We start from the raw sequence: 114726 nt of genomic DNA, 5'->3' as shown, positions 1-114726 counted from the left end.
CGGGACGCTGCAGGTCTTCCGGCTGGCAGGCGATGCGCCGGACGAAGGCGCGGACCTTGCCGCCGTCACGCCGGAAAAGGTCGAGACCGTCGAAGTTGCACCTGCAAGCGAGGAAACGGATCTGACTGCTGCTGCGGCTGAGGCAACCGCACAGGAAAAGGCAGCCGAGATGGCGGCCGAGGCGGCCGCCGTAAAGGAAGCACCGGAACCAGCGCGCACCGTTGCTGCGAGTTCCGCCTCGTCAGCCACGCAGACTCCGAACCCGGAAGCCCCGGCGGAAACGTCGGCCGCCGGCTCCGCTCCCGCCATTTCCACTCCGGCTGCCTCCGCGCCGCGTTCGGCATCGGTTGCAGCCTCGGATAACGTCCAGGCCGCATCGGCAACCGGAACTCTGGCGCCTGAAACCGAACTGGCCTTCGCGCCGCCCGCTGGTGTTGCCAGCAGCTTCGGCGCGCACCAGGGCGAAAACCCGGCCGCCTTCACACCGGCCGACGATACTGCAGCCGGAACCGGTGAGGCCGCGTCCAACCTGATCGCCAACCTGCCGCCGGAAGGCGTCGGTCCGATGGCCCTGCGCAGCGCCGCGGCAAGCGGCAACCCGGCAGCGGAGTTTCTGGTCGGTGTCAAATACACGGAAGGCAATGGCGTGCCCGCCGATCTGGCCAGGGCCGCTGTCTGGTACCAGAAAGCGGCCCAAAAAGGCCTGCCGCCGGCGCAGTACCGCCTCGCCAGCCTTTACGAAAAAGGCCGCGGCGTGGAGAAGGACCTTGCCAAAGCCAGGGCCTGGTACACCAGCGCCGCTGAAGCCGGCAATGCCAAGGCAATGCACAACCTGGCCGTTCTTCATGCCGAGGGTGGCGGCGAGCAGCCGGATTATGCCGCTGCCGCCAAGTGGTTCGAAGCCGCCGCCAATTACGGCGTGAAGGACAGTCTGTTCAATCTGGGCATCCTTTATGCCGGCGGCATCGGCGTCGATAAGGATCTCGTCGCCAGCTACAAGTGGTTCGCGATAGCCGCTGACCAGGGCGATCCGGAGGCCGCCAAGCGCCGCGACGATGTGGCCAACATGATGGACCAGGAAACACTGGCCAACGCGCGGCTTGCGGTCGAGGCCTTCAAGCTGGTTACGCCGGAGCCGGCGGCGAACAAGGTCACCATGGAGCCGGACTGGGTGGACAGCGTCTCGCCGTCCGCTTCCCAGGCCTCCGTCCAGGCGGTCGACAATACCCCGATGATCCGCGCAGCGCAGGACAAGCTGAACTATCTCGGCTTCGACACGGGCACGCCGGACGGCCAGATGGGACCCCGCACGCGCAGCGCGATCCGGGCGTTCCAGCGCAGCCTGGGCCTGCCGGAAACCGGAGAAGTCGACAGCCGGCTGATGAAAGAATTGAACAGCCAGGCGATCTAGGGTACGGGGCCATACCCTGGGCTCAACGCCCCCGCAGGGCGCGATTTTGTCGAAATACGTCCTGCCGCGGCTTAAAAGCGCCGGAGCGAACCGTTATGGCGTGCCGGCTGGTTGACACACCGGCCGGCACGGGTTTTTAACCAATTTAACGTAGTCATTCCGAACTCTTATCTGCAGTTCTGTTCCGGCGTGTCCCTGTGCAATTATACCTGCCCATAGCCGAACTTCCGGTGAATATCTTCGTGATATTCTTGATGGGCGGGGCTGTGGGCTTTCTGTCGGGCCTGTTCGGCATCGGCGGCGGATTTCTTCTGACGCCCTTGCTGATCTTCTCGGGCATCCCGCCGGCCGTTTCCGTGGCCACTGTCACCACACAGGTCGTCGCCTCTTCCGCCTCTGCCGTTGTCAGCTACTGGCGCCGAAAGGCGATCGATCACAAACTGGCGGCCATTCTGCTCGTTGGCGGTGTTCTGGGGTCGTTTGTCGGCGTTGTCCTGTTCGACGTCCTGCAGACCCTCGGCCAGCTCGATCTCGTCATCTCGCTCTCCTATGTCACGTTCCTGGGAACGATCGGCGGGCTGATGCTGTTTGAATCGATCCGGGCCATCCGGCGCCGCCGCTCCGGTGTGGCTCCCAAGGCGCGCAAGCCCGGTCAGCACAACTGGATCCACGGCCTTCCGCTGAAGGTGCGGTTCCGCCGGTCGAAACTCTATGTCAGCGTGATCCCGGTGGTCGGTCTGGGTGCGATCATCGGGTTTCTGGGAACGGTGCTCGGCATCGGCGGCGGTTTCATGATGGTGCCCGCCCTGATCTATCTCCTGCGGGTTCCCACCAGCATCGTCATCGGCACGTCCCTGTTCCAGATCCTGTTCACCATGGCGGCGGCAACGGTGTTTCATTCCATGGGCACGAAAACGGTCGATATCGTTCTGGCGCTGACATTGATGATCGGCGGCGTCATCGGGGCACAGTTCGGGGCCCGCATGGGGCAGAACCTGCGCGGCGATCAGTTGCGGCTCCTCCTGGCCGTGCTGGTCCTGGGTGTCGGCCTGCGCTTTGCGGTCGATCTGCTGCTGGTGCCCGAGGACCTTTATTCCATCGCCGTCAGCAATCGGGTGGGCTCATGATACGCCGGGCCGCCCTTGTCTGCGCTCTCGTGTTGGCTGCCGGCGCCGGCGCACAGGACAAGCGGGACCTGGTGACCGCAATTTCCTCGGACGTGGTGTCGATCCAGTCCAATTTCACCGGCACGGAAATCGTGATCTTCGGCCAGGCGACCAATATCGATCCCCAGCCGGACGAGCCGAGCGGATATGATCTTGCAATCGTCGTCGAAGGCCCTCCTCAGGACGTTACAACCCGCCGCAAGGGGCGTTTCCTGGGCGTATGGGTCAACCGGGAGGGCGAGCGGTTCAAGAACGTGCCGTCCTTTTATGCCGTCGCCAGCACGATCAGCATCGGGGAAATGGCTGACCGCCGCGTTCTCGATGAACTCGGCATCGGTCTCAATCACCTCAACCTGCCGGTATCCGGGGCGTCGGATGTCGCGCTTGCCGACCGCGACGACTTCCGCCGCGCGTTCATCCGCCTCCGCCAGGAAGTGGGGCTTTATTCGGAACAGCAAACCTCGATCGAGTTTCTGACCGACACGATGTTCAGGACGAACATTCCCCTGCCGGCCAATATTCCGGTGGGCGAATACAAGGTGAAAAGCTTCCTGTTTCACAGGGGAAACGTGATTGCCCGGACCGAAGAGAGCCTGGCCGTCGCCAAGATCGGCTTTGAGCAGATCACCTTCGAGCTCGCCCAGAATTACCCGCTCATCTACGGCCTCCTCGCTGTCACGCTGGCCGTATTCACCGGCTGGCTGGCGAGCGTGATCTTCAGAAGGGACTAGGACCGCTTTCAACGCTAGTTAGTTAGTTGCCCGCCGCGTTCACCAGCCTTGCGTCATAGACTTCCCTGGCATCGAGCGGCACCAGCCGGCCGGCCATTTCCGCCTTCAACTCTTCGTGGCGGGCGGTCTCTTCGGGTGTCTTGTCCGGCTTTGCGCCCAGGCGCACGAACTCTGCGCGCACATGCCCCGGCCTGATCCGCGCCTCGACGGTCCGGCCCCGATAGGTGAACCGCCAGAAATAGGGGCCGGGATGGTCGTCGATGACGTTGCTGCCGCCAAGCGTACGGTCGACGGTCAGTCGGCCGTCGGTGGCGCAACGGGTAACCATCTCCATGCAGTCCCTGCCTCCAGGGCCGGAGAACGCGGTCTCGATCGCCACCTCCCGGCGCTCCAGGGGTTCCTCGCCGAGGAGCGGAAAGGCGGCCTGCATGGCCTTCAGCGCATGGGCAACGCCGCCCGGAAAGCCGGGGCCGTGGTATTTCAACAGTTCGGGAAAAGAGAACGTGATCGGATGGCCGTTTTCAAGAACGATGATCTTATCCATCGAGATAGGCTTTCAGGTTGGGCAGGAACCGGTCCAAGAACCTGGTGGATGCCGGCATGAAGTGGCTGCCGTGGTGGTACTGGGGATCCAGCGAGGTAATGATCATGCGGCCGGGTGTGGAGACGCGGTCCTCGTAGAAGATCGCCCGACCTTCCGCGTCCTCCGTCAGCACTGTCGCCCCGTCCGGCACGTCGAACCAGCCGTGCAGGTGCCAGGTGACATGGTCACTGGTCATTTCGTGAAGAAGCGGGTGATCAGGGCTGACGAGCCTGTTGCCGAGGTCGGCGCCGGGTTCCAGCCACCACCACCAGTTCGTCGGAACCGGGTGAAAGCGGATGGCGGGCAGCCACAGGTCCGAGTGGCTCTCACCCGTCGCCACCACGGTGCCGCCGGCGTCGAGATGGGCCGCCACGACCTCCTTCTGTGCGATCATGCGATGCGCCGGCGTGCGGCAGGGTACGAACAGGCAATCGCCTGGCGTCAGCACGCCGAAAAGCTCCTCGGGAGAGGTCACCATATCGAAGAATGCCGCATGGCGTGGGCCCTCCAGGGCCTCGATGTGGTAATAGGTGCCACTGGTCGGGGCAACGATCCTCACAGGCAGTCTCCTCCGCTTGCCCATTCGATGATCCGTCCGTGGAGGAGGGGCGGCAGGCCCTGGTCGATGCCGAACTGGCCGAGATCATTGCCCGCATGGGAGAAGACCCTGCCGCCTGCGGGGCGCGGCCAGATCCAGTCCACCGGCACCGTCCCCTGGCGCAGGCCCGTGACCGCAATCGCGCCTGCGGGCAGCGGGTTGGCGCCCCGGCCATAGAAGCCGCCGACCCCTTTGTTGGTTTCCAGATGGGAGATCTCGATGCCGTGGAAGATCGGATGCTCTGCAAGGCGCGTCTGCGCAAAGTCACGAAACGATGGCGCTTCCATCGGCTGGTAGGTCTTCAATCCGTCAAGCAGCGGCCGCACGATATGGCCGTTGAAGAACCAGCGTCCGCCGCGATCCAGAAAAGCCTCCAGCGCGTCCTTCAGTTTCATAAAGGCGTTCTGATCCAGCTGATTGTGCGTAATGATCCCGCGCGCGCGTTGAAAGTCCGAAGAGCTGAGATCTTCCTGCCGGATGACCGTCAGCCGCCCGTCTTTACCCGCCTGACAGACCGGCTCCGGCGGGTCCTCGAAGGTGGATTGGATGTAGAGCGTGGTCATGCGGCGTGACGCCCGCTGAAGGAGGGTAGGATCGCCCTGCGCTGCGCACCGTCCGGCCCGGTGAGGCTGCCCCAGGTCATGGCAACCCCGTAGAGACGGCTGAGCGGTTCGGACTGGATAAGCTCCTCCACCGGTCCGATCATCTCTTCGCCGTCAGGCATCATCAAAAGAACCCTGTCGGCGCAGGCCAGCGCGTGGTTGGGGTCGTGGGTGGTGAAGAGCACAGCATGCGCCCTGTCGGCTCTGAGGCTGTTGATCAGGTCCAGCGTGCGCGCCTGATTGCCCAGGTCCAGCGCCGAAGTGGGCTCGTCGAGGACGAGGGCCGGGGAGCCGGTGGCGATCGCCCGGGCGATCAGCACCATCTGCCGCTGGCCGCCGGACATCAGATCGTAGCGCCGCTCCGCGAGGGCTTCGGCACCGATACGCGCCAGCGCGTCGCGCGCAGCCTGCCGATCCGCCTCGCCGGGCTGGCCAAAGAGGCCGATCTGCCGGGCGCGGCCCATGGTGACGACTTCAAGGCCGGAGAGCCTGGCCTGGCTCGCGCCGTGTTGCGGCACGTAGCCGGCGATGTCCGGGGCAATGCGACGGCCGGAACTCAATGGCTGGAAGCCGAGCACCGAGCGCAGCATCGTGGTCTTGCCGCGCCCGTTCGGACCCAGAATGGCAAGGCTCTCGCCGATCCCGACCTGAAAGCTCGTGTCGGTGAAAATTGTGCGCGTGCCGAAGCGGACGCTTGCCTTGTGAAGACCAATCATGCGCGGTTCGCCTCCCGGAAATGGCGGCGCAGCAGCAGGCCGAACACCGGTGCGCCAATCAGGGCGGTCAGGACCCCCAAGGGGATCTCGGCGGACGTTGCCGTGCGGGCCAGGGTGTCGATGAAGACCAGATAGGCAGCGCCCACAAGGCCGGCGGCCGGGACCAGCGTGCGGTGATCCTCACCGACCAGAATGCGCGCCGCATGCGGGACCACGAGGCCGATCCAGCCCACGACGCCGGCAACGGCCACGGTGGTTCCGGTCATCAGGGCGATCGCTGCAAAGATGTACCAGCGCTCCCGTTCCGGATTGATGCCCATGCTCCTGGCCTCCATGTCGTCCAGAGCCAGGACATTGAGCCGGTAGCGCAGCAGCCAGACGAGTGTCAGGCCCAGTGCCAGGCCCGGTACCGCCATTCCCAGCCGCTCCCAGGTGGCGGTCGAAAAGGAACCCATCAGCCAGTAGACGATCGCGGGAAGGGACGAGTTGGGATCCGCGACGAATTGCAGGATTGAAACGAGAGCCGCGAAGAGGGCGCCGACGATCATGCCCGACAGGATGACCGAGAGGACCTCGGTGCGCCCGTCGATGCGGGCGATGAAGCCGACCAGGATCAGCGCCACGAGCCCCATAAGGAATGCCGCGCCGAGCAGCACGATGCCGCTGTAGCCGATCAGGATCATCAGGGCGCCGCCGAAGGCCGCTCCCTGGCTGATGCCGAGTACCTGCGGTGAAACGAGAGGATTGCGGAAGACGCCCTGAAGGGCCGTGCCGCCGATGGCGAGTGCACCACCGCACAGGGCGGCAAGCAGCAGCCGGGGGAGGCGCACCAGCAGCACGATACGCGCGTCGATCTCGTTCGCGACCACAAAGCCGTTGCTGACGCAGGCGTGGATGATTTCCAGCAGACGCAACGGGGAGATCTCGAAACGGCCGGCACTGAGCGCGAAAACCATGGAGACGACAAGGGCAACGGTCAGGCTGCCGAACATGCCGATCCGGCGGCCAATCCGGGCGAGAGACGGCCGGGGCATCTCACCGGCCGTTTCGGTCATGCTCATGGGCTATTCGGCCTTGAACTGGGCATAATCCGCGGCCTCGCCCTGCGTCTCGACGCGCAGGATCGTGTCGATCTGCTCGTCGTTCAGGTCATGGCCGTAGATGGTCTTGTAGGCCTTTTTCATCTCTTCCCGCAGATCGTACTGAAAGATCTCCGGATGCAGCAGTTTGGCAAGCCACATCCAGGTCAGCGGGCTCTCCTGGTTGGGCGGATCCCAGCGATAGCCGCCGAGCGGCATCTTGTAGATGCGTTTGCCTTGCGCAGCGTTGGTGAGGCCCAGGATCGGGTCATTGTAGATCCGGTCGGTCCTGAGCTCGTCCTCGAAGGAATTCAGCAGGATGACATCCGGGTTCCAGGCGGCAATCTGTTCCGCGTTCACGTCGGCCCAGCCCGCGGGCAGGGAGGCCGAGGCCACCTTGCCGCCGGCCAGCTTGATGTAAAAGGCGTTGTAGTTGCCTTCTTCACCGGAGGTGCGCAGCACTTCCTGGGCACGCAGCAGATAGAGCACGGAGGGCTTGTCCTCTTCCGGGATCTCCGCCGTTTTGGACTGGATCTCCTGCAACACCTGCTCGCGCCAGTCGATCAGCGCGGCGATGCGCTCCGGCTTGCCCATGGCTTCGGCGGCCCACGTCATGTATTCGCGGGTCTTGGCCTCCGTGCCGTAGGAGATCAGCATGGTGGTGAGACCGGCATTGAGGATCGGATCGACATAATCCGGTCCGCGTCCGGCCCACTGGATCACCAGATCCGGACGGGTGGCGGCCAGTTCTTCCACATTTGGAATGAAATTCGGTGCGGTGATATCGGAGGAAATGTCCTTCGCGGTGGGAAAGATCTCGCCCAGAATCCCTTCCAGGATTGCGCTTTTGGCCCGCGGGTTCATGCCGACGAGGCGTTCGGTGCCGCCGTCGATGGCGATCAGCGTGGACGCCATAGGGATGGGAATGGACGCGATGCGTTCCGCCGGTCTGGCAAGCGAAACCGTGCGGCCCTCGTGGTCGGTAAAGCTGATTTCATCGGCGCTCGCCGTCATGGACATCGCGGCCGCAAGCCCTGCGGCCGCAGTCATTCTCAGGTGGCGCAACATGGCCATCCCCCTTTGTGGAAACTCGTATTGCAAGGCAACGCTCTGCGCTGCCTCGGGGGATGGTCATATTTAACATGACTATTTCAGTCAAGTATTGCGGCGAAAAAATATGAGTTTTCGATTCACATTTTATAGGTTGTGACAGTACCCGCTCACCGGCTGCTCTGCGAGCAGTGCCACGATGGACGCCCATGTGCCGTCGGCGATCAGACCCTCTATATGCGCCTGATGGAGACCCTGGCTTTCCCATGTTTCGACCAGCGTATACCGGCAGGTATCGTCCACGTGCTGGAGGACATCGACGGCCTTGCAGCCATCGGCGCCGGGGAGGTCTCTTGAAACGGAGCACATGATCGCCTCAAACGCCTGCCGGTTTTCTTTCTTTGCCCGAAACTGAACAACGACTTTCACGGTCAAGAACTTTTCCTTTCACAATGGAGGTTTAACCGGTGTGAAGGAATAGGCATCGAAGCTGGACCGGGATAGATCCGATCCTGTCGAAGGTATGCCTGATCCTGCAGGAGCGGACCTCAGCTCCTGACCGTTCCCAGCTTCCTGACAGTCTCGGCATATCGCCGTGGCGGCAGACCGAATGCGGAATTGAAATCGCGATTGAAATGAGAGGTGCTGGCATAGCCGGCCGCTTCTGCCGCCAAGGCGACGCTGATCTGTGCGGAGAGCAGATATTGCCGAGCCTTCTCGAGGCGGATTTGCTTCCGGTACTGCATTGGGGACATGCCCAGCAAGGCACTAAATCTGTGCGCAAATCGCGATGGGCTCATGGCGATTTGCGAGGCAATCTGATCTATGCTGAGATCATTCCGATGAGCATGGGCCTCGATGAAGCGCATAGCTCTTACCAGCCTTGTATCCTCCTCGGCAATCGCCGATTTCAGGACGCTGAAAGCGTTCGAACGCAGGATCCGATAGCAGATTTCCTGAAGGCACAAGGGCGCCAGAACGTGGCAGTCGGCGGGATCGCCGAAGCTTTCGACAAGGCGCAGCAGCGGATCTGCAAGGGCCTCGCTCAGTGGCTCGCAGAAAAACGTTGCATCCGTTTCCGTCTTGCCTGCCTGTGTTCCCGTCTCCACAAATCGGATCAGGGTTTCAGCGAGCAGATCGGGAGGCAGTTGCAGTTTCAGGGCAATGTAAGGTTCGGACCTGCTCGCCTCTACGGTTGCATCATAGTCCGTGTCGCCATGCATGGTGATGATGTTGCCGCTGTCGTTCACGACGCGGTTTTTCCTGTAGGTCACGATCTTCCGCCCGGAAATTGCGACGGCAACGGACAGCCCGCGATTGCGTCCACGGTGATAGGGCACGCTTTCCCGCAGTTTCAGAAGCCAGGCATTTGCAAGCGGTGTCGGCGTAACACCTTCCGACTGGGCGAGACGGCTTACAGCGCGAGCCAAGGCGGCGCGAGACGACGTGTCGGCACTTGTACGGTCTGAAAGCGTTGGACGAATAACGGTGGGTTGCATGGCTCCGGCTTATCCAATCGGCCCGCAAGGCACAAGCACTTGCCGGAGACGGCATTCAATCGCCGACCAGCCGGCTCGCCGTGAACGGAAACAGCCGGTCGTTGCCGAGCAGGAAGACCGAGTACTGGCGGCGGCGGAAGATCATGCCGTAGGCCTGATCGGTCACATTCAGGCCGCCGGTCAGCGCGCCGAAGGCCGGCAGCACGAGGCGGGTGCCGTCGGTCACGAAGCAGGGGCGGCGGATGGAGCGGCCGAAGCGACGCACGCGGGCCGCCGGATGGAGATGGCCGCAGACTTCCCCTGCAGCCGCCGCGGTGCCGATTTTTTCAACCGGCTCGTGGCGGAAGGTGAGCGGGCCGATGGTGACTTTGTCGACGGTTTCGCCGCACAGGCGCACCGGTGCCACGGGATCGTGGTTTCCGGTCACCCAGATCCATTCCCGTCCAAGCTGCAGCGTGGTCAGCATGGCGCGATAGGGGACGGGCAGCCGGTCGGAGCCGTTGGCGTCGTGGAAACTGTCGCCAAGGCAGATGACCCGCGCCGGATCGAAGGCGTCCATCACCCCGGCAAGCTTTTCCAGCGTTGCGCCCGTATCGTAGGGAGGCAGAAACTGGCCGCGCCGGGCATAGCTGGAGGCTTTTTCGAGGTGAAGATCGGCGACAACCAGGGTTGCTTCATCGGGCCACCACAGCACGCCGCTGTCGTGAAGGCCGATCAACTGGCCATTGATCTGAATGTCATGACACACCGGCGCAGCCGTGTACTTGCGCAAATGTGACGTGAGAGCACTCATTATTCCATAGCCTCCAGGATCAACTCTTCTGCCGCCTCTTCCAGCAATATGTCCATGGCTTCCCCGTAGACCGGCTCCTTTCCGATTTCCAGGAGAACGGGCACGGCGAGGGGAGAGACGTGCGGGAGGCCAGTATGGGTGATTCGTCCACGGATTCGGGCAAGAAGTTCCCCTAAACGGAAGATATCCAGAAGTCCTTCGGCCGCATCGTTCCATGTGGCCTTGAGAAGGATGTGATCGGGTTCATGGGCGCGTAGCACGTCGTAGATCAGGTCGGTCGAAACGGTGATCTGCCGGCCCGACTTCTCCTTCCCCGGATGGCGGCGCTCTATCAGACCTGCAATCACCGCGCAATTGCGAAACGTGCGTTTCATCAGGCTGGATTCGGCGAGCCAGGCATCGAGGTCGTCGCCCAGGATGTCTTGTTCGAAAAGCGCATCGAGGTCGATGCGCCCGGATGAGAACAGCAGCGACAGGTCGCCGAGACCCCAGATGGCAAGGGCGTAGTCATTGGCGACGAAACCCATCGGCCGCGCCCCCATTCGTTCCAGCCGCCGCGTCAGCAGCATGCCGAGGGTCTGGTGCGCAAGCCGCCCCTCGAACGGATAGCAGACCATGTAATGCTTGTTGGCCCGCGGAAAGGTTTCCACCAGCAACCCGTCCCTGGCGGGCAGGACCGATTTGTCCCTCTGGATCTCCAGCCAGTCGCGGACCTGATCCGGCAGGTCCTTCCATGTCTCGGGCGTTGCCAGCATGGTGCGCACGCCCTCGGCGAGATAGGTGGAGAGCGGGAACTTGCCGCCCATATAGGCGGGGATCATCGGGTTGTCGGCCCTGGCCCGCGACACAAACGCCTCGTTTTCGCGGATCGCCTCGAAGCGCAGCACTTCGCCGCCGAACAGAAATGTGTCGCCGGGCGTCAGCTGCTCGATGAAATATTCCTCGATCTCCCCCAGCCGCCGCCCGCCGCGCCCCACCGGGGCACGCCGCCCGTCGGCTTTGGATTTCACCAGCCGCACCTTCAGCATGGGCGCCTCGACGATGGTGCCGACATTCAGCCGGTATTGCTGCGCGATCCTCGGGTGGGCGATGCGCCAGCGCCCCTCCTTGTCCTTGCGCAGCTTGGCATATTGCTCATAGCTCTTGAGCGCGTAGCCGCCCGTGGCAACGAAATCGAGAACCTTTTCGAAGGTCTCCCAATCCAGATGCCGGTAGGTCTCCGAGGAGCGGATCTCGTCGAAGGTCGCCACCGCATCCAGCGGATCGGCGCAGGCAAGGCCCAGGAGATGCTGGGCCAGCACATCCAGCGCCCCCTTGCGCAGCGGCGGCGTGTCCTGGTCGCCGCGCATGGAGGCTGCGAGCGCCGCCTGGCATTCCAGGACTTCGAACCGGTTGGCGGGGACGAGGACCGCCTTGGAGGGCTCGTCCATCCGGTGGTTCGCCCGGCCGATCCTCTGGGCGAGGCGGCTGGCCCCCTTGGGCGCGCCGATGTTGATGACCAGGTCGATGTCGCCCCAGTCGATGCCCATGTCGAGCGAGGAAGTCGCCACGACCGCCTGGAGCTTTCCACCCGCCATTGCCGCTTCCACCCTGCGCCGCTGGCCGACATCGAGAGAGCCGTGATGGAGCGCGATCGGCAGGGTATCGTCATTGATGCGCCAGAGCTCCTGGAACACCATCTCCGCCTGGCTGCGCGTGTTCACGAACAGCAGCGAGACATTGTGCGCCTTGATCAGGTTGTACATGTCCCGGATGGCGTAGCGGGAGGAATGGCCCGACCAGGGCAGGCGTTCCTCCGAATCGAGGATGGAAATGTCCGGTTGGGCGCCTCCCGTCACCTCGACCACATGCGCAAGCGCCCTTTTGTCAGTGTCCGGCTGACCCACGAGATAGGCCCGCAAATCGTCCGGCTCGGCGACGGTGGCCGAAAGGCCGATGGTTCTCAATCCGGGCGCAAGGCGCCGCAGCCGGGCAAGCCCGAGCGCCAGAAGGTCGCCGCGTTTGGAGGTCACCAGCGCGTGCAACTCATCGAGGATCACGGTCCTGAGCGAAGCGAACAGCCGTGACGAGGCCGGGTCGGACAGAAGCAGCGCGATCTGCTCCGGTGTCGTCAAGAGAATGTCCGGCGGATTGAGCTTCTGGCGCTGGCGCTTGTGGGAGGGCGTGTCGCCGGTTCTGGTTTCCAGCCGCACCGGCAGCCCCATTTCGACGACCGGCGCTTCCAGATTTCGCGCGATATCGACGGCAAGCGCCTTCAACGGCGAGATGTAGAGCGTGTGAATGCCGCCGCCCGCCTGACCCGGTCTGGGCTTGCTCCGTTCTTCCAGTTCCACCAGGCTCGGCAGAAAGCCGGCCAGCGTCTTGCCGGCCCCGGTCGGGGCGATCAAGAGGGTCGAATGGCCCTGCGCGAGATGATCGATCAACTGCAGCTGATGCGGTCTCGGAGCCCAGCCCCGGGAAGCAAACCAGCTCTGAAACCGATTGGGTAGAAGCGCAGCATCCATCGGGCTTTTTTAGGCCAAGAGCCCGCAAAAGGCGAGGGGAGACGGCAAAAATGTTCTGCTTGTGTTCCTGCGACCCTTCCTGTGTAATCCTGGACGCATTGCATCGGCCTCTTGAACGTCCTCGGATTGCGGAAGATCGATTGGCGGGCAGCGTGCAGTTCAGGGGCACGTCATGGCAATCTTTAGCAAAAGGGCTATCTAGCACCTGATGTCAGACCTTCTCACCGTCACGCCGGCCGGCCTCTTCTGCCCCGCTGCCGGGGCCTACATCGATCCGGTCCGGCCGGTCGAAAAGGCCATCATAACCCACGGTCACGCGGACCATGCCCGCGCCGGTCATGGCGCGGTGCTGGCGACGCGCCAGACGCTCGACATCATGGCAATCCGCAACGGCGCCGATTTCTGCGGGTCCGCCCAGGAAACCGGCTATGGCGAGGTTGTCCGATCCGGGGATGTGGAGGTTTCGCTCCATCCCGCCGGACACGTGCTGGGTTCGGCCCAGGTGCTGTTGAACCGCGCCGGACGGCGCACGGTCGTCTCCGGCGACTACAAGCGCCAGGCGGATCCGACCTGCACGCCGTTCGAGCTGGTGCCTTGCGAAACCTTCGTCACCGAAGCCACGTTCGGTCTTCCCGTCTTCCGGCATCCGCCGGCCCGCCAGGAAGTCGAAAAGCTGCTGTCGTCGCTCGACCTCTTCCCCGGCCAGACGCATCTGGTCGGAGCCTACGCCCTCGGCAAGGCTCAGCGGGTGATCGCGGAATTGCGCGCCGCCGGCTATCACAAGACGATCTACCTGCACGGCGCGCTGGAAAAGCTGACCGCCTATTATCAGGAGCAGGGAATTGCACTCGGGCCCATCGAACCGGTCGCAAAGCGCGGCAAGGAGCTCTCGGGCGAGATCGTCCTCTGCCCGCCGGGCCAGCTTAGCGACCGTTGGGCGAGACGCTTCGGCGATCCGGTCGCCGCCATGGCCTCCGGCTGGATGCGGGTCCGCGCCCGCGCGCGCCAGCGCGGCGCCGAACTCCCCCTGATCGTCTCAGATCATGCGGACTGGGACGATCTCTGCCGCACGATCCTTGAGACAGGCGCGCAAGAAATCTGGGTGACGCACGGAGCCGAAGAAGCTCTTGTGCATTGGTGTGAAATGAATGGACGAAACGCGCGTCCTCTCAATATGATCGGCTATGATGAAGACGAAGACACAGACAACACGCCGGCCGTGGAGATTTAGGCCGAACCGGACCGCTTCGGCCGTATGTGGTGCCGGCTTGTTCAGGCATTTGCGGGCTGGAACGGCAGCCGCGATCCTTGTGGGAGACAGTCATGGCGGATGACGGTGGATTTGCAGGTACCGGCAACGGACAGGCCAACGGGGCCGGCTCCGGCGGCAGCGGCGGGGCGGAAGAAGCAATTGCCGAGTTGTTCGACAACTACCAGGCCGGGTTCAACGATTATGATATCGACCGGATCTGCGATTGCTTCGCCTTGCCCACGATCATCTGGCAGCATGAGAAGGGCCATGTCTTCAACGATGAGGAAGAGCTGATCGAAAATATCGAGGCTCTGTTGAAGGCGCTTGAAAAGGAAGGGGTCACCCACTCCGATTTCCACGTGGCCTCAAGCCATGTCAGCGGGTCGGCCGCACTCGTGACCCTCGACTGGTCGCAGGAAACGGCCGATGGCGAGGCCGTCCTGGAATTCACCTGCCATTACCAGCTTATCCTGGACGACAGCGACTGGATGATCGCCTGCATAATCAACGACTGATCTGCGCGCGGCGATGAGATCGCGTGAAGGCCGGAAAGCAGCTTTCCGGCTGTCCTGGCAAAAGGACTGCATCCGGGCGTGTAGGCCCGGATGCAGACTGATTATTTCTTCGCCTTTTCCGCCTTGCGTTCGGCGCGTGACGGCTTGTTTTTCTTGATCGTCTTTTTCTTCGGCGGCCCGGATTTTACCGCATCGCGGGTTCTGGGTTTCCGGCGGCTGGTGTCCGGATCTCCAGCGCCGCGCGGTTTTCTCGGCGCTTTGTGCTCATCGCCGTCGAGGTCGCGGGCAAGGGCCTTCATGTCCAGCGGTTCATAGGCCGGATGATGCGGTACGGCCTCGTCATCGCCGGACCGGCGCCGTTTCTTGCCGTGGGGCCCATCACCATCCCGTTTGCCGGCGTGTTTCGGACGGCTGGATTTCAGGCGGTCTTCCGGGCCGAGGCTCTCGTAATCAGGGGCATCCGCCCTGGGGGCACGACGCTTGGGAGGGGCGCCGCGCGACGTGCGATCGTTGCCTTCCCGCGGCGGGCTCGGGATCTTGCCGCCCCGCGCGTCCAGCAGCGTGATGGTGACATTCTCCTCGCCGGTGCCTTCGCGCTTGACCACGTCGGCAAACCGCGCGGCATGGCTGCCGGCGATTTCGAAATAGAGCTGGTTCTGGAAGATCTTGATCGCCCCGACTTCCTTTTTGGTCACATGGCCGGCGCGGCAGATCAGCGGCAGGATCCAGCGCGGCTCGGCCCGCTGGCGATGTCCGAGAGACAGCGAGAACCAGACCCCGTCTTCGAACTTGCCGGTGATTTCCGCGCTGCGTCCGCCCACGGAACCGGAATCCCGGCCCTTGAGCGGCGCGTCGCCGAGCTCGGAAACCTCTTCGGGCGCCGGCAGACGGGACTGGCGCAGCTTGACGAAAGCGGCTGCGAGCCGTTCGGCGCTGTGAAGCGCAAGCAGCTCCATGGCCACTGCCCGTTCTTCTTCGTCCAGCTCCACCGACAGGGCGGGATCGGCGAGGAGGCGTTCCTTGTCCTTGGCACGGATGTCGTCGGCGGTCGGCGCGCCTTTCCAGGTGGCGGTGATCCCCGCGTACTGGAGAACGCGCTCCGCCTGGCGGCGGCGCGGGAACGGAACCATGAGCACGCAGGTGCCCTTGCGCCCGGCGCGGCCCGTGCGGCCGGAGCGGTGCAGCAGTGCCGACTTGCCGGTCGGCAGATCGGCATGGATAACCAGGTCCAGGTTGGGCAGGTCGATGCCGCGGGCCGCCACATCGGTCGCCACGCAAACCCGGGCTCGTCCGTCCTTGATGGCGGCCAGGGCGCTGGAGCGCTGTTCCTGGCTGAGCTCGCCGGACAGGGAGACGATGGAAAAGCCCCGGTTGGCCAGACGCGAGGTCAGGCGGCTGACGGCTTCCCGTGTGGAACAGAAGACGATCGACCGTTCGGCGTCATGCAGGCGCAGCACGTTGATGATCGCGTTTTCGCGCTCATTCGGTGCGACCGGATGCGCGACATACGCGATGTCGCCATGCTGTTCGCGGGCGTTGACGGTGGACACCCGGACGGCGTCCTTCTGGAACCGCTTGGCAAGTTCGGCAATCGACTTTGGAACCGTTGCGGAAAACATCAGTGTCCGCTTTTCCCGCGGCGCGGCATCCAGGATGAATTCCAGATCCTCGCGGAAGCCCATGTCGAGCATTTCGTCGGCTTCGTCGAGAACGACGGCGCGCAGCTCGGACAGATCCAGGGCGCCGCGTTCGATATGATCGCGCAGGCGGCCGGGCGTTCCGACCACGATATGGACGCCGCGCTCCAGCGTGCGCCGCTCGGTCCGCGGATCCATGCCGCCGACACAGGAGGCGGTCTGCGCGCCGGCTTCGTTGTAGAGCCAGGCGAGCTCTTCTTTCACCTGCAGCGCAAGCTCGCGGGTCGGGGCAATGGTAAGCGCCACGGGAGCGCCCGCTTTGCCCAGGTGGTTCTCACCGCGCAGAAGGGTCGGCGCGAGTGCCAGGCCGAAGGCGACGGTCTTGCCGGAGCCGGTCTGGGCGGAGACGAGCATGTCCGCCTCCGGAGGCGATACGTTCAGGACGCTTTCCTGTACGGGAGTGAGGCTTTCAAAGCCCCGTTTCGCCAGCGCGGCCGACAGGGCCGGGGCAAGAGACGTCAAATCAATCATAGGAATCTTTCAACTGCTCCGGATCATCTGCGTGCCAGTCAGCAGTCTACCGGATCGGGTGGCGTTTGCGTCAACCCGTGGATGGGCGCGCCTTATACAGAGAAAAACCCGCCGCGTCCATCCCGGATATGGGCAAGGCCTTGATAGCCGGCAATGTGCAGCCGGCACGGAAGGACTTGTGCTCAGGCGCCTTTCGCGGTTCTCCTGTCGGCATGCATGCGTTTTCCCAATTGCTGGACCGGCTTTCCCTCGAGCCGCGCCGGTTGGCCAAGGAGGCGTTGCTGGTGCGCTATTTTGGCGAGACCGGTGACCCCGACCGCGGCTATGCGTTGGCGGCCCTGACCGGCGATCTCACCTTCAAGCACGCCAAACCGGCCCTGCTGAGGGGATTGATCGGCGAACGCACGGACCCGCACCTGTTTGCCCTGTCCTATGACTTTGTCGGCGACCTGTCGGAGACGATCGCGCTGATGTGGCCGGGGGGCGCGGAGAGCGGAGAAGAGGCACGGGTGAAGGCGCCCGCTCTCTCCGAGGTGGTCAACCGGCTGGAGAGCGCCGGGAAAACCGATGTCCCGCGCCTGCTGACCGCCTGGCTGGACAGTCTGGACGAGGACGGCCGGTGGGCGTTGCTGAAGCTGGTGACGGGCGGACTTCGCGTCGGCGTCTCCGCGCGCCTGGCCAAGACCGCCGTCGCCCGGCTGGGCGACCTCGATGTCTCGGACGTGGAGGAGGTCTGGCACGGCCTTGAGCCGCCCTACGAGCCGCTGTTCGCCTGGGTCGAGGGACGCGCCGAACGTCCATCGAGCAAAGATCCCGCGCCGTTCCGCCCGGTGATGCTTGCCCATCCGCTGGATGAAAGCCGCGATCCCGACCTTCTCCCGGCCGGCGACTTCGCCGTCGAGTGGAAATGGGACGGCATCCGTATTCAGGCCTCGGCAGGGCATTCCGATCGGGGGGAACATGTCCGGCGCCTGTTCAGCCGGACCGGCGAGGATATCTCGAAGGCGTTTCCCGATCTTGTCGAAGCACTCGATTTCGATGCCTGTCTCGATGGCGAGCTCCTGGTGATGTCCGGCGGACTGGTCCGGCCATTCGCCGATTTACAGAAGCGCCTGAACCGCAAGACGGCCGGCCCGAAACTGCTCAAGGACTATCCGGCCGCGATCCGCGCCTATGATCTGCTGTTCCTGGAGGGGGAGGACCTGCGCCCGCTTCCCTTCAGGGAGCGCAGACGTCGGCTGGAGAGCTTTGTCGGCGGCCTTGCTCACCCGCGGATCGATCTCTCGCCCATGGTCGATGCCGATGACTGGGAGGCGATTGCCGCGGCGCGCGCACATCCGCACGAGCATCTGGACGAGGCCAGCGCCGAGGCCGTGGAGGGCGTGATGCTGAAACGCTGGGATGCCGGCTACGTGTCCGGCCGCCCGAAGGGGCTCTGGTACAAGTGGAAGCAGGAACCGCGCTTGATCGACGCGGTGCTGATGTATGCGCAGCGGGGCCATGGCAAGCGGTCTTCGTTTTACTCCGACTACACGTTCGGTGTGTGGAGACAGGGCGAGGCGGGGCTGGAACTCGTGCCGGTCGGCAAGGCCTATTTTGGCTTCACGGATGAGGAATTGCGGGAAATCGACCGGTTCGTGCGCAACAACACCGTCAATCGCTTCGGTCCCGTGCGGGAGGTGGCGCATGGCCCGGACAAGGGGCTGGTGCTCGAAGTGGCGTTCGAGGGGCTGAATCGCTCCACTCGCCACAAATCCGGCGTCGCCATGCGCTTTCCGCGGATTTCAAGGCTGAGGTGGGACAAGCCGCCTTCCGAGGCGGACAGCATCGTTTCTCTGGAAGCCCTGCTGCCGCCGATGGATGAATGACACACATTGGATTAATTTGGATTAGTATCGGAAGCTGAATCGGCGACCAGCCGTGGTTTGGCCACGTAAACGTGGCAAACATCATGGCGCGCGACAGCAACAACCGGAGAGGCTCCATGACGTTCCGCAACACTATGTCCGCATCCCTGCTTGGGGGCGTAGCGGCCGTGTTCATTTTCTCGGCAGCCGCCATTGCTCAGGACAAGGTCGACCCGGCGGATGCGCAAGACGTGACTGACGGCCGGGCCGACCGGTTTTCACTCGTGGCGATCGACGGCGACATCTTGAGAGTCGACCGGCAAAACGGCACGGTCTCGATCTGCGAAGAGCAGAACGACGCCTGGCGCTGCAATCCGGTTCCCCTCGCGGAAGAGGCCTATATTGCCGAAATCAACGAGCTTGCAGACGAAGTCGACCGGCTGACCGCCCGGCTGGAGGAGCTGGAAGATGACGGAGCGGGCAAACCGTTGCCGCCCGCCACGGTTCCGGGCCGGCCGCAAACCGGTGAAGGCGACAAACCCTCCAGGCTCGACAAGGAAGATGAAGAGGAGCTCGAGAAAGTCCTGACCTTTACCGAAAGTGCAATGCGGCGCTTTTTCGGAATGGTGCGGGAGCTTCAGAAAGAGTTCGAGGAAGAGGGTAGGTAGACGCCCCTTTCTTCCTCAGTCTATCAGCATCTTGTTGATGGACTGATGGGCCTCCTCGGGCATGCCGACGGCAACCCGTGTCTTCAGGTCCATGGTCAGCGCCACGACGTCCAGCGTGGCGACCAGCCGGCTCGTCCGGCTTTCGAACAAATGATGGCGCATCGAGAATGTCCTGGGGGTGACCGCGGTAAATCCGGTTGCAACCACCACCGCGTCGCCGGTCTTCAGCGGGGTAACCCAGGCCAGCTTCATCTCGACCGCGACGCGGCCGTAGCCGTTCTTGACCAGATAGGCGCGTGTCATGGGTGTCCGCTGCCAGACATGGGCAACCCCGTCCGTGCAGCAAGAGAGGGCATATTGATCATCCGCCTTGCCGTCGACGCCGATATCCCGAGGCAGAACCGTTCCGCGGTAACAGATCTTGGCACCCTTGTTCAAAAGGCCGGCAAGGGTGGAACGTGCACCGTTAGGGCTGGTCTGAATGCCTTTGGGGCTGGCCTCGGCAATCATGGCGCTCTGAAATTCCTTGAACCTCTGGCGCAGTGTCTTTGCCGAGTTGGCATTCGGCTCGTAGCCGTCAAGGGCGGTCGCCGCAAGATCCCCGCTACTCCCCTCGCGCATCTCGTGCACGACGGTCAGCATATGCGGGCCGTCGAAAGCGATCGAAGACTGAACGGTGATCAGGTCGCCGGTGCGCAATTCCTTGTGGAAGCGCACATGGCGCACACGGCGCGCGCCGACCAGCGTCTCGTTCAGGCCTGAAATCAATCTGAACTGGCGATCGGCTTCTTCGAACCGGCTAAAATAGAATTGGACGTTTAAATGATCGTTTTCGTCGCATTCCCAACGGTTCACGAATGAAAACAAGGTAGCCTGAATCGTCATGCTGAAATTTTCTTGTGCCTAGAGTTTTGGACTATATAAACGCTTTCGAATCTGTTTCCCTTGTTACTTCCTTTGTGTTGATTATCAACAAAAATGTAGATTGTGCAAAAAAAATAGTTGGGGTGCCGGTTTAGTAAAGGCGAAAGCATAGGTTCTCCTGCGGCAGTTTGAGATCGAACCACAGGTTGATGCTGTAATGAAATTCACGTGGCGGCCGTCAATACTTTGAATGCCGATTTCCAGGGGCGATCCTGCCGGCGCTGCGAAACCGGTTGCCTTGGTCAAAAGCATCGTTTGACTTGCACGCGTCAGCTGTTGCAAACATACTTCACAAAAGGCCGCAACAACGGGCTCCATGCCTGAATCCCATTTGGTCTTGTAGCGCGCGGGGAGGTTGGCGCGCTCGGCAATTAGGAGTTGTTATGCGGAAGCAAGACCGTTGAGGGAGGTGTAACAACGTGTCGACGACATCGTACCGTTTCATTATCGCGGATGACCATCCCTTGTTCCGCGGCGCCTTGCGTCAAACGCTCGAGACTCAATATCCCGATGCCTCGATCGAAGAGGCCGGCGCACTGGAGGACGTCACCGCGAGCCTGGAAAAGGATGGCGACGTCGACCTCATTCTGCTGGACCTGTCCATGCCCGGGATGCGCGGTTTCTCAGGGCTCATGTATCTGCGCGCGCAATATTCCGGCGTGCCCGTCGTCGTGGTCTCCGCGAATGAGGACCCGCAGGCCATTCGGCGCGCCATGGAATTCGGCGCCTCCGGCTTCATTCCGAAATCCCACGGCATCGAGGTGATCCGCGAGGCGATTTCCGCGGTCATGTCCGGCAACGTGTGGACACCGCCCGACGTCGATCTGACCGCCGATGACGGCAGCGGAGACCTGGTTCAGCGGCTTGCGACACTGACGCCGCAGCAGGTACGCGTTCTGATGATGCTCTCCGAAGGTCTGCTGAACAAGCAGATCGCCTATGAGTTGTCCGTGTCGGAAGCCACCGTGAAAGCGCATGTCTCGGCCATCCTGCAGAAACTCGGCGTTGAAAGCCGGACGCAGGCGGTGATTGCCGCTTCAAAGATCGAGGCCGGCCAGTGGCAGCTTGGCACGGACGAGCAGGCAGCTGTCGAAGCCCAATAGAGCCATACCCCAGTTGGCCTGCAGCGATCCCCGGTCTTCCGGTCAATCTCATAGGAAGTCTCTTCCTGGCCGTGACACATGTCGGCTCCGGACGCCGGCGCGAAACGCCGGAAACGGGCCAGGAAGGCGGTTACCCGCAGTCGATTTTCACCGCTGCAAAGCGTGAGCGAATCACGAATTAGGTGAGAATCCCGCCTATCGTTTTACCGGAATTTCAGGGAATACATGTAACGCTTGCCTCTCGCGGGTCCAATCCCCGCGCGAGTAGCGGGTACATGTTCGGACACAAAATGCGGCCTGGCGCCAACTGGAAGCTGATCTTCCAGACAATCTGCATGGCATTTCTGTCTCCCGGAGGCAGTGTCGGAAAGCATTCCGGGACCCCGCTTGCCTCGCAGACCGGCGAGGCCGGGGATGTCCCTTGCCGTGCGTTTCTGCTGGCCTTCGGTCATCAGGTTGTCGATGAAGCGCTGGCCCGCAGGGTCCGTGCCGCACAGATTGGCGCCATTGCTCGTCTCACGCCATTTTCCATTCTTGCGAACGTCGCCAGCGCAATCGCGGCAACGCCGGTTTTCCTTCAGTTCGTACCGACGTCCTACGTCGTCGCGTGGCTCATCGCCATTGGCGGTTTCCTCGCCTATACGACGCATCAATGGTTCGGCGCCACGCGCGCGCCGATTGAAACGGCTTCGCGCAGAAGCCTGTCGCGAGCGGTCCGGCACGCGACGATCCTCAGTGCTCTCTGGTCGCTGCTTCCGCTTGCCGCCTTTGCCCTCGGGGATTCCACGGGAATATGGATCGCCTCAGCGGTGACCACCGCGATGATCTGTGGCGGCGCCTTCACGCTGGCCACTGTTCCCCAGGCGGCGTTTCGCTGGGTTGCCATTCTCTATCTCTCCTCCCTCGTGGCGCTCACGCTTCATTCAAGCGCGTCCACGTGGCCGCTCTTTTTCCTCCTGACGAGCTACACCGTGGTCGTGATCGGCAGCGTGGCGTCGACAGGCTGGCTGTTTGCCTCGCACTTCGTGGCCGAAGCCGAACTGGACGAGCGCGGCGAACTGATCGCCCTTCTGATGAACGAGTTCGAGGAAAAGGACAGCGACTGGACCTGGGAAGCCGACAGCAAGGGCAACTTGCGAAACGTATCGGAGAGGTTTCTGCACGCGAGCGGCCGCACGCGCCTTGAGCTTCATGCAATGCGCATGATCGACCTGGCCTATTCGCTCGACGAAGCCGACGCGCGAACGGCCGTTGCCGAACTTGAGATGATGACCGGGCGTCAGGAAGCGTTCCGCGACATCGTCATCGGAGTGGATGTCAACGGTGAGGCGCGCTGGTGGTCGCTGGCAGCCCGCCCTGTCTTTGACGAGCAGGGAGCCTTCTCAGGCTATCGCGGCGTTGCCTCCGACATTACCGAATCCCGCAGGGCCAGCGCTCTCGTGACCCATCTTGCCGAACATGACTCCCTGACCGGCATCGGCAATCGAAGCTGGTTCCTGAGGCGGGCGGAAATGCTTCTGGAACGTCAGAAGCAGGCCGGCCGCTCCACGCTGACACTGTTTCTCATCGACCTGGATAACTTCAAGGTCGTCAACGATACGAGCGGCCACCCGGCGGGCGACGAACTGCTCAAACAGGTCGCAAGCAGATTTGCCGAGCTCGGCAAGGGCGGAACCGCGCTTGCCCGGTTCGGGGGCGATGAATTCGCCGTTCTCGGTCAATTCGTCAGCGAAGAGGCTGCCGGTGCCTTCGCGCAGGAACTCATCAGGGCGGCACGCAAGCCGTTCAGAATCGGTCTGCGCGACTTTGCCGTTGGCGCCACGATCGGATTTGCCCGCTTTCGGGACAAGCGGGATGCGATCGACGATCTGTTGCGCAAGGCCGACATTGCGCTCTACAAGGCCAAGGAAGGCGGCCGTGGCCGCGCTCTTGCCTTCGAATGCGAGATGGAGCGCGAAGTCCGCGAACGCCGCGAACTGGAGGCCGATCTGCGTGAGGCCTTCGAGGCCGGCGGACTGAATGTCGATTTTCAGCCGATCGTCGATGCCCGCTCCGGAAGGGTGATCTCGAGTGAAGTGCTCGTCCGCTGGCTCCACCCCACGCGCGGAGAAATCCCGCCCGCGACCTTTATTCCGATCGCCGAGCATGCCGGCCTGATCCAGCCGCTCGGAAGCTGGATCTTGAGGAAGGCCTGTGCGGCCGCCGCGCAATGTCCTGAGCTTGAAAGCGTCGCGGTCAATCTGTCCGCGGTCCAGTTCATGGATCCCAACCTGGTCGACCAGATCCTGTCGGTCCTGGCGGAAACGGGTTTCCCGCCGGAACGGCTGGTACTGGAAATCACCGAGGCCATATTCACACGCGACTTCCGCTCTGCAGCCGACAAGCTCGAAAAGCTGCGCGATCTCGGCATCCAGATAGCGCTGGACGACTTTGGCACGGGCTATTCGTCACTGTCCTATCTGCGCCAGTTCAAGTTCGACAAGATCAAGATCGACGAATCCTTCGTGGCCGAAATCGGCGAGCGCAGCGACAGCCTTGCCATCATCTCGGCGATCATCGCTCTTGCCCACAATCTCGGTCTTGAAGTGACCGCCGAAGGTGTCGAACGCCAGTTTCAGGTCGATGCTTTGCGCACGCTCGGCTGCGATACGATGCAGGGCTATTATTTTGGCAAACCCGACGCCAACCCCATGAAGATCGTCCGGATCAGAAAGGAAGACTGGGACGGCCGGGCGCCGAGCACGGCCCCCCGCAAGTCCGCCTCCTTGAAATCCGCGTCCTGAAGAGAAAAGGGCTCCGGGACTGTTCGGCGGTGGCGCTATTCCGCCGCTTGTCCTGCATGACACCGCGCCAGATGAGCGCGCAGGATGGCGGGTTTGATCGGCTTGTTGATGAAGGCGATGTCCTTGTTGCCGGCTTCCGTGCGCACGGTGCGGCTGCGGTCCGCCGTAATCAGAACCGCCGGAATGTGACTGCCGAATTTCCATCTGAGCTTCACGATCGCCTCGATCCCGGTGCCATGGTCCAGGTGGTAATCCGCCAGGATGATATCCGGCGTCAGTCCGGACTGGTTCAGCCGTTCGGCCGCTTCCGCGTCGTCCGCGGCGGTCACCACGTTGCAGTTCCAGCTCGACAGCAGGTGCTGCATGCCGCTCAGGATGTCGGGCTCATTGTCGATCGCGACGACCACCAGACCGTCCAGATGCCCTGGCGCGACCGCCGTAACCTGGACCGGAGCCAGGTCGGGAAGGTCGGCCGACCGGGGCAGTTCCACGGAAAAGCAGGAGCCCCGGTCGGCTTCCGAGCGAAGTTTGACGGGATGGTTCAGCACGTGGCTGATCCGCTCCACGATAGACAGGCCCAGTCCCAGCCCCTTTGCCATCCGCATGCCGTCATCGAGGCGGTGGAATTCCTGGAAGATCGCCTTCTGCTTGCTCTTGGGAATGCCCATCCCCGTGTCGTGCACCTCCACCAGCACCCGATTGCCGCGCCTGCGGCAGCCGACCAGAACCTTGCCGTCCTGCGTGTATTTGAGTGCATTGGAAACCAGGTTCTGAAGCAGCCGGCGCAGGAGACGCCGGTCCGTGCGCACCGATACGGACGTCGGCACGATGCGCAGCTCCAATCCCTTGTCCTCCGCGACCGGCTGGAAATCGAGCGCAAGGCCGCGCAACAGCTCGTCGAGGCGGAAGACGGTCGGCTCCGGTTTCAGGGCGCCGGTGTCCAGGCGCGAAATATCGAGAACGGCCCCCAGGATGTCCTCAACCGATTCCAGCGCCGACTCGACATTCTTGACGAGCGTTCCCTCGTTGCCGTCCTTGAGCTTGTCGACCAGAACGGAGGCGTAGAGGCGGGCGGCATTCAGCGGCTGCAGGATGTCGTGGCCGGCCGCGGCCAGGAAACGGGTCTTGCCGATATTGGCTTCCTCCGAGGCCCGGGTGGCCTCGACCAGTCGTTCGTTCACGTGGGTCAGTTCTTCGGTTCGCTCCCGGACACGGCGTTCAAGTGTCTCGTTCGCCCGGGCAAGCGCATCTTCGGCCATCACGCGTTCGGTAATATCGGTATAGGTCACCACGATGCCGCCGTCGGGCATGGGGCTGATGCGCACTTCCAGGACCGTGTCGCTCGTGGCCAGCCGCTCCTGAAAGGTTTCCTGGATCATGACGAGCTTCTCGATCCGGTCGTCGACGATCGCTTCCACCGGGCCCGGTCCGTGCTCGCCGCGCTCGGCGTTGTAACGCAGGATCGTGTCGAGCGTCGTCCCCACCTGGCCGAATTCCGCCGGCAGTCCCAGAAGGTCGCGGAACTGCCGGTTCCAGCAGATCAGCCGCAGGTCACGGTCAAACACCCCGAGCCCCTGCCGGACCTGATTGAGCGCGGTCTGCAGGAGGTCCCGGTTGTACTGGATGGCGATCGAGGCATCGTCCAGCAGTTTGACCGCGCCCTTGGTCGAGGGGTCGTACCGCTTGAGCATCAGCGTCAGGACGAGCCGGGAAGAGGCGGCGCCGATGGCGCTTGCCAGAAGCTGTTCGGAGAAGCGCAGCAGATTGGCGTCTGCCAGCATGTTTGGATCGAGCTGGATCCCCCGTTCGCTGGCAAATCGCTGGAAGGAGCGCTCGGTCCGTTCCTCCCCGAGGTAGCGGGCAACGGTCGCCTGCAGATCCCCCGCGGTGACCGACGTGCGCCAGTAGCGCAGATTGGGGGAGGGGGCGAGTTCGGCCGGCACGAAGACGTTTGCCTGCAGGGTTTCCGCCGGCAGCGGTTTTCTCAAGAAGGAGCAGCCGACGAAAAGGACGATGTTGATGGCCAGGCTCCAGAGCGTTCCATGAATAAATGGGTCGATCTGCAGGCCGAGAATCGATTGAGGCTTGAGGAACCAGATGCCGAACGGACCGGTCTCCAGAAATCCCGACGACATCAGGTTGGATTGCGCAAATGTCGGCAGCAGCAGCGTATAGGCCCAGATGAGGATGCCGCCGCTGAGGCCTGCAAGCGCCCCCACGGAGGTTGCCCTGCGCCAGAACAGGGCTCCGACGAAAGCGGGGGCGAACTGGGCAATCGCGGCGAAGGACAAAAGGCCGATCGAAACCAGCGCGGCGGTATCGCCCGCGGCCTTGTAATAGGCATAGGCAAGCAGCAGGATCGCGAAGATCGCAAGGCGCCGGATCGTCAGCAGCTGACTGCTCATGTCGCGGCCGCTGGCATTGATGATCTCGGCTTCGCCATGACGGCGCAGCAGCCACGGGACGACGATGTCGTTGGAGATCATGATTGCCAGGGCAACCGTTGCCACGATCACCATGGCCGTTGCGGCCGACAGTCCGCCGATGAACGCGAACAGGGCAAGCCAGTTCTGGCCGGCGTCTATCGGCAGCGCCAGAACGAATGTGTCCGGGTTGATGTCCTGGCCGAAGCGGAGCAGGCCGGCAGCCGCGATCGGGACGACGAAGAGGTTGATGAGCACCAGGTAGGCGGGAAACATCCACCTGGCCCGCCGCAGCTCGGCATCGGAATTGTTTTCCGTCACGGTAACGTGGAACTGTCGCGGAAGAAGCAGAACGGCAAAGGCGGACAAGACGGACATGACCACCCAGTTGTCGATATTGAACGGACCCTGGAAAACGGCCGCGACTTCCGGCGCTCCCGATATTGCCTTGAACAGGTCGACGGGACCTTCGTAAAGGAAATAGGTGACCCACACGCCAACGGCGAGAAAGGCGATGAGCTTGACGATCGCCTCGGCCGCGATCGCCAGCATCAGCCCTTCCTGATGCTCGGTCGCATCGATATGCCGCGTGCCGAAGGCCCAGCTGAAGATCGCCATGCCGAGAGCGATCAGCAACGTGATGTCGTCGAAAACGAGGTTGAAATTATCGCCGGGACCGATCAGCGGACCGATCATGGTCGTGATGGACAGCGACACGGCCTTGAGCTGCAGGGCGATATAGGGAACGACGCCGATTACCGCAATCAGGGTTGCGAGCGCCGCGACCGACTGGCTCTTGCCGTAACGCGCGCCGATGAAATCGGCGATCGAGGTTATGCTTTCGGTCTTGGAAATCCGGATGATCCGGCTGATCAGCGGATAACCGAGGGCGAAGACGAGAAAGGGGCCGATATAGATCGTCAGGAATTCCGCGCCGGTCCGGCTGGCATTGCCGACGGACCCGAAAAACGTCCAGGACGTGCAGTAGACCGAAAGCGACAGCGCATAGATGAAGGGCCGGCCGCCGGTTCTCGAAGAGTAGCGGCTCGGCACCCGGTCGCCATAGCTGGCGATCGCAAACAAAAGCAGGATATAGGCCGCTGCGGCCAGTATCACGATCCATCCGTGCATTCAGATCCGGCGTACCGTCCTCCCTGTGGCTGTTGTCACAAGCGTTCTGCGCGCTTGATTCCCGTGGCGGATTTTTCCGCTGCCGAAACAGATCGGATCACAGCTGATCCCGTCTGTCTATTCGTCTTGCGAACAAGGACGTATCGGCCCGCATTTCCCAGATCCTGCATCGTGCGGATTTCGTTTCGGGGCGGCGATGCGGGGTTAAAACCGACGCCTGGCTGCCTCGGATCGATCACTGTTCGTGAAGTCATCTTCACATCCTTTCATAAATCATGCGCGGGCAAACCGGCTATGTTGGCCGCAATCTGAAATCGAAGGGATCTCCCAATTGTCCAGCCTGATCCAAAGACTGAGTCCGGAATCGCGAAATGCGCCGGAAAGCGGAATTGTCGAAGTGTTCAACGCCGGCCGGGGGAAAGCCGATCTGATCCCGCTCTGGGCCGGCGAAGGCGATCTGGCAACGCCCGATTTCATCTGCGAAGCCGCAAAGGCATCCCTTGGCCGGGGCGAAACCTTCTACACCTATCAACGCGGCATTCCGCAGCTGCGCCAGGCGCTTGCCGACTATCACCTGGACCTCTACGGACGGGAGTTCTCGCCGGAACGGTTTTTCGTAACCGGCTCCGGCATGCAGTCCATCCAACTCGCTGTTCAGGCGGTCTGCAGCGCGGGCACGGAAGTGATCGTGCCGACACCCGCCTGGCCGAATATCAGTGCCGCCATCGGCATCCACGGTGCCCGTGCCGTCTCCGTTCCGCTGCGCGAGGAGGACGGCGGCTGGCGGCTGCATCTTGACGATATCGAGGCGGCGATCACACCGCGAACCACGGCGCTGTTTCTCAATTCGCCCTGCAATCCGACCGGCTGGGTGGCACATCAGGGGCTGCTGCGCGAGTTTCTGGACCTTGCCCGCAAGCATGGGCTCTGGATCATCGCCGACGAGATCTACGCGCTGTTCCATTACGGCGACGGGGCGCGGGCGCCGTCGTTTTACGATATCGCCGAGGAAGACGACCAGATTATCTTCGTCAATTCCATGTCGAAGAACTGGGCAATGACGGGCTGGCGCGTTGGCTGGATTTCCGCACCCGCGGTGCTGGGGCAGGTGTTCGAAAATCTCATCCAGTATTCCACATCCGGCGTTCCCTCCTTTTCCCAGTGGGGAGCCGTCGCGGCGCTGACCGAGGGCCGGGATTTCCTCCAGCAGCAGGTGGCACGGGCGCGTGAGGGCAGGGACTGCGTGTTGAGAGGGCTGCAAGGCCTCAACCGGGTGAAAGTGCTGCCGCCCGAAGGTGCATTTTATCTTTTCTTTTCAATCGATGGCGTCACCGATACACGCGGCTTCGCGCTTGATCTCGTGCGGCAGACCGGCGTCGGGCTGGCACCGGGAACCGCCTTCGGCCCCGGTGGCGAGCATTATCTGCGCCTTTGCTATGCCCGCCGGGCGGATCATCTCGAGGAAGCCGTGCGACGAATTAGCGTTTGGTTGACAGAGATTTAGATGAACTCACGGGTTGCTGGCATACGTGAAAGCCCTTAACCTTGGATGGATTGGATTTCCACAAGGGCACCGCGATGTCAGGCGACGAGGTCGTAGACCAGAACAGAGAAAATGCGGCGGAGTCGGAGGCGCGTCTGGCAAGCGTGTTCGACACGGCCGCAGACGGCATTGTCGTCATCAACGACCGGGGGCAGGTCCTGTCCTTCAACAAGGCCTGCGAGGACCTCTTCGGCTACGAAGCGGCGGATCTTCTGGGGCGAAACGTCAACCGGATCATGCCGGAAGACTATGCGCGGGCACATGACGCCTACCTGAACAATTACCTGGAAACAGGCGAAAGGAAGATCATCGGCATAGGCCGGGAAGTGCAGGGCCGGCACAAGGACGGAACGGTCTTCCCGATCGAACTCTCCGTCGGCGAGGCTTCCACGCCCGCCGGGCGGCAATTCATCGGCATCTTGCGTGACCTGCGGTCGCGCAAGCAGATGGAGGACAGGCTCGCCAAGGCCCAGGCGCAGCTCCTCCATATGACCCGGATCAGCGCCCTGGATGAAATGGGCGCGGCGATCGCCCACGAGCTCAACCAGCCCCTGACCGCCATATTGCTCTACCTGCAGTCGGTGTCGCGCAGGGCCAAGGCGGATGCCTCGCTTGATCCCTTGATTCTCGAAGTGATCGACAAGGCCGTCCGCGAGGCGGAAAGAGCGGGCGAAATCATCCAGCGCATGCGTCAGCTCGTTGAGAAGAAGGCGCCTGCGCGCGAGACCTTGGACGTTCAGGAGCTTGTGAGAAACTGCCTGGAAATGGCGGAGCTTGGAAGCGGTGAAGGTGCGGCCTATCTTCATGCCGAAGTGGAACCCGAACTCCCGCCACTCATGGCGGATCCGGTGCAGATCCGGCAGATCCTGATCAATCTCCTGCGCAATGCGCGCGAAGCGGTTTCGGACCTGGCGGACAAGAAGGTTACGTTGTCCGTCCACAGAAATGGGGACGCGCTGGAATTCCGCGTCAGGGACAACGGGCCGGGTGTCCCCAGGGAGCTTGTGGAAAGCCTGTTCCGGGCCTTTAGTGGCGTGAAGGAAAAGGGCGTCGGATTGGGATTGGCGATTTCCCGCTCCATTGCGCAAAATCACGGCGGCGATTTGAGGCTTGAGCCGCAGCCGGACGGCGGCGGGGCGTCGTTCCTGCTGACTTTGCCCGTGGATTTGCCGGATGACTCTGCGTCGCGGCACCTGAACTCTCTTATGAAGAATCAAATAGCTGAGGAATAGACGGATATGAGCGCTGACGCGGACGCCATTTATATCGTTGACGATGACCCAGCGGTGCGCGATGCCCTGTCGGTCCTGTTCAACATGGAAGGGTATGTGGTCGAGACCTTCTCGGACGGGGATACTTTCATCGATTCCGCGAGCAGGGCCGTTCCGGCCTGTGTCATGCTGGACGTGCACATGCCCGGCCGTTCGGGGATCGAAATCCTCAAGGCGCTGAATGCGGAGAACTATCCGGCGCCGATTTTCATCATTTCAGGGCAGGGCGATATCCCGATGGCCGTCGAGGCCATCCGGAACGGTGCCTTTGATTTCGTCGAAAAGCCGTTTAACGCCGAAACGGTGCTGGAGCGGGTGAAAGAAGGCATTGCCGCCATGAACGAGCGGCAGCCGATCGAGAAGAATGTCTCGTTCCCCGGTGCGGAACTACTCACCCGGCGTGAACTGGAGGTGGTGAAGGAAATCACGGAAGGCGCCTCCAACAAGGAAGCCGGCAGAACGCTTGGCATCAGCCCGAGAACGGTCGAAGTCCACCGCGCCCGGATCATGGAAAAACTGGGTGCGCGCAACGCAGCTGATCTTGTGCGCATCGTACTAGGCCATCCCACAGCAGGTTGACGATACGGAAACCTGCCGGTAGCCAGCGAAAAATCAGATAAGTAGTGCTGCGATACCGTATTTTTCCGTACATCGAAAGGTGAGATTCTGGCTTATTTATAGCCAGTGGCACGGCAATACCGCCGCGCCTTGAGGATGTGTTTTTTTTAGTGAACATTCATATCATCGAAGACGATGAGGCGGTTGCCGACGCGCTGGCTGTGGCGCTCGAAGGGCTCGAACATCGTCCAGTGACATATCCTGACGGCGAAACCTTCCTGGCCCGTGCAGAGCTGGCTTCGGAGGACTGGGTCATTATCGACCTCGGCCTGCCCGGCATAAGCGGCGTCGATGTCATTCGCAAAATAAGACACCTGCCCGATCCGCCAAGGATCCTTGCCATAACCGGCAAACCACAGGCGAGACTTCTGACGCACCTGAAGGCTCTGCCCGGGCTGAAAATATTGCGAAAGCCGCTGTCCATCGAAATGATCACGAAGGCGATGAACTGAAACGCTGCCACGTGATCCGCAGCGATGTGCCGGGTTTCGGACGTATGTCTTGATAGGTGAGCAATTTCGCTGATTACATGATCGGACAGAACAAAACGCAGCAATGATTGTCCCGGACTTCCCGGGCGACGGTCAAAAATCCCCGCAAGTTTAGAATTTATCTAATAAAACCGACGCTCAAGTCATCATCGATGACAGGTTATCTGCATCTGCGTCAATCGACCTCATATGTAGTTTCTCTTACGCATTGGACCGAATTTCACTAACGCATTTAGATGGTTAGTGTCGACTGGTGAGTTACAGGGCGTCGGACGGGGCGCCAGGTATCAGCGGTCAGGACTACTCAATCTCCTCCCAGGCGTTTAAGTACCTCCCCAAGCAAAAGCCGCTGATCTTGCAGTCATAGCCGTGCATGTCTGCACGAAGGAGGGTTTTATGGCATATTTCGATGTTGGCGCAGGTCAGATTTCCGGCGTGAGGCCAAGTGGCGCTCCCGTTTGCGCTCCCGGCAAGACGTCGTTTGCCGATTTTGGCGGCAAGGCCGCACGCTACGGCGCGCATGCCGTCGTCTATTACCAGGGCGATCCGGTCAAACGGCTCTATGAATTGGTCAAGGGGTCGGTGATGCTCTACAAGCTCCTGCCCGATGGCCGCCGCCAGGTTGTGGAGGTCTTGCGGCCGGGAGATGTTTTCGGGCTGGCAGGCAGCGACGAGTATGACTGCACCGCCGAAACGCTTACCGAGGCGGAAGTGCAGGAGATCGAACTGCGGCATGTCGAGCGCTCCGACGAATTGCAGCGCTCCCTGGCAAAATGCCTGACCAACCAGATGCGCGCCCTCCACGAGCACGCGGTCTTGCTCGGCCGCAAGTCGGCGGTCGAGCGCGTCGCGAGCTTCCTGATGTATCTGGTTCCGGATCGCGGTGGGGCCAGCTGTATCGGCCCCGTCGGAGACGCCGATGACGGCTTCGACCTGCACCTGCACATGACCCGTCAGGAAATTGCCGACTATCTCGGGCTGACTATCGAAACCGTCAGCCGGGTGGTGTCCGACCTGAAACGCCGCGGTGTGATCCGTGCCGACAAGGCCGACCGTATCCACCTCAACAGGGTGTGCGGACTGTGCCAGATGACCGGTATGCACTGATACCGGCCGCGGCTGAACGATCAGGCAACGACAGGGCCGCGAGAAATGCGCGGCCCTGTTTTTTTGGCGAGGCTCCGCCGCTCAGCCGGCGGCAAAGTTGCTGGAACTAAGAGCGCAGGCTTCCTCGCTCGTCCACAGCCCCGCCTGAATATCCTGGCGCCGGCCGCGGATGACGACCGTTTCCATCCGCGGCGGAACTGGTTTGCATGACCCTGCCGCAGACATGAGGGTTTGCGAAAGCGCAACGGATGTCTGGAAGCTCTTGCCCGCTTCCATAAGGCGGCTTGCAACATTGACGCAATCGCCTGTCGCGGCAATCTGCTGCTGGCTGTCGTGACCCAGGCGGGACAGAACGACCGGGCCGAAATGCCCGCCCACCCGCACATCGGTGATATCGAGGTTCAAACCGGAGGACGCGATCCAGCCCCGCACGGCGGCGACAAGGTCGAATGCGCACCTGACCGCATCATCGGCGTTCCCGGGACGGGCGCCTGTTATGCCGAAACAGATCATCGCGCCGTCTCCCATGAAATCCAAAACGACACCGTTGTTGCCGACCGTCTCATTCACCACGAGCGTATGAAACGTCTTGAGAATGTCGCGCGTTCGCACCGGCCCCATTCGTTCGCTGAGCCCGGTGAAACCGGCAAGATCGACAAAAAGGATCGCTGCGTCCTGTTCGACAGGTCTGAGCAGGAAATCAGGATCCTCGGCAATCCGGTTTGCAAGGTCCGGCGCGTGAAAGCGGCTGAGGGCATCGGTGGCGACTTCGAACCGCCGCGCCTGCCGCCGGTCATAGACCTGCTTCACGATCGCAAGCAGAACGACCGGTGGCAGACTTGCCGCGACCGGCAGGGCACCGCTCAGCCAGAACCCCTGCATGAAACCGGCTGTGATGGCCACCATCCACACTGCGAGCGACAGGAGGTAGAGAACGGTTGCGTGCGACAGCGGCAGAACGATCAGCGTCGCGAGCGCCCCGGCGGTCAGCAGCACGGCGGCAATCGCATCGATCCAGCGAACGGTGCCATTGCGGACAAGGGCGGATCCGTCGAGAAGATTCGCTATGCCCGTCGCCATCACTTCCACCCCCGGCATGATCTGGTCGAATGGTGTGCCGAACTTGTCGCCTACGCCGACTGCTGTCGTTCCGACCAGCACAAGCCGCCCGTCCAGCGGCTTGCCGGGTTCGCCTCCGTCAAGAACCGTCTGCGCGCTTATGGTTCGAACCGTTCCGCCGGGTCCATAATAGTTCAGTGGCATGTGCAAGGCAAAATCGAGCGGCTGCTGTCTGTCACCGATATTGAGGGCATTGTGCGCCAGGGAAGGCATTTCGCCGAGATGCGCCGCCACCGCCGCAAGAACGAAGGACGGCTCCGGGCCGGTCCCCGTTGTAAAGACAACCGGAACATGGCGCGGGGTCCCGCCCGCATCGGTCGCCAGATTGACGAGGCCCGTGCGTGCGACGCTCTTGAACACGTGCAGGGGGTAGAGGACCGTGTCGGGCGTAGGGAGAGTGGCACTGCCCGAGATCTTGCTTTCAAACTGTCCGGCCGCCGCGATCACCGCCGGAACCTTGCTGATTGCCTCCGCCAGGCGTTCGTCATCGGCGCGGGTGGTTTCTTCAATCAGCAGAATGTCGATGGCCAGCGACCGCGCACCGGCCAGTCTGATTTTCTCGACAAGGCCGGCGAGCTTGTCACGGCCGATCGGGTACCGCCCCGCTGCAGTCACGGTCCGGTCGTCAATCGCCACGATCACCACGTCATCAGGCGGCTTGCGCTGGCCAATCACGAGAATGCGCAGGTCCAGCAGAACCGTTTCCGCTCTGTCCAGCAGGCTGGCCCGTCCGGACAGGTGTGTTTGTACCAGCCACCCGACCCATAGACACGCGCCCAGCAACACGGGAAGCGCGAACAGGAGGGGAAGTCTGGATCTCATCGCGCAAAGCGGGCGAGCAGTCTGTCGACCTTTTCAGGCGGCCACTGCTTCACGGTCAAAGGCGTGGTGTCAGTGACCTCCACGCCGTCGCCGGCCGACAACAACACCTGGTCCGATCCGTCGAGCCGTGAGACCTCGACCTGGCCGCGCACGACAAAGACCGAGGTCATATCAGCCGTGACATCGACCACGTAGACCGTCCCGCGGACGGCGGCGATTGCATGAGGTGTCAGGATCTGAAAGGAGCCGCTGTCAGGTTCGACCTCGATCAGCACCGCATCGCCCTCGAGGCGGATCGCTTCGGGTCTGGGCTGACCGCCACTGCTTTGAATGTCGAATTGAGCCGCGGCCTCCGCTTCGAACACGAGACCGTTTGCGCACTCATAGATGATCCGGGGCGGATCGCGGCGCTCCGCGGTGTCGCAGCCGTCAACCTGCTGGGCGGAAGCCGGCGCGGAAGCTGCGAGCAACAGCCATGCGATCGCAAGGAGCCATTTGCATTGATATGTTGACATCGGTTTCTCAATTGGCTGTCGAATAGAGACTGGCTGTCCCCATATTGTGGAAAATGCTAATCCACATCTATCATAGTCGCCAGCGTTGGACTGGCCAAATGCATTTAACAAGGTTCACCACATGCCAGCTGTCGAAACCCTGAACAAGGAAGAATTGTTGGGCCGGAGCTTTATCTTCGAGGCCCTCGACGAACAAAGTCGGCGTGAACTGGCGGAATTCGCCCACGTGAAGCGGTATTCCTCGGGCGACGTCATCTTTGATGCGGGGACCCCCGGCCAGAGCATGATGGCCATTGCCGAAGGTTCGGTACGGGTCTCGGTGCTCACGCCAAGTGCTCGAGACGTCACGCTCACGGAGCTCCAGGCGGGCGACGTCTTTGGGGAGATCGCCCTTCTGGATGGCGGAGAACGGTCCGCGGGTGTGCACGCGCTCACCAATTGCACGCTGGTCGTGCTGGAAAGACGCTCCCTTCTGGACGTCCTCAACCGAAATCCCGCGCTTTCCATTCGTCTTATCGAACTGCTGTGCAAGCGCGTGAGACGGTCCGACGAACGGATGATGGAATTCGCCTTCATGAACCTGTCGTCGCGCCTTGCGCGGCTGCTGCTGCGCGTCACCGTTGCCGCGCCCGGCAGTGAAGAGAAGCCGTTGACCAAGCTCTCCTTGTCACAGTCGGAAATCGCAAGCATGACCGGGAATACGAGGGAAAACGTCAACCGTTGCCTGGGCAAGTGGCAAAAATCCGGCCTGGTTGAACTCAAGAGCGGATGGCTCATCATCCGTGACAGGGCCGGCCTGGAAGCCCTTGCGGAAGAGGAATGAAGCCGGTCCAGGTGATCGCGACCGCGGCCAATTTGTTGGTTCGCGGGTTTCAGACCGCGATTGAGTGCCTCGCCTTGCCCGATGCCAGGCTGTCGCCCAGATAGGCGTCGAAGGCGGCTGCGGCAAGCCGGACATAGGGGCGTCCGGATTCGGTGACGCGAACCTTCGCACTGTGGCCGGCGCTCAGGTCAAGCTCGACCAGTCCATCGGCAGCAAGGTCTTTCAATGCGGCGAATGAATCACTCAGGCTACGGAGGGACCGCCCGTAATGCCTGACGATCGGCGTCAGGTCGCAGGCGTAATTGGTCATCAGGTCTTCGATGATCCGGCCGCGCATGCGGTCGTCGGTCGAGAGCGCCAGTCCTTTCAAGACCGGCAGCTTTCCTTCTTCGATGCTGCGGCGCCAGTTGCCCACGTCCAGCATGTTCTGGATATATCCGGTCGACAGTTTGCCGATGGAGGACACGCCGAAGCCGATCAGCTGTTCGCCCTGGTCCGTCGTGTAGCCCTGAAAATTGCGTTTGAGCGAGCCGTCGGCCAATGCAATGGCCATGCTGTCGTCGGCGCGGGCAAAATGATCGAGGCCGATGGCCACATAGCCGGCTTTCAGGAGTTCGGAGCGGGCAAGGTCGGCCAGTTGCAGCCGTTCGGCCGCTGACGGCAGCGCGCTTTCATCGATCAGCCGCTGGTGCTTGCGCATCCACGGAACATGCGCGTAACCAAAAAGGGCAATCCGGCCCGGGGCGAGCGACAGTGTCTTGTCGACCGAATCCCGTATCGTTTCCGGCGTCTGGCCGGGAAGCCCGTACATCAGGTCAAAATTGAGCGCCGTCAGTCCGACGCGGCGCAAATGGGCAGTGGCTTTCGCAACGACCTCATACGGCTGAACGCGCCCGATGGCTTTCTGAACCTGGAGGTCGAAATCCTGCACGCCCAGGCTTGCCCGGTTGACACCGGCCAGGGCGAGGGTGTCGGCGAGTTCTGCCGTGACAAGCCTCGGGTCCAGTTCGATGGCGTGCTCCATGTCCGGCGCGAAATCGAACAGCATGCGCATCACGGCCATCAGCTCGACGAAGCCCTCGCGCGGCAGCAGGCTTGGTGTTCCGCCCCCCAGTGAATGTGCCGCACGGGCCCGGCCTGCTGCAGCAGCTTGCCCACGAGGCCGACTTCCTGGGCCAGTGTCGTTGCATAGGCTTTCAGCGGCGCTTCCTGACGCGTCGCCTTGGTGTGGCAACCGCAATAGTGGCAAAGTTCCCTGCAATAGGGCACATGCAGATAGAGCGACAGCGAGTCGGCCGGCGTCAGCCTTCTAAGCCAGTAGGCATAGGTGTCCGCCGTCACGCCTTCATGGAACTGCGGCGCGGTCGGATAGCTCGTGTAGCGCGGAACTGTGCGCAGGGCGTGGGAAAGCGGGTCTTTCATCATGGGCGCATCTTTCCGGCATCTCGCCGGATCGTGCCTTGATTTTCCTCAAGTCCGTTTGTCAGGATGTATTTGGGAGGTGCCGAGTGCGCGATTTATCCACCAGTTCCGCTTTTGCCGCCGGCGGCGGGCGCTCTCGGCGCTACCGTCTCCATGGCTCGCCGGACAGCGCCAATCTTGTCATCCGCATGGTGCTGGAGGAACTCGGCATTCCTTATGAGGATGTTCCGGTTGACAGGCTGGCTGCACAGCAGAAATCCGCGGCCTATCGGAGGCTCAACCCGCAGGGTCTCATCCCGGTGCTGGAAGTGCCTGGTCAGGATGCGCCCGTCTTCGAAACCGGCGCGATCCTGCTCTTCCTGGCGGACAGATATCAGGCGCTGGCGCCTGCGCGAAAGTCCCCCGCCTGGGGACGGTTTCTCAAATGGCTGTTTTTCATCTCCAACACGCTGCATTCGGATCTGCGGATTTCCTTCAGGCCGCAGCGGTATTTCCCGCAGGAGGACGGGCTTGAGCTGTTCTCGCAAACCCTGATCGGGAGGATCGCGGCAAGCTTCGGGCATCTGGAGCGGGAAATCGCGGAAACCGGCGGTCCGTTTCTCCTTGGCGACGAACCGACCTGCGCCGATTATTACCTGGCAGGTTGCGCGCGGTGGGCTCAGATCTATCGCAATCAGGACAGGTGGAACCTGGCGGATACGCCGAAGTTGCGGTTTTTGCTGGAACAATTGGAAGCGCGGCCGGCTGTGCGCAAGGCGTGCCGGATGGAGCTGATAGACGGCCTGCCGTTCACCGCTCCGGTACCCGTGCGTTCGCCGGGCGCTACAGCCTGATACTGCACAACTTGTTCATGTTGATCGATGCAATCAACCATGCAAAGGGCGATCAACACGATTATATGGCGCAGAGCCCCACGAACCCTGATGGAATGTGATGCCCTTTCCCCTGTTTGACACGGCCGCCGGACGCCTGTCCGTCACGCTCCTGATCGCCGCCCTGGGGGAGGGGCGTTTAGCCTGATGGACCTTCCCGCCGCCTGGCTCTCGGGCGCCATGGTGTTCGTCGCGGCCGCGACCCTGTCCGGCGTGCCCACGCTCATGCCGGTCCGGCTCCGGGATGCGCTGTTCGTCATGATCGGTATTTCCATGGGCGGCGGCGTCCGGCCGGATGTGGTCGAGCGGATCGGCGAATGGCCGGTTTCCATGGCCATGCTGGTGGCGGTGATGATCAGCGTGACACTCGCCGGCTACGTGGTTTTGCACTATGGCGCCAAGTGGTCGAAAGAGACGGCCTATTTCGGCGCCATACCGGGAGCGCTGTCCTATGTGATGGCGCTTGCCACCGAGCGGGGCGCCGATCTGCCACGCATCGCCTCCAGCCAGTCGCTGCGCCTGTTCGTGCTGGTGGCGATACTGCCTTTCGCGGTCGTCTCCTCAAGCGGCGGGGCGGACGGGAACGGCACTTCGGACCTGGTGGCAAGGCCGCTGGATTTCCTCATCGGATTGCCCCTCTGCCTGGCCGCCAGCTGGATCGCGGTCAAGACAAGGATCCCCGGCGGCTGGATGACCGGGGCCTTCTTCATGAGCGCCGGCCTGAACGCCACGGGCGCTCTGACACTGGTCCTGCCGGACGTCGTCGTGTTGTCCTGTTTCGTCATGATGGGGGCGCATATCGGCTGTCGTTTCGGTGCCATGACCGTGCGCCAGTTCATCGGCGTGCTTGGTGCCTCGCTTGGGGCTTTCTCGGCCGCCTTCCTGACCTCGATCCTCGGCGCCTGGATCGTGGCCCGGCTGGTGGGCATCCCCTTCGGCCAGGCCTTGCTCGCCTATGCGCCGGGCGGTCTGGAGGTCATGACGCTGCTTGCCTTCATGCTAGACCTCGACCCGGCTTTCGTCGCGGCCCATCAGATTGCACGGTTCACGGCAATGGTGCTGCTGCTGCCGTTCGTTACGGCGCTGGTTCTCGGCAGGAAGTGAACCAGGCCATGCCTGTTAAGAGCGGCCGGCTTGCAGCGCTCACGACCAGATATAGTGAAGCTTGTCGAAGCCGTGCCGCCAGGACGCGACCTGTTCGGCCATCGCCTCCGGGTCGTTCGAGCGCAAGGCTTTCGCGATCAGGCGGGCAAGCTCGGGCATATCCTCCTCTGTCATTCCCCACCGCACGATTTCCGGGGTCCCCAGCCTGAGGCCGTTCATGTCATCGGCCACGGGGGGATCGGCAGGCCGATCCCGCAGGCCAGAAACCCGGCCTGGCGGAGTTTTTTGGAAGCCGTCTGCCCGCCGCCGAAGGACGCGGCTTCAAGGGCGAACTGATGCGAAGCGGTGTAGCCGTTCACGGTGGAGAATACCGGCAGGCCTTCCTCTGCAAGTGCCCCGGCAAGTGCGCTGGCGGTCGTGGCCATTCTTCCGGCATAGGCAGGTCCGTAGTCCCGCCAGTCCAGAAGCGTGATGGCCAGTGCGGCCGATTTCGCCACGTCGAAATTTGCGGTCAGGCCCGGAAATGCGATTGCATCCAGCCGTTTGGAAAGCTCCTGCTCGTTGGTGACGATCAGTCCGCCGGCCGGGCCGCCGAGGCTCTTGTAGGTGCTCATCGTCATCAGGTGTGCACCTTCCGCCAGCGGATCTGAGAAGATGCCTCCCGCGATCATGCCGCACTGGTGCGCCGCGTCGAACAGCACCAGGGCCCCCACCTCGTCGGCGATGGTGCGAATTGCGGCAACCGGATGCGGGAAGAGATTGAGGCTCGTGCCGACGGTGATCAGCTTCGGGCGAACCTTCAGGGCAAGTTCACGCAGCCCGTCAAGGTCGATCGTGTATCGGCCCGGCTCGACCGGTGCTTCATGGATATCCAATCCGTAAAGCCCTGCGCAGCCGGGCGCATGGTGGGTCACATGTCCGCCGACCGAGGCAGGCGGGGCAATGATGGCGTCGCCCGGCTTCGTCGTTGCCATGAAGGCATAGAGATTGGCAAGGGCGCCCGAGGCGACCCGGATTTCAGCATAGGCGGCGTTGAAAATCTCCCGGGCGAGATTGGCGGCGATGACTTCGATCTCTTCGATGGCTTCAAGGCCCATTTCATACTTGTCGCCCGGATGGCCCAGGGAGGGACGGGAGCCCAGACCGCTGGCAAGGAGCGCTTCGGCCCGCGGGTTCATCACATTGGTCGCCGGATTGAGATTGAAGCAGTCGCGCTCGTGGATCTTCCGGTTCTCCCGCGCCAGTGCTTCGATCCGCTCCGCAATCTGCGCCGAGGTCAAGGGGGCAGTGAAACGGGTAATGTCGTCGATGCGGGCGGCGGCCGGTGCCGGCAGCCAGGGACGTAGCTCGCTTGCGCTCATCTCGTAACTCCAAATCAAAGGTCGCAAAGTGTGTTCATTTGCCTGCCTTGCCGCAAGTCGGTTTCTTGAAAACGCATAGACTGAAAAATCTGCCCCGATCCAGTGTGGTTGTTCTTGGCCTTTGATGAATTCAAAGGTTGTGGCAAAATGGCTATGCAGAATGTGTCACTTCCGGCAGAGAGTTGCGTCAAATGGCCAGCAAGACAGCCAAGACATCGGCCGACACCGCCCCGAAATCCGAGGGGCCGGTTCTACTCTCGGGCGGCAACCCGCAGATTCCAAAGGGCTACGGCGATGCGCCCGTGCAGGCCTATATCGAGGCGATGCCGGGCTGGAAGCACGATGTCGGCCGCCGGCTCGACACGCTCATCGACGAGACCGTTCCTGCTGTGAAGAAAGCGGTGAAATGGAACTCGCCCTTCTATGGCATCGACGACCAGGGATGGTTTCTCAGCTACCACTGCTTCACGAAATACGTGAAGGTGACGTTCTTCCGCGGGCGTTCGCTCCAACCCATGCCACTCGGCGAATCCAGGCACCAGGACGTACGCTATCTGGATATCCGCGAGGACGAGCCGTTCGATGAAGCCCAATTCGTCGACTGGGTAAAGCAGGCCAGCCGGTTGCCCGGCGAAAAACTGTGAACGGCAAAGCCGCGGATCGCGACCGGGCCTGCTCGCCGACCCAAGGCGGAAAACCATTCGTCAGGTTCCTGATCGAGCCGGCCTGATCGCGCGAACGCAGTTGCCGTACCGCTTCCCGGCGGGTTTCTCCAGCACAAGATGTAATCGGACATGAGGGGCCGTACCGGCGCTCAGGTTCCCGGTGCCCGAACCCGGATCCAATAGCCGGTGCCCGGGACCGATCCCGAACAGTTCCAGCCAGGGGCCAGCCGCCTCGGCGCCACCTGCCACCCTTGATATGGATCAACGCGCGCAGAGGGGACTCGTGCGCATGGTCGTCCCATCGTTGGCACGTTGTAACGATTATAGAAACTGGGGCGCATAAAATGGCACAAACCAAGGCCAAAATGGTCTCGCTCGAGGAAGGCGGATTCGCCATCTTCCTTGTGCTGCTTGCATTTGCCTGCATCATCGTGGCGGGCAAGACTTTCGATAACGTCATGGCATTTCATGCTGGGATCGGCGCACTGGTTGCCGCCGTCAGTGTGTTTTTCATATTCAAGAACTACTTCGATGACGGCGGGGAGCCGATCCCGGCCGAAATCGACGGTAAGCCGAACTACAATTTCGGACCGGTGAAGTTCGGGTCGGTCGCGGCAATGTTCTGGGGCATTGCCGGGTTCACGGTCGGCCTCATCATCGCGCTGCAGCTCGCCTGGCCGGCACTGAACTTCGATCTGCCCTGGACGAATTTCGGCCGCTTGCGGCCGTTGCACACATCCGCGGTGATCTTTGCGTTCGGCGGCAACGTGCTGCTGGCGTCTTCCATGTATGTGGTCCAGCGCACCTCGCGGGCGCGTATGCCGGGCAAGATCCTGCCGTGGTTCGTCATCATCGGCTACAACGTCTTCATCCTCATCGCGGGCACAGGCTATCTGCTCGGCGCGACGCAGAGCAAGGAATACGCTGAGCCGGAATGGTACGCCGACCTGTGGCTGACCATCGTCTGGGTCGCCTATCTGATGCTCTTCCTCGGCACGCTCTGGAGGCGCAAGGAACCGCATATCTACGTTGCCAACTGGTTCTACCTGGCCTTCATCGTCACGATCGCCATGCTGCACGTCGTCAACAACCTGACGATCCCGGTTTCGATCTACTCGACCAAGTCCTACATCGTCTGGTCGGGCGTCCAGGACGCAATGGTGCAGTGGTGGTACGGCCACAACGCGGTAGGCTTCTTCCTGACCGCCGGCTTCCTGGCCATCATGTATTACTTCATCCCCAAGCGCGCCGAGCGGCCGGTCTATTCCTACCGCCTGTCCATCGTGCACTTCTGGGCGCTGATCTTCATCTACATCTGGGCCGGCCCGCACCACCTGCACTACACGGCTCTGCCGCAATGGGCCTCGACGCTCGGTGCGACCTTCTCGATCATCCTGTGGATGCCCTCCTGGGGCGGCATGATCAACGGCCTGATGACGCTCTCCGGGGCCTGGGACAAGCTCAGAACCGATCCGGTCCTGCGCATGATGGTGGTCTCCGTCGCCTTCTACGGCATGTCGACCTTCGAAGGTCCGCTGATGTCGCTGCGGTCGGTCAACTCCCTGTCGCATTACACCGACTGGACCATCGGCCACGTGCATTCCGGTGCGCTCGGCTGGGTGGGCTACATCTCCTTCGGTGCGCTCTACTGCCTGATCCCCTGGCTGTGGAACAAGAAGAGCCTCTACTCGCTGAAACTGGTGAACTGGCACTTCTGGCTGTCGACGCTGGGCATCGTTCTCTACATCACCGCGATGTGGGTGTCCGGCATCATGCAGGGCCTGATGTGGCGCGCCTACGACAAGCTTGGTTTCCTGGAATACTCCTTCGTGGAAACCGTCGAGGCGATGCATCCCTTCTATATCATCCGTGCTCTCGGCGGTGCGCTCTTCGTGCTCGGCGCCCTGATCATGGCCTTCAATCTCTGGATGACCGTCCGTCACGGCGAAGCTGAAGAAGCAGAAACCGTACCGGCTGGCTCCCTGGCTCCGGCCGAATAAGGGGGATGAAATGTCAGTTTGGAAAAAACACGAAGTCTTTGAAAAGAACTCCTTTGTCCTCTTGATCGGCATTCTGGTCATGGTCGCCATCGGCGGCCTGGTCGAGATCGCACCGCTCTTCTACCTGAAGAGCACGATCGAGAAGACGGAAGGCATGCGGCCCTATACGCCGCTGGAGCTTGCCGGGCGCGACATCTACATCCGCGAGGGCTGCTACACCTGCCACTCGCAGATGGTCCGCCCGATGCGTGACGAACTGGAGCGCTACGGCCATTTCTCGCTGGCTGCGGAATCCATGTATGACCATCCGTTCCAGTGGGGTTCCAAACGCACAGGTCCCGACCTTGCGCGCGTCGGCGGAAAATATTCCGACGCCTGGCATGTCGAGCACCTGAGAGACCCGCGCTCGCTGGTTCCGGCGTCCATCATGCCCGGCTATCCGTTCCTGGCGGAAAACAAGCTGAACACACGGGATATCAAGGCACAGCTCTCCGTCAACACGGTCATTGGCGTGCCTTACAGCGAAGACCAGGTCGACAATGCGAAGTCGGACATTCTGGGTCAGGCATCTCCCGACACGGACGCGGCCTACGCCTTCGAGGAACGCTATCCGACTGCTCTCATCCGCGATTTCGACGGCAATCCCGCCGAAGTCACCGAGATGGATGCTCTGGTCGCCTATCTCCAGGTGCTGGGCACGATGGTCGACTTCTCAATCTACGACGACAAGGCGAACTCGAGGTAACGGCGATGAACGAAACGTATTCCGCTTTCGCAGGTTTCGCGCAGACCTGGGGCCTACTCTACTTCATGATCCTGTTTGGCATCGTTCTGGCCTACGCATTGTGGCCGAAGAACCGCGAAAAGTTCGACGAAGCCTCGCAAATCCCGCTCCGGGAGGACTGATCCATGGCAGACATACATAACAAGGAAATCGACCAGGTCTCCGGGGTCGAGACAACCGGCCACGAGTGGGACGGTCTGAAGGAGCTGAACAATCCCCTGCCGAAATGGTGGCTGTATCTGTTCTACGTCACCATCGTCTGGGCGGTGATCTACTGGGTGCTCTATCCCTCCTGGCCGCTGATCTCCAGCTATACGACCGGCATCCTGGGCGCCAACCAGCGCGCCGAGGCGATTGCCGCCTATGAGGAAGTCATCGCGGGCCGGTCCGAGTTTGCGGACAAGGTCGTGGCCACGCCCCTTGAGGACATCGGCAAGGATCAGCAATTGCTGCAATTCGCCCTGGCCAACGGACAGGCCGCATTCGGCGACAACTGCGCTCCGTGCCACGGCGGCGGCGGTGCGGGGTCCGAAGGCTACCCGAACCTGCAGGATGACACCTGGATCTGGGGTGGCACGCTGGAGGACATCCACACCTCGCTCCAATACGGCATCCGCTCGGACCATGACGAAGCCCGCTTCGGCGAAATGCCGGCTTTCGGACGGGACGAGCTGCTTACGGGCGAAGAGATCGACCAGGTTGCCAATTTCGTCGCCTCCCGCGTTGGACTGACCGCAGAAGAGGGTGTTGACCTGGCTGCCGGACAAACGCTTTATGCGGACAATTGCGCAGCCTGCCACGGCGAAAGCCTGGAGGGTATTCAGGAGGTCGGCGCGCCGAGCCTGATGTCGGCAAACTACCTCTATGGCAAGTCCCTGGCGGACATCAAGGCCCAGATCGACACCCCGCGCAACGGCGTCATGCCTGCATGGGCCGGCCGTCTGGACCCGGCGACAATCAAATCGCTGACGCTCTACGTCCATTCCTTCGGTGGCGGCATTTAAGCCGGATCGTTCCGGCAATGAGCGAGAATTGATCCGGCGCAAAGTCAGACCGCTTGCGCCGGATTAATATTTGAAAGGTGGCGGGAACCGCAAGGCCGTCACCCCAGGGAAGATCCCAGTGGGGCGGGGTCATTTCAATTTTGAAAAAAGGACGGACGGAATGTCTACGGACACCGAGACCCATCAGGCCGGGCAGGCCGGGCAGACGGAGACCTGGTTCGAGGCCGCGAAGAAGATCTATCCGATGGCCACGCACGGCAAGTTCCGCCGGATAAAGTGGGGTCTGCTTTTCCTTACGCTCGGCATCTACTATTTCCTGCCGTTCATCCGCTATGACCGCGGACCGGATGCCCCCAGCCAGGCCGTCCTGGTCGATATGGAGAACAGGCGCGCCTATTTCTTCTTCATCGAAATCTGGCCGCAGGAAGTCTATTACCTGACCGGGCTCCTGATCATTGCCGCGGTGGCGCTGTTCCTGATGAACGCCGTGGCGGGCCGGATCTGGTGCGGCTACCTGTGCCCCCAGACGGTCTGGACGGACCTGTTCTTGTGGGTCGAGCGCAAGGTTGAAGGGGACCGGCGCGAGCGTATGGCCCTGGACAAGGAGCCGCTGAGCTTCGGCAAGGTCCGCAAGCGGATCACCAAGCATTTTTTCTGGCTGATGATCGCCTGGTGGACCGGGGGTGCCTGGGTCCTCTATTTCAACGACGCGCCGACCCTGGTCTGGCAGTTGCTGACCTTCCAGGCGCCGATGGTGGCCTATGTCTGGATTGCGATCCTCACGTCGACGACCTATCTGCTCGCCGGCTTCATGCGCGAGCAGGTCTGCATCTACATGTGCCCGTGGCCGCGCATTCAGGCGGCACTGACGGACGAGAAGGCCCTTAACGTCACGTATCTGTGGGACCGCGGCGAACCGCGCGGATCGCTGAAGCAGAACAGGAAGCTTGCCGAACAGGGGATGCCTGCCGGCGACTGCATCGATTGCTATCAGTGCTTTCAGGTTTGTCCGACAGGGGTCGATATCCGCAAGGGCATGCAACTCGACTGCATCCAGTGCGGATTGTGCATCGACGCCTGCGACAACGTGATGACCAAGATCGGCAAGCCGACCGGACTGATCGGGTATGACACGGACGAGAACATTCAGCGCCGCATTGAGGGCAAGGAACCGGTCTACGAAATCGTCCGGCCGCGAACGATCATCTATGCGGCGGTCATTGTCCTGGTCGGCGCCATCATGCTGTTCACCCTGCTGAACCGGGATTTTGCCGACATCAGCGTGCTGCACGACCGGAACCCGGTTTTCGTGGAACTGTCTGACGGCTCGGTGCGCAACGGCTACACGGTGCGCCTTTCCAACAAGCGCCTCCATTCCCGCAGCTTCATGCTGCATGTGGAAGGCATGCCGCCGAACACATCGGTGGAGGCAATCGGCGTCGACACGAGCTTTGCCGGACGTCCGATCCTCGAAGTCGGTCCGGACACCACGCGGGAAGTCCGCGTTCTGGTGACCTCGCCCGGATGGGAAAAGCTGCCGCCCTCGACGCCGGTCACCTTCCGCATCACCGAAAGCGTGATGGGCGAAGTGGTGACGGCAAAAGACACGTTCAAAGCGCCGGACAGGCCTTGAGGAGAGTGACATGACGATGGTTCGGTCGAATATGAAAGAACCCGGGACGATCACCGGAAAGACGGTTCTCGCCTGGCTGCTCGGCTTCTTTGGCGTGGTGTTTGCGGCAAACGGTGTCTTCGTCTACCTGGCGGTCGGGTCGTTCCCTGGCGTGGTGGTGGACAGCTCCTATGAGGCCGGGCAGTCCTACAATCAGGAAATCGCCGCCGCAAAGGCGCAGGAGCAACTGCACTGGCAGGTGTCGAGCGAACTCGTCCGTGTTGGCCCGGACGGCGCCAGGCTCATGATAACCGCGGCGGATGCCGGCGGCGGCGCGCTCTATGGCCTGAGCGTCAATGCCCTTCTGCGCAACCCCGTGCAGGAAACGGCCGACGTGAAAGTCCGCCTCGCACCCGACGGCGGCGGACGCTATGTCGGGGAGGTGGACCATGTGCCGGCGGGCAACTGGATGCTCATTCTCGAAATCGAACAGGACGGTCAGCGGAAATTCAGGTCCGAGAACCGGATCTTCGTGAAAGAGTGAGGCGATCGCCATGACGGTTCATCAGCGTGACTGGCAGGCATTCGTGACGCCCGGCAAGGATGGCGCGGTTCATATGGACCTTGCCGTCGACGGCATCACCTGCGCGGCCTGCATGGGCGACATCGAACGCGGACTGAAGCGCCTGCCCGGTATCCGCACGGCTCGTGTCAACCTGACCAGTCAGCGCCTTGGCGTCGACTGGGTGGAAGACGAGACCGGCGCCGACGAGATCGTCGCCGAACTGGCACGGCTGGGCTATACGGCCCATCCCTTCGACCCGGCGAGCCACAGGGAACGCCAGGACAAGACGGGCAAGGAGCTTCTGCGCTGTCTCGCGGTTGCGGGTTTTGCCGGCATGAACATCATGCTGCTGTCCGTCTCCGTCTGGTCCGGCAATGCGACCGACATCACCCCGGAAACCCGCGACTTCTTCCACTGGCTGTCGGCCCTGATTGCCTTGCCGACGGTGGCCTATAGCGGGCGCCCGTTTCTGAAAAGCGCGCTGAACGCCCTGTCGAGCGGCCGCCTGAACATGGACGTGCCGATCACGATCGGTGTCAGTCTCGCAATGGCGCTATCGCTCGTGCAGACCGCGCAGCACCAGCACCACGCCTATTTCGAATCGGCCGTGATGCTGCTGTTCTTCCTTCTGGTCGGCAGGTATCTCGACCACAACATGCGGGGCCGAACCCGGTCCTTCGCCGAAAACATCGCCGCACTCAAGGCGGAAGTTGCTGCCCGGATCAATGCCGACGGCAGTGTGCGTGAAGTGCCGCTTTCCAAGATTACCGCAGGCGATCTCGTGCTGGTTTCCGGTGGAGAGCGCGTTCCTGTCGACGGCGCGGTGGAAACAGGCGCGTCGGAAATCGACCAGAGTCTCGTCACCGGTGAGAGTCTGCTCGTCCCCGTGAAGCCCGGCCAGCGTGTCTATGCGGGCACGCTGAACGGTTCGGGCGCGCTCCAGGTACGAGTGGAGGCGGCTTCCGGCGCAACCCTGCTCGATGAGGTGAACCGGCTCCTGGAAACGGCCTCACAGGCAAAGTCGAAATATGTCCGTATTGCCGATCGAGCCGCCCGTCTTTATGCGCCGCTGGTTCACAGCGCCGCGGCACTGACTTTTTTCGGCTGGCTTCTGGCGGGGCTGGAGTGGCAACCGGCGCTGGTGATCTCCATCTCGGTGCTGATCATCACCTGTCCCTGCGCGCTTGGACTTGCTGTGCCCGCCGTCCAGGTCGTCGCCGCCGGCCAGTTGTTCCGCCACGGTGTGCTGCTCAACTCCGGCAATGCGATCGAGTGCCTGTCCGACGTCGACACGATCCTGTTCGACAAGACCGGGACGCTGACCCTGGCAGAGCCGGAACTGTGCGCGGCAATCGACCCGCAGGACAGCGTGACCGCTCTGGGCGGACGCCTTGCCCTTGCCAGCCGGCATCCGCTCTCCACGGCTCTTGTAAGGGCGACAGGCGCAATCATGCCGCTGCCCGAAGTGAAGGAAGTCTCGGGCGCCGGGTTGGAAACCCGGGTCGGCGACGAGACATTGCGCCTCGGCAGTCCTGAATTCTGCGGCGCGAGCGCAGCTGAGGTTCACGCGGTCCTGCAAGGCGCGCCGGGTGCGTCCCTGCTGGCGATCCGGTTCGGGAACCGGCCTGTGAAATTGCTCGCCTTCCGCCAGAAACTGCGGTCCGACGCCCGCACCGTCATCGATCATCTCAAGGCGCAGGGCTACGCGCTGGAAATCCTCTCCGGGGACACGCAGCCCGCGGTCGAAAGCTGCGCGCAGGCACTCGGCATCACGGTGTGGCAGGCCGGCATCAAGCCGGCGCAGAAGATTGCCCGTCTCGAAGAATTGCAGCGCCAGGGTCGAAAGGTGCTGATGGTGGGCGACGGTCTCAACGATGCCCCGGCCCTTGCGGGCGCCCATGTTTCCCTGTCGCCGGTCTCCGCCGTTCATCTCAGCCAGGCGGCCGCGGATGCGGTTTTCCTGGGCGACAAGCTGCAGCCCGTGGCCGATGCCCTGCGATTGGCGAAAAGAGCCCGCGCGGCAATCGAGCAGAACCTTTGGATTTCCGCCCTATATAACGTCATTGCCGTTCCGATTGCCGTGGCAGGCTTCGTCACGCCGCTTGTCGCGGCCGTGGCCATGTCCGCCTCGTCTCTGGCCGTCACCGCCAATGCCCTCAAGCTCCGCTGGGGCGAGGGGCTGGCTGAGCCCGGGCCCGTGCGCGAACGGCTGGTGAACCGCGAGAGGCAAGGATAATTCGTTCATGGACGTGCTGATCTACCTTATCCCGATCGCGCTCTTCCTGGGGGGCCTTGGGCTCGTCGCTTTCCTCTGGTCGCTCAAGAGCGGCCAGTATGACGACCTGGAAGGCGCCAAGTGGCGCATCCTGGAGGATGACGACCTTCCGGAGAAATGAAACGGAAAACCTGACGGCCTAGCTGTCGCGCCGCGTTGAAGATGTCGATCTGGTGGGTTGTGTGGCGCTGTTCGCCGCAAATGGGCCAAAGGCCGGCTGATCCTCCTTTGACCGTGAAGCTTTCCCGGTGGCTCCGGGCGCTCCCGAGGAGGAGGGGAGGAAATCAGGACAGGAAATTTGTGAGGGCCATGCCCGTCGCCAGAAGCACAAGGCCGATGCCCGCGAACAGCAGCAGATTTTCCCCAACCTGCCGCCGGGGACCGGCTCAGACGCATCGTGCTCGAATTTGAGCTGATCGTCCTGCTCGAATGGATCTGGGTCACGGGACATGATCTGTACAATCGTTGTCAAAGCTGACTCGCTTTACTGCGCTGCGATGGCAACAACATGTTCCTGCAGGGTTGAAAGCCCCGTTAACATTGCTCCTCGGGAGGAATTAATTCTCCGCAATATTACCAAGCTGTGAAGATAGCTTTGCTATTTCGATGCTAAATATAACGCCGCGGAAATAGTTACCCTCTGCTTGCCGCCCGCGGTTTCGGACTGGGGGCAAGGGTCCCTTCTGCCGTCACCGAAGACACCCAGTACGTGTACGGACTATGGCGTGCTGTGCGACGCGCCTCGCCGGCAAACCGATATGGTCCATCAGATGAGTCATGATCAGTGACGGCTGGTATAACTCATTATTCAGACTTTCATGCCAACACTTGGGCGCAAACAAGGAGGAATTGGTGAGCCTGGATCTTGCCTCACTGACATTCTTGCTGGTCGAGGACAGCGCCTACATGCGAACGATCCTGCGCACGATGCTGCAGGGTTTTGGCGCGCGCCGCATTGTCGAAGCCGAAGACGGGGCCTCGGGCCTTGAGGCGATGGACCGTGCAAATCCGGACATCCTCATTCTGGATTGGGTCATGCCCATTCTGGACGGGGCCGACATGGTGCGCATGATCCGCAGCCCGAACAATCCGTTCGCCTATATTCCGATCATCATGGTCACGGCCCATACGGAGCGCAGCCGGATCGTGGAAGCACGCAGACTGGGCGTTCACGAGCTTCTGTCCAAACCGATCTCGGCCAAATCGCTCTATCAGCGTGTATCAAGCGTGATCCTGCATCCCCGCGACTTCATCAAGACCGCGACCTATTTCGGTCCGGCACCGCGGGAAATCCGCAACCGCCAGAAGATCTGGCAGGGTGGCCCCGGTCAGGCACCGGGACAGGAGCCGCGGGAAGGCGAAAGCGGCAACGTTACCGCGATCGGCTAGGCACATCAGGCATGCTCACCTGAACGCTGGTTTATCTGGAAGTCTGGATTTCGGGGCGTGGCAACTGCCAGGAAGCGTGTCAGGCCGCGGATTGAGCTACAGTGCGCGTTGATGCTGCCTGGCGACCATCCAGGGTCTCGGCAAGTTCCGCAAGCACATCGAGATCGACGGTATAATGATCCAGCAGGAATTGCGAAAGAACATCGATCGGAAGATGTTGATAGCCTTCAATCGCAGCCATCAAAGCCTCAGGTGTGTCCAGCCGTTCGCGCAGCATGATCAAGGGATCCCGGTCGAGTCGATTGTCTTCAAACTGGATTTTCATGGTTAATAATACGTAAACTTGATCTGCGCAACACGAAGTAAAGGCTCTGGCGTTGCATTTGAATGTCGTCCACAATCTTCTGCTCTAAGCTGGCGGTTTTGTTGGCAAAAATCGTTGTATTGCGACATTGTGGCAGCACAGTTTTGGAGAGCATCACCCATGTCACAGGCCATTTACGTTCTGAACGGACCGAATCTCAATCTTCTCGGGAAGCGGGAACCGGGGATCTACGGGAAGCAGACGCTGGACGATGTGCGGCAACTGTGCGAGTCCGTCGCGGACCAGTCCGGGCTCAAAGTGGTGTTCCGCCAGAGCAATGCGGAGCACGAACTGATCGACTGGATCCACGAGGCCCGGGAGTCCGCGCAGGGGATCATCATCAATCCGGCGGCCTATACCCACACGTCGATCGCGATCCTGGACGCGTTGAGTGCCTGCAGCTTTCCGGTCATCGAGGTACATATCTCCAATATCCACAAGCGCGAAAGCTTCCGGCATCATTCCTATGTCTCCGCAAGGGCCGACGCGGTCATTGCCGGCTGCGGCGTGCACGGCTATCAGCTCGCCATGCAGCACATGGCGACGCTGGTCGGGGGCGGTTGAAATCGGTGACCGCCGCGTTTACCGGCGATGTGCCGCAAGCCTGGACGCATCGCCCGGAGTTCCGAGACGGTGAACGGCAGGTCCCGTCAGGCGGTCAGTAGGTGCGCCCGACGCTGGTATAGTCGAAACCGCGGTCCTTCATGTAGTCCGGCTTGTAGATGTTCCGCAGGTCGACCACCTTCGGAGTCTTGAGCAGGGACTTGACCCGGTCCAGATCCAGCGCCCGGAACTGGTCCCATTCCGTCACGATCACGACCACATCCGCATTCTCGATGGCATGATACGGACCGTCGCAGAACAGGACGTCCTTCATGTATTTGCCGGCTTCTTCCATGCTCGCCGGATCGTAGGCACGGATCCTGGCGCCTGCCGCCTGCAGCTTTTCGACGATGTCGATGCTGGGGGCCTCGCGCATGTCGTCGGTGTTCGGCTTGAACGCAAGACCCAGCAGGGCCACGGTCTTGCCGCTGACATCGCCGCCCATGAAATCGATGACCTTGTCCGCCATCTTCTTCTTGCGGGCTGCATTCACCTCGATCACGGAATCCACGATCTTCAGATTGGAGCCGGCCTCGGCGGCAATCCGGGATAGCGCGAGCGTATCCTTTGGAAAACACGAGCCGCCGTAACCGGGGCCCGCATGCAGGAATTTCGAGCCGATGCGGTTGTCGAGGCCGATGCCTCTGGAGACTTCCTGCACGTTCGCGCCGACCTTTTCACAAAGATCCGCGATTTCGTTGATGAAGGTGATCTTGACCGCCAGGAATGCGTTGGCGGCATATTTGGTGAGCTCGGAGGTCCGCCGCCGGGTGACGATGATCGGCGTTTCGTTGAGGAACAGCGGCCGGTAGAGCTCCTGCATCACGCCGACGGCCCGCTGGCTTTCGGTGCCGACGATGACCCGGTCCGGACGCTTGAAATCGCTGATCGCGGCGCCCTCGCGCAGGAATTCCGGATTTGAGACGACGGCGAAATCGGCGTCCGGATTGGTTCTGCGGACGATGGCCTCCACTTCGTCGCCCGTTCCCACCGGAACGGTCGACTTGGTGACGATCACGGTGAAGCCGTCGATGAGGCCGGCGATTTCCTCGGCCGCGGCATAGACATAGGAAAGGTCGGCGTGCCCGTCGCCGCGGCGGGTCGGCGTGCCCACGGCGATGAAGACCGCATCCGCCTCCCTGATCGCGTCCTTGGGGTCGGTCCTGAAGAAGAGCCGCTCTTCGGCAACGTTCTTTGCAACGAGATCCTGAAGGCCCGGCTCGTAGATTGGAATCCGGCCGTTGTTCAGGGCATCGATTTTCGATGCGTCCTTGTCGATGCAAGTGACGACATGACCGAAATCGGCAAAACATGTTCCGGAAACCAGACCGACGTAACCGGTCCCAATCATGGCAACGCGCATGGCAAGTCCTAAGGTTCTCTAGGTTCTCGTAATCACTCGCGAAGCCCCGGTGGTCGTGTGCCGATCCGCCAGGGCAGGACAAGGGAAAGTGAGCGCGTTGGTATCGGCTTTCGCCGCCGCAATCAATCCGCTTGAAACCAATTCAGTGGCACCGCATTCATTTTGGTGAAATGCCGCACCATTCTGCCGCAAAAAGCGCGATCGTTTGCGTCACCCTCTTGAGCGAGGGAAGGTTCACGCATTCGTCGATGCCGTGGATGTTCTTCGTCAAAGGACCATAGGTAAGCGAGGGAATTTCGCAATGGTTCATGTAAAGCGCGGCATCCAGATAGCAGGCCATGATGGACCGGTTCAGCGACCGGCCGGTCACCGAGCGGTGAGCCGATGCCAAGGCCGTTTCGGCATCCGTTCCCGGCTCGAGGCGGTAACCGGCCTGGCATGTTCCGATCCACTGTAGGCGCGGGTTGGCCTTTGAAAGACGCGGATCCAACGAGCCGAGTTCCTGAAGCGTCTTTTCGAAGCTTGCCATTCTCTCGGCCGGTTCGTCGCCCGGATAGAAGCCGATGCGGCCTTCGAAGGTGCATTCGAACGGTATCGAGGCCGGCCACTCGCCACCCTGGATCGTGCCGATATTGAGGCTTGCCGGGTTGGCGAGCCGGTCGAAACCGGCGTGCTCGATTTTTTCCGCGTTCCAGCGCGCCTCCAGGACTTTCAACTCGTTGATGACAAGAAAGGCCGCCTCGATGGCGCTGAGACCGGAATCCGGTTCACGGGGATGCGCCGACACGCCCTGCACGGTGATCCGGAACTTGATCACGCCGGAATTGGCGCAGACGACATCCTCGTCGGTCGGCTCGGGAATGAGCACCGCGTCGGCCGTGGCCCCGCGCAGGATGGCCGCCGCCGTGCCGTTGCCGGTGACCTCCTCGTCGATGACCGACTGAAATTCCAACGGGCCCTGAAGCTCGAACCCCGCCGCCTCGATCGCATCGACGGCAAACAGGTTGGCGGCAAGTCCGGCCTTCATGTCGCCCGCGCCCCGGCCGAAGAGCCAGTCGCCCTCCCGGACGGCGGCAAAGGGGGCATGGGTCCAGTAGGCCGGATCGGCGGTCGGGACGACATCCACATGGGCATTGAGGATGAGCGAGCGGCCGCTGGCGGCCTGCGGCCGTTTCCTGCCGCTGACGTTGAACGTGTCCGCATAGTCGATCGTTGCGGGGGAATAGGCCAGATGGTTCTTCAGCGCGTCGACGTCGAGAGGGTACGTCTCAACCTCGTAACCACGCTTGCCCAACGCCTCGGCGACAGCCCTCTGCACGCCTGCTTCCTCACTGCGCAGGGAAGGCGCGCGCACGATCTCCTGAAGAAAGGCGATCTGTTTTTCGAAATTTGCATCGACAGCTAACTTGATCGCCTCGATGGCGTCATTGGAAAGGGACGAGGGCATGGCGGTCCGTGGCAACGGGGAAGGGCAGGGTGATTGAGCTACCCTACCCATCGCGCTGCGTTCGTCAATTGCACTGCTGCATCTCCGGTCGAAGCCGTAGCCTCCGGCGCCCTCGATATGGCAAGTTGCGACGGCTATCTCGGACGCCGAGGATCCGAAAGAGCGTGGTGCGGTTCGCGGGCCGCACCTGACCTTTCCAACGGCTGATCGGCTGAATTCGGAACAGGATGAAAGGACTTCGACATGAAAGTACCGATCGCGGCAGGAGCAACTGCCCTGATCCTGTCTGTCATTTGGCTTTCAGAAGTCGCAGCACAGGAAACGGGAACGGTGCGAGGCGCGGCGTCCCACAACACCGCCATCTGGCTGGACACTGCGCTGCACTGGACGGTTCGCGGTATCGAGATGGTCGGAATCGCCGCGGTCGTGATAGGCGCGATAGCAGCAAGCACGGTGTTCCTGTTCCGGGCCGCACGAGAGGGACCTTCGAAGGGAATATACCAGCAGCTCCGGGCCAGCCTTGGGCGGTCGATCCTGCTCGGGCTCGAGTTTCTCGTCGCCGCGGACATCATCAACACCGTCGCGATCGACCCGACGCTGGAAAGCGTCGCGGTTCTGGCCGCCGTTGTTGCGGTTCGTACCTTTTTGAGCATCGCGTTGGAGGTAGAGATCGAGGGCAAGTGGCCCTGGAGAAAAAACGGCGAATAAGCCCGTAAGACGCCCGGCTCCGCTCTTTCCCGGCAGGACCGTATTGTTCAGCGAGGCTTATGCCTCCGGGTCAATGGCGTCACTTCGATGGCAGGGAGGGCAGATTGCGCCCGCACACTACCAATCGGACCGCTTTCGTCAATGCGGGCCAGTGCCGCGGACGATTGCCCGGCGTTTCGCGCCGTGCCCCGGCTGCCTACACCGTCAGATACCGTCGGACCTCCGCTTCTGAGAGGTCCGCGCCCCGGCCCGACAGCATGATTTCCCCCCGGTCCATGACCGCGTAGTCGTCGGCGAGGTCGCGTGCGAACTCGAAATACTGCTCCACCAGCACGATCGCCATGGTGCCCTGGTCGCGAAGCCAGGAGATCGCCCGGCCGATATCCTTGATGATCGAAGGCTGAATGCCTTCGGTCGGCTCGTCCAGGACAAGCAGCTTCGGGCGGGTGACGAGCGCCCTCGCAATGGCGAGCTGCTGCTGCTGGCCGCCGGAAAGATCGCCGCCGCGCCGCCCAAGCATGTCCTTCAGCACGGGAAACAGTTCGAAGATCGTATCGGGGATGAACCGGTCCTTGCGGGCAATCGGTGCGTACCCGGTCTCCAGGTTCTCCTTCACTGAAAGCAGCGGAAAGATCTCCCGGCCCTGCGGGACGATGGCAATGCCCTTTCTGGCCCGCGCATGCGGCGGCAGAGCGGAGATGTCGTCGCCGTTCCAGAGGATCCGGCCGGCGCTGATCGCCTGCTGCCCGGCAACCGCGCGCAAGGTGGAGGTCTTGCCCACGCCGTTGCGGCCCATGAGACAGGTGACCTTGCCGGCTTCGGCCTGCAGCGAAACGCCTTTCAGGGCCTGCGCGGCACCGTAGTGAAGATCGATGTACTCGACTTGCAGCATTTTCACCGCCCCAGATAGACTTCAACAACCCGCTCATCGGCGGAAACATGATCGAGAGAGCCTTCGGCAAGCACCGAGCCTTCGTGAAGGACCGTGACTTTGACCTCGAGGGAGCGCACGAACACCATGTCGTGTTCGACGACCACCACCGAATGATCCCTGGCGATATCCTTTAGCAGCTCCGCCGTTTCCGCGGTTTCGGCATCGGTCATGCCGGCGGCCGGTTCGTCTACGAGCAGCAGTTTCGGGTCCTGGGCGAGCAGCATGCCGATTTCCAGCCATTGTTTCTGGCCGTGGCTGAGATTGGCCGCCAGCTCGCCGCGCTTCGGCCCGAGCCGGATGCGATCCAGAAGATAGTCGATCCGCTTCTTCTCGGCGCCGGAAATGACGTGAAACAGGGTGGCAAACGGTCCGCGCGGCGCCTTCAGGGCCAGTTCCAGATTGTCAGCGACCGTATGGCCTTCAAAGACCGTCGGTTTCTGGAACTTGCGGCCGATGCCGAGTTCGGCAATGGACGCCTCGTCCTCGCCGGTCAGATCGACCGTGCCGTTGAAGTAGACGTCTCCGCTGTCCGGGCGGGTCTTGCCGGTGATCACGTCCATCATCGTGGTCTTGCCGGCGCCGTTCGGCCCGATGATGGCGCGCATTTCGCCCGGTGCGATGGTCAGCGAGAGCTCGTTCAGCGCCTTGAAGCCGTCGAAGGAGACCGACACGCCGTCGAGATAGAGAAGGCTGTTTGATCTGGCCATGGGTTACTCCGCAGGCTGGGGTTCGGCGGCACCTTGCGCCTGTCTCGGGTGCGCCGCGTTGGCCGGCGCGCCCGCCGACTGCGGGGCGGAGCCCGGCTTCTCGCCGGAGCCGGCTTCGAAGGCTGCTGAAGTCTTGCGTTGGCCGAGAGCCGTCCAGCCCTGGGAGAGCGTTCCCAGAACGCCCTTCGGCAGGAACAACGTGACGACCACGAAGAGCCCGCCGAGGGCAAACAGCCAGACATCCGGCAGCGCCGCGGTGAACCAGCTCTTGGCGAAGTTTACCAGAACCGCGCCCAGTACGGCGCCCACCAGCGTGCCGCGGCCGCCCACAGCCACCCAGATGACCACCTCGATGGAGTTGGCCGGCGCGAATTCGCCCGGGTTGATGATGCCGACCTGCGGCACGTAAAGGGCACCGGCGACACCGGCCATCATGGCCGAAAGCGTCCAGACGAACAGTTTGTAGTGCTCCACCCGGTAGCCGAGAAAGCGCGTCCGGCTTTCCGCATCACGCACGGCGACCAGCACCTTGCCGAGCTTGGAGCGTGTCACCGCCCGGCAGACAAGAAAACACACGACCAGCGCCAGGCCTGATGCTGCAAACAGTCCGGCGCGGGTCGTGTCGGCTTGAATATCGAAGCCAAGTATATCCTTGAAGTCGGTCAGGCCGTTGTTGCCGCCGAAGCCCATGTCGTTTCGGAAGAAGGCAAGCAGGAGGGCGTAGGTGAGGGCCTGTGTGATGATGGAGAGATAAACGCCGGTCACCCGCGAGCGGAAGGCGAACCAGCCGAAGACGAAGGCGAGCACGCCCGGCACCAGCAGCACCATCAGCGCCGCGAACCAGAACATGTCGAAGCCGTACCAGTACCAGGGCAGTTCCTGCCAGTTGAGGAACACCATGAAGTCGGGCAGGAGCGGGTCGCCATAGACGCCGCGCGTGCCGATCTGGCGCATCAGGTACATGCCCATGGCATAGCCGCCGAGCGCGAAGAAGGCGGCGTGGCCGAGCGAGAGAATGCCGCAATAGCCCCAGACCAGATCCACCGCCAGGGCGAGCAGGGCATAGGTGAGGTACTTGCCCATCAGCGTGACCGCATAGTTCGGCACGTGAAGGGCCGAGCCGTGCGGGACGAGCAGGTTGCAGGCGGGCACCAGGAGGATCACGGCGGCCATGATGGCCAGGAAAATGCCCGCGCGGGCATCCATTGCGCGGAAGAGAAACGAGGTCATCATGCTTCAACTGCCCGGCCCTTGAGGGCGAAGAGGCCCCGCGGACGCTTTTGGATAAACAGGATGATGAAGACAAGCACGAAGATCTTGCCGAGGACGGCGCCCGCATAGGGCTCCAGGAACTTGTTGACCACGCCGAGGGTCATGGCGCCGACAAGCGTGCCCCACAGATTTCCGACGCCGCCGAAGACCACCACCATGAAACTGTCGATGATGTAGCCCTGGCCGAGGTTCGGCGAGACGTTGTCGATCTGCGACAGCGCGACGCCGGCTATGCCGGCAATGCCCGAGCCAAGCCCGAAGGTGAGGGCGTCGATCCACGGTGTGCGGATGCCCATGGAAGCCGCCATGCGGCGGTTCTGGGTGACGGCGCGGGTGTAGAGCCCGAAGGGCGTCTTTTTCAGCACCAGCATCAGGCCGGCAAAGACCAGAAGCGCGAAGACGATGATCCACATGCGGTTATATGTGACGGTCATCTGGCCGATATCAAAGGCGCCGGACATCCAGTCCGGGTTGCCGACTTCCCGGTTCGTCGGCCCGAAGAGGGTGCGCACCGCCTGCTGCAGGATCAGCGATATGCCCCAGGTGGCCAGGAGCGTCTCCAGGGGGCGGCCATAAAGCCAGCGGATGACGCCGCGCTCGATGGCGATGCCCACCAGTGCGGAGGCGAGGAAGGCGAGCGGCAGGGCGATGAAGAGGGAATAGTCGAAGAGGCCGGGCGCGGCGGAGCGGATGAGCTCCTGCACCATGAAGGTGACATAGGCGCCGATCATCACCATCTCGCCATGGGCCATGTTGATGACGCCCATGACGCCGAAGGTGATGGCAAGGCCGATGGCGGCCAACAGCAGCACTGAGCCGAGCGACAGGCCGTACCAGATGTTCTGGCCCGAATCCCAGGCGGCGATGGATTTTTCGATCTTGCCGATCGCCTCGGCCGTTGCATCGCGCAATGCGCCGGTGGCGGAGGACTGAACGCCGATCAGCAGCGAGAGGGCTTGCCGGTTGCCCATCGTGGAAAGCGTCTGGACTGCCTCGAGCTTCCGGGCTTCGTCCAGATCGGAATTGAGGACCGCCGCGGCGTGGGCCTGTTCCATCACGCCGCGCACGCCGTCATCGGTCTCCGCCGCCAGCGCGGCATCGAGTATCTCGATGCTCTCCGGGTCCTTGGCCTTGAAAACCGCTTCGGCCGCCGCCCTGCGCACAGCCGGATCCTTTGCCATCAGCGTGAGCGCGCCGAGCGCGGAGCGGATGGTGCGGCGCAGCCTGTTGTTGACCTTGATCTTCGAGACGTCCCGCTTCCCGGCTTCTCCGGCCGGCTCCAGTGTCAGCGGATCGATGAGGGCATATCCCTTGCCCGCTTTTTTGGTGATGAACACCATGCGGTCCGACTTGCGGAAATAGAGATCACCTTCGCTGAGCGCCTCCAGTGCCGGTGCGACGACCGGATCGCCGGTCGCGGCCAGGGCGCCGATCTGCTGCTCGGTCTGGTCATACTTGCCCTCCGCCAGCGCGTTGATCAGCGGACGCAGGCTCTCTGGATCGCTCTGGGCGAGGGCCGGTCCGGCAAGGAGGCCGGCGGCGAGGCTGAGGAGAAGAAGAAAAGATCTCATCAGGGACATCTGTCTGCCTTGCAGGTTGGTACTTCTGGACCGCGGTTCGGACTTTTGGAGCGGAACACCCCCACCCCGAACCCCTCCCCACAAGGGGGAGGGGGATGACGCAGAACTTGCCGAAACTCTTGCCGCAAACGGCTCCGTCTGATTGGAGCGGGAAACTGTCGGCGGCTTCGGCCTGGTTCCCCTCCCCCTTGTGGGGAGGGGTTAGGGGTGGGGGTGTTCCGGCCCGCCAGAACCGGGAAACAGGACGGGCCTCGTGAGACCCGTCCCAACTCCACTCGTTCCTTAGGAGCCGGAACCGCCGCACTTGCCGGTTGCGGTGTTGAAGTTGCCGCAGGAGAGCGGTGCGCGCCAATCGGCGATCAGGTCCTTGGAGCCGTCCAGATAATCGGACCAGGCATCGCCGACGACGAGGCCGGAGGTCTCCCAGACGGTCTCGAACTGGCCGTCGTCCTGGATCTCCCCGATCAGCACCGGCTTGGTGATGTGGTGGTTCGGCATCATGGTGGAGTAGCCGCCCGTCAGGTTGGGCACGGAGACGCCGACAATGGCGTCGATCACGGCGTCGGGCTCGGTGGTCCCGGCTTTTTCGACCGCGTCGACCCACATGTTGAAGCCGATGAAATGCGCTTCCATGGGATCGTTGGACACGCGGCTGTCGTCGCCGATATAGGCGCGCCAGGTGTCGATGAACTCCGCATTGGCGTCGGTGTCGGCGGACTGGAAGTAGTTCCACGCGGCTAGGTGGCCGACGAGCGGGCCCGTGTCGAGACCGGCGAGTTCCTCTTCACCGACGGAGAAGGCGACGACGGGAATGTCTTCAGCCTTAATGCCGGCGTTGCCGAGTTCCTTGTAGAACGGCACGTTCGCATCGCCGTTGATGGTGGAGACCACGGCGGTCTTCTTGCCGGCCGAGCCGAAGGACTTGATGTCGGAGACGATCGTCTGCCAGTCGGAATGACCGAACGGTGTGTAGTTGATCATGATGTCTTCTTCGGCCACACCCTTGGACTTCAGGTAGGCCTCGAGGATCTTGTTGGTCGTGCGCGGATAGACGTAGTCGGTGCCGGCCAGGACCCAGCGCTCGACGCCTTCTTCGTTCATCAGGTAGTCGACGGCCGGGATGGCCTGCTGGTTGGGAGCCGCGCCCGTGTAGAACACGTTGCGCTGGGACTCCTCGCCCTCATACTGCACCGGGTAGAACAGGATCGAATTCAATTCCTCGAAGACCGGCAGGACGGATTTGCGCGAGACGGACGTCCAGCAGCCGAAAACCGCATCGACGCCGTTCACTTCGATCAGCTCACGTGCCTTTTCCGCAAACAGCGGCCAGTCCGACGCCGGGTCGACTACAACGGCTTCCAGTTTCTTGCCGAGCAGACCGCCCTTCTTGTTCTGCTCTTCGATGAGCATCAGCATGGCGTCTTTCAGCGTGGTCTCGGAGATCGCCATCGTGCCGGAAAGCGAGTGCAGGATGCCGACCTTGATCGTGTCTTCCTGGGCGGCGGCGCCGCCGATAATCGTGGAGGCCATCAGGCCGGCCAGTGCGAATTTCGTAATCATCTTTTTCATGTGGATTCCCCTTTGGTGACATCACCGGGCCCCAAGCCGGTGAGTGGCGGCTGGAAGGTCTGCCGCTCTCGGGAAGAGATCGTGCGCCTGGACTGATGCTCAGCAACATACGTCAATTGACGTACGCGCCCCGCGCGCCTTCTCGCTGATCAGGAATACGGCACGGAATGTGCTGGGAAGAGAGGCAAAACGCAGCAACAGGGCGGGAAAGCGGGCGATGGTGAGCGGCATTTGCCGAAAAAATAGTCATGTGATGAAAAAACGGGCTCTTGCGCTCGACGCGGAGGCCCGTCCATGACGGCCCGCCAGCGCATTTTGCCGGTCCGCCGCCAATACAACAAATGGGTCAACAACCAGACCCTGGAAGACTACGCGCTGCGCTTTACCGCCAAAAGCGCGCGCCGGTTTTCCTCGCGGGCGATTTCCCAGACCGCGATCGGCGCCATTTCCTTCCTGGCGCTCGAAGCGATCGGCGGGGCGATCACCCTGTCCCATGGAACCGCCAACGCATTCCTGGCCATTGTTGCCGGAAGCGTCGTACTGCTGCTGGTGGGCCTGCCGATCAGCCGCTATGCCATCCGCTATGGCGTGGATATCGATTTGCTGACACGCGGAGCCGGGTTCGGCTATATCGGCTCGACCGTCACCTCGCTGATCTATGCCAGTTTCACCTTCATCCTGTTCGCGATCGAAGCCTCGATCATGTCGAGCGCGCTGGAATTCGCCTTCGGCGTGCCCCTCTGGCTGGGATACATCATCAGTGCGGTCGCGGTCATTCCACTCGTCACCCACGGCATCACCTGGATCAGCCGGTTCCAGCTGGCGACCCAGCCGTTCTGGATCGTCCTCAATATCCTTCCCTTCGTCTTCATCGCCTTCACGGACTGGCAGGCGGTCGGCACCTGGCTGGATTTTGCCGGCATCGATCCGGTGACAAAGGCGCCCCGACCCGCGGCCGGCGGTTGGGACAGCGTCAATCTGGTGAGTTTCGGCGCCGCCTCAGCGGTGATCCTGGCGCTGATGGCGCAGATCGGCGAGCAGGTCGACTTCCTGCGCTTCCTGCCCGCCCAGGATGTCGCCCGCCCTCGCCACCGGCTCGCGCTGTTTCTGGCCGGTCCCGGCTGGGTGCTGCTCGGCGCCCCGAAAATGATCGCCGGGTCGTTCCTTGCCGTCCTCGTGCTTTCCCATGGCGTTCCCGTGGAGCACGCGGACGAGCCCTCGCGCATGTATGCGGTCGCCTTCGGTTACATGATCCCGAACGAAGCGGTCGTCCTGCTGCTGATGGCCGCCTTTGTCGCGGTTGCTCAGCTCAAGATCAACGTGATGAACGCCTATGCCGGGTCGCTCGCCTGGTCGAATTTCTTCTCCCGCCTGACCCACTCCCATCCGGGCCGGGTTGTCTGGCTGGTCTTCAATGTCGGCATCGCGCTCCTGCTCATGGAACTCGGTATCTACCGGCTGCTGGAGGAAACGCTGGGCGTCTTCTCCATCGTCGCCATGGCCTGGCTGTCCGCCATTTCCGCCGACCTCTTCGTCAACAAGCCGCTCGGCCTGTCGCCGCCCGGCATCGAGTTCAAGCGCGCCCATCTCTACGACATCAACCCGGTGGGCACCGGCGCGATGCTGCTTGCCGCGGGCATTGCGCTGGCGGCCCATTTCGGTGAATTCGGCGAGGCCGCCGCGGCGCTGGCCACGTTCCTTGCCATGGCGGTTGCCTTTGTCGCGGCCCCGGCGATCGCGTTTGCGACCGGGGGGAAATTCTATCTGGCCCGCAAGCCCCGCCGAAGCTGGCAGGCGCGGGAGCAGATCGCCTGCTCGATCTGCGAGAACCCGTTCGAGCCGGAAGACATGGCCTATTGCCCGGCCTATCAGGCGCCCATCTGCTCGCTCTGCTGCACGCTCGACGCCCGCTGCCGCGACTCCTGCAAGCCGAAGGCCCGGTTCGCCCATCAGGTCGGCACGGTGGCGGGATACGTGCTTCCCGAACAGGTGCTGATCTGTTTCCGCTCGCGCCTCGGTCGCTACGCGCTGATGTCGTTTCTCGCCATTGCCGCCATCGGCCTCGTGCTGTGGATCATCCATGCCCAGGCCGCCAGCCGACTTGGCGATCCGACAGGCATCATCGGCCAGACGGTCACGCTGATCTTCTTCGTCTTTGCCGTCGTCGCGGGCATTGCCTGCTGGTTCCTGGTGCTGGCCCACGACACGAGACGGGTCGCGGAGGAGGAATCCGCGCGCCAGAACGCGCTGCTTCAAAAGGAAATCGACGCCCACAGGGAAACCGATGCGGCCCTGCAGAAGGCCAAGGAGGACGCCGAAGCCGCCAACCTCGCCAAGAGCCGCTATGTCGTCGGCCTCAGCCATGAGCTCAGGACGCCGCTCAACGCGGTGATGGGCTATGCCCAGGTGCTGGAACGGGACGAAGCCCTGCCGGCAGCGCGCAAACCCGCGGTCAGCACGATCCGGCGCAGCGCGGAACACCTTTCCGGGCTGATCGACGGGCTTCTGGACATCTCCCGGATCGAGGCCGGGCGGCTGCAGATCTATTCCGACGAAATCAACATTCACGAATTCCTGGACCAGATCGTCGACATGTTCCGGATGCAGGCGTCCGCAAAGGGGCTCGGCTTCAGCTACAGCCGGGCAGGCAATCTGCCGGCCTTCGTGCGCACCGACGAAAAGCGCCTGCGCCAGATCCTGGTCAATCTTCTGTCGAATGCCATCAAGTTCACCGAGAAAGGCGAGGTGTCGCTCTCCGTCGGCTACCGCTCGCAGGTCGCCGCTTTTGTCGTGAAAGACAGCGGGCCGGGCATCGCGCTCGACGAGCAGACGAAAATCTTCGAGCCCTTCGGCCGCAGCAGGGCCGCCAGCGGCGCCCGAACGCCGGGTCTCGGCCTTGGCCTGACCATCACCAAGCTACTGACCGAGACGATGGGCGGGGCAATCGCGCTGTCCAGCGAGCCTGGCAAGGGCGCGTCCTTCGAGGTGCGCCTGATGCTTGCCGCCGTCGACCGGCCGGTGGATACGGTGCGCCGGGAACGGCAGGTGAGGGGCTATGGCGGCCCGCGCCGGACCATTGCGGTGGTCGACGACAACACCGATCACCGCGCACTGGTCAGCGATATCCTGAAACCGCTCGGCTTCACGGTTCTGGAGGCGGAAACCGGCGAGGACTGCCTGGACCATCTCCACGAACTGAAGCCCGACCTCTACCTCGTCGACATCCTCATGCCGGGGCTGAACGGCTGGGAGCTCGCCGAAAGCCTGCGCGCTGCGGGCGAGACGGCCCCGATCATCATGCTGTCGGCCAATATCGGCGACCAGGCCCTGCGCCCGGACGGGCCCGCCTACCACAATGCCACGCTCGCCAAGCCCTTCAGCATCGGCCAGCTGCTCGACCTGTTGCAGAAGCACATGCGTATCGTCTGGACGGAACATCCCGTGCTCGGCGAGGCGGACCGCAAAGCGGACGGCCCGCTGCGCTCGCCGGGGGCGGAGCATATCGGCGATCTGATATCGCTTGCCGAAATCGGCTATGTGGAAGGCATCGAGGCCAAGCTGGCGGAGCTTGCCGAAAAGCCGGAAAACAGGCTGCTGACGCAAGCCCTGCACGGACATCTGAGCCGCTTCGACTTCGAAGCTTACAAAAACCTGTTAAGCGGATTGGAAACCCATGACGGATGAGCGCCGTGATACGGTTCTTGTGGTCGATGACAGCCCGGAAACGCTCGGGTTCGTGACCGAGGCACTCAAGAAGACCGGCATCGCCGTTCTGGTGGCGACCAGCGGCGAGGCAGCACTTGCGGTCTGCGAGCGGGTGACACCGGACACCATACTCATGGACGCGGTAATGCCCGGGCTCGACGGCTTCGAGACCTGCCGGCGGATCAAGGAGAACCCGGCGCTCCGGCACGTCCCGGTGATCTTCATGACCGGCCTGTCGGAAACCGAGCATGTCGTCCGGGCGCTGGAGTCGGGCGGCGTGGATTTCCTGACCAAGCCGATCGATGTCGACGAGCTGCAGGCCAGGATCAAGGTCCACCTGAAGAACGCCCGCTCCGTGCAGAGCGCGCATGTGGCGCTCGATGCGGCCGGCCGGCACCTGGTTGCCGTGTCCGCCGACGGCGCCGTGCTGTGGTCGACGCCGCAGATCCACAACCTTCTGGCACGAACGGGGGCCGGCGAGGCGAGCCTCTTGCGCCTCGGCCGCGCCCTGGGGAACTGGCTTGAGACCGCCGGACAGGCGCAGGACCGGCCCAAGAGCTTCACGCTGGGACTTTCGGAGAACCTGACCGTCCAGCTTCACCCGCTCGGCCGCGTCGGCCCCGGCGAGAATCTCTTTCGCGTGACGGCGGAAGACGAAGCCCGCCAGATCGGCGCCCTGCAGGAGCGGTTCGAACTGACGCAGCGCGAAGCCGAAGTGCTGATCTGGATCGCCAAGGGGAAATCCAACAAGGATATCGGCGACATCCTGGGCCTTTCGCCGCGCACGGTGAACAAGCACCTGGAGCAGATCTTCATCAAGCTCGGCGTCGAAAATCGCGCGTCGGCCGCCGTGCGCGCGGCCGAGGTGATTTACGCCTTCTAGGGTATGGCCCCAGGCTCCTGACAGCCTCCGCGAAGAGCACCTTGCCGCCTGATTTTCAGGTCGGGGTTGTATGTGAAAATGTTTGCCAGCTAACTTCAGGAAGTGGCGGAATTCTGCGGCTCCCGCCCAGATTGCGGCGCTCTCGACAAGCCTCTGACGTTCACCTATGCATTGATCGAACGTGCCCTTCAAAGAAGAAAATGGAGGTTGAAGGGCATGGCCAAAGACCGGCGTCCAAAACCGGCGAGAGGGGCAAGATAGTCGACTGGGGGAATTTGGGGGATGACAGAATTCAGGGAAGTTCGGCGGGAAGCGCTCCTGCCGGACCAGATCGCTGCTGACATTTTGGCAAAGATCACGGAGGGGCATTTCCGGCCCGGCGACGTCCTGCCGACGGAACACTGTCTGGCCGATGTGTTCGGCGTAAGCCGCAACGTGGTGCGCGAGGCCATCGCCCGTCTGCGCTCCGACGGAGCCATCGAATCCCGCCAGGGACGCGGGGCCATCGTCAAACCGCTGACGGAACGGGAAACGTTCCGGATCGAAATGCAGGCGCTGAACAAGCCCGGCAATCTCGCCGACCTTTATGAACTGCGCGGCCTGCTGGAAATAACCGCGGCGGGCCTGGCCGCCGAACGCCGCAGCGGCAGGGACCTTGATACCATGTATGCCGCGATCGCTGCCATGAGCGGCAAGTGCAAGTTCGACGAAACCCGCATGGAAGCCGACGCCGCCTTCCACCGCGCCCTGGCCAAGGCAACCCGCAACAGCTATCTCGGCACCATCGTCTGCTACATGTCCTCACGCCTGAAGCACACGTTGCGCGCCACTCCCGGCGCCTATCAGAAGGGCGATCGGCTGGACCTGACCATCCGTGAACACCGCGAGATCCTGGACGCCGTGGAAGACCGCGACGCAACCGCCGCCCGCACGGCCATGGCCGCGCATATTCAGGCGGCCGCAGAGCGGCTGAACGTGCCGGTAAAGGCCAAGCGCAGGTAGTCGGCCGCCCCGGGCCGCCAACTGCGGTCGCAATTGTCTCCGCAAGATCCAGACGCTCTCAAGTTTTGAGAAGGGACAGGTCGGCGACAGAACGCAAACTTCCGCCTCCTCGTCCCGAACGCGGTCGGCCCGGTTCTGTGTGCTGAATAGGGGTTGCGCATGCATCTGTTGGAGTCCTGCAACAGATTTTCCGCAAGTCACATGTTCTCCGCGACACGCCGCTGCAAGAAACTGCGTGGCAGTGCTGAAAGATTTGAGTGCTGATTTCACTAAGAAATTCTGGTGCTGCCGGAGAGATTTGAACTCTCGACCTCTCCCTTACCAAGGGAGTGCTCTACCCCTGAGCTACGGCAGCATCTGGCGCGTCCTGGTGGCGGCGCGGCGTCGAACTTTTGCCTGGAGAGCGAGAGTTTCAGGACGCAAGTGCTTGAGCCCGATCAGCAGGACCGACCGGATTGAGGGGCTTTTGCCACAAGAGGTTCGGGGACGCAAGCAGTGATTTCGATTTTTTGCCGGGTGCTGAAACCGGTGTGAATGCGGGCCTGCTGCCGATGTCGCGTTTGGCCGCTTTTCCCCCGCAAATCCACCGATCGCCCTGCCTGTGGATATTCGCTGCGAAAGCGAATTGGGGGAGGGGCTGGTGATGGCGAGACGGCCATCGACGCCCGCGGGGGCGTGTGTGGTGTCGAGTCAATGTCATGCGGGCTTTGCATGGTAGGGGTCGGATTGATAAACAGGTCCATCGTTGCCCTTGGGGCCGGCGCATGCGGATGAGCGAAGATGAGCGAAAAAGACCAGCAGGACCAACGCGTTGACGCAGGCCGCGGCACCGCGGCGGATGCGAATGACAAGGCGGGGGAGAAGGGCAGCGGCAAGTCCAGGGAGGACCGGCTGGCGGAGGCCTTGAGAGCCAATCTGCGCCGCCGGAAATCCGCGGCCAAATCCCGCAAGGAGGACTGAGGGCGGGTGGCCTCCGCCGCGCACCGGACGGGTCGCGAGCGGGATCCGGACAGGCAGGCGGGCGGCCGGTCGGGGATTTGCCGGGGGGCAGAGTGCGCCTTGCCTTGCATGGGCCATAAGTTGCGTGTAGATCGCTGGAGAGTTGATCTAGGGACGGCCGCGAACCCGCGGTCCGGGTTCGGGGAAGAACATGGACAGTATCAAAGTCGTCGGCGGGGCCGAGCTGAACGGAACGATTCCGATTTCCGGAGCCAAGAACGCAGCCCTGCCGCTGATGATCGCGTCGGTCCTCACCGATGAGACCCTGACCCTGTCCAACGTGCCGCGCCTGCGCGACGTGGCGCAGCTGATGCAGATCCTGAACAATCACGGCGTCGACTATTCGGTGAACGGCAAGCGCAGCGGCCAGGACGAACTGGCCGGCCAGACGCTGAACCTCACCGCCCGCGAAATCGTCGACACGACCGCGCCCTACGAACTGGTGTCCAAGATGCGCGCCAGTTTCTGGGTCATCGGCCCGCTGGTCGCCCGTTGCCACGAGGCGCGCGTGTCGCTGCCCGGCGGCTGCGCCATCGGAACGCGCCCGGTGGACTTCTTCATCGAGGGCCTGACGGCGCTGGGTGCCGAAATCGAGATCGAGGGCGGCTACGTGGTCGTCAGGGCGCCCGGCGGCCTGAAGGGCGCCCGGGTGGAGTTCCCGAAGGTGTCCGTCGGTGCCACGCATACGATCATGATGGCCGCGACGCTGGCGAGCGGCGAAACGGAAATCGTCAACGCCGCGCGCGAACCGGAAGTGGTCGACCTTGCCAAGTGCCTGAGGGCCATGGGCGCCCGGATCGAAGGCGAGGGCACGTCCACCATCCGCGTGGAAGGCGTGCCGCGCCTGCATGGGGCCCATCATGCGGTGGTGCCCGACCGGATCGAGACCGGCACTTATGCGATGGCGGTCGCCATGACCGGCGGCGACGTGCTCCTGCAGGGCGCGCGCTCCGATCTTCTGGAAAGCGCGCTGGAAACGCTGCGCCAGACCGGCGCCGAGATCACCCAGACGGACGACGGCATCAAGGTCTACCGAAACGGCAACGGCATCCAGCCGGTCGATATCACCACCGAGCCGTTCCCGGGCTTTCCGACCGACCTCCAGGCACAGTTCATGGCGCTGATGACCAAGGCCGGCGGCAGCAGCCGGATTACCGAGACCATCTTCGAAAACCGCTTCATGCACGTGCAGGAACTGGCCCGCCTTGGCGCGCAGATCCATGTGGACGGGCGCACCGCGACCGTTGACGGCGTCTCCACGCTGCGCGGCGCCCCGGTCATGGCAACGGACCTCAGGGCCTCCGTGTCGCTGGTGATCGCGGGCCTTGCCGCGGAAGGGGAGACCACCGTCAACCGCGTCTACCATCTCGACCGCGGTTTTGAGCGGTTGGAAGACAAGCTCACCCGCTGTGGCGCGCGGATCGAGCGAATCTCCGGCTAAGGACTGCGGCCGCAAAGCCGCAGCCAGCGAAAGGGTCCCGGCAATGGGCGCGCAAACGATCCGTTTCCTGATCCAGGCCGCCTTCGCCCTAGCCGCCATGTCGGCTGTCGTCTTCGTGCCGTCACCCTACGGCCTGTCGCTCGGCTTCTTTCTGCTGGTCTTCGGCCTCTGGCTCGGGCGCAAGGTGTTTCGCCGCCTGGCTACATTGGACGAGATAAAGCAGGATCTTCGCGAGAGGATTGACCGGGGCTCCTGACCGGAGGCTCGCTTTCGGGAGCGGCATTAGAAAACATTGCCAAATCTCCGGTTCCGCTTTAGGTCAAAACCTTGGGACTTGGTCCGGCCGGCCTTATATCCGGATTACCGGACGTCAATCACAGGATCAGATTTTGACCGCCATGGATCAGCTGAAACTTGCCGCCCTCGACGAGGAAGATCTCAAGGTGCTCTCCGCGCATCTGCAGGATGCCGTCCTGACGATCGCGGATATCCGTTTTCTGCCGAAGGAAAAGAAGGCGCTGTTGGTGATGAACCGCTTCGTCTGGGACAAGGAACCCGACAGGCGCTCCAAGAGCCATGAGCGCCGCCGGTCCGCGCTGGCCTTCAGCCAGGTCAACGCGATGAAGGCCCAGAACATCCGCCAGGATGCCAAGGGCGCGGTGCTGGAGCTGCTGGCCGTGACGTTCGAGCCGGGCGAAGAGCCTTCCGGGCAGATCCGGCTTGTCTTTGCCGGCGGCGGCAGCCTGGCGCTGGATGTGGAATGCATTGAGGCGCAACTGACCGATCTCGGCGCTGCCTGGGCGACGCGGAACCGCCCGATGCACAACGTCGAGTGAGCGGTGGCATTGCAGGATGAACCGGCCCGCCAGACAGGATCAGCGGCGCGCCGAGCGGACTTGAGCCGCCTGGTCTTGTTTTGGATGGTTCAAGCGCCGGAAATGCTTTAAGGACCGGAAGGGATTTTACGGTGCGCAGCACCGAACAGCATGGAGAAGTGTGTGGTTCTACGCCTGTCAAACAAGGACGCGGATTTCGAGGCGAAGTTCAGGGATCTTCTGGCCGGAAAGCGGGAAGTCTCCGAGGATGTCGATCAGATCGTGCGGGACATTCTTGATGCGGTGCGTCTCGAGGGCGACCGGGCGGTCCTGAACTACACCAGGAAATTCGACCGGCTGGACGCCGCCGCCATGGCCGATCTGACGGTCGGGCAGGCGGAGATAGATGCCGCGCTGGAGGAGGTCGCGGGCGAAACCCTGGACGCCCTGCGGCTCGCCCACGACCGGATCGTCACCCACCATGCCCGCCAGATGCCGAAGGACGACCGCTACACCGATACGCTCGGCGTGGAACTGGGCTCGCTGTGGACCGCCGTCGAGGCGGTCGGCATCTATGTTCCCGGTGGCACTGCCAGCTATCCCAGTTCGGTTCTTATGAACGCGGTGCCGGCCAAGGTGGCGGGTGTCGAGCGCATCGTCATGGTGGTGCCGAGCCCGGACGGTGTGCTCAACCCGCTGGTTCTGGCCGCCGCCGGCATTGCCGGCGTTTCGGAAATCTACCGCATCGGCGGCGCGCAGGCGGTGGCGGCACTCGCCTATGGTACGGAAACCATCGCCCCTGTCGCCAAGATCGTCGGCCCCGGCAACGCCTTCGTCGCCGCGGCCAAGCGCCGGGTGTTCGGCACCGTCGGCATCGACATGATCGCCGGCCCCTCGGAAGTCCTGATCATCGCAGACAGCACCAACAATCCGGATTGGGTGGCAGCCGATCTTCTGGCGCAGGCAGAGCATGACGCCGCCGCGCAGTCGATCCTGATCACCGACAGCGCCGAGCTTGCCGAAGCGGTGGAAGCGGCCGTTGAAGCGCAGCTGAAGACACTGCCGCGGGAAGACGTCGCGCGAGCCAGCTGGCGCGATTTCGGCGCCATCGTCCTGGTCGGCGATCTGGAGGAGGCCATGCCGCTGGCCAACCGGATCGCCCCGGAACATCTGGAACTGGCGGTCGCCGATCCGGAGGCACTCTTGAAAAAGGTGCGCAATGCCGGCGCCGTGTTCCTTGGCCACTATACGCCGGAGGCCATCGGCGACTATGTCGGCGGCTCCAACCACGTTCTGCCGACGGCCCGCTCGGCCCGTTTTTCGTCCGGTCTCTCGGTCATGGACTTCGTCAAGCGCACGTCGATCCTCAAATGCAATGCGGAAAACCTGCGGGCCCTTGGGCCGGCGGCCATGGCGCTAGGTGAATCGGAGGGGTTGTCGGCTCACGCACGCTCTGTTTCCATCAGGCTCAATCTTTAGCGCCGCCACATGAGAGGCTTCTGAACGCATGAGTGAACCGCAAGCGGACAGCAATCCGGGTGCCACCGGCGGCAGGCTGGTGGATGTGGTTTTGGACGAAGCCTCGATTTCCCGCTCGACCCCGGAAGTGGAACACGACCGGGCGGTCGCCATCTACGACCTGATCGAGGAAAACAGCTTCCAGCCGGTGGGCCATCAGCCCGCCAGGTTCGTTCTCAGTCTTTCCCTGGTTGAAAAGAAGCTGGTTTTTCGCGTCAAGACGGAGGACGACCAGGAGGTCGTCACCCATGTCCTGTCGCTCACTCCCTTGCGCAAGATCGTCAAGGACTATGATCTGATTTGCGAAAGCTATTATGAGGCCATCCGCCATGCGACGCCCAGCCAGATCGAGGCAATCGACATGGGTCGGCGCGGCGTTCACAACGAGGGCTCGGCGATCCTGATGGAGCGCCTGGAAGGCAAGATCGAGGTGGACATGCAGACCGCGCGCCGGCTGTTCACCCTCGTTTACGCCTTGCACTGGAAGGGCTAGGAACCGTGGCCGGGCCGGGCATGCGTCCGACTGCGGTACTTTTCGCCTGCGGGATGAACTCCGTCCGCTCGCCCATGGCCGCGGCCGTGACCGAAAAGCTTTTTCCCGGCCAGATCTATGTGCGCTCCTGTGGCGTTCGCCAGGGCAAGGTCGATCCGTTCGTCGATGCCGTGATGGCCGAGATCGGCATCGACATGAGCAGGCACCATCCCAAGACCTTCGAGGAGCTGGACGAGTCCGGGTTCGATCTGGTCATTACCCTGGCGCCGGAGGCCCACCACAAGGCGCTCGACATGACCAGAACCGACGCCGTCGACGTGGAATACTGGCCGACCCTCGACCCGACGCTGGCGACCGGCAGCCGCGAGCAGATCCTCAATGAGTACAGGGCCGTGCGCGACCAGTTGATGATGCGCATCAAGAAACGCCTGGACTGGGCGCCGATGCCCAGTGGCTGATGGGCGCGTCCGGCTGCAAGGCTTGATTTGAGCGCTCAAGACCTCATCTATAGGACGACAGGCCCGCTCCCCCATGCCGTGCGAACGGCGCGATTGTGCGGTTCTCCGGCCCGACAAGCGGCCCGGCTGCCGCCGATTTCGAGCGGAGCCGGCAACGGGAAAGCTTTCTTTGGGTAGCGATGGAAAGAAAGGTTCACTTTCTGTCCCTAATCCGCTAGTTTCCCGGCACCCGCGGGCAGGGCCCGCCTCATTCAGGATATCAAATGGCCAAAGAAGAAGCTCTGGAGTTTCCGGGCGTCGTAACAGAACTGCTGCCGAACGCGACGTTCCGCGTAAAACTGGAAAACGATCACGAAATCATCGCCCATACCGCCGGGCGTATGCGCAAGAACCGGATCCGCGTTCTGGCGGGCGATAAGGTTCTTGTCGAAATGACCCCCTACGATCTCACCAAGGGGCGGATCACCTACCGCTTCAAGTAAGCGGACCGAGGTGACGCCGGCAAGGCTCGCGCTTTCATGACGAATGCCCCTCAGTTGATTCTGGCTTCCGCATCGCCGCGCCGTCTTGCGCTGCTGCAGCAGATCGGGCTGGAGCCCGATCATCTCATGCCCGCCGATATTGACGAGAGACCGAAGAACCACGAGACGCCGCGCAGCCTGGCGCTGAGGCTGGCCCGGGCGAAGGCCGAGGCCGTCCGACAGAACGTCGATGTCTCGGAGGAACTGCGCGACAGCGTTGTCCTGGCCGCCGATACGGTTGTGGCCGTCGGCCGCCGGGCGCTGCCGAAGGCGGAACTGACCGATCAGGCGCTTATGTGCCTGTCGCTCCTGTCGGGCCGCGGGCACCGCGTGTTCACCGGCGTGGCCGTCGCCGAGGCGAACGGCAAGATCCGCTCCAAGCTTGTTGAAACGCGTGTGCGCTTCAAGCGACTGTCGCGCAAGGACATGGACGATTACATTTCTTCCGGCGAATGGCGCGGCAAGGCGGGCGGCTATGCCATCCAGGGCCTGGCCGGCAGTTTTGTCGTCAAGCTGGTCGGCTCCTATCCGGCGGTTGTCGGCCTGCCGCTGGTGGAAACCGCAAACCTCTTGAGTGCGGCCGGATATCCGGTTCATCAGGGCTGGGCCACAGCCGCAGCCTGAGCCGCGGCTGGTATTCCACCGAAACACTCCAGGGAAACAAGAGGAGGCTGACATGGCTGAATCCAATGCCCAAAATCCCAGGCAGCGCATGCGCCCGTGTCCGATCTGCTCGAAACTCTCGACGCCGGAAGAATACCCCTTCTGCTCGGATCGCTGCAGGAAGGTCGACCTCAATCGCTGGTTCACGGAGGGCTATACCATCCCCGTCGTGGAAACCGACGATATCGACGATATCGATGAGGACGGCTACCGGGAAGACTGACCCGGGCGCGGGGGAGGCGAGGGCCTGGCGCGGACCGCCCTCTCAATGCGTGCGCGTGCCGCGGTGAAGTCTTCCCCACGACTGCCACACAGTCCAAGCTGAACACACCTATGCCCGGTCCTCCGGTTCTTGCCCCGGGAAACGGATCCGTGCGCCGGCGAGTGAAGCCGGATGAGGCATATGCGCGGTCCCGCCGGGCTGCCAGCCTCGCAACTTGGCTCGAACAGGCCATTCTTGAATCGCTCTGCAAAAATATTTACCGAGCAAAATTTTTTTCAAAATCGCCTCTCCGGGCTCTTGCAGCTGTCATGAAACTGCACCAAGATCTTGCCATACCGGCGGTCCAGGCGTCATCGTTCCGGGTTGTGTCATATGTCACGGCACTTCATGGTGGCGGTCATGCCGGGATCTAGAACAAGACCGGGAGGCTGCAGTCAGACCGCTTCGGCCCTGGCGCGGCAACAACAACCTATCCACAGGGCGAGGGTTCGATGAAGAAACAATTCCTGAGCGCCGCGGTGCTGTCGGTGACGACGGCGCTGTCGACAGCGGCCTATGCTGATTATTCGCTAGTAATCCTGCACACCAACGACTTTCACAGCCGTATTGAGCCGATCAACAAATATGATCTCGAGCTGTGGCGCCGAAGACAACGCGGAAGGCAAATGCTTCGGCGGCACTGCGCGCCTGGATACCGTGATCAAGGATCGCCGCGCCGCGAGCAACAATTCCATCCTCGTCGATGGTGGCGACCAGTTCCAGGGGTCGCTTTTCTATACCTATTACAAAGGCAAGGCGGCTGCCGAGTTCATGAACAAGCTGGGTTACGACGCGATGACCGTCGGCAACCACGAGTTTGACGATGGTCCCGAAGTTCTGCGCGGTTTCATGGATGCCGTCGACTTCCCGGTGCTGATGTCCAACGCTGACGTTTCCAAGGAGCCGCAGCTCGCCGATGTCCTGAAGCCCTCCACCGTGGTCGAGCAGGGCGGGGAGAAGATCGGCCTGATCGGCCTGACGCCGGACGATACGCATGAATTGTCGAGTTCGGGCCCGAACATCACCTTCTCCGACCCGGTTGAAGCAGTGACCCGGGAGGCCGAAAAACTGAAGGCGGAAGGCGTCAACAAGATCATCGTCCTCAGCCATTCCGGCTATAATGTCGACAAGGAGATTGCTGCAAAAGCTCCCGGGATCGATGTCATCGTCGGCGGCCACTCGAACACCTACCTCTCCAACACGTCGGACAAGGCCCAGGGCCCGTACCCGACCATGATTGACGGCCCGGACGGCACGCCGACCGCGATCGTACAGGCCTATGCCTACGGCAAGTTCCTCGGCGAACTGAACGTGACCTTTGATGATGAAGGCGTCATCACAGAAGCCGTTGGCGAGCCGATCATCGTCGACGGCAAGATCGTCGAGAATCCCGAACTCGTTTCCCGCATCAAGGAACTGGCCGAACCGCTCGACGAAATCCGTCAGGAAGTCGTGGCCGAGGCGTCTGCTCCCATCAACGCGGATCGCGACACCTGCCGCTCCCAGGTCTGTGAAATGGGAGTTCTGGTCGCCGAAGCCAGTCTGGCGCGCGTAAAGGACCAGGGTGTCCAGATCGCGATCCAGAACGGCGGCGGCCTGCGGGCGTCCATTGATGAAGGTGAAATCACCAAGGGCGAAGTGCTCACCGTTCTGCCGTTCCAGAACACGCTGTCGACTTTTGAGCTGAAGGGCTCGGACGTGATTGCGGCTCTGGAAAACGGTGTCGGCCAGGTGGAAGAGGGCGCAGGCCGTTTCCCGCAGGTTGCCGGGCTGAAATTCACGTTCGACAAGTCCAAACCGGCCGGTGAGCGGGTTTCCGACGTCATGGTTCAGGAGGGGGAGGAGTTCGTGCCGCTCGATCCGGAAAAGACCTACGGCGTCGTTTCCAACAACTTCATGCGCGGCGGCGGGGATGGTTATGAAATCTTCGAAAGCAACGGCATGAACGCCTACGACTTCGGTCCGGACCTGGCGGATGTTGTGTCGGATTACCTGGCGGCCCAGAACGGCTACACCGCCTATACCGATGACCGCATCACGGTGAAATAAGGCTCCTCGCCGGGTGCCTGAAGGACAACAGGCTGGGCGCCGCATCCGCGGCGCTCAGCGTACCGGTAAACCTTGTATCCGCTGCTATTCCATTCCTCGCGAACAGGGCTGCGCATCTGTACGTGCCCGCCGGCATGCAACAGCGCCCCACAAGTTCGATCATCGGCCCGCAACATCTCGATCCCTCCACGACGGACTGGTTCGACCACGCACCGTCATCCGGGTCCGGTCACGACGCTGCCACCGGCAGTTTTCATGCAATCGGGACGCGGCTGTCCGGCCGCGGGCATTACTGCTGCGGGGGCGCGGCAGCGTCTTGTAACGGCGCAGTCGGATGCGCAATTTCGGTCCAAAAACCTTTTTGTTTCAGTCCTTTGCATTAGAGACCGATTTTCCGCGGGGCAATAACATGAAGTTGCAAAAAACTTTGCCGCGGCGCTGGACAAGGTCAATACGAGCCTCTATAAGGACCGGGCTTTCAACGAACGGGGCTCCACCCCTGACCTCAGCAAAGCGCCCAGATAGCTCAGTTGGTAGAGCAGCGGATTGAAAATCCGCGTGTCGCTGGTTCGATTCCGGCTCTGGGCACCATTTTCTTCTCCCCATTGATTGACTTGCTTCCCGCTCGTAGATGGCGCTGATTCATGATGCCTTTGTGCCGGGTGGTTCCTGGCAGGCGAACGCTCGTCGGTGCGCGGCAGTGGCCTCACACCCCCTGCGGATCGCGCCCGTCTATTGCCCGCAGGACCTCGCGGGCGACGATTTGGGCCACGGGTGTCAGGGCCTGGCCCTTTCGGGTGAGGAAGGAATAGGTCTCCACGGAGAGCGGCAGGTCGCTTGGAAGGATGACGATTGTGCCGGGTGTTCCGTCGCTGCCTGCCGCAAAGCTCTCGGCGACCGATTGGGCGACCGGGCCGATCGCGTTGGTGCGCTGGATTGTGGCGAGCATGAAGAGAAAGGACGACGTTGTCAGGATCCTGTCGGGCAGCTGCAGTCCCTTGTTCCTGAGCTCCTGTTCCGCGGTCGTTCGAATGGGGGCCCCTACTGGCGGGAGCACCCAGTCGAATTCCAGCAGGGCGCCGCTGGGGATGGGAAATGTCCTTCGGGTCAAGGGATGATCGGGGCGCCCGATGATTGACGCCGGTTCCCGCAGGAGCGGGCGTTCTTCGAACTGCAAGGCATCTTCTCCCACCGGAATGCGGCTCAGGGAGAAATCGAGTTTCCCGTTGATCAGCATCGGGGAGAGCGCCCGGCTGGGGGCAACTTCGACCGATATGGAGATATCCGGATAACTGAGCCGGATATGCCTGAGGGCAGGCAGGACGTATTCGATCGCGGGGCCGGTGACCGAGCCGATGCTGACATGGCCGGACTGGCCGGAGACATGGTGGTCGATGTCCCGGCCGGCGTCGGAGATCTCCTGCAGGATGCGGACGCTGCGATAGGCGAGCTGGCGGCCGGCGGGGGTGAGTTCGATGCCCCGGCCGGAGCGCGAGTAAAGCTTGGCGCCCGCCAGGCTCTCGGTCTCGGCAATCAGCCTGGAGGCCGCCGGTTGCGCAATTCTCAGGGCATCGGCCGCGTCGGAAAGGCGGTTCTTCCGCGACAACTCGGCAAAGAGGCGCAGATGGGCGATCTTAAGTCCGCGGCGGATCAGGTCGAGCGGCATGGGAATTGATTTCGAAAGAGGGCGATGCGGAGCGGGTTCGAACGAACCTAACGCGTATTCGTCCGGTTATAAACGGCCTGTGCGGACTTGCGTCCGCACAGGAGGGCAGTTCGGGCCGTCAAGGCCTGGAAGCAGGATGACCGGGTCTCTGGCGGCGTCCGGGTTTTCCGGATTCGGATGATCCGGCTTGAAGGCAGCGCCTCAGGCAGCCGTGACCTCCACCAGGAACGTGTCGATCAGCTGCTGAAGATCCTCGTTGGATTTGACGACGGTCTCGCTTGTCTGCCTGACCTGCAGGGATTCCTGCTTGGTGTGGTCCATGGTCTCCACCAGCGTCAGCATCATGTTCGAGACGTCCAGGGTGCCGTCGGAAGCGCTCTGGATCGAAATGTTGATCTCCGACGTGGCCGCGCCCTGCTGGTCAACCGCAGCGGCAATGCTCGACGTGTGCTCGTTGGCCTCCGTCATGATTTTGGAAATTGTCTCGATCGAAACGACCGTTTCCTGCGTCGCCGCCTGGATTTCCGCAATGTGGGAGGAGATTTCCTCGGTCGCTTTGGAGGTCTGGGTGGCCAGTTCCTTCACTTCCGCGGCGACGACGGAGAAGCCTTTGCCGGCCTCGCCGGCTCTTGCCGCCTCGATCGTCGCATTGAGGGCAAGAAGATTGGTCTGTTCTGCGATCGCCTGGATCAGCGATACGACGTCCCCGATCCGCTGGGCGGCGCTGGACAGGCCGGCGACCTTGGAATTGGAGTCATCCGCCCGCTGCGAGGCCTCGTGGATAATACCGGTCGTCGTGCTGATTTGCCGTGAAATCTCGGAGATCGAGGAGGACAGTTCCTCGGCGGCGGAGGCGACCGTTTGGACGTTCTGGGACGTCTCGGACGCCGAGCCCTGAGCACTCCTTGTGCGCTCCGTCGTCGTCTCGGCAACCTCGGTCAGCTTTTCCGCCGTGTCCTTCATGCGATCCATGTTGGTGTGAACGGTCTCCAGGACGCCGGATATTCCGGCGCGGAACTCGGCTATTAGCGTCTCCACGCGTTCGTGACGTTGGGCGCGCCGGATTTCCGTGGCCTGTTGCGATTCTTCCAGCTGCATCCGCTCGACGGCGTTGGTCTGGAAGACCGCCACCGCGCGGCTCATGTCACCGATTTCATCCCGTCTGGAGGTGCCGTCAATGGCAACATCCAGGTGTCCGCCGGCAAGGTCGCTCATCACGTGGGTCAATGAGCGGACGGGGCGGGAGATTGCGACGGAAAGGAAGACTGCGACAGCGGCACCGACCGCGATGGCGCTGGCAACCGCGACCACGATCAGGAGGATCGATTGCTGGCCGGTCGACTTGGCCGAAACGGCTTCCTGCCGGGCGACCGTGCTCACCTGGTCCCGTGTCTGGTCGGAAAACGCGGACAGGTTGTCGAGAGCGGCGGTCTGCTGCTCGACGGCGGCCATGATCGACTGGAAGGACTCATTGTACTGCGTCACGAAACCGGCCAGGCTTCCGGTCGTGCTGGATACCTGAGCCTCGTCTTTGGTGCGTTCGGCCAGCCGTGCCGTCACCTCCAGCAAGGCTTCGGTCTTTTCCTGAACATCCGCGATCGCCTGCGGGCTGCGGTTCACGAGCGCCCGCAGCGTGCTCGACTCCACCGCCACAAGCATGTCCTTGAAATGTTCGAGCTGCGCCATCAGCTCGTTGTAATAGGCAACCTTGACTTCGGTCTGCTGGTAAACCTCGTCGGTATTGAGGAAGATCTTCGCGGCGTTCTGCGCGAGCACGGAGACGGCGGTCACCGCATGGGCCAGTCTTGCGCCCGCATCGGAGGCGAGCGCCGCGCGCGCTTCCGGTTCGGCGCCTGCTCCGAGCTTTGCGATGATGCCGGGCAGGTCGCCGAGAATTTCCAGCTTTGCGGTAAAGATCTTCCGCTTGCGGCTGGAGCGGATCGTGTTTGCCATGTCGGCGAGCGGAGCCTCGACCTCCTGCAGCAACTTTGTCACCCGTTCTCCGGCTTCAAGATCGCCGAGACCCGATGCATAGACGTCTGCCCGGATCGCAGCCAGTTTGTCCGCAAGCGGGTCGAAGGTGAGGGTGTTGTCAAGGCTTGCCGCGCGTTCCTCACGGTTGCTCGTCAGCGATCCGTCGAGATTGCCGAGGATCTTGTCGAGCTGGCCGGCGACGGTCTGCGCGCTGGAATTCAGCATGTTGCCCCGGTCTTCCAGTTCGGCCAAGGCTTCGGTCTGGCGGGCGACGCTGGCAATCACCTTCTTAAAGGCCTGCTCCATGTCGGTAACCGATGCGATGGCCGCCTCGACCCCGTCGGCGGAAGCGGTCCCCTTCACCGCCGCAAGCATGGCATCCAGATCGCCATGCAGCGCCTCAAGCGAAGCTGCCACCTGTTCGGCCTGTTCCGGGCTCTTGCCGGTCAGGTAGGTCTCTCTTGCAGCGGACAGGCGCTGCAGGCTGGTCATGGCATTGGTTGCGCTGACGGAATTGTCGACCTTCCTGTTCAACTGGCTCACGGCGAAAATTCCGGACGCGCCGGCAAGCGCCGTGATCAAGAGGACCACGGCAAATCCGCCCCCGACCTTTGCGCTGATCTTCAGGTCGGAAAAGGAACGAAGCGGCATCTTTCTGAAATCCCTCAAAAAACTCATCGGAGGTAAATTATGCGCGGCCGACTAACCACAAGTTAATAAGGCGCTGAATTTCCGGGGGCTAGTGATTTATCTCAGGTTTCACTATGCGAAACACCAAAAGTTAAGGTAATCTATTGTTGTTTTGCTCCGCCGTCTTAGTTAAAGCAAAGCTAAAATATAGAAATACCGTTTGACCGCTGCCGGATTTGATCATTTTTTGTCCTCGATGAAACTTTGTGCAGACTTTCGAATTGAGGCGGAATTGTGCCGGTGTGATGGGTTGGTGTGCGGGGTTTTCCGCTTGAATTGGCGTTTCTGGAAGACTGATATATCATTATCGTTATAAACACATTCCATATTCGCAATTGAAGGGGATGTGACCTTCCACTAGGGTCCGCCTGTTCGAAGCGCCGGACGGAATGGCCGGCAAGTATTCGAATTTTGTTTGCTAACGCATTGCGTTCCGGCGCCAACTTCGTGGCTTGAATTGTCGAGCTATCGGGAGGAGACCTAATGAAAAAGATTCTGACAGCTGTCTCTGCAGCTGCTTTCGCCGCAACAGCCTTTGTTGCACCCGCCCTGGCCGATGGGTTCGTCGGTATTTCCATGCCGACCAAATCGTCCGCCCGCTGGATTTCGGACGGCAATTCCATGGTCGAGCAGTTCAAGGCTGCCGGCTATGAAGTCGATCTGCAATACGCGGAAGACGATATTCCCAATCAGCTTGCCCAGATCGAGAACATGATCACCAAAGGCGTCGATGTGCTCGTGATCGCGGCGATCGACGGCACGACCCTTTCCAACGCCCTGGCAAATGCCGCGGCTGCCGGGACTGCGGTCATCGCCTATGACCGTCTGATCCGTGACAGCGGCGACGTCGACTATTACGCGACCTTCGACAACTTCAAGGTCGGCGTTCAGCAGGCGAGCTCGCTGGTGAGCGGTCTGAAGGAGCGTTTCGGCGATGGTCCTTACAATGTGGAACTCTTCGGCGGTTCTCCGGACGACAACAATGCCTACTTCTTCTACGACGGGGCAATGTCCGTCCTGCAGCCGCTGATCGATGACGGCACCATCGTCATCCAGTCCGGTCAGATGGGCATGGATGCTGTCGGTACGCTGCGCTGGGACGGGGCCGTTGCCCAGGCCCGTATGGATAACCTCCTGTCGGCAAACTACACCGATGCGCGGGTCCACGGCGTTCTGAGCCCGTATGACGGCCTTTCCATCGGTATCCTGTCTTCGCTGAAAGGCGTCGGCTACGGCTCCGGCGACCTGGAAATGCCGATCGTCACCGGCCAGGATGCTGAAGTTCCGTCCGTGAAGTCGATCCTTGCCGGCGAGCAGTACTCCACCGTCTTCAAGGATACCCGTGAGCTGGCCCGCGTTACCGTGGGCATGGTCGACGCGATCATGAAGGAGAGCGAGCCGGAGATCAACGACACCACGACCTATGACAACGGCGTCAAGGTCGTTCCGTCCTACCTTCTGGAGCCCGTCTCCGTCGATGCTTCCAACTGGGAAAAAATCCTGATCGACAGCGGCTACTACACCATGGACCAGATCAAGTAAGACTTGACACTCCATCTGACTTCCCGCCCGCAACGATCTTGCGGGCGGGTCTTTTCACGGTACTCGGGGTACGGGGTCCATGGCACTCCTTTCCATGCAAAACATCACCAAGACCTTTCCGGGCGTGAAAGCGCTGGACAGTGTCAACCTTGATGTGAAACAGGGCGAAATACATGCCGTCGTCGGTGAAAACGGCGCGGGTAAATCGACCCTGATGAAGGTTCTCTCCGGCGTCTATCCCCACGGGGAGTATGACGGCGAAATAGTCTACGAAGGTGAGCCCGCCCGGTTCTCCGGCATCTCGGACAGCGAAAAGCGCGGCATCATCATCATTCACCAGGAGCTCGCGCTCGTTCCACAGTTGTCCATCGCGGAAAACATCTTTCTGGGCAATGAACGCGCGTCGAGGGGCGTCATCGACTGGCGCAAGACCAACCAGCGCACTGAAGAGCTGCTTGCCAAGGTCGGTCTGTCCGAGCCGCCAACCACCAAGGTCGATGATATCGGCGTCGGCAAGCAGCAGCTTGTCGAAATCGCCAAGGCGCTGTCCAAAGACGTGAAGCTGCTCATCCTGGACGAGCCCACCGCCTCGCTCCAGGAAAACGACAGCAGGAAGCTGCTCGACCTGATGCTGGAACTCAAGGCGCAGGGCGTGACCAGCATCATCATTTCCCACAAGCTCAACGAAGTGCGCTATGTCGCCGACACCGTCACCGTCATCCGGGACGGAACGACGGTTTCCACTCTGGATGCCAAGGCCGGTCTCAGCGAAGACGCGATCGTGAGGGACATGGTCGGCCGGGACATGACGCACCGCTTTCCGGATCACAAGCGCACTCCGGGCAAGGTGCTTCTGGAGGTCGAGGGCTGGAATGCCTGGCACCCGGAGCATGCCGAGCGCCAGGTCATCAAGGATGCGTCCTTCAACGTCCGTGCGGGCGAAGTGGTCGGGATTGCGGGGCTGATGGGTTCCGGGCGGACCGAGCTGGCCATGTCGATCTTCGGACGGTCCTACGGCCGAAATATCAGCGGAACGGTCAAGCTCGATGGCAAGTCGATTGACGTCAGCACGGTCGACCGCGCTATCGCCGCGGGCATTTCCTATGTGACCGAAGACCGGAAATCCCTCGGCCTCGTGCTGGACGAAACCATCCGTTTCAACACCACGCTCGCCAACCTGGACGGCGTATCTTCCGGTTCCATCCTGAAGCGCAATGAAGAAACGAGGGTTGCGGAAAGATACCGCAAGGCTCTCGCGATCCGCACGCCTTCGGTATTCCAGAAGACGGTCAATCTGTCCGGCGGAAACCAGCAGAAGGTCGTGCTGGCCAAGTGGCTGTTCACCTCGCCCGAGGTGCTCATCCTCGATGAGCCGACACGCGGCATCGATGTGGGTGCGAAATACGAAATTTACACCATCATCAACGACCTGGCCACACAGGGCAAAGGCGTTGTCATGATCTCGTCGGAAATGCCGGAACTGCTCGGTATGTGCGATCGGATCTACGTCATGAATGAGGGGGCTCTCGTCGGCGAACTCGCCGCCGGCGATGCGAGCCAGGAGCGCATCATGTCGCTCATCGTCAACGAGTAGAGAGCAAGACCATGGAACTGGCACAAAGCGACACGAATGCTTCACCGAAGGTAAAAGCAAAAGGTATCGTCGAATACCTTTCCTCGCACCTGCGACAGTACGGGCTGCTCTTCGCGCTCATCGCGGTGATGGTGTTCTTCCAGATCGTCACGGACGGAACGCTTTTGCGGGCCGTGAACGTCACCAACCTGCTGCTGCAGAATTCCTACATCATCATCATGGCCTTGGGCATGCTCATCGTCATCGTTTCGGGGAATATCGACCTGTCGGTTGGCTCGGTCATGGGTTTCATCGGCGCCCTGGCGGCGGTGATGATCGTCAATCATGATCTGCCCATGCTCTTGACGGTGGTGGTATGTCTGGTCACCGGCGGTCTCATCGGTGCGGCGCAAGGATACTGGGTCGCCTATTGGAAGATACCGTCCTTCATCGTGACCCTTGCGGGCATGCTGGTGTTCCGCGGGCTGTCCCTCTGGTTGCTGGAAGGCCAGTCGGTAGGACCCTTCCCGCGCGAGTTCCAGCTAATGGCCTCCGGGTTCGTACCCGACATCTTTCCGGCGAGCTGGGGCGATAGCCTTGCGGCCATTCTCGATCTCGGCCGGGTGAAGCACGTCAATATTCTTGCACTGGGAACGGGCATCGTTGCGGCAGCGCTTGTCATCTGGCTCAGCTTGCGCCAGCGCGCGCAGAACAGGCTCTACGGCATCGAAGACGAACCGCAGAGTTTCTTCATTGCCCGCAATGCCATCGTCGCGGCTGCGCTGATCTTCGTGATGTACAAACTGTCGCTGTTCCGCGGCCTGCCCAACGTTCTGATTACTATGGGCGTCCTGACGGTGATCTACGCTTTCATCACCGAGACGACAACGATCGGCCGACGCGTTTACGCGCTCGGCGGCAACCAGAAGGCCGCCAAGCTTTCCGGCATCAGGACGGAACGGCTCACGTTTCTTGCCTTTGCGAATATGGGCGTTCTGGCCGCGGCGGCAGGTCTCGTCTTCGCTGCCCGGCTCAACACCGCTACCCCCAAGGCGGGCTTTGCCCTGGAACTGGACGTGATCGCGGCCGTCTTCATCGGCGGCGCCTCCATGTCCGGCGGGGTCGGCACGATTGTCGGCGCCGTCGTCGGGGCCTTTCTGATGGGCGTCCTCAACAACGGCATGTCGATCATGGGCATCGGGATCGATTACCAGCAGATGATCAAGGGCCTCGTCCTGCTCGCTGCCGTGATCTTCGACGTCTACAACAAGACCAAGCAGGGATAAGACAATGCTGATCTCGCAGATACTGGACGATGCAGGCAACGTTGCGGTTGTCGTGCGCAGCGGCAGCGAAGCCTGCATTCTGAATGGTGTCGGCTCGACCTATGAACTGGTGCAGGAGGCGATCGGCAAGGGCCAGAGCCTGACCGAGTGCATCCGCGGTCACGAGCTGGGAGCGGCGGTCGATCTTGAAAAGCTGGCGGAGGAAAGACGGCTGCTCGTGCCGATCCACCATCCGGACGCCGCTCACATGCACCTCACGGGCACCGGCCTGACCCATCTGGGATCGGCAGCGACCCGCAACGCCATGCATGCCAAGTCCGAGACCGAGGAAGCGGAGGCGCATGTCACGGACTCAATGAAAATGTTCCGCATGGGCCTGGAAGGCGGGCGCCCCGAAGCGGGCGAGATCGGTGTGCAGCCGGAATGGTTCTACAAGGGCAACGGCTATTGTGCCGTGGCGCCCGGCGGAGATCTCGTCAGCCCGGGCTTCTGCGAAGACGGCGGCGAGGAACCCGAAATCGCGGGCATCTACGTGGTGGCCGAGGACGGTACGCCGTTCCGTGTGGGCTTTGCGCTTGCCAACGAGTTTTCCGATCACGTGATGGAGCGGCAGAACTACCTGTTCCTCGCCCACTCCAAGCTGCGTCCGGCCTCCTTTGGACCCGAGCTTCTGGTCGGACCGCTTCCCGAAAGCGTCGATGGCACCAGCCGCATCCTGCGGGACGGCAAGGTCGTGTGGGAGAAACCGTTCCTCTCCGGTGAAACCAACATGTCCCACACGCTGGCCAACCTGGAACATCATCATTTCAAATATGACGTCTTCCGCCAGCCCGGCGACGTTCACGTCCACATGTTCGGAACGGCCACGCTCTCCTTTGCCGACGGCATCGGCTGCCAGGAGGGCGACGAGGTCGAAATATCCGCGCCGGGCTTCGGCGTCCCGCTCAAGAACCGCCTGACGTTCAAGCCTCGGGACACAGCAGCCACTCAAGTGAAAGTGCTTTAATTCATGGCGTTCAAACCGGCAAAATGGCCGCGCAAGCTGCGGTCGACCGAGTGGTTCGGCGGCACCAGCCGCGACCATATCTATCACCGAAGTTGGATGAAGAACCAGGGTCTGCCGGACGACATGTTCGACGGCCGCCCGGTGATCGGCATCTGCAACACCTGGTCCCAGCTTACCCCCTGCAACGCGCATCTGCGCGATCTGGCGGAGCGGGTCAAGCACGGCATTTACGAAGCCGGCGGGTTCCCGGTGGAATTCCCGGTATTCTCGACCGGCGAGAGCACCCTGCGCCCGACGGCGATGATGTTCCGCAACCTGGCCAGCATCGACGTGGAAGAGGCGATCCGCGCGACGCCGCTCGATGGCGTGGTTCTTCTTGTCGGCTGCGACAAGACCACACCGTCGCTTCTCATGGGGGCCGCTTCCGTCGATATTCCGGCGATCGCCGTCTCCGGCGGACCGATGCTGAACGGCTGGTTTCAGGGCGAGCGGGTCGGGTCCGGCACTCATCTTTGGAAGTTCTCCGAAGCCGTGAAGGCCGGCGAAATGACCCAGGACGAGTTCCTGGAGGCGGAAGCCGCCATGAGCCGGTCGCCGGGAAGCTGCAACACCATGGGCACGGCCTCGACCATGGCCTCCATGGCCGAGGCGCTCGGCATGGCGCTTTCTGGCAATGCGGCCATTCCGGCCGTCGACAGCCGCCGCCGCGTCATGGCGCATCTCTCGGGACGCCGTATCGTGCAGATGGTCAAGGACGACCTCAAGCCGTCGGATGTGCTGACCAGGCAGGCATTTGAAAACGCCATCCGCACCAATGGTGCGATCGGCGGATCGACCAACGCGGTCATCCATCTTCTGGCCATTGCCGGCCGCGTCGGCGTGGACCTGACGCTCGACGACTGGGACCGGCTCGGCCGGGACGTGCCGACGATCGTCAACCTGATGCCTTCCGGCAAGTACCTGATGGAAGAGTTCTTCTATGCAGGCGGGCTTCCGGTAGTCATCAAGCGTCTCGGCGAAGCGGGCATGCTCCACAAGGACGCGATAACCGTTGCCGGCGAAACCATGTGGGACCAGGTCAAGAACGTCCGTAACTGGAATGAAGACGTCATTCTGCCGGTCGAAAAGGCGTTGACGAGCCAGGGCGGTATTGCGGTTCTGAAGGGCAACCTGGCACCGAACGGTGCCGTGCTGAAACCGTCTGCCGCATCTGAGCACCTTTTGCAGCACAAGGGCCGGGCGGTCGTCTTCGAGGATATCGACGACTACAAGGCCAGGATCAACGACGATGCGCTCGACATCGACGAGAGCTGCATCATGGTTTTGAAGAACTGCGGGCCCAAGGGCTATCCGGGCATGTCCGAAGTCGGCAATATGGGACTGCCGCCGAAGGTCCTGAAAAAGGGCATCACGGACATGGTGCGGATTTCCGATGCGCGCATGTCCGGCACGGCCTATGGAACCGTGGTTCTGCACACGTCCCCGGAAGCGGCCGCAGGCGGACCTTTAGCGGTCGTGCGCACCGGGGACGTGATTGAACTCGACGTCCCGAACCGGCGGCTGCATCTGGATATCCCGGACGAGGAACTGGCCGAACGCCTGGCAGCGTGGCGGCCCTCGCACGAGGTTCCGGAAAGCGGTTACGCCCGTCTGTTCCATGACCACGTTGAGGGAGCGGACACCGGGGCGGATTTCGACTTCCTCAAAGGCTGCCGCGGGTCGGCGGTCCCGAAGGATTCTCACTGATGACTGAAAAACTGGCGCTGGTCGGGATCGGCAAGATAGCCCGCGACCAGCACATACCGGCAATCCACGGCAACCCTGATTGGTCGCTCGAGGCGGCCGTGAGCCGCCATGCGGCCGTCGACGGGGTCGATCATTTCGCAACGCTGGACGAACTGCTGCAGAACCGGCCGGACATCACGACGGTGTCGCTCGCGATCCCGCCGCAGCCGCGCTTTGAATATGCGGCCAAGGCGTTGAAGGCGGGCAAGCATGTCATGCTGGAAAAACCGCCGGGACAAAGCCTTGCCGAATGCTATGCTCTCGAGGCTCTGGCAAAAGAGCAGGGCGTGACGATCTTCGCCACCTGGCATTCGCGTTACGCCGACTGCGTTCCGGACCTGAAGGACTGGCTTTCCAGCCGGACCATCAAGCGGCTGAAGATCAGCTGGAAGGAAGATGTCCGCCGCTGGCATCCGGGCCAGGAATGGATCTGGGAGCCGGGCGGAATGGGTGTTTTCGATCCGGGCATCAACGCGCTCTCGATCCTGACCGAAGTGTTGCCCTATCGGGTCCACCTGTCTCAGGCTATACTGGAATTCCCGGAAAACCGGGCGACGCCGATCGCTGCCAAACTGACTTTCGTCGATCCGGGCGGCGCGGACATGAGCGCCGATTTCGATTGGCGCCACGAAGGCCCGCAGACCTGGGATATCGAAGTCGAGACCGACCGGGGAAGCGCCAGAATGTCGCTCGGCGGCGAGCGGCTCGAAATAGATGGCGTCCTGGCCAAAGAGGGCGCGAACCACGAATACGCCAATCTCTATGCCCGCATGGCGGCTCTGTTGAAGGCGGGCGAGAGCGACATGGACCTGTCTCCCATGATCCATGTCTGCGATGCTTTTTCACTGGGCCGGCGGATCGCTACGGATCCGTTCCACTTCTAGACATTCCGGGTTCGGATGAACCCGAAATGCTCTAGCACGTTGAAAGTGATCAAGCTGCATTCAGGTCAGCCGGCCTGAATGCGGCCTGATCCATAACGCCATTGAAACCGGAAGGTTTGTCATGACATTTACGCCACACGGAAAGCACCTCATTGCCGGGCAATGGGTCGCGAGCGAAGCGACTTTCTCCTCCGAACCGGCTCACGGGCAGCCCCACAAGTTCTCGGTCGGCACGGTCGAGCAGGTCGATGCCGCCTGCCGGGCGGCGGAGGAGGCTTTCTGGAGCTACGGTTATTCGACCCGCGAGGAGCGGGCGAAGTTCCTGAACGCGATTGCCGATGAAATCGAGGCGCGTGCCGACGCCATCACGGAAATCGGTACATCGGAAACCGGGCTCCCCGAAGCCCGCCTCCAGGGCGAACGCGGACGGACGACCGGACAGCTCCGCCTGTTTGCGTCCCATATCCTGAAGGGCGATTATCTGGACCTGCGCCACGACGAGGCCTTGCCGGACCGCAAGCCGCTGCCGCGGCCGGACCTGAAGCTCGTTCAACGCCCCATCGGCCCGGTCGCCGTTTTCGGTGCGTCCAACTTCCCGCTCGCCTTTTCCACGGCCGGCGGCGACACGGCGGCCGCGCTGGCGGCCGGCTGCCCGGTTGTCGTCAAGGGGCATTCGGCCCATCCGGGCACCGGTGAGATCGTGGCCGAAGCGATTGCAGCGGCCGTCAAGTCGTGTGGCCTTCATCCGGGCGTCTTTTCGCTGATCCAGGGTGGTAACCGGGCCGTCGGCCAGGCGCTGGTGCAGCATCCCGACATCAATGCGGTCGGCTTCACCGGCTCCCTTGCCGGCGGCCGTGCGCTGTTCGATCTGTGTGCGCAGCGTCCCGTGCCGATCCCGTTCTTCGGCGAGCTCGGCTCGGTCAACCCCATGTTCCTGCTGCCGCAGGCGTTGGGCGCACGCGGCGCGGATATTGCCAAGGGCTGGTCGGGATCACTGACCATGGGAGCAGGACAGTTCTGCACCAACCCGGGCATCGCCTTCGTCATTGACGGGCCTGATGCGGATGCCTTCGTCAAAGCGGCGGTCGAGGCTCTCGGGGAGAGCGGTAAGCAGACCATGCTGACGAACGGCATCGCCGAGGCGTATCGCTCCGGCAGCCGGCGCGTTTCCGGCTCCACCGGTGTCCGCGAGCTGATCGGCACGTCCTGCGAAACCCGCGAAGCCGCGCCTTATCTGTTCGAGACCACCGGCGATGCCTGGCTTGCCAATGAAGAGCTGGCAGAGGAAGTCTTCGGTCCCCTCGGCATCATTGTCCGGGCCAAGGATCAGGAGCAGATGCGCCAGATCGCGCTCGGCATTGAAGGCCAGCTGACCTGCACGCTGCATATGGATGACGGTGACACGGAACTCGCGCAGAGCCTTGTGCCGGTCCTGGAGCGGAAGGCCGGCCGTCTGCTGGCCAACGGCTTCCCGACCGGGGTGGAGGTCGCCGATGCCATGGTCCATGGCGGCCCTTACCCCGCCTCGACCAATTTCGGTGCGACCTCCGTCGGGACCCTGTCCATTCGCCGCTTCCTGCGGCCTGTCTGCTACCAGAACATGCCGGAGGCGATTCTGCCGGTCCGGTAAAGCGGTAAACGGCATCGCAGCTGATGCTTGATACAGAAAAGCCCTGACGCTTCGGCGTCAGGGCTTTACTTTTGGCCTGGACCTCGCTTCACCCACCCTCATGCTGAGGAGGGCCAAAGGCCCGTCTCGAGGCATGGGCGGCGGTTTCGGAACGAGAGGCCCGAGCCTGTGACGCGCGGGTTTCGCTTTTCGCGGCAATTACCCGTCCAGCTTCACCCACGCCGCGTTCTTCGCCGAAGACCGGACACAGGCATCGATGAAACGCACGCCTGCCATTCCGGCGTCGATGCCGGGGACAAGCGATGAGATCGGCTTGCCATCCTGGTGGGCGCGTATGGCGTCGGCGGCTTCCTTGTAGAGGTTGGCGAAGCCTTCCAGGTAGCCTTCCGGATGGCCCGGCGGAACGCGGGTGGCCGGTCCAATGCTGGCCGACATGCCGGCGCCGCCGCGTGTCAGGACCCGCATCGGTTGGCCGAAGGGCGTGAAATAGAGATAGTTCGGGTTCTCCTGGTGCCATTCCAGGCCGCCCTTGTCGCCATAGACCCGCACCTTCAGATTGTTCTCGTTACCCGGTGCTACCTGCGAACACCACAGCATGCCGCGGGCACCGCCGGCAAACCGCAGCATCACGTGCGCATTGTCGTCCACCTTGCGGCCGGGGACGAAAGACTGCAGGTCCGCGGCAAGGCTTTCGGCGGCAAGGCCGGTGACGAAGCAGGCAAGGTTATAGGCATGGGTGCCGATATCGCCCGTGGAACCGCCGAGGCCGGTGCGCGACGGGTCCGTCCGCCAGTCCGCCTGCTTGTTGTGCTGTTCCACGGTCAGCCAATCCTGCGGGTATTCCACCTGCACGATGCGCAGCGTGCCGAGGTCGCCGTTCTCGACCAGTTCCCGCGCCTGACGGACCATCGGATAGCCGGTGTAATTGTGGGTCAGGAAGAACATGGCATCGGAGGCTTCAGCAGCCTTGGCGAGTTTCTTGGCGTCCGCCAGGGTCGAGGTCAGCGGCTTGTCGCAGATCACGTGGATGCCGCGCTTCAGGAATTCCCTGGCGGCCGGATAGTGGACATGGTTCGGCGTCACGATGGCGACCGCCTCGATGCCGTCCTTCAGCCGTGCCTCGCGCTTCGCCATGTCCGCGAAGGAGGCGTAGGTCCGGTCCTCCTTGAGGCCGAGGGCCCGGCCCGATTCCAGTGCTTTTTCCGGTGTAGAGGAGAGGGCACCCGCAACCAACTCGTACCGCCCGTCAATCCGTGAGGCGATCCGGTGAACCGCGCCGATAAAGGCATCCTTGCCGCCGCCGACCATGCCGAGCCGGATCGGGCGCGCGTGCGGGTTGTCTTTTCCTTCTATTGCCATGTTGCTCCTCCTGCTGAATTCAACCTGCGCTCGCTAACGCCTGTGATAAAAAATTGTCTTGTCCTTGCGGCCGCATCCTGAGGAAGCGTCCGCCTCCAAGTCCCGCCCGCGAAAGCGGGCAGGCCGCATGCTCCTATTCTGCCGCCCATCCGTCCGGACGGACCCGAAGGTCCCTCTCACGATGGGGCCGTCGCCTGCCGGTCCGTCAAGGCGGCGCTTGAAGGGCAAGCCGTTGAAAGCCAACCTCTAACCGATACCCAGCATCTTCCGGTTGGCTGCCTCATCAGTACCGCCATCGGCAAAATCATCAAAGGCCTTTTCAGTTACACGAATAATGTGGTCCCTGACAAATTGCGCGCCTTCCCGGGCACCGTCTTCCGGGTGTTTCAGGCAGCATTCCCATTCCACGACGGCCCAGCCGTCGAAGTCATTGGCTGCCATCTTGGAGAACACCGCGCCGAAATCGACCTGGCCGTCGCCGAGGGAGCGGAACCGGCCGGCCCGGCTCACCCAGGACTGATAGCCGCCGTAAACGCCCTGGCGTCCGGTTGGATTGAACTCCGCGTCCTTGACGTGGAACATACCGATCCGGTCCTTGTAGATGTCGATATTGTCCAGATAGTCCAGGCATTGCAGCACATAGTGGGACGGGTCGTAGAGCATCTTGCAGCGGCCGTGGCCGTTCAGCCTTTCCAGGAACATTTCGAAGGTGGTGCCGTCGTGCAGATCCTCGCCCGGATGGATCTCGTAGCAGATGTCCACGCCCATTTCGTCTGCATAATCGAGGATCGGCCGCCAGCGTCTGGCGAGTTCATCGAACGCGGTGTCGATCAGTCCGGCGGGCCGCTGCGGCCAAGGATAGACATAGGGCCAGGCGAGCGCTCCGGAAAAGGTGACATGAGCGGTGATGTCGAGATTGCGGCTCGCGGCCAGCGCCAGCTTCAGCTGGTCGACGGCCCATGTCTGGCGGGCCGCCGGGTTGCCGCGCACTTCCGGTACGGCGAAGCCGTCGAATGCCGTGTCGTAGGCCGGATGCACGGCCACGAGCTGGCCTTGCAGGTGGGTCGAGAGTTCGGTGATCTCGACGCCATTCTCCCTGGCCGTGCCGACGAGCTCATCGCAATAGGTCTTGGAGCTGGCGGCTTTCTCCAGGTCGATCAGACGCGTGTCCCAGCTCGGCACCTGAACGCCTATATAGCCGCAGTCGGCCGCCCATTTCGTGATTGAGGCCCAGGAATTGAAAGGCACTTCATCCCCTGCGAACTGGGCAAGAAAAAGCGCTGGACCCTTTATGGTGTTCATGATGGTCTCCAGGAGGTTGAACGGGAGGCAATGGCCTCACCATCGAGGGGACAAAAGGGGCCGGGACCCCATCGCGCAAAGCCCCGGCCAGATCAACCTGCACTCAGTCTGGTCAACTGGGTGCAGAAGGCTGATCGGTTTCCTGGTGCTGGAGCAGTTTGCTCCAGAGACTTCCGCAGACTCTAGAACGGCGAGTCGGGGAAGTAGTAGCTTTCGGCGTTTTCGCGGGTGATCAGCGTCGCGCCGAGAATGTAGCGGCCGGCGACCGGTCCGTTGGACTTGAACGCAGCCACCGTTGCGTCCATGGCCGTTGCGATCATCGCGGGCGGATAAAGCACATCGACCGGGATCAGTTCATCGCCGTCCATGATGCCCTTGATGATTTCCTTCATGCCGGCACCGCCGACGACGAACATGCCGTCGCCATCGCGTCCCGCCTGTTTCAGTGCGGCAACCACGCCGACGGCAATGTCATCGTCCTGGGCCCAGACGGCGTCGATATCGGGGAAGCGGGACAGGAAGTCCTGCATCACCTCAAAGCCGTCGTCGCGGTTCCAGTTGGCGTGCTTGTGATCGAGCACATTGATGCCGGAGCCTTCGATTTCCTCCATGAAGGCATCGAAGCGCTCATTGTCGATCACGGTCGGAATGCCGCGCAGAATGACGATGTTGTCGCCTTCCTTCAGGCGGGACTTCATGTATTTGGCGGAGACCCGCCCGAGTTCCGGGTTGTTGCCGGCGACATAGAGGTCCTCGATGCCCGGCTGGCTGAGGCCGCGATCGACGACCGTGATCCAAGCACCGGATTCCTTGACGTTCATCACGGGATCGGTGAGCGGTTCGGACTCGAACGGCAGCACAACGAGCGCGTCGATCTGGTGGACCGAGACAAGGTCCTCCAGCGCGCTTGCTTGTGCACCCGGATCCGGAGAGTTGACCAGGATCAGGTCCACATCCGGATAGAGCTCTTCCAGGCGCTTTTCGGCCTGTTCCGCGTGCCAGTTCATCCCGGCGGCCCAGGCATGGGTCGGGGTTGGATAGCTGACGCCGATCTTGATTTTATCCTGTGCGGCCGCGGACCCTGCAAAAGCAAGGGTTCCGGCCACCGCCAGCACTCCCAAAGCATTTCTCATGAGCATTGTTTCCTCCTCCAATGCTGCCGATTGGACGCACCTTTCCCGTCCGGTGCGAGCCGGTTCGATACAGGGGACGGGTCCCGATCTCCTTGAACGTCGCGCTATGCCTTTCCGCTCTTGCCGAGCTTCCAGTCACTGCGCTGCAAAAGAACCGCAACGATGATGATCAAGCCCTGCATCGTGCCGTTCAGGTAATTCGAGATCATGTCGGTGAAGTTCAGAATGTTGCCGATGGTGGTCAGGATCAGCGCGCCCAGGATCGTGCCGCCGACCCGGCCGTAACCGCCCTTGAGCACCGTGCCGCCGATGATCACGGCCGCGATCGCCTCCAGTTCCCACAGCACGCCGGTCGAGGCGGAGGCGGAGCCGAGGCGCGGCACATAGATGATCGTGGCAAAGGAGACGCACAGGCCCTGGATGATGTAGGTCAGCGTCTTCACCCGGTCGACATTGATCGCCGAGTATTTCGCGACCGCTTCATTTGACCCGATGGCGGTGCAGTAGCGCCCGAAGGCCGTCCGGTTGAGCAGCAGCCAGCCGCAGATGGCAACAGCGATGAACACCCAGACGGGGAAGGGCAGGCCCAGGAACGTTTCGTAATAGACCGGCCGATAGGTGCCGCGGATGTTGAAGTCCAGGGACAATGTACCGCCGTCGGCGAAATAGGTGACCAGCGACCGGTAGATCCCCATCGTGCCAAGCGTCACGATGAATGCTTCGATCTTGCCCTTGGTGGTCAGAGCCCCGTTGATCCAGCCGGCGCCAATGCCGAGGATGATGGCAACGCCGCAGCCGAGCAGGACCGTCGGCACACCGGCGCCGAATGTTTCGACCGCACTGTTCATGACAATGATCATGACGCCGGCAATGGCCGCGGCCATGGAGCCGACCGAAAGATCGATGCCCCCGGCGGTGATCACGAACGTGGCGCCGACCGCGATGATGCCGATAAAGGCCGATCGGGTCAGCAGGTTGGTCAGGTTGCCCTCGCTGACGAAGGACGGGTTCAGGAGGAACCCGATGATGCACAGCAGCAGCAACGCCAGGGCCGGGCCGAGCGTCTTGAAGTCGATGGAAGACCGTCTGGCGGCCTTGGCAGCTGAATCCCCGGATGCAGTTGTCATGGTCAATGAAGTTCCTCCCGCTTCAGCCCCGCGGCGTAGCGCATGATTTCGTTTTCGTTGATGTGATCGCCGGTCAGCACGCCGGTGATATGCCCCTCGCGCATCACCACGACCCGGTGGCAGATGCCGATGATCTCCGGCATTTCCGACGATATGACGACGACGGAAACGCCTTCGGCCGCCAGCGCGGCGATGAAGTGGTAGATCTGCTGCTTGGTGCCGACATCGATGCCTCTGGTGGGCTCGTCGATGATGACGATCCTGGGGTCGCCTTCCATTGTCTTGGCCAACAGAAGCTTCTGCTGGTTGCCGCCGGAGAGCTTGCCGACGATTGTTTCCACATCGAGGGTCCGCACGTCGAACCGCCGGATGGCGCGCTGGAGGGCCTGTTCCTCCGCCTTGGTGTCGATCGTGAAGTTCTTCACGAATTTCGGCAATGCGAACAGGGTCAGGTTCGGCCGCATCTTCTTGTCGAGCAGCAGTCCCTTTTCCTTCCGGTCCTTGGTGAGATACGCAAGGCCGGCATCGCGGGCCTTCGCAACCGTCATGGACCCGGCATCATGGCCGAAGAGCTTGATGGTCCCGCTTTCGACGGGAGCAAGCCCGCAGATCGCTTCGAAGACGGCCGTCCTGCCGGAGCCGATCAGGCCGGAAAACCCGAGTATTTCTCCCCTGCGCAGGCTGAAGCTGACATTGCGGACACCTGGCGCACGCAGATTGGCGACTTCCAGGACCAGTTCGGCATCGACATCGGCCTCATGCATGGGCGGGTAGAGGTCGGAGAGCTCGCGCCCGACCATCATCTGCGCCATCATGTCCGGCGTCAGGTCTGCCGAGGGCCGCGTATCGATCCACTGGCCGTCGCGCAGGATGGTCACACGGTCGGCGATGGCCTTCACCTCGCTGAGCTTGTGCGAGACGAAAACGATGCCGACGCCGCTTTGCTTCAGCTTTTTCACCTGCCGGAAGAAGACCACGGTTTCCTCTTCGGTCAGAACCGCGGTCGGCTCGTCCATGATGAGGATACGCGCGTTCCGGCTGACGGCCTTGACGATCTCGACCATCTGTTTCTGGGCAATGGTAAGATCGGAGATGCGGTCGGTGGGGGAAATGGCAAGGCCGATTTCATCGAGGTATTTCTGGACCTTCGCCCGCATGGCGGCGCGGTCCAGGAAGCCGTTCTTTCTCAGTTCGCGGCCGAGAAAGACGTTTTCTTCCACGGTCATCTGCTCGGCCAGATTGAGCTCCTGGTGGATCAGGACAACCCCGAGCTTTTCGGCGGCGCCATTCGGGGGAAGGGAGGTCGATTGTCCGTCCAGCCGGATCTGACCCGAAGTCGGGTCGTGGAAACCCGACAGAATTTTCATCAGCGTCGATTTGCCGGCGCCGTTTTCGCCGATCAGCGCGTGGACTTCGCCCGGCCGCACGTCCATGCTGACACTGAACAGCACCGGCACGGGGCCGAAGGACTTGCTGATATTGACGGCCTCGATGATCGGCGCAGGAGCGGACGCTTCAGCGTGCATTCTTGGTTCCTCCCAGGCGCCAAACCCTCTTCCACATTGGCGCCATGATTGAAATGTAAACGTTTTCACGAGGCATGTAAACCTTTACATCGGCCGCTGTAAACCTTTTCACAATCGATAATACGCATTATACAGCTTAGACCACATTGAAAATCATGCACTTATGCCGATTGGAAATGCGCCCGCACTGAACCGACCTGAGGGCTGAAAATGAGCGAACCGGTGGACCGGCCGGCGACAATCGAGGACGTTGCAAAGCTTGCGGGCGTTTCCATCGCGACGGTCAGCCGCGCCTTGCGTTCCCCGGAGAAAGTCGCCGAGAGCACGCGAAAGAAGGTCACCGCCGCCATTGCGCGCACGGGCTACATGGCCAACGCCATGGCGCAGAACCTTCGCATGCAGCGCTCAAAAATGGTTCTGGTGCTGGCGTCCTCCATTGCCGATCCGAATTTTCCCGGCATCCTGACGGGCCTGGAAAAGGCGGCCAACGACAGGGGGTACGGGGTCCTGATCGGCAATACGGAAGGAACCAGCGGCCTGGAGCAGAACTACCTGCGGTTCCTGTCGACCGGCATGGCGGACGGCCTCGTGCTCATGACCGGTCACATCCCGGTCGCGGGCGAGCCCCCGGCGTCCCTGGCATCGCTTCCGCCGATCGTTGCAACGGAACGGCCGGCGGCAAACCCGCAGATCAGCTATGTCGGCGTCGATGATGTGGCGGCCTCGAAGGTGGCGACGGAATACCTGATTTCGCTCGGCCACAGGAGGATCACCTACATATCCGGCGGTCCGGCCGATATCCGCAGCGATCTGCGGCATTCCGGCTACCAAAGGGGATTGAAGGAATCGCCCGAGAACCTCCGCGACTGGCGGGTAGAGGGGGACGGCTCGGCCGAGAGCGGGCGCGCGGCCGTCGAGCGGCTGTTCATCAAGGACGACCTGCCCACGGCCTTTTTCTGCTTCAACGACAACACCGCCATCGGCGTGATCTCGGCGCTGCAACTGCGCGGCTACAATGTGCCGGAAGACTTCTCGGTGCTCGGCTTCGACGACATTCCCTTCGCTAACAACTTCACGCCGGGTCTCACCACCATCCGCCAGCCGCGTCATCACATCGGCGAAATGGCCATGAACATCCTGCTCGACCGGCTCGCAAACCGCTCCCTTGCCACGCAGACCCACCTGCTGCACGGCGACCTGATCGTGCGCGAGAGCTGCGGCGGGGTTTCGAGGAAGGTGAAATAGGCAAGGGAGTTCTCGCCGCACGTCGCCGCATCGACGCGTGTGGAAGGGCCTACCCTCCTTGCCAGGCCTTCACGGCGTCGAGCGGATAGGTCAGCATCAGCACATTCAATGTGAGATTGTCCCGGATAACCCAGAGCGCCAGCAGCTCGAAGGCAATGGCGGCCAATATGGTGAGCCAGACCGGCATGCGCCAGGCGAAGAAGAAGCCGACGAGCATCCACCAGATGTCGAATGTCGAGTTCAGCACGCTGTCGCCGGCATAACCGACCGCCATCGTCTCCTCGCGGTAGCGATTGATGATCCAGGGGCTGTTTTCGACGATTTCCCAGGCGGCTTCGATGAAGATCGCGCCGAGCGCTCGCTCGCCCACCGGCCGCTTACGAAGGACCAGCCAGAAGAACCAGTAAAACAGGAAGCCGTGAATGATATGCGAAGGCGTGTACCAGTCGGCGATGTGCTGTGAAGTGCCGGAGACATCGTCCGTCGGCGTCCAGAAAAGAACGTAACCGCATTCGCAGATGGGCATCCGTCCCATGGCCAACAGGATGCCTATGGTGGCGGCAATCATGATCAAGCCGATGAGAAGGCATTTGCTGGGGCTCAAGGAACTCTCCTCGGACGGGAAGGGGGCTTGTGATTCTATGCTGGAAATTTAGCCTGATTCTCTCTATGACCTTGCGCCAACGAAACATCAATCCGTCCGGCTCCATGTGACAGCTGCGCCCCGGCTCTCCGGCGCGTTTGCGCAGCTCCGCCGGAACCGGAATCAGGAGATCATTATGACCAGCCTCAACGGCGTGGCGCCTCACCAAGCCCGGCGCACCTTTGCGATCATTTCCCACCCGGATGCCGGTAAGACGACGCTCACCGAAAAGCTGCTGCTTTCGGGCGGCGCGATCCGGGCCGCCGGCCAGGTACGGGCGCGCGGCGAGCGTCGCCGCGCCCGCTCCGACTGGATGAAGATCGAGCAGGAGCGCGGGATCTCCGTTTCGTCCTCCGTAATGACGTTCGAGCGCAACGGCATCATCTACAATCTGCTCGACACGCCGGGCCACGAGGACTTTTCCGAAGACACCTACCGCACGCTCACCGCCGTGGACGCGGCGATCATGGTGATCGATGCGGCCAAAGGCATCGAGACCCAGACCCGGAAGCTGTTCGAGGTCTGCCGCCTGCGCGACATTCCGATCATCACCTTCGTCAACAAGATCGACCGGGAAGGGCGCCATGCCCTGGAAATCCTCGACGAGGTCCAGGAAGCCCTGGCGCTTGACGTTTCGCCGCAGACCTGGCCGGTCGGCATGGGCTCCGACTTCTTCGGCGTCTACGATTGGAAAAAGAAGAAATTCCATACCTCGGCCGGCGAGCGCGGCGGCCCCTATGCCGTGACCAGGGATGTTTCCGGGCTGGACGACGAGATCCTGACCGGCACGGTTTTCGACCGGATCATGGACGAGCTTACGGAAAACGTCGAACTGGGCGCTGAAGGCTACGCCCGGTTCGACAAGGAGAGCTTCCTGGAAGGCCATATGACGCCGGTGTTCTTCGGCTCCGCGCTCAGGGACTACGGCGTCGAGGAACTGCTTGACTTCATTGCCGACTTTGCCCCGCCGCCGCATTCCCAGCCGGCGACGGGCGGGCGGACCATCATGCCGAATGAGGACAAGGTCACCGGATTCGTCTTCAAGGTTCAGGCGAACATGGACCCGAAACACCGTGACCGCATTGCCTTCGTCCGCCTGTGCTCGGGCACGTTCAAGCGCGGCATGAAGCTGAAGCACGTGCGCGCGGACAAGACGATCGCCGTTTCCGCGCCTATCTTCTTTTTCGCCGAAGAGCGCGAAATCGCCGACCTTGCCTATCCGGGCGACGTGATCGGCGTGCCAAACCACGGCCAGCTTCGCGTCGGCGACACCCTGACCGAGGGCGAGAACATTCACGTCACCGGACTTCCGGCCTTTGCACCGGAGATCCTGCGCCGCGTGCGCCTTTCCGACACCATGCGCGTCAAGCAGATGCGCCAGGGCCTGCAGGATCTCGCGGAAGAAGGCCTGGTCCAGATCTTCAAGCCGGACCTGGGCTCGAACTGGATCGTCGGCGTGGTCGGCGCGCTGCAGCTCGACGTGGTCGTCGATCGCCTGAAGGCCGAATACGGCACCGAGATCGGCTTTGAAGCCGTGCCGTACACCACGGCTCGCTGGATCGAGGCCGACAATCAGACCATGCAGAAGATGCTGACGGGCCATCGCATGTCGATAGCCAATGACCGGGACGACCGGCCGGTGTTCCTGTTCAAGAACGCTTGGGAAATCGGCCACGTCACTGAAAAATTCCCGGACGCGAAATTCCGCGAAACACGGGAAATCGTTCACGAGGCGTGACGGCGGGCGATCGGTCGCCGGACGGGTTTTGCGGCAAACGTATCCACAGGGGCGGCCGCTGTCCAAGCAGTATCCTGCTGGTAAATTTTACGTATGATTTATGCGAATTCTCGGCTTGTTTCCCCTGTCAATTATAGGGAAAGAATAAAAGCAAGGTGGAAATCTGCAACTTTTAGGTTCAGGTGATAACACTCCTCTAACCCTATCTGTTGATAGATTCGAATCTTTACCGAAATGTATGTCGGTTTCGCTGTACTACTACGAGCTAGCAGTAGGGCAGCAGCAATGAATGTGACCGTGCTCAATCGTGACGCGCCTGGTGAGTATGGCTCTCCGTCCGCGCTTCAACGACAGAAAGTTGAAGCGCAAGCGGTTGAGATCCGGCGTCTTTCAAAACCTTTTTGGGCCACTGTCGTCATCGGCGCAGTGAGCCTGATGGCGTTCGTCACGTTCCTTTCCCATTCCCTCGACCGCAACTCGATCCGTTCATCGGAGCAGATATTCACGTCAATGCTAGGAGACCGCTCCGAGCATCTCGCCGACATTACGCTCGAATATGGCTACTGGGATATCGCCGTCGAGAATCTCGTCGACCAGGTCAACATGAAATGGGTGGAGGAGACCTTCGTCGATTACATGCAGGAAGAACTGCAGATCGAAGGGATCCATCTGATTGACGGAAACAATCAGCCGAAGCTGCATGTGGTTGAAGGCAATGTTGCCGAGGCGGATATCGTCTCCCGCTACGGCGATGCAGTCCATCAGTTGATCAGGGGCGCCAGAGAAACCCCCAGGGACCGCTCTCCCACGCCGGCGACCGGCCTGATCGGAACCCTGGACAGGCTCTATCTCGCCAGTGCCGCGCTGATGACGACCTATGAGGGCGACACGGATACCAACACGGACCATGTGCTGATCTTCGCCCGGCCGATGGACGAAGCATTGCTTGCCCGGCTCAGCGAGAAATACCGGCTCCCGGATCTGCGTCTTTCCACCAGCCCGCCGGCATTCTGGCAGGCTGGATATCCGGTTGAGACAATCGACGACCGGCATGTCGGCTATTTCATCTGGAATCCGGAACTGGCGGGCGTCAAGCTTCTGCCGCTTCTGGGCCTGTGCGTTCTCATCGTCTATGCGAGCATGTTTTTCTCCGCGCGGCTGTTTTTTCGCAGAGCGTCGGAAGTTGTCGGTGCCTTGCAGGAAGCCAAGCAGCAGGCGGACAAGGCGCGGGAACTTCTGGCGAGCCAGGCGCGCAGCGACCCGCTGACCGGACTGTGGAACCGCCGCTACCTGGACGAAGTGCTGGCCAGGCTTGAAACCGCCGATGAGGCGTCCGGAGACTATGCGCTCCTCTACGCCGATCTCGACCGGTTCAAGGTGATCAACGACACATTCGGGCACGAGGCCGGCGATCAGGTGCTCCAGCATGTCGCGGATTGTCTGAGGGCCCTGGTGAGAGCCGAAGATGCCATTTTCAGGCTCGGCGGCGACGAATTCATCATCATGTTCGGCAACGCCAACCGGGAGCGTGTCCTGGCGGCCGCCCGCGCGCTGATCGACCGACTCAGCAAGCCGCTCAATCTCGACGGAGCAATTTGCGATTTCGGGGCAAGTGTCGGGATCAGCTTCTCCCGGGATCCCTCGGAACTTCTCAAGCAGGCCGACGAGGCGCTCTATTCGGCCAAGAACGGTGGCCGGGGCCAACTGGCCGTTTACTCTGAGGACAGCCGCCGGAGGCGATGACCTCTCGAACACCACGAGTTCATGCAGGGCCGGAAACGATCAGCCTGGCCCGTGCTGCCGCAAGCGGCTGGAAGGCCCTCGCTTCTGCATAAAAAAAACCGGCCAAATGAGGCCGGTTTTCCGTTCAGTCAGTCTGCCGGTTACGATGCCCGGGCTGACGGCAGTTCGATGTCGATGCCGAGGGTGGTGACGTCGCCGGAGCGGTCCATTTCGAGGCGCACCGCATCCGGGTCGATATCGACGCGCTTGGCGACGACTGCGAGAATGTCTTCCCTGAGACTTGAGATCAGGGCGGCGTCGGAACCGTCATCGGCCCGCTCGTGAGCCAGCAGGATTTGCAGCCGGTTCTTGGCAACCGAAGCGCTTTCCCCTCTTTTGCCGAAGAAGTTCAACAGGTTCATGCCGCTCTCCCCCTGAAGAACTTGCCGAGCAGGCCCTTCTTTCCTTCAGGTATGGTCACCGGAATATCCTCTCCGAGCAGTCGGCGCGTTGCCTCCATATAGGCTTTCGCGGCCGGGGAGTTCTCGTCCGAAAGGGTGATCGGCAGGCCGACGTTGGAGGCTTTCAGCACATCCCTGCTTTCCGGCACCACGCCGATCAGCGGCACGGAGAGAATGTCGACCACATCGTCGGTGGCCAGCATGTCGCCGGTCTTCGCCCGCTCGCTGTCGTAGCGGGTGATCATCAGGTGCTTGGGCATGCGTCCGCCGTCTTCCGCGATCTTGGTCTTCGCGTCGAGAAGACCGATGATCCGGTCGCAGTCGCGCACGGACGAAACTTCCGGGTTGGACACGATGATGGCTTCGTCCGCATGGCGCATGGCCAGCGTCGCGCCGCGCTCGATACCGGCCGGGCTGTCGCAGATGACCCAGTCGAAATACATGCGCAATTCGCCGATCACTCTCTCGACGCCTTCCTCCGTCAGGGCATCCTTGTCCCGGGTCTGGGAGGCGGGCAGGAGGAAGAGGTTGTTGAGTTTCTTGTCGCGGACCAGCGCCTGTTTGATCGAGGCTTCGCCCCGCACGACGTTGACGAGGTCAAACACGACACGGCGCTCCGCGCCCATGATCAGGTCGAGGTTGCGCAGGCCGACGTCGAAGTCGACGGCGCAGACCTGATAGCCTTCCTTGGCGAGCGCCGAGGCAACAGCTGCGGAAGTGGTGGTTTTGCCCACCCCGCCTTTGCCTGACGTGACCACAACGACGGTTGCGTTGCTCATGGTGTTCGTCCTGTTTTGCTGTCAGTGCCGGCCGCCTTTGATCGGCCGGGACTTCGGTTAATTCAGTTCTTCGAAAACCAACGTCTCGTTTTCGAAGCGGATCTGCGCCGGTGCGTTGCGGAAGGCGCCGTCGAAATCTTCGGCGACCTTGTAGAGCCCGTTGATGGAGACAAGTTCCGCGTCCAGCTTGGAGCAGAAGATGCGGGCGCCGTCCTTGCCCGAGACCCCGGCAAGGGCCCGGCCGCGCAGGGCGCCGTAGACATGGATGGAGCCTCCGGCGATGATCTCCGCGCCGGAACTGACCGAACCGATCACCGTGACATCGCCGTCGGGATGAAGGATGCTCTGTCCGGAACGCACCGGTTCGGTAATCACGATGGACGAGCCGTTCGGCACGCTGGCAACGTCGGCGGTTGCGGCGGGGGACTGATCACCGTCATCCTTGGCTGCGCCGTTGACTGCCGCCCCGTTCGCCGCGGCCTTGCCGCCGGTTTCCGTCTTGGCTTCCGAGGTGGCCGGTTTTGCACCCGCGCCGCCGGCCGGTTCGGGAACATCGACATCGGACGTCAGACGCCCGCCGGAAAAGCTCGGCGGCATGCCGGGCTTCAGGCGGGTTCCGGCAACGCCGTCGATACCCATGACGCGGACGGATCGCTCGTTCAGCCCCGCAAGCAGTTCTTCCAGTTCATCGATCGGGATCTTGCTGCCGCGTACGTCCAGGACGATCGGCCGATCGATGAAAAAGCCCGGCGAGCGCGCGATGATGCGATCGATTTCCTGGAACCAGTCCGTGAACGGCGGTTCGGGTGTCAGAACGATCGCAATAAAGGATTTTCCCTTGAACTTCATAAATGAGGTCCGGCGGCCCTAGAAAGTCAGGTTGATTTGGTCCGGTAAACCTATCATTAACCGAACCGCACAATCGGGCAGACATCCGTTTTCCACCGATATCGATTTTCTCGCGATATTTCAGGCAATTGGCCGTTCCGCCGAGGGGGCTTGAGGGTATCTTCGACACCTGCTTGCCAGAATTGCCGAGGCTGCGCGCGGGAATCGCCGCAAAACCCTCCTCCGAGGTCCTTTGCCGGTGCAGGAATTCACTTATTTCCCGTTAGAGACTGGATTTTTGCCATATTGCAGCGCAATATAGCCTAAGACCGGTAGGGGGCGTATAGGCGTTCTGGGGAAGTTGATGAGTAATTTCAGTGACATGATGGGTTATCTCGGTCTGAGCCACGACGAGGCCGCGGCAGCTCTGAATGTGTCGAAAGATGAAATTGTTCGCTGGTGCAGCACGAGTGAGGCGCCGCCGATCCACATCTGGCAGCGCCTCGTGCGTATGCTGGACGAGATCCGCATGTCGGCCGAGGAAGCAGCAAAGTCCGCCGATCTGGATCACATCGATGCGTCGGACCTGAACCGGATCACATTGACGGTTCCCGGCCAGGGCGCATCGGAGTTTGCCGGGCTCAAACGGGCGGCGACCGCAATGGCTGTCGCAACGCTTGCCCGCGTTTTCGTCTGATCAGGCATGTGGAGCCTGTTTTCACAGGCAATTCGGCAGTTTTTCCCTGACCGGCGCCGAACTGCCCTTTGGCAAGTAAGCGCTTTCTGGTAAGCAGAATTCTTGAGTCGGCTTCCCCATCGTCCCCGGCGCAAGGCGGCCATGCCCCATGACGCCTCAAATCCTCGACTTTCAAGGCCCCGCCCATGTCAGCAACGCTCAAGGGACTTGCCGCTGCGCTATTCGCCTTCGCGCTCTTTTCCAGCCATGACGCGATCATCAAGGCGCTCGGCGGAACCTATCCGGTTTTTCAGATCATCTTCTTTTCGATGCTCTTTGCCTTCGTGCCGATGTCGATGCTGATGCTTGCGGACAAGGCGGCCGCCAATTTCCGGCCGCGGCACCCCTGGCTGGTGCTGCTGCGTTCAGGTCTCGCCATCGTTTCCATGTCCTGTGCGTTCTACGCCTTCACATCTCTGCCGCTGGCCGAGGTCTATGCCCTGCTTTTCGCAATGCCCTTGCTGGTCACGGCGCTCTCCGTGCCGTTGCTCGGAGAAAAGGTGCGCATTCAGCGCTGGGCGGCCGTCCTCGTCGGTCTGGTCGGTGTTCTGGTCGTTCTGCGGCCCGGAGTGACGGAACTGGCGCCGGGGCATGCGGCCGCGCTCGTTGCCGCACTGGCAAGTGCGCTTTCCACCATCCTGGTGCGCAAGCTTGGCGCCGAGGAGCGCTCGGCCGTACTCATTCTGTATCCGATGATCGTCTCCATGACGGCCATGTCGTTGACCCTGCCGGCGGTCTATGTGCCGGTGGAGCTCATCGACCTCGGCATGATGGCGGCGATCGGTTTTCTTTCCGTATTGGCGCAGTTCTTCACGATTTCCGCCTACCGGGCGGCCCCGGCCGCGGTGGTCGCGCCCCTGCAATACAGCCAGATCCTCTGGGCGACCTTGTTCGGTGCCCTGTTCTTTGCCGAGAGACCCGACTTCTATGTGGCCGTCGGGTCTTCGATCATCATTGCGTCCGGCATCTTCGTGGTCTGGCGGGAAAGCCGGGAGAACGTCTCGAACAAGACGCCTGTCCTGAAGACCGCCAATCCGCGCTTCGATACCGGCCCGCAGCCGAAGTGATGTGCCGAAGGTCAGCGGGCGGGCCGGTCAGTCAAGCCGCTTCTTGAAGCGGAAGGCCGCAACGGTCATGCCGAGCACGAAGAAGCCGAACATCCACAAGGCGTCCCGGTGGAGGTCGATGAGACTTGCGTCGCGAAGCACGAAGCCGCGGACCATGCGCATGAAATGGGTCGCTGGGAAAATTTCGGCGATGTACTGCGCGATCTCCGGCATGCCTTCGTAGGGAAACATGAAGCCGGACAGGAGGATCGAGGGCAGCAGCACGAATACCGTCATCTGGGTTGCCTGCAGCTGGCTCTTTGCAATGGTCGACAGCACCAGCCCCAGGGACAGGCTTGCGCCGATGAAAAGAAGCGTTCCGGCCAACAGGTCCGGCAGCCTTGATCCGTAGGGAACGTTGAACAGAAGGTGCCCGAGGCCCAGAATGAGGATGGTCTGCACCAGCCCGATGAAGATATAGGGAATGATTTTTCCGATCATCAGCTCCATCGGGCGCACCGGCGTGTTGATCAGCATCTCCATGTTGCCGCGCTCCCGCTCGCGCACGATTGCGGCCGAGGTGAACATGATCATGGTCATGGTGAGAATGATGCCCACCAGTCCCGGCACGATATTGACCGCCGTCCGCTGTTCCGGATTGAAGAACAGCGCTACCTCGAAGGTTGGCGTCGAACGGTTCGCGGGCTTTCGGAACAGCTCGGTCAGCGGCATGTTCCGCAGGCTCTTGATGGCCCCGGCGATCATCGTGTCCGAGCCGTCGACGATCCATTGCGCCACCGGGCGGCTGGTTTCCTCATCGGTCGAAGGCGGTGTGCCGAAGCCGAGTGCCGGCGAGCGCACGGCGCGCTGGGCGACGTCGCGGGGAATGATGAAGGCGGCCCTGACCCTGGCCGCCTTGATCGCAGCTTCCGCTTCCTCGACACTGTTCAGCCGCTCCGCGACCGTCACCACCCGCGTCGCTTCGACAACCTGTATCAGCACCCGGCTGATGCCCGTCTGGCTGTGATCGACCACGGCGACCGGAATGTCGCGGATGTTGGTGTTGATGGCATAGCCGAACAGGATGAGCTGGATCAGCGGGATCATGATCACCATGCCGAAGGTCATCCGGTCCCGGCGCAGCTGCGCCAGTTCCTTGAAAAACAGCGCGGCGATGCGGGAAATGGGTCTCATTGGCGGCCCTCTCCGGTCGCGGTGACGAAGACGTCTTCCAGGTTGGGCCGCACCCGTTCGATGACGCTGGCGCCATCGGTTTCCGGCTTGTCCTTGAGGAAGGCTTCCGGATCGGCGATATCGTCCCTGACAAGGACCCGCAGGCGTGCGCCCAGCTGCGCGGCGGCCATGATGCCGTCCGAGCCCAGAAGACCGCGGCGGATGTCGCGCAGGTTCCGGGCCTCGATTTCGACCACATTGGCCCCCAAGGCCGCCATCAGCTCCTTCGGCGCCCCGTCTGCACGCTTCTGGCCCGCTTCCAGGATCGCGATCTTGTGGCAGCGTTCCGCTTCATCCATGAAATGGGTGGTGACGATGATCGAGGTGCCGCCCTCGACAAGATCGAACAGCTCTTCCCAGAAGTGACGGCGCGATTCGGGATCCACCGCCGAGGTCGGCTCGTCCAGAAAGAGGAGCTGCGGCTCGTGCAGAACGGCCGTTGCCAGGGCAAGGCGCTGGCGCTGGCCGCCGCTCATCTTGCCGGCAAAGCGGTTCTTCAGGTCGCTCAGCTGATAGCGCTCCATGACCTCTGCGATCCGCTGCTTCCGCTTCTTTCTGCCCAGGCCGTAGATCGTCGCCATGAAATCGAGGTTCTCCAGCACCGTCAGGTCGCCGTAGAGCGAGAAGGTCTGGGTCATGTAGCCGATCTTGTATTTCAGCGTTTCCGCATCCTTGGGAATGGCAAGGCCGAGGACTTCCACAGTGCCTTCGCTCGGCGTCAGAAGGCCGGTGAGCATGCGTATGGCCGTGGTCTTGCCGCTGCCGTTGGGGCCCAGGAACCCGTAGATCATGCCGCGCTCGATCGTCAGGTCCAGCCCGTCGACCGCCCGGAAATCATTGAACTTCTTCACCAGGCCTTCCGCCCGGACGACGATTTCCCGGTTATTGGCGGTCACGGCAGAACGACCTGCGCAGGAACGCCGTTGGGCAGATCGGCGGCGCTGTCGGGCAGTTGGATTTCGGCCACATACATCAGCCGGGCCCGTTCCGTCTGATTGAGCGCATAATAGGGCGTGAAGGAGGGTTCCGAGCTGATCCAGCGAACGAAGCCGTCGACCGGCTCGTCCAGGCCGTCGATGCGGACTTCCAACTTGTCGCCTTCGCTGATCTTCACCCGATGGGGCTCGGGTATGTAGACCCTCGCATAGGGGGCCTTGCCTGCCAGCATGACGGCAATCGGACTTCCCATCGTCACCCGTTCGCCGAGGTTCCACGGCAGATTGTCCAGCATGCCGTCGCGCGAAGCCGTGATGGTCAGATCGGCGAGGATCTTCTCCTGGGTTTCCACGCTCGCCTCGGCGGCCGCAAGCTCTGCCCTGGCTATGTCGAGGTCTTCCGCCCGCGTGCCCGCCATCAGCTCTTTCAACTCCTCCTCGGCATTGTCCAGCGATGCGGCGGCGGCATCCCGGGCCGCCCGCGCACTGTCGAGCTTGGCCTGGCTGGTTGTTCCCCGGGCGGTCAGATCCTTCGCGCGCTTGAAGGTGCTTTCGGCGTCCAGCAGCTCCGCCCTGGCTCCGGCCACCATGGCCCTGGCCTTGGCGATCACCTCTTCGCGTGCGCCGTTTTCAAGCTTCTGGAGGTTTGCCTTCGCCTTCTGGACTTCCGCACGGGCCTGGTTGACGACTGCCTGCTGCTCGGCCGGATCGAGCCGGGCCAGAACCGTGCCCTTCTTGACGAAGGTGCCCTGAGCCACCGGCAGTTCGACCAGCACCTCATTCGCCGTTGCCGTCAGCGCAACGCGGTCCCGCTCCAGCGTACCGAGCGCGACGTTACCGTCCTCACCAAAGCAGCCCGCCAGGAAAAGACAAACCACGCCGGCCGCGGCCGGGCGAAAAAGGGATGACAGCATGAATTCCTCCTAGGAGACGGCAGGAAGCGAGTAATGTGAATCGGATTAACTTTAGATCGCTTGAGCGGGCGAGTACAGTCGGTCAAACGGAAAAAAAGCCGGGCGAGTGCCCGGCGTTGGTGTAGGGGTCGACAGGGGACTTCCTTTCGCTCCGGCTCGGGAGCAAGGAAGCGCATTGTCAGCTGGCGCGTTTGAAGACGTTGTACCAGCGCTTCTTCGGCACGGTAATCGCGCGTTCGAGGAGCTCGGCCGCATAGAGCGAAGCGTTTTCTCTTGCCTTGGCAACGCCGGAGACCTGCGAGGGGTCGAGATTGGAAAGGCCGCCGCCGAATTCGAACAGATCGCGAAACGCGGCACGCTCGACGATCGGCGTCATCAGCACATCGATGTCCTGCGCGCACAGGAAGTCTTGCACGGCCCTCATTGCGCGCGTGGTAACGGCGGCATTGGTGCGGGTGAGGACCACGCAGTGGCGGATGTCGTGGCGGACGATCTTTTCCAGCTTCTTGATCAGCGTGAGGATCTTGGCGCCGCCGCGCGCATCCATGGAAGAACCCTGGATGGGCACCACCACGAGGTCGGATACGGACAGCGCATTGGCAACGATCAGATTTTCCGTGCCCTCGAGATCCACGACCACATAGTCGGAGCACTCAGCTGCCTGAAGGATCTGCTCGGTCAGAGAGGCGGGCGAGAATTCGCTCACCACTGAAATGCCCGGACACTGGTTCGGCAGTTCGTACCATCTCGTGATCCATTTCTGCGGGTCGGCGTCGAAAATGGTGACGCGCTTGCCCCGCGCCGCGACCTCTGTCGCCAGCAGCAAGGCAGCCGTTGTTTTTCCGGCGCCGCCCTTTGCGTTTGCGAAGGAAATGACTGGCATCTGTGATCTCCTGACCTGGCCGTGCATCGTCTTTTGCAGAGGTCTCTGGCGGACCTGTTTGCACGATAGTGGGAGTTTTATGGTTACCAATTCCTTAAATTCGCAAAATGGCACACTGAAATTCAGAAAGTCTTAGGACTTTGGCGATGAGACGCCAAAACACCCTGATAAAATTGGCAGGGATGGCGAGCCGAAAGGGGTTCTGTTTACACCTGCCAAGCTTTCGTGTCGGGAAAACTTCGCAGCCATATAGGCTCTTCTGCGATTCTTTGCCTGAGAGTTCTGACGAGCAGGGAGTGCACATATTACCGCCTGCCGCCGATTGCATGAGGAATTGGCGCCGCGTAGGTTATGGACGATCACGTGATTTACTTCGACAAAGGAAGCTCCATGGCGCACCGGTTGCCCACCGCACGCATAGTCCGCATGACACGCACGCTGCTGCTGGGAGCGCTTGTCGCACTTGCAGGCGCAGCGGCGCCGGCAGGGGCCGAAGCTCTCAAACCCTTCAAGGACGGGCTTTTCCGCTACAAGGTCACCGAAACACTTTATGGCGGCGATTTCACCGTCGTCGAATACTCCAAGCAGCGGGACCTGCGCGACCGGGACGAGGTCGACGAACGGAAGGTCTACGGCAATTACGTCTCCTATCATCCCAAACGGAGCCGGGGCAGCGCCGAGCTGAAAGCCAATGGCCGGCTTATCGAATACATGGGCACGGGCAAGTGGAAGGGCGGGGCCAGGACCATCGTCATCTATATCCACGGCCAGGGCGGCAACCGCTTCCAGGGCATGAACGACGTGTCCTTCGGGGGAAATTTCAACCGGGTGCAGAACCTGATGACCCGCAACGGCGGGGCTTATCTCACCGTCGACGTCAACGATTTCGGCGCCCGCGGCACGGCGGACGTGGCGGCGCTGATCCAGTATCAGAAGCAACTGTCGCCTCAGGCGAGGGTCGTCGTGGCCTGCGGCTCCATGGGCGGGATCATCTGCTGGAATCTCCTCAAGAACGGCAACTACGCCAGCATGCTGAGCGGCATCCTGCTGCTGGGTTCGCCGAAGGATCCCGGGTTCCTGTCCTCCGGTGCCCTGTCCCGCAACGTGCCGATCTATATGGGCTACGGGACGCTGGACAGTGTCTATGACTGGGAGACCCAGGCGAATTTCTTCAAGCAGATAAAGTCCGCGGCGCCGGGCTATCCGATCAAGTTCACCCTGTTCGACACTGGTACCCACGGCACACCTATCCGCATGACCGACTGGCGCCTGATCCTCAACTGGATGCTGGGCTAGAGTATGGGGCCATACCCTAGGTACGGAAAGCCACCATCTTGCGTTTGCTGACGATTTCAGGGTTTGCCGCGGCCGTCATCTGCGCCGGGCTGGCCGCCGCCTACAGCAACGGGCTGATGCAACTGATCCTGGCCGGATATCCGCCCGCCGTTTGGCCCGCCTCGGGATCGTTCGAGATCGTCGCCGGAGCGCCTCAGCCGCACGCGGCAAGGGCGCCCGGGACCCGGCTCGACCGGCGCGGCCGCGAGCTTTTCGCAAACTCGGGCAGCCGGGCCCTTCTGGCGATGCGCGGCGGGCAGCTTCTCCTTGAAACCTACGCCGACGGCATCGGGCCCGGCACCAGGCTGAATTCCTATTCGCTCGTCAAGAGCCTGGTCGGCGCGCTGGTTCTGAAGGCGGTCTCGGAGGGAAAGATCACCAGCCTGGAGGATCCGGTCGGCTCCTATCTCGCGGGCTTCGGCCCCGAAGTTTTTCGGGGAGGCCGATCCGCAGTTTCCTGGAAATGCGCAGCGGGCTGGAGTTCGAGGAAGACGGAGCGGACAAGCAGAACCGTCTCGCCGCCTACAATCCATTCGGTAATCTGGCCCGGTTGCATGCAGGCGGTCTTTCGGCGGTGGAGGGGCAATTGGCCGTTCTGCCGCAGAACCGGGATGGTTTTTCCTATCAGAATGTCAACACGGCGGTGCTCGGCAGGCTGCTGTCGGAGGTCTACCGCCAACCTCTCCACGACATTCTTGCGCAGAAGATCTGGCAGCCGGCGGGCGCCGCGGAAGCCTTCTGGCTTCGCCATGGCGAGGCAAGTGAGGTTACAGCCTATTGCTGCCTCTTTGCCACGCCCCGGGACTGGATCGGCGTTGGCCGGTTCCTGATGGAAAACGGCAGCCGGGCAGAGCCCTTCCTGCGGGATGACCTGTGGCAGGAGTTCTTCGGCAGTGGTCTCGGCCGGCAGGATCTCGTTGACGGGTCCTATGGCCTCCATGTCCGCCACAACATCCTCGACCGGCAGGGACAGGCCCTGCAGGGGCCGTTCACCTACATGATGGGGCAGGGCGGCCAGATCGTTTACATTATGCCGGAGAAGGATCTGGTCGTGGTCCGCTTCGGCGAACAGCACTCCCTGCTCCATTCGACGCTGTATTCGGCCTGGAACAGCCTGACCGCCGGGAACGTATCGGCGCAGTGAGCGAATGCGCGCGCACCGCGCAGCCAGCAAAACGGCGACGCCGCCACCAAAGTCAGGCTGTTTTTTCCGAAGTCGCCAACTCACCCGGCCAGGCCTTCAGCAATCCCTCCGCCAGATGATCGAACACCGTCCTGATCCGCCGGCTCGTATGGAGTTCCCGGTGGGTGACCAGCCAGATCGGGAAGTGGATCGGTTCGACATCCTCGAATGCCGGGACGACCTCCGGGCAGCGGGCGGCGATTTCGTCGGCCATGATGCTGAGCCCAAGGCCCTGGCGGGCATATTCCCAGGCGACAATACCGCTCGGGCAGCTCAGCTTGATATTGGCCTCGCTCACGGCGAGCCCGAAGGCGCGAAGATATCCGACGAGTTCCTTGTTGTTGTCGAAGCCGATGAAATCCAGATGCTCGGCGTCCTTGCGTGTCAGCTTCCGCCCGAGAGGCTGCAGGAATGACCGCGCCGCATAGATCCGGGCCGGGGCGTCCCGCAGCTTGCGGGCATAAAGGTCCGGATGATCCGGCTCCACATGGCGGATGGCAATATCCGCCTCGCGGCGGCGCAGGTCGCTGAGACTGTTGGAACAGTGGATCCTGATTTCGACCCCGGGCGCCTTGTGGCGCAGCTCGCGCAGCATGTCGGGAAGAACATGCGCCGCCATCAGGTCCGTGGCCGAGACGGTCACGAGCCCTTCGATCTGCTGCGACTGGCCGGAGGCCGCAAGCGACATCCGACCGGCCGCGTCGCCCATGGCGCGCACATGCTCGGCAAGCTCGATGCCGGCTTCCGTCAGGATGAGAGACTTGGAGACACGCTCGAAAAGAGTGACGCCAAGCGCCGCCTCGAGCGCCGCAACCTGCCGGCTCAAGGTCGGCTGTGTGAGCCCGAGCGCGCGGGCGGCTGCGGACAAGGATCCTTCCTCCGCCGTGACGAGAAAGGCGCGGGCCTGGTTCCAGTCGAAGGTGATATTCTGCCAGTTCATGCAATTACGTATATCATCCAGGCGAATTTCGGCAATTTACCTTCGAAAAACGTATCGATAAGACAGCACCAGTGGCTCCTTTCCCGACGGTATCTTCATGACGACACACGCAGCATTCTGGACGAAAACCGCCCGCAAATACGCGGCCAGCAAGGTCAGGGATCAGGCGGCCTATGAAAAGACGCTGTCCCGGACGATCGAACATCTTGGGCCGCAGGACAGCGTCCTGGAACTGGGGTGCGGCACGGGGTCGACGGCGCTGCTGCTGGCGCGCCATGTCAGATCCTACCTGGCGACGGATTTCGCCTCCGGCATGATCGCGATCGCGGACGACAAACTGGCCGCCGAGCGGGAGAGCGGCACCAGCCACGAAGGCCTCCGGTTTCTCGTTGCCGATGCCTTTGACGAAAGGGTGCGGCCCGCCGACGGGCAGGACAGCGGCTATGATGCGGTGCTCGCCTTCAATTTCTTCCATCTTGTTGAAAATCCGGACGATCTTCTCGCACGGGTCCGGGACCTGTTGAAGCCGGGCGGTCTTTATATTTCCAAGACCGTTTGCCTGAAGCGCAAGGCCTGGCTGTTCAGCCCGCTGATCGCCGTGATGCGCCTCTTCGGCAAGGCGCCCTACGTGAACATGTTGTCGTTTCAGGAGGTGGAGCGGATGATCCGCCAGGCGGGTTTCGAGATCATCGAGACCGGCACCTATCCGGAGCCCTACAGCCGCTTCGTTGTGGCCCGGAAGGTTTAGCAGGCTGCTACCAAGTTCCTCTCCGTCGTCCTCCCGGCCAAGCGCAGCGCGAGCCGGGATCGGAGAGCCGGGGCTTACCGGGTGACGGCCTGCCACCAAGAGGGGCCTGTGGCTCTCCGATCCCGGATCTCCGCTTCGCTTTGTCCGGGAGGACGACGTGCGGCATTGTGGAGAGAAGAGTCATTAAATCGATTGAAACAGCGTGTTTGGGCGACTTGCAGCCATGTGCGAGGAGTGCTACGAGGGTTGTGCCTTCCTTTGCTTCTCCACCGAAAGCTGCCGATGCTCGTTCGCGACCGTGCCTTTTTCGCGTCCATGTTTCTGACGGTGCTCGCCGATCAGATCCTGCTGTTTCTGGTGCCGCTGGTCATCTTCCAGATCACCGGAAATGTCGCCTGGTCCGGGCTGGCCTTCTTCTTCGAAACCCTGCCGCGATATCTGGCCTTCCCCTTCGCGGGCATTCTGTGCGACCGGATCTCGCCGCTGCTCCTGCTGCGCGTCAGCCGCATCTTGAGGGCGGCCGCCTGCGTCGTCGGCATTTCCGGGCAGGTGGTCTTCGGCGGGGTGTGGTGGCTGATCGGCCTTTCCGCCGTCGTCGGCATGCTGACGA

The 114726-nt window shown here is 62.1% G+C and carries 102 protein-coding genes and 2 tRNA genes (2 of these 104 running past the window's edge); 60 read left to right on the top strand and 44 right to left on the bottom strand.

Annotated elements, in window-relative coordinates; translation table 11 throughout:
• From ON753_RS14885 to ON753_RS14875, 3 genes are all read left to right on the top strand, one after another.
• Window positions 1-1411, top strand: partial view of a peptidoglycan-binding protein gene (locus ON753_RS14885; protein ID WP_265963409.1) — the end only. The gene continues 2690 nt to the left of window position 1, outside the view; 1411 of the gene's 4101 nt are visible here — the last part of the coding sequence; the start codon falls outside the window, past its left edge; its stop codon occupies window positions 1409-1411.
• Between the two features lie 197 nt (window positions 1412-1608).
• On the top strand, window positions 1609-2538 hold the full coding sequence (locus tag ON753_RS14880; RefSeq protein WP_265963408.1) for a sulfite exporter TauE/SafE family protein: 930 nt from the start codon (window positions 1609-1611) through the stop codon (window positions 2536-2538).
• Complete coding sequence (locus ON753_RS14875) at window positions 2535-3308, top strand: TIGR02186 family protein (protein WP_265963407.1); 774 nt, start codon at window positions 2535-2537, stop codon at window positions 3306-3308. The genes ON753_RS14880 and ON753_RS14875 overlap by 4 nt, the downstream gene beginning before the upstream one ends.
• Window positions 3309-3330: 22 nt before the next feature.
• Here the strand turns inward: ON753_RS14875 and ON753_RS14870 are convergent, their stop codons facing one another.
• The 10 genes from ON753_RS14870 to ON753_RS14825 all read right to left on the bottom strand — a co-directional run bounded on the left by ON753_RS14870 (window position 3331) and on the right by ON753_RS14825 (window position 12732).
• Complete coding sequence (locus tag ON753_RS14870) at window positions 3331-3852, bottom strand: hypothetical protein (RefSeq protein WP_323054740.1); 522 nt, start codon at window positions 3850-3852, stop codon at window positions 3331-3333.
• Window positions 3845-4450, bottom strand: a complete 606-nt coding sequence (locus tag ON753_RS14865; protein WP_265963406.1) for a hypothetical protein — start codon at window positions 4448-4450, stop codon at window positions 3845-3847. Before ON753_RS14865 ends, ON753_RS14870 begins: the two co-directional genes overlap by 8 nt.
• Complete coding sequence (locus tag ON753_RS14860; RefSeq protein WP_265963405.1) at window positions 4447-5052, bottom strand: hypothetical protein; 606 nt, start codon at window positions 5050-5052, stop codon at window positions 4447-4449. Before ON753_RS14860 ends, ON753_RS14865 begins: the two co-directional genes overlap by 4 nt.
• Window positions 5049-5807 carry an ABC transporter ATP-binding protein gene (locus ON753_RS14855; RefSeq protein WP_265963404.1) on the bottom strand — a complete coding sequence of 253 codons (759 nt, stop codon included), beginning with the start codon at window positions 5805-5807 and terminating at the stop codon, window positions 5049-5051. Before ON753_RS14855 ends, ON753_RS14860 begins: the two co-directional genes overlap by 4 nt.
• Window positions 5804-6868 carry a FecCD family ABC transporter permease gene (locus ON753_RS14850; RefSeq protein WP_265963403.1) on the bottom strand — a complete coding sequence of 355 codons (1065 nt, stop codon included), beginning with the start codon at window positions 6866-6868 and terminating at the stop codon, window positions 5804-5806. Before ON753_RS14850 ends, ON753_RS14855 begins: the two co-directional genes overlap by 4 nt.
• Window positions 6869-6871: 3 nt before the next feature.
• Window positions 6872-7954, bottom strand: a complete 1083-nt coding sequence (locus tag ON753_RS14845) for an ABC transporter substrate-binding protein (RefSeq protein ID WP_265963402.1) — start codon at window positions 7952-7954, stop codon at window positions 6872-6874.
• Between the two features lie 129 nt (window positions 7955-8083).
• Window positions 8084-8365: a putative quinol monooxygenase gene (locus ON753_RS14840; RefSeq protein WP_265967166.1), complete on the bottom strand. Its 282-nt coding sequence runs from the start codon at window positions 8363-8365 to the stop codon at window positions 8084-8086.
• 119 nt (window positions 8366-8484) lie between these two features.
• A complete protein-coding gene (locus ON753_RS14835; RefSeq protein WP_265963401.1) occupies window positions 8485-9366 on the bottom strand; it encodes an AraC family transcriptional regulator in 882 nt (293 codons plus the stop codon).
• 124 nt (window positions 9367-9490) lie between these two features.
• Window positions 9491-10228, bottom strand: coding sequence for a ligase-associated DNA damage response endonuclease PdeM (pdeM, locus tag ON753_RS14830; RefSeq protein WP_265963400.1), 738 nt, complete (start codon window positions 10226-10228; stop codon window positions 9491-9493).
• Window positions 10228-12732, bottom strand: a complete 2505-nt coding sequence (locus tag ON753_RS14825; RefSeq protein ID WP_265963399.1) for a ligase-associated DNA damage response DEXH box helicase — start codon at window positions 12730-12732, stop codon at window positions 10228-10230. Before ON753_RS14825 ends, pdeM begins: the two co-directional genes overlap by 1 nt.
• A 208-nt stretch (window positions 12733-12940) precedes the next feature.
• On the opposite strand from ON753_RS14825, the gene ON753_RS14820 reads away from it, so the two are divergent.
• Window positions 12941-13963, top strand: coding sequence for a ligase-associated DNA damage response exonuclease (locus tag ON753_RS14820; protein ID WP_265963398.1), 1023 nt, complete (start codon window positions 12941-12943; stop codon window positions 13961-13963).
• A gap of 92 nt (window positions 13964-14055) precedes the next feature.
• Window positions 14056-14499 carry a DUF4440 domain-containing protein gene (locus tag ON753_RS14815; protein WP_265963397.1) on the top strand — a complete coding sequence of 148 codons (444 nt, stop codon included), beginning with the start codon at window positions 14056-14058 and terminating at the stop codon, window positions 14497-14499.
• 101 nt (window positions 14500-14600) lie between these two features.
• On the opposite strand, the gene ON753_RS14810 is transcribed toward ON753_RS14815, so the two are convergent.
• The gene (locus tag ON753_RS14810) at window positions 14601-16667 is read right to left on the bottom strand and encodes a DEAD/DEAH box helicase (protein WP_265963396.1); all 2067 of its coding nucleotides are present in this window, start codon (window positions 16665-16667) and stop codon (window positions 14601-14603) included.
• Between the two features lie 212 nt (window positions 16668-16879).
• On the opposite strand from ON753_RS14810, the gene ON753_RS14805 reads away from it, so the two are divergent.
• Both ON753_RS14805 and ON753_RS14800 read left to right on the top strand, forming a co-directional pair.
• Window positions 16880-18535 (top strand): cisplatin damage response ATP-dependent DNA ligase, encoded by a 1656-nt coding sequence (locus ON753_RS14805; protein ID WP_265963395.1) that lies wholly within the window; start codon window positions 16880-16882, stop codon window positions 18533-18535.
• A 116-nt stretch (window positions 18536-18651) separates the two neighbouring features.
• A complete protein-coding gene (locus ON753_RS14800) occupies window positions 18652-19182 on the top strand; it encodes a hypothetical protein (protein WP_265963394.1) in 531 nt (176 codons plus the stop codon).
• Window positions 19183-19197: 15 nt separating this feature from the next.
• On the opposite strand, the gene ON753_RS14795 is transcribed toward ON753_RS14800, so the two are convergent.
• Window positions 19198-20067 (bottom strand): acyl-CoA thioesterase, encoded by an 870-nt coding sequence (locus tag ON753_RS14795; protein WP_265963393.1) that lies wholly within the window; start codon window positions 20065-20067, stop codon window positions 19198-19200.
• 458 nt (window positions 20068-20525) lie between these two features.
• Between ON753_RS14795 and ON753_RS14790 the strand changes: the two genes are divergently transcribed.
• Both ON753_RS14790 and ON753_RS14785 read left to right on the top strand, forming a co-directional pair.
• On the top strand, window positions 20526-21209 hold the full coding sequence (locus tag ON753_RS14790) for a response regulator transcription factor (protein WP_265963392.1): 684 nt from the start codon (window positions 20526-20528) through the stop codon (window positions 21207-21209).
• A gap of 275 nt (window positions 21210-21484) precedes the next feature.
• Window positions 21485-23992, top strand: coding sequence for a putative bifunctional diguanylate cyclase/phosphodiesterase (locus tag ON753_RS14785; RefSeq protein WP_265963391.1), 2508 nt, complete (start codon window positions 21485-21487; stop codon window positions 23990-23992).
• Between the two features lie 35 nt (window positions 23993-24027).
• Here the strand turns inward: ON753_RS14785 and ON753_RS14780 are convergent, their stop codons facing one another.
• Window positions 24028-27546, bottom strand: coding sequence for a PAS domain-containing hybrid sensor histidine kinase/response regulator (locus tag ON753_RS14780; RefSeq protein ID WP_265963390.1), 3519 nt, complete (start codon window positions 27544-27546; stop codon window positions 24028-24030).
• Between the two features lie 331 nt (window positions 27547-27877).
• Between ON753_RS14780 and ON753_RS14775 the strand changes: the two genes are divergently transcribed.
• The 5 genes from ON753_RS14775 to ON753_RS14755 all read left to right on the top strand — a co-directional run bounded on the left by ON753_RS14775 (window position 27878) and on the right by ON753_RS14755 (window position 32576).
• Window positions 27878-29050, top strand: a complete 1173-nt coding sequence (locus tag ON753_RS14775; protein ID WP_265963389.1) for a pyridoxal phosphate-dependent aminotransferase — start codon at window positions 27878-27880, stop codon at window positions 29048-29050.
• A gap of 74 nt (window positions 29051-29124) precedes the next feature.
• Window positions 29125-30321 carry a two-component system sensor histidine kinase NtrB gene (locus ON753_RS14770; RefSeq protein WP_265963388.1) on the top strand — a complete coding sequence of 399 codons (1197 nt, stop codon included), beginning with the start codon at window positions 29125-29127 and terminating at the stop codon, window positions 30319-30321.
• A gap of 6 nt (window positions 30322-30327) precedes the next feature.
• Window positions 30328-30939 (top strand): response regulator transcription factor, encoded by a 612-nt coding sequence (locus ON753_RS14765; RefSeq protein ID WP_265963387.1) that lies wholly within the window; start codon window positions 30328-30330, stop codon window positions 30937-30939.
• Between the two features lie 149 nt (window positions 30940-31088).
• Window positions 31089-31430: a response regulator gene (locus ON753_RS14760; protein WP_265963386.1), complete on the top strand. Its 342-nt coding sequence runs from the start codon at window positions 31089-31091 to the stop codon at window positions 31428-31430.
• A 435-nt stretch (window positions 31431-31865) separates the two neighbouring features.
• Window positions 31866-32576, top strand: a complete 711-nt coding sequence (locus tag ON753_RS14755) for a Crp/Fnr family transcriptional regulator (protein ID WP_265963385.1) — start codon at window positions 31866-31868, stop codon at window positions 32574-32576.
• A gap of 81 nt (window positions 32577-32657) precedes the next feature.
• On the opposite strand, the gene ON753_RS14750 is transcribed toward ON753_RS14755, so the two are convergent.
• Both ON753_RS14750 and ON753_RS14745 read right to left on the bottom strand, forming a co-directional pair.
• Window positions 32658-34517, bottom strand: a complete 1860-nt coding sequence (locus ON753_RS14750) for a CHASE2 domain-containing protein (protein ID WP_265963384.1) — start codon at window positions 34515-34517, stop codon at window positions 32658-32660.
• Window positions 34514-35032, bottom strand: a complete 519-nt coding sequence (locus ON753_RS14745; protein ID WP_265963383.1) for a FecR domain-containing protein — start codon at window positions 35030-35032, stop codon at window positions 34514-34516. Before ON753_RS14745 ends, ON753_RS14750 begins: the two co-directional genes overlap by 4 nt.
• Window positions 35033-35153: 121 nt before the next feature.
• Here ON753_RS14745 and ON753_RS14740 point away from each other — a divergent pair, with 121 nt between their 5' ends.
• Complete coding sequence (locus ON753_RS14740; RefSeq protein ID WP_265963382.1) at window positions 35154-35855, top strand: Crp/Fnr family transcriptional regulator; 702 nt, start codon at window positions 35154-35156, stop codon at window positions 35853-35855.
• Between the two features lie 49 nt (window positions 35856-35904).
• Here ON753_RS14740 and hemN read toward each other — a convergent pair whose 3' ends face one another.
• Both hemN and ON753_RS26735 read right to left on the bottom strand, forming a co-directional pair.
• Entirely contained in the window at window positions 35905-36921 is a 1017-nt protein-coding gene (gene hemN / locus ON753_RS14735) for an oxygen-independent coproporphyrinogen III oxidase (RefSeq protein WP_470424749.1), read from the bottom strand.
• Window positions 36918-37280, bottom strand: coding sequence for an oxygen-independent coproporphyrinogen III oxidase (locus ON753_RS26735; RefSeq protein WP_323054739.1), 363 nt, complete (start codon window positions 37278-37280; stop codon window positions 36918-36920). The genes hemN and ON753_RS26735 overlap by 4 nt, the downstream gene beginning before the upstream one ends.
• A gap of 83 nt (window positions 37281-37363) precedes the next feature.
• Between ON753_RS26735 and ON753_RS14730 the strand changes: the two genes are divergently transcribed.
• Complete coding sequence (locus tag ON753_RS14730; RefSeq protein WP_265963381.1) at window positions 37364-38110, top strand: glutathione S-transferase family protein; 747 nt, start codon at window positions 37364-37366, stop codon at window positions 38108-38110.
• Window positions 38111-38296: 186 nt separating this feature from the next.
• Window positions 38297-39253: an AbrB family transcriptional regulator gene (locus tag ON753_RS14725; protein ID WP_265963380.1), complete on the top strand. Its 957-nt coding sequence runs from the start codon at window positions 38297-38299 to the stop codon at window positions 39251-39253.
• 39 nt (window positions 39254-39292) lie between these two features.
• On the opposite strand, the gene ON753_RS14720 is transcribed toward ON753_RS14725, so the two are convergent.
• Complete coding sequence (locus ON753_RS14720) at window positions 39293-39484, bottom strand: hypothetical protein (protein ID WP_265963379.1); 192 nt, start codon at window positions 39482-39484, stop codon at window positions 39293-39295.
• On the bottom strand, window positions 39469-40614 hold the full coding sequence (locus ON753_RS14715) for a serine hydroxymethyltransferase (RefSeq protein WP_265963378.1): 1146 nt from the start codon (window positions 40612-40614) through the stop codon (window positions 39469-39471). The genes ON753_RS14720 and ON753_RS14715 overlap by 16 nt, the downstream gene beginning before the upstream one ends.
• Before the next feature lie 191 nt (window positions 40615-40805).
• Here ON753_RS14715 and ON753_RS14710 point away from each other — a divergent pair, with 191 nt between their 5' ends.
• From ON753_RS14710 to ON753_RS14665, 10 genes are all read left to right on the top strand, one after another.
• Window positions 40806-41258: a DUF1801 domain-containing protein gene (locus ON753_RS14710; RefSeq protein WP_265963377.1), complete on the top strand. Its 453-nt coding sequence runs from the start codon at window positions 40806-40808 to the stop codon at window positions 41256-41258.
• A gap of 365 nt (window positions 41259-41623) precedes the next feature.
• Complete coding sequence (gene ccoN, locus ON753_RS14705) at window positions 41624-43279, top strand: cytochrome-c oxidase, cbb3-type subunit I (RefSeq protein WP_265963376.1); 1656 nt, start codon at window positions 41624-41626, stop codon at window positions 43277-43279.
• 10 nt (window positions 43280-43289) lie between these two features.
• Window positions 43290-44024 carry a cytochrome-c oxidase, cbb3-type subunit II gene (gene ccoO / locus ON753_RS14700; RefSeq protein ID WP_265963375.1) on the top strand — a complete coding sequence of 245 codons (735 nt, stop codon included), beginning with the start codon at window positions 43290-43292 and terminating at the stop codon, window positions 44022-44024.
• A gap of 5 nt (window positions 44025-44029) precedes the next feature.
• Window positions 44030-44185: a cbb3-type cytochrome c oxidase subunit 3 gene (locus tag ON753_RS14695; protein ID WP_265963374.1), complete on the top strand. Its 156-nt coding sequence runs from the start codon at window positions 44030-44032 to the stop codon at window positions 44183-44185.
• A 3-nt stretch (window positions 44186-44188) separates the two neighbouring features.
• The gene (gene ccoP, locus ON753_RS14690) at window positions 44189-45067 is read left to right on the top strand and encodes a cytochrome-c oxidase, cbb3-type subunit III (protein WP_265963373.1); all 879 of its coding nucleotides are present in this window, start codon (window positions 44189-44191) and stop codon (window positions 45065-45067) included.
• A gap of 160 nt (window positions 45068-45227) precedes the next feature.
• Window positions 45228-46700, top strand: a complete 1473-nt coding sequence (gene ccoG / locus ON753_RS14685; protein WP_265963372.1) for a cytochrome c oxidase accessory protein CcoG — start codon at window positions 45228-45230, stop codon at window positions 46698-46700.
• A 10-nt stretch (window positions 46701-46710) separates the two neighbouring features.
• Window positions 46711-47223 (top strand): FixH family protein, encoded by a 513-nt coding sequence (locus tag ON753_RS14680; protein WP_265963371.1) that lies wholly within the window; start codon window positions 46711-46713, stop codon window positions 47221-47223.
• A gap of 10 nt (window positions 47224-47233) precedes the next feature.
• Complete coding sequence (locus tag ON753_RS14675; protein ID WP_265963370.1) at window positions 47234-49480, top strand: heavy metal translocating P-type ATPase; 2247 nt, start codon at window positions 47234-47236, stop codon at window positions 49478-49480.
• A gap of 7 nt (window positions 49481-49487) precedes the next feature.
• Window positions 49488-49640 (top strand): cbb3-type cytochrome oxidase assembly protein CcoS, encoded by a 153-nt coding sequence (gene ccoS, locus ON753_RS14670; RefSeq protein ID WP_265963369.1) that lies wholly within the window; start codon window positions 49488-49490, stop codon window positions 49638-49640.
• Window positions 49641-50371: 731 nt separating this feature from the next.
• A complete protein-coding gene (locus tag ON753_RS14665; protein ID WP_265963368.1) occupies window positions 50372-50908 on the top strand; it encodes a response regulator in 537 nt (178 codons plus the stop codon).
• A 79-nt stretch (window positions 50909-50987) separates the two neighbouring features.
• On the opposite strand, the gene ON753_RS14660 is transcribed toward ON753_RS14665, so the two are convergent.
• Window positions 50988-51233, bottom strand: a complete 246-nt coding sequence (locus tag ON753_RS14660) for a hypothetical protein (RefSeq protein ID WP_265963367.1) — start codon at window positions 51231-51233, stop codon at window positions 50988-50990.
• A 159-nt stretch (window positions 51234-51392) separates the two neighbouring features.
• Here ON753_RS14660 and aroQ point away from each other — a divergent pair, with 159 nt between their 5' ends.
• The gene (gene aroQ / locus ON753_RS14655; RefSeq protein WP_265963366.1) at window positions 51393-51836 is read left to right on the top strand and encodes a type II 3-dehydroquinate dehydratase; all 444 of its coding nucleotides are present in this window, start codon (window positions 51393-51395) and stop codon (window positions 51834-51836) included.
• A gap of 94 nt (window positions 51837-51930) precedes the next feature.
• On the opposite strand, the gene ON753_RS14650 is transcribed toward aroQ, so the two are convergent.
• Both ON753_RS14650 and ON753_RS14645 read right to left on the bottom strand, forming a co-directional pair.
• Window positions 51931-53238 (bottom strand): UDP-glucose dehydrogenase family protein, encoded by a 1308-nt coding sequence (locus tag ON753_RS14650; RefSeq protein WP_265963365.1) that lies wholly within the window; start codon window positions 53236-53238, stop codon window positions 51931-51933.
• Window positions 53239-53395: 157 nt separating this feature from the next.
• A complete protein-coding gene (locus ON753_RS14645; protein ID WP_265963364.1) occupies window positions 53396-54685 on the bottom strand; it encodes an ArgE/DapE family deacylase in 1290 nt (429 codons plus the stop codon).
• 243 nt (window positions 54686-54928) lie between these two features.
• Between ON753_RS14645 and ON753_RS14640 the strand changes: the two genes are divergently transcribed.
• Window positions 54929-55393, top strand: coding sequence for a DUF1622 domain-containing protein (locus ON753_RS14640; RefSeq protein WP_265963363.1), 465 nt, complete (start codon window positions 54929-54931; stop codon window positions 55391-55393).
• Window positions 55394-55589: 196 nt separating this feature from the next.
• Here the strand turns inward: ON753_RS14640 and urtE are convergent, their stop codons facing one another.
• The 5 genes from urtE to urtA form a co-directional block, all read right to left on the bottom strand.
• Complete coding sequence (urtE, locus tag ON753_RS14635) at window positions 55590-56285, bottom strand: urea ABC transporter ATP-binding subunit UrtE (protein ID WP_265963362.1); 696 nt, start codon at window positions 56283-56285, stop codon at window positions 55590-55592.
• 2 nt (window positions 56286-56287) lie between these two features.
• Window positions 56288-57034: an urea ABC transporter ATP-binding protein UrtD gene (gene urtD / locus ON753_RS14630; protein ID WP_265963361.1), complete on the bottom strand. Its 747-nt coding sequence runs from the start codon at window positions 57032-57034 to the stop codon at window positions 56288-56290.
• Between the two features lie 3 nt (window positions 57035-57037).
• Complete coding sequence (gene urtC / locus ON753_RS14625) at window positions 57038-58267, bottom strand: urea ABC transporter permease subunit UrtC (protein WP_265963360.1); 1230 nt, start codon at window positions 58265-58267, stop codon at window positions 57038-57040.
• Complete coding sequence (gene urtB, locus ON753_RS14620; protein ID WP_265963359.1) at window positions 58264-59886, bottom strand: urea ABC transporter permease subunit UrtB; 1623 nt, start codon at window positions 59884-59886, stop codon at window positions 58264-58266. The genes urtC and urtB overlap by 4 nt, the downstream gene beginning before the upstream one ends.
• A gap of 282 nt (window positions 59887-60168) precedes the next feature.
• The gene (urtA, locus tag ON753_RS14615; protein WP_377046993.1) at window positions 60169-61446 is read right to left on the bottom strand and encodes an urea ABC transporter substrate-binding protein; all 1278 of its coding nucleotides are present in this window, start codon (window positions 61444-61446) and stop codon (window positions 60169-60171) included.
• Window positions 61447-61749: 303 nt separating this feature from the next.
• On the opposite strand from urtA, the gene ON753_RS14610 reads away from it, so the two are divergent.
• From ON753_RS14610 to ON753_RS14600, 3 genes are all read left to right on the top strand, one after another.
• Window positions 61750-65139, top strand: a complete 3390-nt coding sequence (locus tag ON753_RS14610; RefSeq protein ID WP_265963357.1) for a hybrid sensor histidine kinase/response regulator — start codon at window positions 61750-61752, stop codon at window positions 65137-65139.
• On the top strand, window positions 65129-66043 hold the full coding sequence (locus tag ON753_RS14605; RefSeq protein ID WP_265963356.1) for a response regulator transcription factor: 915 nt from the start codon (window positions 65129-65131) through the stop codon (window positions 66041-66043). The genes ON753_RS14610 and ON753_RS14605 overlap by 11 nt, the downstream gene beginning before the upstream one ends.
• A 282-nt stretch (window positions 66044-66325) precedes the next feature.
• Window positions 66326-67045: a FadR/GntR family transcriptional regulator gene (locus tag ON753_RS14600; protein ID WP_265963355.1), complete on the top strand. Its 720-nt coding sequence runs from the start codon at window positions 66326-66328 to the stop codon at window positions 67043-67045.
• Between the two features lie 280 nt (window positions 67046-67325).
• On the opposite strand, the gene ON753_RS14595 is transcribed toward ON753_RS14600, so the two are convergent.
• A tRNA-Thr gene (locus tag ON753_RS14595) sits at window positions 67326-67400 on the bottom strand.
• Window positions 67401-67825: 425 nt separating this feature from the next.
• On the opposite strand from ON753_RS14595, the gene ON753_RS14590 reads away from it, so the two are divergent.
• From ON753_RS14590 to ON753_RS14535, 12 genes are all read left to right on the top strand, one after another.
• A complete protein-coding gene (locus ON753_RS14590; protein WP_265963354.1) occupies window positions 67826-68005 on the top strand; it encodes a hypothetical protein in 180 nt (59 codons plus the stop codon).
• Window positions 68006-68195: 190 nt separating this feature from the next.
• The gene (gene murA / locus ON753_RS14585) at window positions 68196-69485 is read left to right on the top strand and encodes a UDP-N-acetylglucosamine 1-carboxyvinyltransferase (protein WP_265963353.1); all 1290 of its coding nucleotides are present in this window, start codon (window positions 68196-68198) and stop codon (window positions 69483-69485) included.
• 43 nt (window positions 69486-69528) lie between these two features.
• Window positions 69529-69741, top strand: coding sequence for a hypothetical protein (locus ON753_RS14580; RefSeq protein WP_265963352.1), 213 nt, complete (start codon window positions 69529-69531; stop codon window positions 69739-69741).
• 142 nt (window positions 69742-69883) lie between these two features.
• Window positions 69884-70321 (top strand): DUF2948 family protein, encoded by a 438-nt coding sequence (locus tag ON753_RS14575; RefSeq protein ID WP_265967164.1) that lies wholly within the window; start codon window positions 69884-69886, stop codon window positions 70319-70321.
• 150 nt (window positions 70322-70471) lie between these two features.
• Entirely contained in the window at window positions 70472-71779 is a 1308-nt protein-coding gene (gene hisD, locus ON753_RS14570) for a histidinol dehydrogenase (RefSeq protein ID WP_265963351.1), read from the top strand.
• Window positions 71780-71807: 28 nt separating this feature from the next.
• Complete coding sequence (locus ON753_RS14565) at window positions 71808-72311, top strand: UPF0262 family protein (RefSeq protein ID WP_265963350.1); 504 nt, start codon at window positions 71808-71810, stop codon at window positions 72309-72311.
• A 20-nt stretch (window positions 72312-72331) separates the two neighbouring features.
• Window positions 72332-72769 (top strand): arsenate-mycothiol transferase ArsC, encoded by a 438-nt coding sequence (locus tag ON753_RS14560; protein ID WP_265963349.1) that lies wholly within the window; start codon window positions 72332-72334, stop codon window positions 72767-72769.
• 263 nt (window positions 72770-73032) lie between these two features.
• A complete protein-coding gene (infA, locus tag ON753_RS14555) occupies window positions 73033-73251 on the top strand; it encodes a translation initiation factor IF-1 (protein ID WP_006939340.1) in 219 nt (72 codons plus the stop codon).
• A 36-nt stretch (window positions 73252-73287) separates the two neighbouring features.
• Complete coding sequence (locus ON753_RS14550) at window positions 73288-73914, top strand: Maf-like protein (protein WP_265963348.1); 627 nt, start codon at window positions 73288-73290, stop codon at window positions 73912-73914.
• Between the two features lie 52 nt (window positions 73915-73966).
• Window positions 73967-74176 carry a DNA gyrase inhibitor YacG gene (gene yacG, locus ON753_RS14545; protein ID WP_265963347.1) on the top strand — a complete coding sequence of 70 codons (210 nt, stop codon included), beginning with the start codon at window positions 73967-73969 and terminating at the stop codon, window positions 74174-74176.
• 624 nt (window positions 74177-74800) lie between these two features.
• Window positions 74801-76264 carry a bifunctional metallophosphatase/5'-nucleotidase gene (locus ON753_RS14540; RefSeq protein ID WP_323054737.1) on the top strand — a complete coding sequence of 488 codons (1464 nt, stop codon included), beginning with the start codon at window positions 74801-74803 and terminating at the stop codon, window positions 76262-76264.
• 515 nt (window positions 76265-76779) lie between these two features.
• Window positions 76780-76855, top strand: a tRNA-Phe gene (locus tag ON753_RS14535).
• Between the two features lie 115 nt (window positions 76856-76970).
• Here ON753_RS14535 and ON753_RS14530 read toward each other — a convergent pair.
• Both ON753_RS14530 and ON753_RS14525 read right to left on the bottom strand, forming a co-directional pair.
• Window positions 76971-77930, bottom strand: a complete 960-nt coding sequence (locus tag ON753_RS14530; protein ID WP_265963346.1) for a LysR family transcriptional regulator — start codon at window positions 77928-77930, stop codon at window positions 76971-76973.
• Between the two features lie 201 nt (window positions 77931-78131).
• The gene (locus tag ON753_RS14525; RefSeq protein WP_265963345.1) at window positions 78132-80555 is read right to left on the bottom strand and encodes a methyl-accepting chemotaxis protein; all 2424 of its coding nucleotides are present in this window, start codon (window positions 80553-80555) and stop codon (window positions 78132-78134) included.
• A gap of 522 nt (window positions 80556-81077) precedes the next feature.
• On the opposite strand from ON753_RS14525, the gene chvE reads away from it, so the two are divergent.
• The 7 genes from chvE to ON753_RS14490 all read left to right on the top strand — a co-directional run bounded on the left by chvE (window position 81078) and on the right by ON753_RS14490 (window position 90300).
• On the top strand, window positions 81078-82136 hold the full coding sequence (gene chvE, locus ON753_RS14520; RefSeq protein WP_265963344.1) for a multiple monosaccharide ABC transporter substrate-binding protein: 1059 nt from the start codon (window positions 81078-81080) through the stop codon (window positions 82134-82136).
• Window positions 82137-82215: 79 nt separating this feature from the next.
• Window positions 82216-83730 (top strand): multiple monosaccharide ABC transporter ATP-binding protein, encoded by a 1515-nt coding sequence (gene mmsA, locus ON753_RS14515; protein ID WP_265963343.1) that lies wholly within the window; start codon window positions 82216-82218, stop codon window positions 83728-83730.
• Window positions 83731-83741: 11 nt separating this feature from the next.
• Window positions 83742-84995 carry a multiple monosaccharide ABC transporter permease gene (gene mmsB, locus ON753_RS14510; protein ID WP_265963342.1) on the top strand — a complete coding sequence of 418 codons (1254 nt, stop codon included), beginning with the start codon at window positions 83742-83744 and terminating at the stop codon, window positions 84993-84995.
• A 4-nt stretch (window positions 84996-84999) separates the two neighbouring features.
• Entirely contained in the window at window positions 85000-86001 is a 1002-nt protein-coding gene (gene araD1 / locus ON753_RS14505; RefSeq protein ID WP_265963341.1) for an AraD1 family protein, read from the top strand.
• Between the two features lie 3 nt (window positions 86002-86004).
• A complete protein-coding gene (gene araD / locus ON753_RS14500) occupies window positions 86005-87747 on the top strand; it encodes an L-arabinonate dehydratase (RefSeq protein WP_265963340.1) in 1743 nt (580 codons plus the stop codon).
• On the top strand, window positions 87747-88670 hold the full coding sequence (locus ON753_RS14495) for a Gfo/Idh/MocA family protein (RefSeq protein ID WP_265963339.1): 924 nt from the start codon (window positions 87747-87749) through the stop codon (window positions 88668-88670). The genes araD and ON753_RS14495 overlap by 1 nt, the downstream gene beginning before the upstream one ends.
• 121 nt (window positions 88671-88791) lie before the next feature.
• Window positions 88792-90300 carry an aldehyde dehydrogenase (NADP(+)) gene (locus ON753_RS14490; RefSeq protein ID WP_265963338.1) on the top strand — a complete coding sequence of 503 codons (1509 nt, stop codon included), beginning with the start codon at window positions 88792-88794 and terminating at the stop codon, window positions 90298-90300.
• A gap of 198 nt (window positions 90301-90498) precedes the next feature.
• Here the strand turns inward: ON753_RS14490 and ON753_RS14485 are convergent, their stop codons facing one another.
• The 5 genes from ON753_RS14485 to ON753_RS14465 all read right to left on the bottom strand — a co-directional run bounded on the left by ON753_RS14485 (window position 90499) and on the right by ON753_RS14465 (window position 96747).
• Complete coding sequence (locus tag ON753_RS14485; protein WP_265963337.1) at window positions 90499-91659, bottom strand: Gfo/Idh/MocA family protein; 1161 nt, start codon at window positions 91657-91659, stop codon at window positions 90499-90501.
• A 246-nt stretch (window positions 91660-91905) separates the two neighbouring features.
• On the bottom strand, window positions 91906-92961 hold the full coding sequence (locus ON753_RS14480) for a sugar phosphate isomerase/epimerase family protein (protein WP_265963336.1): 1056 nt from the start codon (window positions 92959-92961) through the stop codon (window positions 91906-91908).
• Window positions 92962-93143: 182 nt separating this feature from the next.
• Window positions 93144-94100: a substrate-binding domain-containing protein gene (locus ON753_RS14475; protein WP_265963335.1), complete on the bottom strand. Its 957-nt coding sequence runs from the start codon at window positions 94098-94100 to the stop codon at window positions 93144-93146.
• A gap of 98 nt (window positions 94101-94198) precedes the next feature.
• Complete coding sequence (locus ON753_RS14470; RefSeq protein ID WP_265963334.1) at window positions 94199-95221, bottom strand: ABC transporter permease; 1023 nt, start codon at window positions 95219-95221, stop codon at window positions 94199-94201.
• A gap of 2 nt (window positions 95222-95223) precedes the next feature.
• Window positions 95224-96747, bottom strand: coding sequence for a sugar ABC transporter ATP-binding protein (locus tag ON753_RS14465; RefSeq protein ID WP_265963333.1), 1524 nt, complete (start codon window positions 96745-96747; stop codon window positions 95224-95226).
• A 210-nt stretch (window positions 96748-96957) separates the two neighbouring features.
• On the opposite strand from ON753_RS14465, the gene ON753_RS14460 reads away from it, so the two are divergent.
• On the top strand, window positions 96958-97992 hold the full coding sequence (locus ON753_RS14460; protein WP_265963332.1) for a LacI family DNA-binding transcriptional regulator: 1035 nt from the start codon (window positions 96958-96960) through the stop codon (window positions 97990-97992).
• Window positions 97993-98041: 49 nt separating this feature from the next.
• On the opposite strand, the gene ON753_RS14455 is transcribed toward ON753_RS14460, so the two are convergent.
• Window positions 98042-98596, bottom strand: a complete 555-nt coding sequence (locus tag ON753_RS14455; RefSeq protein WP_265963331.1) for a DUF2585 domain-containing protein — start codon at window positions 98594-98596, stop codon at window positions 98042-98044.
• A gap of 175 nt (window positions 98597-98771) precedes the next feature.
• On the opposite strand from ON753_RS14455, the gene ON753_RS14450 reads away from it, so the two are divergent.
• Window positions 98772-100373 (top strand): peptide chain release factor 3, encoded by a 1602-nt coding sequence (locus tag ON753_RS14450; RefSeq protein ID WP_265963330.1) that lies wholly within the window; start codon window positions 98772-98774, stop codon window positions 100371-100373.
• A gap of 435 nt (window positions 100374-100808) precedes the next feature.
• On the top strand, window positions 100809-102116 hold the full coding sequence (locus ON753_RS14445; RefSeq protein ID WP_265963329.1) for a GGDEF domain-containing protein: 1308 nt from the start codon (window positions 100809-100811) through the stop codon (window positions 102114-102116).
• 140 nt (window positions 102117-102256) lie between these two features.
• Here the strand turns inward: ON753_RS14445 and minE are convergent, their stop codons facing one another.
• From minE to minC, 3 genes are read right to left on the bottom strand one after another with little or no spacing between them, the layout of a single operon-like run.
• Complete coding sequence (gene minE, locus ON753_RS14440; protein ID WP_265963328.1) at window positions 102257-102517, bottom strand: cell division topological specificity factor MinE; 261 nt, start codon at window positions 102515-102517, stop codon at window positions 102257-102259.
• Window positions 102514-103335: a septum site-determining protein MinD gene (gene minD, locus ON753_RS14435; RefSeq protein WP_265963327.1), complete on the bottom strand. Its 822-nt coding sequence runs from the start codon at window positions 103333-103335 to the stop codon at window positions 102514-102516. The genes minE and minD overlap by 4 nt, the downstream gene beginning before the upstream one ends.
• A 57-nt stretch (window positions 103336-103392) precedes the next feature.
• Window positions 103393-104184 carry a septum site-determining protein MinC gene (gene minC / locus ON753_RS14430; RefSeq protein WP_265963326.1) on the bottom strand — a complete coding sequence of 264 codons (792 nt, stop codon included), beginning with the start codon at window positions 104182-104184 and terminating at the stop codon, window positions 103393-103395.
• 343 nt (window positions 104185-104527) lie between these two features.
• Here minC and ON753_RS14425 point away from each other — a divergent pair, with 343 nt between their 5' ends.
• Window positions 104528-104860, top strand: a complete 333-nt coding sequence (locus ON753_RS14425) for a hypothetical protein (protein WP_265963325.1) — start codon at window positions 104528-104530, stop codon at window positions 104858-104860.
• 185 nt (window positions 104861-105045) lie between these two features.
• Complete coding sequence (locus ON753_RS14420; RefSeq protein WP_265963324.1) at window positions 105046-105966, top strand: DMT family transporter; 921 nt, start codon at window positions 105046-105048, stop codon at window positions 105964-105966.
• A gap of 27 nt (window positions 105967-105993) precedes the next feature.
• Here ON753_RS14420 and ON753_RS14415 read toward each other — a convergent pair whose 3' ends face one another.
• The 4 genes from ON753_RS14415 to ON753_RS14400 form a co-directional block, all read right to left on the bottom strand.
• Window positions 105994-107139 carry an ABC transporter permease gene (locus ON753_RS14415; RefSeq protein WP_265963323.1) on the bottom strand — a complete coding sequence of 382 codons (1146 nt, stop codon included), beginning with the start codon at window positions 107137-107139 and terminating at the stop codon, window positions 105994-105996.
• Complete coding sequence (locus ON753_RS14410; protein ID WP_265963322.1) at window positions 107136-108074, bottom strand: ABC transporter ATP-binding protein; 939 nt, start codon at window positions 108072-108074, stop codon at window positions 107136-107138. Before ON753_RS14410 ends, ON753_RS14415 begins: the two co-directional genes overlap by 4 nt.
• Window positions 108071-109027, bottom strand: a complete 957-nt coding sequence (locus ON753_RS14405) for an HlyD family secretion protein (RefSeq protein WP_265963321.1) — start codon at window positions 109025-109027, stop codon at window positions 108071-108073. The genes ON753_RS14410 and ON753_RS14405 overlap by 4 nt, the downstream gene beginning before the upstream one ends.
• Window positions 109028-109205: 178 nt before the next feature.
• Entirely contained in the window at window positions 109206-109910 is a 705-nt protein-coding gene (locus ON753_RS14400) for a ParA family protein (protein ID WP_265963320.1), read from the bottom strand.
• 426 nt (window positions 109911-110336) lie between these two features.
• Here ON753_RS14400 and ON753_RS14395 point away from each other — a divergent pair, with 426 nt between their 5' ends.
• Together ON753_RS14395 and ON753_RS14390 are read left to right on the top strand one after the other, a co-directional pair.
• Window positions 110337-111206, top strand: coding sequence for a lipase family protein (locus ON753_RS14395; RefSeq protein ID WP_265963319.1), 870 nt, complete (start codon window positions 110337-110339; stop codon window positions 111204-111206).
• A gap of 484 nt (window positions 111207-111690) precedes the next feature.
• On the top strand, window positions 111691-112389 hold the full coding sequence (locus ON753_RS14390) for a serine hydrolase (protein WP_265967163.1): 699 nt from the start codon (window positions 111691-111693) through the stop codon (window positions 112387-112389).
• Between the two features lie 52 nt (window positions 112390-112441).
• Here the strand turns inward: ON753_RS14390 and ON753_RS14385 are convergent, their stop codons facing one another.
• Window positions 112442-113368, bottom strand: a complete 927-nt coding sequence (locus ON753_RS14385) for a LysR family transcriptional regulator (RefSeq protein ID WP_265963318.1) — start codon at window positions 113366-113368, stop codon at window positions 112442-112444.
• 97 nt (window positions 113369-113465) lie between these two features.
• Between ON753_RS14385 and ON753_RS14380 the strand changes: the two genes are divergently transcribed.
• Both ON753_RS14380 and ON753_RS14375 read left to right on the top strand, forming a co-directional pair.
• A complete protein-coding gene (locus tag ON753_RS14380) occupies window positions 113466-114116 on the top strand; it encodes a class I SAM-dependent methyltransferase (protein WP_265963317.1) in 651 nt (216 codons plus the stop codon).
• A gap of 282 nt (window positions 114117-114398) precedes the next feature.
• Window positions 114399-114726 carry the 5' end (the start) of an MFS transporter gene (locus ON753_RS14375; RefSeq protein WP_265963316.1) on the top strand. Its footprint extends 860 nt past the window's final position, so the window shows 328 of its 1188 coding nt (coding positions 1-328); it begins with the start codon at window positions 114399-114401; the stop codon falls past the right edge of the window.

The sequence above is a fragment of the Roseibium salinum genome, assembly GCF_026240905.1.
Classification (GTDB): Bacteria; Pseudomonadota; Alphaproteobacteria; order Rhizobiales; family Stappiaceae; genus Roseibium; species Roseibium salinum.
Note: the sequence above shows the minus strand (reverse complement) of the source record. Positions and strands in the feature narration are given on the sequence as shown.

What these genes read in the sequence shown, in the direction of transcription:
- ON753_RS14875 (WP_265963407.1), top strand. Translation starts at nt 2,535, where the DNA reads ATGATACGCCGGGCCGCCCTTGTCTGCGCTCTCGTGTTGGCTGCCGGC.
- ON753_RS14565 (WP_265963350.1), top strand. Translation starts at nt 71,808, where the DNA reads ATGAGTGAACCGCAAGCGGACAGCAATCCGGGTGCCACCGGCGGCAGG.
- ON753_RS14475 (WP_265963335.1), bottom strand. Translation starts at nt 94,100, where the DNA reads ATGCTCATGAGAAATGCTTTGGGAGTGCTGGCGGTGGCCGGAACCCTT.
- ON753_RS14820 (WP_265963398.1), top strand. Translation starts at nt 12,941, where the DNA reads ATGTCAGACCTTCTCACCGTCACGCCGGCCGGCCTCTTCTGCCCCGCT.
- ON753_RS14785 (WP_265963391.1), top strand. Translation starts at nt 21,485, where the DNA reads ATGTTCGGACACAAAATGCGGCCTGGCGCCAACTGGAAGCTGATCTTC.
- ON753_RS14470 (WP_265963334.1), bottom strand. Translation starts at nt 95,221, where the DNA reads ATGACAACTGCATCCGGGGATTCAGCTGCCAAGGCCGCCAGACGGTCT.
- mmsA (WP_265963343.1), top strand. Translation starts at nt 82,216, where the DNA reads ATGGCACTCCTTTCCATGCAAAACATCACCAAGACCTTTCCGGGCGTG.
- ON753_RS14795 (WP_265963393.1), bottom strand. Translation starts at nt 20,067, where the DNA reads ATGACGATTCAGGCTACCTTGTTTTCATTCGTGAACCGTTGGGAATGC.
- ON753_RS14450 (WP_265963330.1), top strand. Translation starts at nt 98,772, where the DNA reads ATGACCAGCCTCAACGGCGTGGCGCCTCACCAAGCCCGGCGCACCTTT.
- ON753_RS14550 (WP_265963348.1), top strand. Translation starts at nt 73,288, where the DNA reads ATGACGAATGCCCCTCAGTTGATTCTGGCTTCCGCATCGCCGCGCCGT.
- ON753_RS26735 (WP_323054739.1), bottom strand. Translation starts at nt 37,280, where the DNA reads ATGATGAAAGACCCGCTTTCCCACGCCCTGCGCACAGTTCCGCGCTAC.
- araD (WP_265963340.1), top strand. Translation starts at nt 86,005, where the DNA reads ATGGCGTTCAAACCGGCAAAATGGCCGCGCAAGCTGCGGTCGACCGAG.
- ccoG (WP_265963372.1), top strand. Translation starts at nt 45,228, where the DNA reads ATGTCTACGGACACCGAGACCCATCAGGCCGGGCAGGCCGGGCAGACG.
- ON753_RS14765 (WP_265963387.1), top strand. Translation starts at nt 30,328, where the DNA reads ATGAGCGCTGACGCGGACGCCATTTATATCGTTGACGATGACCCAGCG.
- ON753_RS14850 (WP_265963403.1), bottom strand. Translation starts at nt 6,868, where the DNA reads ATGAGCATGACCGAAACGGCCGGTGAGATGCCCCGGCCGTCTCTCGCC.
- ON753_RS14400 (WP_265963320.1), bottom strand. Translation starts at nt 109,910, where the DNA reads ATGCCAGTCATTTCCTTCGCAAACGCAAAGGGCGGCGCCGGAAAAACA.
- ON753_RS14675 (WP_265963370.1), top strand. Translation starts at nt 47,234, where the DNA reads ATGACGGTTCATCAGCGTGACTGGCAGGCATTCGTGACGCCCGGCAAG.
- minD (WP_265963327.1), bottom strand. Translation starts at nt 103,335, where the DNA reads ATGAGCAACGCAACCGTCGTTGTGGTCACGTCAGGCAAAGGCGGGGTG.
- ON753_RS14610 (WP_265963357.1), top strand. Translation starts at nt 61,750, where the DNA reads ATGACGGCCCGCCAGCGCATTTTGCCGGTCCGCCGCCAATACAACAAA.
- ON753_RS14660 (WP_265963367.1), bottom strand. Translation starts at nt 51,233, where the DNA reads ATGAAAATCCAGTTTGAAGACAATCGACTCGACCGGGATCCCTTGATC.
- urtA (WP_377046993.1), bottom strand. Translation starts at nt 61,446, where the DNA reads ATGATTACGAAATTCGCACTGGCCGGCCTGATGGCCTCCACGATTATC.
- minE (WP_265963328.1), bottom strand. Translation starts at nt 102,517, where the DNA reads ATGAACCTGTTGAACTTCTTCGGCAAAAGAGGGGAAAGCGCTTCGGTT.
- infA (WP_006939340.1), top strand. Translation starts at nt 73,033, where the DNA reads ATGGCCAAAGAAGAAGCTCTGGAGTTTCCGGGCGTCGTAACAGAACTG.
- ON753_RS14590 (WP_265963354.1), top strand. Translation starts at nt 67,826, where the DNA reads ATGAGCGAAAAAGACCAGCAGGACCAACGCGTTGACGCAGGCCGCGGC.
- ON753_RS14445 (WP_265963329.1), top strand. Translation starts at nt 100,809, where the DNA reads ATGGCGTTCGTCACGTTCCTTTCCCATTCCCTCGACCGCAACTCGATC.
- chvE (WP_265963344.1), top strand. Translation starts at nt 81,078, where the DNA reads ATGAAAAAGATTCTGACAGCTGTCTCTGCAGCTGCTTTCGCCGCAACA.
- aroQ (WP_265963366.1), top strand. Translation starts at nt 51,393, where the DNA reads ATGTCACAGGCCATTTACGTTCTGAACGGACCGAATCTCAATCTTCTC.
- urtC (WP_265963360.1), bottom strand. Translation starts at nt 58,267, where the DNA reads ATGATGACCTCGTTTCTCTTCCGCGCAATGGATGCCCGCGCGGGCATT.
- ON753_RS14725 (WP_265963380.1), top strand. Translation starts at nt 38,297, where the DNA reads ATGGACCTTCCCGCCGCCTGGCTCTCGGGCGCCATGGTGTTCGTCGCG.
- ON753_RS14420 (WP_265963324.1), top strand. Translation starts at nt 105,046, where the DNA reads ATGTCAGCAACGCTCAAGGGACTTGCCGCTGCGCTATTCGCCTTCGCG.
- hisD (WP_265963351.1), top strand. Translation starts at nt 70,472, where the DNA reads ATGGAGAAGTGTGTGGTTCTACGCCTGTCAAACAAGGACGCGGATTTC.
- ON753_RS14540 (WP_323054737.1), top strand. Translation starts at nt 74,801, where the DNA reads ATGATCTCGAGCTGTGGCGCCGAAGACAACGCGGAAGGCAAATGCTTC.
- ON753_RS14800 (WP_265963394.1), top strand. Translation starts at nt 18,652, where the DNA reads ATGACGTTCCGCAACACTATGTCCGCATCCCTGCTTGGGGGCGTAGCG.
- ON753_RS14425 (WP_265963325.1), top strand. Translation starts at nt 104,528, where the DNA reads ATGAGTAATTTCAGTGACATGATGGGTTATCTCGGTCTGAGCCACGAC.
- ON753_RS14640 (WP_265963363.1), top strand. Translation starts at nt 54,929, where the DNA reads ATGAAAGTACCGATCGCGGCAGGAGCAACTGCCCTGATCCTGTCTGTC.
- ON753_RS14710 (WP_265963377.1), top strand. Translation starts at nt 40,806, where the DNA reads ATGGCCAGCAAGACAGCCAAGACATCGGCCGACACCGCCCCGAAATCC.
- ON753_RS14695 (WP_265963374.1), top strand. Translation starts at nt 44,030, where the DNA reads ATGAACGAAACGTATTCCGCTTTCGCAGGTTTCGCGCAGACCTGGGGC.
- ON753_RS14715 (WP_265963378.1), bottom strand. Translation starts at nt 40,614, where the DNA reads ATGAGCGCAAGCGAGCTACGTCCCTGGCTGCCGGCACCGGCCGCCGCC.
- ON753_RS14385 (WP_265963318.1), bottom strand. Translation starts at nt 113,368, where the DNA reads ATGAACTGGCAGAATATCACCTTCGACTGGAACCAGGCCCGCGCCTTT.
- ON753_RS14755 (WP_265963385.1), top strand. Translation starts at nt 31,866, where the DNA reads ATGGCATATTTCGATGTTGGCGCAGGTCAGATTTCCGGCGTGAGGCCA.
- ON753_RS14810 (WP_265963396.1), bottom strand. Translation starts at nt 16,667, where the DNA reads ATGATTGATTTGACGTCTCTTGCCCCGGCCCTGTCGGCCGCGCTGGCG.
- ON753_RS14480 (WP_265963336.1), bottom strand. Translation starts at nt 92,961, where the DNA reads ATGAACACCATAAAGGGTCCAGCGCTTTTTCTTGCCCAGTTCGCAGGG.
- ON753_RS14650 (WP_265963365.1), bottom strand. Translation starts at nt 53,238, where the DNA reads ATGCGCGTTGCCATGATTGGGACCGGTTACGTCGGTCTGGTTTCCGGA.
- ON753_RS14645 (WP_265963364.1), bottom strand. Translation starts at nt 54,685, where the DNA reads ATGCCCTCGTCCCTTTCCAATGACGCCATCGAGGCGATCAAGTTAGCT.
- minC (WP_265963326.1), bottom strand. Translation starts at nt 104,184, where the DNA reads ATGAAGTTCAAGGGAAAATCCTTTATTGCGATCGTTCTGACACCCGAA.
- ON753_RS14605 (WP_265963356.1), top strand. Translation starts at nt 65,129, where the DNA reads ATGACGGATGAGCGCCGTGATACGGTTCTTGTGGTCGATGACAGCCCG.
- ON753_RS14815 (WP_265963397.1), top strand. Translation starts at nt 14,056, where the DNA reads ATGGCGGATGACGGTGGATTTGCAGGTACCGGCAACGGACAGGCCAAC.
- ON753_RS14465 (WP_265963333.1), bottom strand. Translation starts at nt 96,747, where the DNA reads ATGCACGCTGAAGCGTCCGCTCCTGCGCCGATCATCGAGGCCGTCAAT.
- ON753_RS14395 (WP_265963319.1), top strand. Translation starts at nt 110,337, where the DNA reads ATGACACGCACGCTGCTGCTGGGAGCGCTTGTCGCACTTGCAGGCGCA.
- pdeM (WP_265963400.1), bottom strand. Translation starts at nt 10,228, where the DNA reads ATGAGTGCTCTCACGTCACATTTGCGCAAGTACACGGCTGCGCCGGTG.
- ON753_RS14495 (WP_265963339.1), top strand. Translation starts at nt 87,747, where the DNA reads ATGACTGAAAAACTGGCGCTGGTCGGGATCGGCAAGATAGCCCGCGAC.
- ccoN (WP_265963376.1), top strand. Translation starts at nt 41,624, where the DNA reads ATGGCACAAACCAAGGCCAAAATGGTCTCGCTCGAGGAAGGCGGATTC.
- araD1 (WP_265963341.1), top strand. Translation starts at nt 85,000, where the DNA reads ATGCTGATCTCGCAGATACTGGACGATGCAGGCAACGTTGCGGTTGTC.
- ON753_RS14855 (WP_265963404.1), bottom strand. Translation starts at nt 5,807, where the DNA reads ATGATTGGTCTTCACAAGGCAAGCGTCCGCTTCGGCACGCGCACAATT.
- ON753_RS14600 (WP_265963355.1), top strand. Translation starts at nt 66,326, where the DNA reads ATGACAGAATTCAGGGAAGTTCGGCGGGAAGCGCTCCTGCCGGACCAG.
- ON753_RS14405 (WP_265963321.1), bottom strand. Translation starts at nt 109,027, where the DNA reads ATGCTGTCATCCCTTTTTCGCCCGGCCGCGGCCGGCGTGGTTTGTCTT.
- ON753_RS14460 (WP_265963332.1), top strand. Translation starts at nt 96,958, where the DNA reads ATGAGCGAACCGGTGGACCGGCCGGCGACAATCGAGGACGTTGCAAAG.
- ON753_RS14845 (WP_265963402.1), bottom strand. Translation starts at nt 7,954, where the DNA reads ATGTTGCGCCACCTGAGAATGACTGCGGCCGCAGGGCTTGCGGCCGCG.
- ON753_RS14530 (WP_265963346.1), bottom strand. Translation starts at nt 77,930, where the DNA reads ATGCCGCTCGACCTGATCCGCCGCGGACTTAAGATCGCCCATCTGCGC.
- ON753_RS14525 (WP_265963345.1), bottom strand. Translation starts at nt 80,555, where the DNA reads ATGCCGCTTCGTTCCTTTTCCGACCTGAAGATCAGCGCAAAGGTCGGG.
- urtB (WP_265963359.1), bottom strand. Translation starts at nt 59,886, where the DNA reads ATGTCCCTGATGAGATCTTTTCTTCTTCTCCTCAGCCTCGCCGCCGGC.
- ON753_RS14580 (WP_265963352.1), top strand. Translation starts at nt 69,529, where the DNA reads ATGGGCGCGCAAACGATCCGTTTCCTGATCCAGGCCGCCTTCGCCCTA.
- ON753_RS14860 (WP_265963405.1), bottom strand. Translation starts at nt 5,052, where the DNA reads ATGACCACGCTCTACATCCAATCCACCTTCGAGGACCCGCCGGAGCCG.
- ON753_RS14680 (WP_265963371.1), top strand. Translation starts at nt 46,711, where the DNA reads ATGACGATGGTTCGGTCGAATATGAAAGAACCCGGGACGATCACCGGA.
- ON753_RS14745 (WP_265963383.1), bottom strand. Translation starts at nt 35,032, where the DNA reads ATGTCAACATATCAATGCAAATGGCTCCTTGCGATCGCATGGCTGTTG.
- ON753_RS14740 (WP_265963382.1), top strand. Translation starts at nt 35,154, where the DNA reads ATGCCAGCTGTCGAAACCCTGAACAAGGAAGAATTGTTGGGCCGGAGC.
- ON753_RS14490 (WP_265963338.1), top strand. Translation starts at nt 88,792, where the DNA reads ATGACATTTACGCCACACGGAAAGCACCTCATTGCCGGGCAATGGGTC.
- mmsB (WP_265963342.1), top strand. Translation starts at nt 83,742, where the DNA reads ATGGAACTGGCACAAAGCGACACGAATGCTTCACCGAAGGTAAAAGCA.
- ccoS (WP_265963369.1), top strand. Translation starts at nt 49,488, where the DNA reads ATGGACGTGCTGATCTACCTTATCCCGATCGCGCTCTTCCTGGGGGGC.
- urtE (WP_265963362.1), bottom strand. Translation starts at nt 56,285, where the DNA reads ATGCTGCAAGTCGAGTACATCGATCTTCACTACGGTGCCGCGCAGGCC.
- ON753_RS14485 (WP_265963337.1), bottom strand. Translation starts at nt 91,659, where the DNA reads ATGGCAATAGAAGGAAAAGACAACCCGCACGCGCGCCCGATCCGGCTC.
- ON753_RS14770 (WP_265963388.1), top strand. Translation starts at nt 29,125, where the DNA reads ATGTCAGGCGACGAGGTCGTAGACCAGAACAGAGAAAATGCGGCGGAG.
- ON753_RS14805 (WP_265963395.1), top strand. Translation starts at nt 16,880, where the DNA reads ATGCATGCGTTTTCCCAATTGCTGGACCGGCTTTCCCTCGAGCCGCGC.
- ON753_RS14750 (WP_265963384.1), bottom strand. Translation starts at nt 34,517, where the DNA reads ATGAGATCCAGACTTCCCCTCCTGTTCGCGCTTCCCGTGTTGCTGGGC.
- ON753_RS14780 (WP_265963390.1), bottom strand. Translation starts at nt 27,546, where the DNA reads ATGCACGGATGGATCGTGATACTGGCCGCAGCGGCCTATATCCTGCTT.
- yacG (WP_265963347.1), top strand. Translation starts at nt 73,967, where the DNA reads ATGGCTGAATCCAATGCCCAAAATCCCAGGCAGCGCATGCGCCCGTGT.
- ccoP (WP_265963373.1), top strand. Translation starts at nt 44,189, where the DNA reads ATGGCAGACATACATAACAAGGAAATCGACCAGGTCTCCGGGGTCGAG.
- ON753_RS14870 (WP_323054740.1), bottom strand. Translation starts at nt 3,852, where the DNA reads ATGGATAAGATCATCGTTCTTGAAAACGGCCATCCGATCACGTTCTCT.
- ON753_RS14825 (WP_265963399.1), bottom strand. Translation starts at nt 12,732, where the DNA reads ATGGATGCTGCGCTTCTACCCAATCGGTTTCAGAGCTGGTTTGCTTCC.
- ON753_RS14380 (WP_265963317.1), top strand. Translation starts at nt 113,466, where the DNA reads ATGACGACACACGCAGCATTCTGGACGAAAACCGCCCGCAAATACGCG.
- ON753_RS14415 (WP_265963323.1), bottom strand. Translation starts at nt 107,139, where the DNA reads ATGAGACCCATTTCCCGCATCGCCGCGCTGTTTTTCAAGGAACTGGCG.
- urtD (WP_265963361.1), bottom strand. Translation starts at nt 57,034, where the DNA reads ATGGCCAGATCAAACAGCCTTCTCTATCTCGACGGCGTGTCGGTCTCC.
- murA (WP_265963353.1), top strand. Translation starts at nt 68,196, where the DNA reads ATGGACAGTATCAAAGTCGTCGGCGGGGCCGAGCTGAACGGAACGATT.
- ON753_RS14560 (WP_265963349.1), top strand. Translation starts at nt 72,332, where the DNA reads ATGCGTCCGACTGCGGTACTTTTCGCCTGCGGGATGAACTCCGTCCGC.
- ON753_RS14575 (WP_265967164.1), top strand. Translation starts at nt 69,884, where the DNA reads ATGGATCAGCTGAAACTTGCCGCCCTCGACGAGGAAGATCTCAAGGTG.
- ccoO (WP_265963375.1), top strand. Translation starts at nt 43,290, where the DNA reads ATGTCAGTTTGGAAAAAACACGAAGTCTTTGAAAAGAACTCCTTTGTC.